Origin of the sequence: Synechococcus sp. CS-1333 (genome assembly GCF_025128015.1) — a bacterium.
Taxonomy (GTDB): domain Bacteria; phylum Cyanobacteriota; class Cyanobacteriia; order PCC-6307; family Cyanobiaceae; genus MW101C3.
On record NZ_JAHLYO010000034.1, the window covers coordinates 1 to 108,768 of the forward strand.

Genomic DNA, 108,768 nt, shown 5'->3' on the forward strand with positions numbered 1-108,768 from the left:
CCGCCCAGAGCCAGATAGGCCGTGGGGAACAGCAGCAGACCGGACCAGCCGACAAACACGAAGCGGTCGCGCTTGAGCCAGTCATCGAGGACGTCGAACCATCCCCGAGCCGAAGGCGCGCGCCCTACAGCAATCGTCATGGGAAGAAAAAGTGCGGAAATCCCGCCAAGCTGAGGGATACCGCAGGATCGTAACAACGAAACCCACCGCTGCGAGGAAGCCCGAAATGGGCTGACACCCTTGCCGCAGCCAGCGTTCTTAAGCAATTCTTCTGATTGCCCAGCGGCGGCGGCGTGGTGCCGAATCCAGCAACCTTTTCGCTGTTCCCGTCTTCGCTTTTCCACAGCCTCGCGGCACGGAGGCGAGGATGGCAAGTCTTCCGCCACCACCCCCGCTCCCATGCCCCCGGCTTCTTCCTCCGCCGGCACTCCGCCGCGCCCCGACCCGGCCGCCAGTCCAGCTCCCCGCGCCAGCGACCCTGCCGATGTGCTGGAGCAGTCCGTGCAGGGATCCCGGCGCCTCTCCAACCTGCTGGTGGCCTCGGCCGTGAGCGCTGGGGGCGCTGGCTTCCTGCTGACCAGCCTCTCGAGCCGGCTGGGGATCGATCTGCTGCCGATCGGGCACCCCGCCAGCCTTGCCTGGGTTCCGCAGGGCTTGGTGATGGGGGCCTATGGCGTGGCAGCCCTGTTGCTCGCCCTCTATCTCTGGAGCGTGATCAGCATCGATGTGGGCGCCGGTGCCAACCGCTTCGATCGCAGCAGCGGCACGGCCACGATCAGCCGCCGCGGCTTCCGCAGCCTGATCAGCTTCGAGCTACCCCTGCGCGAGATTCAGGCCGTCAAGGTGGACGTGCGCGACGGCCTTAACCCGCGCCGTCGTCTTGCCCTGCGCGTGCAGGGGCGCCGCGACCTGCCCCTCACCCGGGTGGGCGAACCGTTGCCTCTGGCCGAGCTGGAGCAGAGTGGCGCGGAACTCGCCCGCTTCCTCAAGGTGCCTCTGGAGGGCGTATGAACACGATGGCGTTCTCGCTCACCCGCACCCTTCTGGTGAGCCTGCTGCTGTTCACACCCTTCGGCCTCAGCGCTTGCGGCAGCGATCAGAGCCAGGCCGCTCTCGGTTGCGCCTCTGCCGCCAGCCCCTGCCTGAGCGGCAAGGCCGTGGTGTCGCTCCAGACCAGCCGCGGCGAAGTGGTCGTGGAGCTCAATGGCGCCGATGCCCCGCTCACCGCCGGCAATTTCGTCGACCTGGTGCGCCGCGGTACCTACAACAACACTGTCTTTCACCGGGTGGTGAACCAGCCCACACCGTTCGTGGTGCAGGGCGGTGACCCCCAGAGCGCCACCCCCGGCGTGAGTCCCGAGCTGTTCGGCACCGGCAGCTTCGTGGACCCCAGCACCGGTCAGCCCCGCTTCATCCCGCTGGAACTCGGCATGAAAGGCAAGGCCACTCCCCGCTACGGCGAGCAGCTCACCGATCCGGCGGATGCAGCGCAGCTGCGGCTCGTGCACGAGCGCGGTGCCATCGCCATGGCCCGCTCCGAGGACCCCAACTCCGCCAGCTCGCAGTTCTACGTGGCTCTGCGGCCGCTTCCCGAGCTCGACGGCCGCTACGCCGTTTTCGGCCGCGTGGTGAAGGGCATGGACGTGGTGGACCGCATCCAGCAGGGAGACAAGCTGGTGAAGGCCAGCGTGATCGAGGGCGGCACCCTGGTGAAGGGTCAGCCCTGAGGCGCCTCAGGCCGGCACCCGTTTCTCTGAGGCGGTGGTCTTGAGGTAGGCGGTGTTCACACCGGAGGCCCGCTCCAGGGCCACTTTTCCGGTGCGCACGATTTCGAGGATTCCGTAGCTCTCGAGGATCTGCTCGAGGGCCACCAGCTTGCCCGGGTCGCCCACCACCTCAAGGATCAGGGCGTTGTCGGCCACGTCCACCACGTTGGCGCGGAACACCTGCACCAGATCCAGGATGGCGGCTCGGCTCTCGGCCGGCGCCGCCACCTTCAGCAGCATCAGTTCGCGCTCCACCGCAGGAATCGTGGAGAGATCGATCACGTTGAGCACGTTGACCAGCTTGTTGAGGTGCTTGGTCATCTGCTCGAGCGTGCGATCGTCGCCCTCCACCACCATGGTGAGGCGCGATACGCCCCGCTGCTCGGCCGGGCCCACCGCCAGGCTCTCGATGTTGAAGCCGCGGCGGGCGAACAATCCAGAAATCCGGCTGAGGGCACCGGATTGGTCCTCCACCAGCACCGAGAGGGTGTGCTTCATTCCCGGCGGGCACAGCAGGCGATCAGCTTCCCAAATTACGCGCTGGCCTCACGGCCCTCAGGGCCGGGCGCTCAGCGGGGATCCTCGGGCCGGGGTGGCAGACGGCGCAGCCAGGCCTGCAGCAGGCGATCGACCGTGGCGGGATCTTCGTCGTGTGGGCAATGGCCCACCCCCTCCAGCTTGTGCAGTTCAAGGTCGGGCCGGAGCTTCCGCATCTCGGCGGCCACCTCGATCGGCACCAACCGATCGGCTTCCCCCCACAGCACCAGCAGCGGCCGGCGCAGGCGCTGCAGCAGCACCGCTGCGGTGGCTCCACGGGGGCGCAGCGCCATACCGATGCTCATGCCGCGTAGGGCCCAGGCGGCGGTGGGGCGACGTGCCGGACGGGCGATGAGCTGGTGCAGGGCGCTGTCGCCGATCACCGGCGAGTTGTAGGCCGACTGGATGCCCAGATCCAGCAGCGGCGTGCGGGCGATCAGGGGCACCAGCAGCTCCAGCGGCAGCAGCCGGCAGAGCCACACCACCGCCCGGCGTTGCAGCCAGCGCTGCCATGGCGCCCGCCGCGCCGGCACGGGCATCAGCAGGGTGGGATCCGGCAGCGGTGCGGCCACCACCCCCCGCACCCAGGCGGGAAAGAACACGCCGCAGCTGAGTGCCACCAGCCCCCCTAGCGAGTGCCCGATCAGCACGGCCGGCTGTTGCACCACCTGTTCAAGAAACCCCTGGGCCTGACGGGCCCAGAGCCGGTTGTCGAGGCGCATCGCCGGCTGGGCCGAGGCGCCGAAGCCGATCAGATCGAGGCCATAGACGCACCAGCCGGCGGCTGCCAGTGGGCCGGCGGTGGCTCGCCAGTGGCCGCTGCCGGCGGCGAAGCCATGCAGCAGCAGCAGTGGTGGCCCGCTCGGATCGCCCAGCACGCGCCAGTGGCAGTTGAGTCCGCGCCATCGCCACACCGCCGCGCGGCCCCAGTCGGGTCCGGCCGTTGCGACAGGCTGGCCCAGGGATGTCACCAACGGAGCGGGTTCACGCAAGACACCTCTCACTATTGCGAAGCTTCAGCAGCGCTGTGCGCGGGTCAGGGGTTCTTCCGGCCGGAATCCCGGCCCTCCCGCGATCTGGGGGTGCTGCTGGCGCGCCAGCTCAGCCTGGGGGGCCCCCTGCGGGTGCTCGACCTCATGACCGGCTGCGGCATTCGGGCGTTGCGCTACGGCCAGGAGAGCCCGGCCCAGCTGGTGTGGGCCAACGACGCTGACCCGGACCGTCAGCCGTTGCTGCACGCCAACCTTGCCCCCCTGGTGCATCGCCCAGGGCTGGAGTTGCGCTGTTCCGCCCTCACCGCCCAGCAGCTGCTGGCGGGTTGCCTGCAGCGGCAGGAGCGCTTCGAGCTCGTTGATCTTGACGCCTTCGGCTGCCCCACTCCCCTGTTGCCGCTGGCGCTGGAGGCAGTGGCTTTCGGCGGTGTGCTCTACGTGGCCAGCACTGATGGCCGCTCCCCTACCGGCCACGACCGTTCTGCCGCCGTGCGCACCCTGGGGGCTGCGGCGCGGGCCCACCCGGCCAGCTGGGAGCTGGCGCTGCGCCTGCAGCTGGGCGTGGTCGCCCGCACGGCCTGGGCCATGGGGCGGGGCCTGCAGCCGGTGTTCAGCTTCAGTGAGGGCCGCACGTTCCGCACGGCGGTGCGGATCCTGCGCCGGCCCTTGGCGGGCGAGGAACGGCAGCTCGGCCTGCTGGCGCACTGCCACCACTGCGGTGAGCAGCAGGTGCAGAGCCTGCTGCGCCTGCGCCAGTGGCAGGTGTGCTGCGAGCCTGCGGCCGCGCTGGCGGTGAGTGGCCCGCTCTGGATCGGTCCGCTGCAGGATCCCGCCACGCTCACGGCGATCCGTGCTGCCACTGCGGCGGAGGATGCTTCGCTCTGCCGTGCCGCCGCCCGCCTGTTGGGCCGCCTCGCCGCCGACGCGGGCCTGCCCGCGCGCTGCTGGCCCCTGGCCGAGCTGGGCCGGCGCCTGGGGGGCGGTCCGCCGCGGTTGCAGGCACTGCTCGCAGACCTGCACAATCAGGGATGGGAGGCCTGCGCCAGTGGGGTGATGACCGGCCAGTTCCGCACCGATGCCCCCTGGCCACTGGTGCTCGAACGGGCCGGGGCGCTAAATAGGTAGCCGTTTTCCCAACGGGCCATGGCCTCTGAAATCTTCGGCATCGCGGCGATCTTCTGGGTGCTCATCCCCGTGGGTCTGGCCGGCGGTGCCCTGCTGCTCAAGCTGCAGAAAGACTGAGCCGCCTGCGGCGCGTCGCCCCCTGCCTCAGCTTTAGGCTCAGCGCCCTATCCACCGGTGGTTCATGCAGGTTCTGGTCGTCGGCGCCACAGGAACTCTCGGCCGCCAGATCGCCCGGCACGCGCTGGAGCAGGGGCATCAGGTGCGTTGCATGGTGCGCTCCCCTCGCAAGGCCTCCTTCCTGCAGGAATGGGGCTGCGAGCTCACCCGTGGTGACCTGCTGGAACCCGACAGCCTCGCCTACGCCCTTGAGGGCCAGGAAGCGGTGATAGATGCGGCCACAGCCCGCCCCACCGACAGTGCCGGCATCTACACGATCGACTGGCAGGGAAAGCTCAATCTGGTGCGGGCCTGCGAAGCGGCCAACGTGAAGCGCTTCGTGTTCGTGTCGCTGCTGGAGGCGGCGCAGCACCGCAACGTGCCACTGATGGATATCAAGTACTGCACCGAGCAGTTGTTGGCGGCCTCCCAACTGGATTACACGATCCTGCGCTGCGTGGCCTTCATGCAGGGGGTGATCGGTCAGTTCGCCATCCCGGTGCTCGAAAGCCAGACGGTGTGGGTGAGCGGAACGCCCACGCCGATCGCCTACATGAACACCCAGGACGTAGCCCGATTTTCGGTGGCGGCCCTGAGCCATGACGAAACGATCCGCCAGTCCTTTCCGGTGGTGGGGCCGAAGGCCTGGAACACCGGGGAAGTCACCCAGCTATGCGAGCGCTACAGCGGGCGATCGGCTCGCGTGTTCCGTGTGCGGCCCTTCCTGATCCGTCTGATGCAGGGTCTGGCGTCGTTCTTCGAGCCCGGGGTGCAGGTGGCTGAACGGCTGGCTTTCGCCGACGTGACAGGGGGTGGCCAGAGCCTGGAGGCACCGATGGAGGAGAGCTATGCCGCCTTCGGGCTGGACCCGGCCGCTACCACCCGCCTGGAGGACTACCTCAAGGAGTATTACGACACGATCCTGCGGCGTCTGCGCGAGATGGAGGCTGATCTCGACAAGAACGCCAAGAAGAAGCTTCCCTTCTGAGCTTCAGGCGCTTGGCCGCACCTGCCTGTCTGGCCGCGCCTTTCTGTCTGTCCTGTCTGTCCATGGCCGTCCATGGCTGCGGTTGGAATTGTTCCCAGGCTTTGACCACATCGCAGACCCGGAAGCCTGACTGGGTGATACAGCTCGGGCAAGTTCATCTGTACTATGACAGGGGAATGGGGGAGGCCGTTTGAAGGGCTGGAGGAGCCCCAGTGGTTGAAGCAGGAAGTCCAGTGGCTGAATCAGGCGGCCCAGTGGTTGTGTGAGTGGGCCAGTGGTGGAGTGAGGCGGCGCAGTTGCTGATGGGGCGGACATTGGCTGAGGGGGCTGGTCCGCTGACGCCGGCTCCAGTTCGCCCCCTTTCACTTCCTGCCTCTTTTTCCCCAGTTGCTTCCCTGCTGCCCATCCGCTGCAAGGCTGCTCCCTGTCCACTGGGCTCCTCCTACCCAGCCTCTCCCTCGTCACTTCTCCGCTCCTGCCGCGCCTCTCCGGCGCCCCTGCTGGGTCTCTCCCCCGCTTCCTGCCTCTTTCACCCCCCGGCCCTGTTCGCCCCATGTCGATTGCTCAGATCAAGAACCTGCAGCGGCGTCTCGCCAACCTGGAGCAGGAATCGGTGCAGGAGTTGAACCGTGCCTGCGGCCATGAGCTGTGGCAGAGCCTGGGATTTGATGCCCTCGACGCACTGGAGGATCCCGATCGGCGCTCCAGAGCGAACTACTACTACGGCCAACTGCAAACGGTGCGGGAGCTGCAACAGGTGATCGGCTGAGCGGCATGGATGCCAAGCCTCCCTATCCGCCACCGCCGTTGCGCCCGGATTTCCCGCCACCGGCCCGTCCGCCTCGCCCTCGGTCGGGACCGTCGCTCTGGGCGGAAGCAAGCAGGAGCAGCCGCTGCAGGCGTTCCTCCTCCGCCTGGCTCACCGGGCGCCACTGGCCGGCCGGCAGGTCGATCAGATCCAGCGGCGGCTGACCGTCCATCAGGTCGATGGCGGTCCGGATCAGCCGCAGGGTGGGCCATCCCACTGCCGCGGTCATGCGACGCACCTGCCGATTGCGCCCCTCGCGCAGCTCCAGTTCCAGCCAGCTGGTGGGAATGGCGCGCCGCTCACGGATCGGTGGATCTCGTGGCGGCAGGCCGGGATCCGCCAGCAGCCGGGCCCGGGCGGGCAGGGTGCGCTGGCCCTGGATGGTCACCCCCGCTTGCAGGGCGGCCAGCCCGGCCGGGGTGGGCTCCCCTTCCACCTGTACCCAGTAGCGGCGCCAGTGTCCCCAGCGGGGATCGGTGAGCCGTTGCTGCAGGTGGCCCACGCTCGTGAGCAGCAGCAGTCCCTCACTGTCGGCATCCAGCCGTCCGGCGGCGTAGACCTCCCGCACCGGGATGAACTCTGCCAGGTGCACCCATGGGCTGCCCGGTTCTGCCGTGAACTGGCTGAGCACGCCGTAGGGCTTGTGGAACAGCAGGGTGGGCACGGTCGTTGCTCGTTAGCTGTTGGTGGCGGTGGTTGGGGTGGAATGGTGTGCGTCGCCCTCTGGCCTCAGGCACCAGCATGGAGCCCACCGCACGAAGGCCACAGCAGATCGGCCACAGCAGAACTGCCTCAGCATGGAGTCCATTGCCATGGACCTCCGCAGGAAGGCCATGGCTTGCAGATCAAAGCTGGTAGGGGACAGTTTGGAGCCCTCTGCTTGATGACAACTGCTTGATGGCCACTGCTTGATGGCCACTGCAGGAAGGCGACAGCTTGAGGGAGACAGCTTCCAGTCCGCAGCTCCAAGGCTTTCGGGCAGCAGACGGAAGCTCAAAGACGGTAGGCAGTGCCTCCCAGGCTCCTGAGCTGGCTTGAAACAGCTGGCTGATGCCGCCAGGCAAGCCATGGCACTGGCCCCCATCTGGCGCAACCTGCCGGAGTGCATTTCTGGTTTCGGAACTCAATCAGATCGGGCCCGCGAGCCAAACCCTGACCGGGCCCCGGCGGCTGTGATCCACCCAGAGGAGCCCTAACCCATGTGGCTCCACCCCGTTCAGCCAGCCTTCCGATGCAGAACCAGCCCAGCCATTGGCCTGAGGCAGATCCAGGCCGTTAGCTGGATTGCGCAGGCAAGCTCAGCGCCACTCAGCTGGCGCTGCGGCGTGCGCGCCAAAGGTTCACAGCGCCGATGGAAATCAGCAGCAAGCCCAGATCCAGGGACAGGGAAGGAACGATCAAGGCTTGGCCCCGGAGCGATCGCAGACCCTAGGGGTTGGGGGGCGACAGCGTTGTGGCGGCAGGGTCGGCGGGGTTTCGGCCTGCGTGCCACTGAGGTTTGGGTCTGATGCTGCTGGGGGTAGGGCCTGTTGCCGGTGTGGCTTGCTCGGGGCGTCACTGGGCCACTGGTCCGCTGGCTCGGGGGCACTGCTCAGCTGGCGCAGGGCGGGCACTCTGCTGGCTCAGGCGTGATGCTCAGCTTGTGGTTCAGGAGTTGCGCTGCTTACCGGTGTGGAGAGGGGCCGGCCTGGAGGGGGGGAGAGGCGCCAATTTAAGCTGTGCCTTCTCCTACAGATTGAGCACCCGCTCCGCATGATCGAAACCTCGGGCGTGATCGAGAAGGAACAGGGCAATGGTTTCTACCTGGTGACCCTCGATCAGCCCGCTGGCCACCAGTGCCTGTGCCGTGCTGCAGGCAAGCTCACCAAGTTCCGCATCAAGCTGCTGGCCGGTGACAAGGTGCTGGTCGAGATCAGCCCTTATGACCTCACCCGTGGCCGCATCACCTACCGGGAACGCAACGCCGGTGCCACGGGCCCGCGCCCGGGTGGCAACCGTCCGGGCGGCCCGCGCCGCCGCTGAAACCCCTGCGCTGACAAGCCAACCTGCGTGCCCACCGCTTCAGGCGCGCTGACGGGTGTGGAGGAAGCCGGGCAGCTGGGGCCCGCGCAGCCGGATCACCTCGCCGGCTTCATCGCGCAGGGCCTCCAGTGGCAACCCAGGCGCGCGTCCACCCGCCGCGCCCCCGGGCTCCTCCGGCATGGGCTTCGGCTGGATCAGATAGGGCTCTGCCACCGACCAGGTGCGCGCATAGCTGACCAGCAAAGGGTCGGCGGGCGCATACACATAGGAGGGGTGCCTTGGGATCGTTTCCTGTTCCGCCCGCTGGCCATCGACGCGGACGGCCCGCGTAATCGCCTGCACGAAGCGGCTGCGGGTGACCACGGTGGTCAGGTAGGCCACCACCCGCACGCGGGGGGCATCGAAACCTTCGGCGCACATGTCGATGCTCACCAGCCAGTCGGCGCCACCGGCACGAAAGTCCGCCAGCCGCTGGGCCCCCTCCGGATCCTGCGAATGCACCAGCAGCACCTGGTCGCCCTGTTCCTCCAGCAGTCCGGAGAGGCCGCGGGCATGGGCGATGTCGCGGGCGATCACCAGGCCGCCGGCCTCGGGATGGTCGGTGTTGCGAAGTGTTTCGAGCTTGCGCCTCGCCTGAAGCAGCACCCGCAGGGCAATGCTGCTGGGATCCCCCAGGCGGATCGCCCGACGCAGGTTGCGGGCGCGCCAGCTCTCCCGGTGCTCGGCGGAAAGGGGCGAACGCTCCAGTTCAGTTGCCGCCAGCGCCCCATCGGCGCTGGCCTGGCCGTGGTCGACCCAACCGTCCTGGAAGCGGAACTCCAGTGGCCGCACGTCCCCCTGATCAATCAACTGGCGCGGTTCCACGCTCAGGTCGGGGGCGATCTCCTCGACGATCACGCCCTCCTGCCGCCGGGCGATGCGGCGGGAGGCGCTGAAACCGAGGTTGTCGGCGCGGAACGGAGTGCCGCTCAGCCCCAGGCGCATCACGCAGTTCCGGCTGAGACGGCCGAAGGCATGGCTCCAGGCGGTGGCTTCCGGATCGTCGGGATCGAGGCCGAGGTGGTGCACCTCATCGGCGATCGCCAGCACCTTGCCGGCCTGAAGGCCCGCCAGCTCGTGCTCCAATCGCAGCCGGTGCCGGGCCGCGCTCTGGTAGCTGATCAGCAGCCCCTGGCCGGGGACCATCCCACTCCAGCCGCTACTGCCACTGCCTTCGCCTGCAGCGCTCGCTTCGAGATCGAGCTCCCCCAGCTCCAGGCCCAGGCGTGCGGCGGAGGAGCGCCATTGGCTGGCGATCGACTGGCGATGGCAGAACACCAGGAAATGGCTCAGCCGCCCTTCCGCCAGCAGGCGCTGGAACCCCAGCAGAGCCCCCAGGGTCTTGCCGGCTCCGGGCCCGGCATGCACCAGCACGTCTTCGCCCTGCGGCCCGGCGCGCACCAGCCGCCGCCGCATCAGGTCGATCAGCTGGCGTTGCCACTGGCGCGGCCTCAGCCCGCCGCCGGTGGCCGGGCCCGATGCCGCATCCGCTGCCGCTCCGGATGCGGCTGTGGCGGTGCCTGGGGCACGCCTGCCAAGATCGAAGGAGGGTGCGGCCACGGTTCCCTGCGGTGGCGCCATTGTGCCGCCCCTCGCTGTGGCTGCCTGAGCGGAAAGAATGGGGGTTTGTTCCCAGGGTTTTTCCCGCTTCCGCCCCTACGTTCAGGCCATCCCCCCAGGACCTGCAGCCCCCGCTGTTCTCCGCGCCGTTGAGGCCCCGATGAGAGAGTTCCCCGAGTCCGGTCTGCCGGAACCCCTCCTCCGTGAGCACCTTGAGGGTTGTTTCCAGCAGGAGTGCGACATCGACCCCGTGATCCTGCGGGTCCGTCTGCTGCGCCATCTCGGCTCGGTGATGCAGGCCCGCTGCCTGGAACAGGAATTGCTGCCGTTGTTCTGATGCCCTTTCCCTCCACTCCGGCACTGCTGGCCGTCACTGGTGCCTCCGGCAAGACCGGCTGGCGTGTTGTACAGGAAGCGCGCCGCCGTGGTTATTCGGTGCGGGCGATCCTGCGGCCGGGCTCGAGCGTCCCCGAAGGACTGGAAGGGGCGGAGCTGATCCGGCTGGAACTGTCCGACCAGAGCGCCCTGCAGCAGGCGCTCGCCGGTGTGGAGGCGCTGGTGATCGCCACCGGCGCGCGCCCTTCGATCGACCTGACCGGTCCGCTGCAGGTGGATGCGCTGGCGATCCGCAGCCAGATCGCCGCCTGCCGTGCCGCCGGGGTCAAGCGCGTGGTGCTGGTGAGCTCGCTCTGCAGCGGCCGGCTGTTTCACCCGCTCAACCTGTTCGGCCTGATCCTGATCTGGAAGCGCGTCGGCGAGCGCTGGCTGGAGAGCAGCGGCCTGGATTGGACCGTGATCCGCCCCGGTGGGCTGCGCGAAAGCGAGGAGGGTCTCGAGAGCGAGGGGCTGCGCTTCAGCGGTCCGGATCAGCAGGAGAGCAACAGCATTCCCCGCCGCCTGGTGGCGCGCGTCTGCCTCGATGCCGTCGAAGCGCCCGCCTCCATCGGTCGCCTCATCGAAATCACCAGCAGCCAGGACCTGCCGCCCAGCTCCCTGGCCCAGTGGCTGGAGGGGGCGGCCGGCGCCAGCCCCGCGCGCGCCTGATCGCTCCGTTGACGTTGACTGCTGCGGCTTTGCTGGATCACCTGGGCGTGCCGCCCTTCCAGCCCCGGGCGCCCTGGTGGGGCGCCGATCTCCAGACCCTGCGCGACACGCTGCGTCCAGAGCGCTTACCGGCGGAGTCGGCCCAGGCGGTGCCGCTGGCGCTGCCCGGAGGCGAAGCCCTGCTCGGCTGCCTTGATGCCCCCGCTGCTGGCCCCGACGGCTCCACCGCCCGCCCCCACGCCCTCGTGCTGCTGCTGCACGGGCTGGGCGGCTCCAGCCGCAGCATCGGCCTGCTGCGCCTGGCGCATGTCCTGCGGCAGGCGGGGTTTGCCGTGCTGCGGTTGAACCTGCGCGGCGCGGGAGCGGGCCGGAGCCTGGCGCGGGGCACCTACGCCGCCCGCTGCAACCGCGATCTGATCCCGGCGCTGCGGCAGGCCCGCAGCCTCGCCGCCGGCCGCCCTCTGTTGGGGGTGGGGCTGTCGCTCGGCGGCACCGTGTTGCTTAATGGCCTGCTCGACGCCTCCGCCCCGGGGTTGCTGGACGGCCTGGTGGTCGTGAGTTCCCCGATCGATCTGGCCAGCAGTTCGGCCGCCATCGGCCGGCCCCGCAACCGCCTGTACGAGCGCTGGCTGCTGCAGCGCCTGCGCCAGCAGACCCTGGCCGATCCCGGCGGCCTGCAGGACGGGCAGCGCAGCCAGCTGCAGGCGGTGGAGTCGATCCGCGCCTTCGACGCCCTGATCACCGCGCCGCGCTGGGGATTCGAGTCGGTGGAGGCCTACTACGCGGGCGCCAGTCCGCTGAAGCTGCTGCAGGGCTGCCTGGCGGGTGAACCTCCAGCGCGGCCTTTGCCCCCCCTGCTGCTGGTGCATGCCCTCGACGATCCATGGGTGCCCGCTGCCCCCGCGGTGGCGTTGCAGGAGCGGCTCACGCCGGCCTCACCGCTGCAGATCGTGCTCAGCCGGACGGGCGGCCACAACGGCTTCCACGGCCCGGGGGGCAGCTGGTCGGATCTGCTGGTGACGCGCTGGCTGCTGGATCAGGTGCAGGGGAGCCCCTGAACGCCGGTGGCGGTGGGGGCGAACGGCGTGCGGCGAATCACCCAGTCGTCGATGGGACGGCCGGCGATCAGGTGGTCGTCCACGATCCGCTCGATCCGCTCCGGCGTCACACCGCCGTACCAGAGACCTTCCGGCCAGATCAGCAGGATCGGCCCGCCTTCGCACACGCGCAGGCAGTCGGCCTTGGAGCGCAGCACCACCCCCTGGGGGCGCCCCGGGTCCTCCAGGCCGCGCTCGCGCAGCAGGCGCTTGAGCAGGGCCCAACTGGCGGCTCCCACCGCCGGATCACCGCACAGGGCCTTGGTGGGGGTGGCGCAGAGCAGCAGGTGGCGCTCGACGCCGGCTGACGCCGGCAGGATGCCGCTGCTCATGCGGTCAGCAGGGTGCGGCCGGTGGCCGCGGCGGCCTCCCGCACGGCCTGGCGCGCCCAGGCATCAACGGCCAGCACGTCAGCGAGCGAGGGGGCGGCGCTGAGGTCGGCCCGGTGGCGGTCGCAGACCTGTTCGATCAGTTTCGGAATGTCGAGGAAGTGCACCCGTTCCTCCAGGAACAGGGCCACCGCCTGCTCGTTGGCGGCATTCATCACCGCCGGCATCGTGCCGCCGGCGCGGCCGGCAGCGTAGGCCAGGGCCATGCACGGATACTTGCCGCCGTCGGGGTCGCGGAAGCTGAGCGTGCCCACCTCGGTGAGATCGAGGCGGCGCCAGGGGGTTTCCAGCCGCTCCGGCCAGCTGAGGCAGTAGAGAATCGGCAGCTTCATGTCGGGCCAGCCCAGCTGCGCCAGCACCGACGAATCCACCAGCTCCACCATCGAGTGGATGATGCTCTGGGGATGGATCACGATCTCGATGTGGTCGAAATCGAGGCCGAAGAGGTAGTGGGCTTCGATCACCTCCAGCCCCTTGTTCATCAAGGTGGCGGAATCCACCGTGATCTTCCGCCCCATGCTCCAGTTGGGGTGGCTGGTGGCATCGGCCACGGTGGCCTTGGCCAGATCGGCGGCCGGCCAGTCGCGGAAGGCACCGCCGGAGGCGGTGAGCTGGAGGCGGCGCAGCCCCGGGGTGGGAACGCCGGTGGAGAGGCGGGCGGTGTCGGCCCAGGGGGTGCCCTGCAGGCACTGGAAGATGGCGGAATGCTCCGAATCGGCCGGCAGCAGGCGGCTGCCGCTGCGCTTCAGCGCCGGCAGCACCACCGGCCCTGCGGCGATCAGGGTTTCCTTGTTGGCCAGGGCCAGATCCTTGCCCGCCTCCACCGCCGCCAGGGTCGGCAGCAGCCCGGCGCAGCCCACGATTCCGGTGACCACCAGATCGGCGCTGGCCCAGGCGGCAACGGCGCAGAGCCCTTCGTTGCCGCCCAGCAGCTCAGGGCGCCGCAGCGGTTGCCGCTCCTTCGGCAGGGCCTCGAGCCGTGCGCTCAGCTCAGCCAGCAGCTCCCCCTCGGCCAACGCCACCACTTCGGGGCTGTGGCGCACGATCTGCTTCACCAGCAAGGGCAGGTTGCGGCCGGCGGTGAGCCCCACCACCTTGAAGCGATCGGGGAATTCCTCGGCCAGCTCCAGGGTCTGGGTGCCGATCGAGCCGGTGGAGCCCAGCACGCTGATCGCTTTCATCAGAACGGCCCGACGCGGCAGGGCGCCAGTCTCCCATTGCCGGCTGCAGGGCAGACGGTTGGGGTCTGCTGCGCGTCACACTGAACGCACTTGCCGCGGTGTTCCGTGCTCTGGCTCAAGCGCTGGAACTTCATCGAGCGGGCCCGCCTGGAGCGGGAGCTCTGGGACGCCTTCGAGCGCCAGGAGGACATCGAGGCGCTGGTGGCCGCCTGCCCGGCCGACGACCCCTTCCGTCAGGAGGTGTGGCAGACCACCCTGGGGCGGATCCGCAAGATCGAGAAGCTGATGGTGGGCAAAGGGCCCACACCGCCAGCTGATTCCTGAGCCGGGGCAGCTGACCATGGAGCCGGGCCAGCCGATCCCAAGCGGGCCCATTTCAAGCCTGCCGATTCCGATGCCGCAGACGTTCGGGGCCGCTTACTTCCGGATCCACTCGGTGAGGCCGGTGGGGCGGTCGATCAGCTCGATGCCGGCACGGCGCAGCTGGTCGCGCAGGCCGTCGGCGGTGGCGTAATCCTTGCTGGCCTTGGCCAGCCGGCGGGCCTCGATCACCGCCTGGATTTCGGTTTCGCTCGGTCCGTCCGCGCCGGGTGCTGTCGCCCCTGCGGCGGGCCGCTCCGCCACCAGACCCAGCACGGTGCTGAGCTCCTGCAGCAGCAGCCAACGCTCTCGCAGGTCATCCGGGGCGGCGGCGGCATCCCCTCGCTCCAGCCGATTGGCGAGCGAGCGCAGGGGCCGCGCCAGCTCGAACAGCACCGCCAGGGCGGCGGATGTGTTCAGGTCGTCGTCCATCGCGTCGATGAAGCGCTGGCGGGCCTCTCCCAGCGGAGCGGCAGGGTCAGTGTCGGCTTGGGGGGCCATCCCCGTGGCAGCGGTTGCCGGGGCGGCGGCAGCCCAGCCGAGCGAGGCAGCGTGCTGATCCCCCAACAGCAGGGCCGCATTGAGCCCCTTCCAGCCGGTCGCCGCAGCTTCCAGCGCGGCGGCGGTGAAATCGAGCGGCTTGCGGTAGTGGGCCTGCAGCACGAACAGGCGCAGGGTCATCGGTGTGGTGCCGCCGTCCAGCAGGGCCCGGATCGTGGTGAAGTTGCCGAGCGACTTGCTCATCTTCTCGCCGCCCACGTTCACCATGCCGTTGTGCAGCCAGAAGCGCGCCAGCGCCTGGCCGGTGGCCACTTCCGACTGGGCAATTTCGTTTTCGTGGTGGGGAAAGATCAGATCGGCTCCGCCCAGATGGATGTCGATCGTGTCGCCCAGCTCCTGGCGCACCATCGCGGAGCATTCGATGTGCCAGCCGGGCCGCCCCGGCCCCCAGGGGGAAGGGAAGCTGGGCTCCTCCGGCTTGGCTCCTTTCCAGAGGGCGAAGTCGAAGGGGTGCTGCTTGCGGGCCTCTTCCGCTTCGCCCATGCGGCCGCTGGCCCCCTCCTGCTGCTCGTCGAGGCTGCGGCCGCTGAGCTTGCCGTAGTCGGCCTTCTTCAGCACCGAGAAATACACGTCGCCATCGGCGGAATAGGCCGCGCCGCTGGCCTCCAGCTCCGCGATCATCCGGCGGATGCCGTCAAGGCAGCGGGTGGCCCGGGGCAGACGGTCTGGCGGCAGGATCCCCAGGGCGGCCATGTCCACCTGAAACTCGCGGATGTTGCGCTCGCTCACCGCCTCCATCGAGCTGCCTTCGGCGGCGGCGCGGGCCAGGATCTTGTCGTCGATGTCGGTCACGTTCTGCACGAAGGTGACCGCATAACCCCGCCACTGCAGATAGCGGCGCAGCACATCCCAGGAGATATAGCTGCGGGCGTGCCCCAGGTGGCAGAGGTCGTAGACCGTGACTCCGCAGCAGTAGATCGACACCTGACCTGGCACCAGGGGCTCGAAGGCCTCGAGGCGGCGGGTGAGGGTGTTGGTGAGCCGCAGGGTCAAGAGGCATGCCGGCCCGGGGCCGGAGGAGAAAGGCAGAGGTTGGCCAGGGGCCGTGTGCGCGAACCTAGGCCGCCGACTGTGTGGAGCTGTTCGCCCCGCCCTCGCCTACTTCGCTTCCATCCAGTTCGGACCCCAGCCGGTGTCCACCACCAGGGGCACGCTCAGTTGAATCGCCTGCTCCATCGTGGCCTTCACTGTGGCGATCACCTGCTCGCGTGCGTCAGGGGCCGCTTCGAGCACCAGTTCGTCATGCACCTGCAACAGCAGCCGGGCCGGCAGGGCCTGCTGCTCCAAGGTGCGCTGCAGCGTCACCATCGCCAGCTTGATGATGTCGGCGCTGGAGCCCTGGATCGGCGCATTGGCCGCGGCTCGCAACTGCTGGGCCTCCATGCCGCCCCGCCGCGCCACCTCCAGATCGATCTCGAAGGGATCCTTGCCCAGCAAGCGGCCCAGTCCATTGCGATCGAACGGGAAGGGCCGCCGCCGTCCCAGGATCGTTTCCACGTATCCCTGGCTGAGGGCGAGCCGCTCCTGAAGCTCCAGGAAAGCGAACACCTTCGGATAGCGCTGCTTGTACTTGCCGAGAAACTCCTTGGCCTGGCTGGGGCTGAGCTCGGTCTCCCGTGCCAGCCGCTGGGAACCCATGCCGTAGATCACGCCGAAGTTGATCGTCTTGCCCAGACGCCGCTCTGCGGCGCTCACCTCGGTGGTGTCCAGCAACAGGCGGGCGGTGAGGGCATGCACGTCGTCGCCGTTGCGGAACGCCTCCACCAGCACCTCCTCACCGGAGAGGTGGGTGAGGATGCGCAGCTCGATCTGGGAGTAATCGGCGCTGATCAAGTGCCAGCCCTCCTGGGGCAGGAAGGCCTTGCGGATCCGTCGGCTGTATTCGGTGCGGATCGGGATGTTCTGCAGGTTGGGGTTGCTGCTCGACAGGCGGCCGGTGGCGGTTACAGCCTGGTTGAAATCGGTGTGCACCCGGCCCGTTTCCGCCTCCACCAGCAGGGGCAGGGCATCCACGTAGGTGCTCTTGAGCTTGCTGAGGGTGCGGTGCTCCAGCACCAGCGGCACCACCGCATGGTCGTCTTCGAGCTTCTCGAGCACGGCGGCATCGGTGCTCCAGCCGGTCTTGGTCTTTCGGGACTTTTTCCGGTCGAGCCCGAGCGTGTCGAACAGCAGTTCCCCCAGTTGCTTGGGGGAGGCCAGGTTGAAATCAACGCCGGCCACCGTCTTGGCCTCACCATCGAGGCGGTGCAACTGCTCGCCCAGCTCCGCGCTGAGTTCGGCGAGGTAGGCGGTGTCGATGCGGATGCCGGTGGCCTCCATCTGGGCCAGCACAGGTTCCAGCGGCAGCTCCACCTGGGCGAGCAGGGGCAGGAGCCGGGGACCCATGGCTTCCAGCTGCTCCCGCAGCAGCCGGCCCAGGCGCCAGGTGAGGTGCACGTCCATGCCGCAATAGAGCGCGGCTGCGGCGATCGGCACCGAGGCGAAGGTCTGCCCCTTCGCCACCAGGTCGGTGTAGCCGGTGGGGCTGAAGCCGAACTCCCGCAGGGCCATGGCCTCCAGGCCATGTTTGGCGTTGGCGTCGCGCAGGTAATCGGCCAGCATGGTGTCCATCACCACGCCGCCCAGCTCCAGCCCGTGGCGCATCAGCACCAGCCGGTCGTACTTGGCGTTCTGCAGGGCCTTGGGATGGTCCGTGCTGGCCAGCCAGGGTGCTAGCGCGGTGAGCACCGCCGCCAGCGGCAGCTGGGAAGGGGCGTCGGTCGCTGGTTCCGCTGCCGTGAGCAGATCGGCGGCGGGTTCGGCCACTGCGGGCTGGTGTCCGATCGGGATGTAGGCCAGATCGGCAGGCCCGTCTCCCCAGCACAGCCCCACCCCAACGAGCTCCGCCTGAAAGGGGTTGAGTGCGGTGGTTTCGGTGTCGAGCGCGATCGGTGCCGTTGGATCTGTGGCTGCCAGAAGCCGCTCCACCAGGGCCGCCAGCGCGCTGGTGGTGGCGATCAGCTGGGGCTCCAGCACCGGCAGGAGGGAGTCAACGAGAGATTCAGGCCCCCCGGCGCCGGAAGGCGGGTGGCCGCCTCTTTCCGCTGGTTCACCGGCGAATGCTGTGGAGGTGGCCGCGGCGGGTTCTGCGCTCGCCGTTCCGGCGGCTTTGCTGCTGGGTGTTGTGGTCTGAGCCTTTGCGCGGCCGCTGGCTGCAGCTCCGGAGAACACCCGTTCGAAGGCCTCCAGCTGGCGGGCCAGGCTGTGCAGCTCCAGCTCTTCGAGCCGCTGGGCCAGGGCGTCCCGGTCTAGGGACCCGAGGGCCAGGCGTGGTTCGCTCGGCAGCGGGATGTCCACGAGAATCTCGGCCAGCATGCGCGAGCGGAAAGCGTTGTCCCGGTCGGCCTCCAGCTTGGCTCTGAGCGCTCCCTTCTGCTGGTCGAGGGCGGCATAGATGCCATCGAGGGTGTGATGGGCCTGCAGCAACACGATGGCTGTCTTGGGGCCCACACCCTTGACGCCGGGGATGTTGTCGCTGGCGTCGCCGGTGAGCGCTTTGAGATCCACCACCTCCTCCGGCGTCACCCCGAGCTTGCTGATCACCCCCTCCCGGCGGATCACCTGCGGGCCGGCGTTGCGCGCGTACGGTCCGCCCCCCATGTAAAGGATGGCGATGTCCCGCTCGTCATCCACCAGCTGAAACAGATCGCGATCGCCACTCAGGATCCTCACCCGCCAGCCGTCGTTTGCGGCCCGGTTGGCGAGGGTGCCGAGGACGTCATCGGCTTCGTAGCCGGGCGCCATGCACAGCGGCAGATCCATGGCGCCGGCAAGGATCTCCTGCAGGTTGGCCAGGTCGGTGAAGAAGTGCTCGGGCGCTTCGTCGCGGTGTGCCTTGTAGGCGGCGTCTGCGTTGTGGCGGAAGGTGGGCTCAGCGGTATCGAAGGCGATCACAACGCCCTGGGGGGTGAGGCCCTTCACGTTGTCGAGCAGAGCCTTGAGAAAGCCATAGGTGACGCTGGTGGGCACACCATCGCGGGTGGCCAGGCCCCCTTCACCGCCTTTGGCGAAGGCATAGAAGCTGCGGAAGGCCAGCGAGTGGCCGTCCACGAGCAGCAGCAGGGGCCGCTGCTCCCCCACCGACCGGTGATCGGCCGGAGCGTTCGGGGCTGGGCCGGCCCCAGGCAAACAATTCTCTGGTGAACCACTCCCAGGCAAACCTGCTTCAGCCGGACCACTCTCAGCCGAATTCTTCGTTGCCTTGGCCACGTTCTGCCCCACCCTCAGCTGCGCCTCAGCCTGCCATCTGGAACCACCACAGGGCGGCCTGCCGGACTCGATCCTCCCAATCGCCCACCGTTTGCGGTGACCCGTCGTCTGCACGTGCGATGCATCCAGGAGTGATGCTTCGTCGGGCGCTTTAGATTTCCGCCAGCCCCCGGGGCTGTGGCCCACGGCCGTCTCCTGCGGAGCCACCGGTCGCTTCCCGCACGCGCACGCCATGGACTCCCAATCCCAACGCCAACCCCGCCGCTACACCATTCATCTGCTGCTGCTCGGCGGTCACCAGCAGATCATCCATTTCGCCACGCTCGACGCGTTCCAGCAGTGGTACGGCGGCGTGCTCAACGGCAGCAACGGCGATGCCTTCGTGAATGTGCCGATCAACGACCTTGAAGGGGAATACCTGGTGCTGCGTCCCAGCTCTGTGGTGGGGATCCGCATCGTCCCCGAATTCGCTTCCCGATGATCCCTATGGTTGCAGCGCGTCCCAGCCCGCCTGAACAGGCCCGGGGCCTCCTGCACCGGAGGTCTGCAGTCGCCACCGCGCTCACGCCGCGCAGAGCCACTGTGATCACGCCGCCCAAGGCCATCGCTCTCCTTCTGTCCGGGGCCGCTTGAGCAGGCTGGAGCTGATCTGGGGTGAGGCCTTCTTCGCCGGGGCGATGGCCCAGTTGCTGGCCCAGCTCAGCCGTTTGCCGGCGGTGGTGCTGCTGCTGGCGGTGGGCCTGGTGATCGGCAGGGCCGGCTTCGACCTGGTGGACACCGAGGCGCTGGGGCCGGTGCTGGAGCCACTGGTCAGCCTGTTGGTGGGCCTGATCCTGTTCGATGGCGGCCTCAATCTGAGGCTGGCGGGCCGCGACCTGCAGCGCACCGTTGTGCAGGTGGTGCTGGTGCGGGCCGTGCTGGGCTTCCTGGCGGCGGTGCTTCTGGCCCACCTGCTGGCCGGTCTGCCCTGGCCGCTGGCTCTGGTGTTCGGGGCGATCGCGCTCGCCACCGGCCCCACCGTGGTCACACCGATGGTGCAGCAGATGCGCCTGTTGCCCTCGCTCGCCAATGTGCTCGAAGCCGAAGGGCTCGCGCTCGAACCGCTGGGCGCCGTGCTGGCGCTGCTGCTGCTGCAGCTCGCCATCGGTGATCTCGGCAGCTGGCAGGAGGTGGCCAGTCGGCTGGTGCTGCGGCTGGGTGGCGGTGTGCTGATCGGCAGCCTGGCGGGGTGGCTGCTCTCTGAGCTGCTTCGCCGTCTGCTGCAGGGCTCCGAGGTGCTCGATGCCCTGGCGCTGCAGCTCAGCCTCGGCGTGCTGTTCCTGCTGGTGGGAGGCTGCGAAACCCTGTTGCCCGAATCCGGATTACCGGCTGCCGTGAGTGCCGGGGTGGTGGTGGGGCTGCGGCTCGAGGGTGGGGCCAGTCAGCTCGATGAGCTGATCCGGCAACTCGCCTTGCTGGCCATCACCGTGCTGTTCCCGCTGCTGGCCGCCGATCTGTCCTGGTCGGAGTTGAGCCCGCTGGGGCTGGGTGGCGTGGCCTGCGTGCTGGTGCTGATGCTCTGCCGCTGGCCGGTGATCCAGGTGGCGGGCCTGGGGTTGCCCGGGCTCGGCTGGCGCGAAAAGCTCATGCTCAGCTGGATCGCCCCGCGCGGCATCGTCACCGCCGCCGTGGCCAGCCTGTTCGCCCTCCGGCTCGACGAAGCCGGAGTGCCGGGCGGCGGCGCTCTCAAGGGCCTCGTGTTCCTCACGATCCTCCTCACGGTGGGGATTCAGGGGTTCACCGCCGCAGCCCTGGCCCGGCGGCTGGGCCTGGTGGAGCCGGCAGGTGAGCTGGTGGCTGATTCTGATGAAGCGCTGGCTGAGTAGCAGCTGAGCCGGGTGGAGCCGGAGGCTGAGGGCGCTGGCTGGCCCCTCGGTCTGAGCGGGCCTGGTCGTGAACGCCGCTGCTGGCCAATTTCAGAGGCTGCGCTGCAGTCGAGCGACGGCCTCGCCGCCGGGCTGGAGCAGCAGCAGGGTGGCCACGAGATCGGGGCCCTGAAGGCTGCCGAGCAGGGCTGCCCGCAGGCTCTTCATCACCACGCCCTTCTTCACGCTGGCTGTCTTGGCGGCCTCCCCCAGCAGGGTCTGGGCCTGATCGGCATCAAGTGCTTGGTGGGACAGCTGGGCGGGATCCGCAGGCTCCAGTGCCTGCAGCACTGCCGCCAGGGCCGCCCTGGCCCCTTCGCTCCCGATCTGCTGGCGGGCTTCGTCGTTGAGGCTGGGACGCTCGAAGAAGGGCAGGGCCTGCTCGACGCCGTCCTGCAGCGTGACCAGGGAGGGGCCCAGCAAGGTGGCTAGCTCCAGCTCCCAGCCGGCCTCGCCTGAGGGGGCGCTCCACCCCTGGGCCCGCCAGCGCGGCGCCAGCAGAGCCAGCAGCTGCTCGGCCGGCAAGCCATGCAGCACCTGGGCGTTCAGCCAGTTGAGCTTGTCCCAGTCGAAGCGGGCGCCGGCGCGATTGACCCGCTCAAAGCCGAAGACCGGTGCCGCCTCGGCCAGGCTGAAGCGCTCCCCCATGCCCTCCGGCGGCGACCAGCCGAGCAGGGTCATGTAATTGGCCAGCGCATCGGCGGTGTAGCCCAGCTCTCGGAACTCGCTCAGCGACGTGACCCCATCGCGCTTGGAGAGCTTGCGGCCTTCGCCGTTGAGGATCAGAGGCGTGTGGGCAAACTCCGGTGCGGCCAGGCCCAGCGCGTCGTAGAGCAGCAACTGCTTGGCGGTGTTGGCGATGTGGTCTTCGCCGCGGATCACGTGGCTGATCGCCATGGCGGCGTCGTCGACGACCACCACCAGGTTGTAGAGGGGGTCGCCGATGGCATCAGCCGAGGCGCGCCGGGCGATCACCATGTCGCCGCCCAGGTCGCTGCCGCTCCAGCGCATCTCGCCGCGCACCAGATCGTTCCAGACGATCGTGGCGCCGTCATCGATGCGGAAACGGACCACCGCTTCACGCCCTTCGGCGATGAAGGCCTGCTCCTGCTCCGGGCTGAGGTTGCGGTGGCGGTTGTCGTAGCGGGGGGCCTCCTTGGCGGCGGCCTGAGCCTCCCGCATCTCCGCCAGCTCCGCCTCGCTGGCGTAGCAGCGGTACGCGTGCCCACTGGCGAGTAGCTGCTGGATCGCAGCGCGATGAGCCTCGATGCGCTCGCTCTGGATCACCGGCTCCTCGTCCCAGTCCAGGCCCAGCCAGCGCAGGCCGTCGAGGATGTTGGCGGTGTATTCGGGCCTGGAGCGCTCGCGATCGGTGTCCTCGATGCGGAGCAGGAAGGCACCGCCGAGGTGGCGCGCGAAGAGCCAGTTGAACACCGCCGTGCGGGCTGTGCCGATGTGAAGCGTGCCGGTAGGGCTGGGAGCGAGACGAACCCTCACCGTCAATGCGTTCACTCCTGGTGGATGGGATGGATTGAAAACGGGACTGACGGGGCTCGAACCCGCAACTTCCGCCGTGACAGGGCGGTGCTCTAACCGATTGAACTACAGTCCCAGTTCATCCGTACTGGTGGCTCGGCTGGGCCGGGCTCCCGTGCGGGGTGCGCTGTCGCGTCGGCGACCTCGGCAGTATCAGTTGCCGCCGGTCCCGTCGTCAACCAGCCGCTGCGATGGCAGGCGCCAGACGGTGCAACTCTGCAACCATCGCGCTGATGGAGGCAGGGTTGGCGGGCTTCTGGCCGGTGCTCAGCAGCTCCCGCCCCAGCACTGAGCAGCCGAGATGGGCGAACTGCAGGCGCATGGCGCTCAGCACCTTCTGACCGCCACCGCCGCTGTGGGTGGCCAGAGCCACAGGAAGGCCGTTGAACAGCTCGCGAAAATCATCGCTGCTGCGTGACAGCCAGGCGAGGGCGTTGTTGAGCGTGGGCGGCAGGGAGCCGTTGTATTCGGGCGCGCACACCCACAGCCGCCCCAGGCAGCGCAGCTGGTGGGCCAGCGCATCAACCCCAGGGTGGGCGCCGCCGCCGGCCGCCTCGGCCGCTGGGCTGTAGAGCGGCAGGCCGAGATCGACCAGATCCATCACATGAAAAGCGTGGCCCTGAAGCTCTGCTTCCTGGGCCACACGTGTAGCGAGAGTGAGATTGTGGCCATTGCTGGCCGCAAGAATCAGCATGGCCGGCGGCTTGAAGCAATCAGCGGCGCACGAAAGAGATCCGCGCGCTCAGGGGCGAAAGCCAGCAGGTTCAATGAGACGGACCTGGTTGCCACGGGCGGTGAATTCCCGACCTTGGTCGCTCTGAACCACCACACGGCCTCCGGATTTGACCCGGATCACCCGAGCTCGTACCCAGCCCAGTGCGGCCGACTCAAGAACCTTGACCACATCACCGGGTTGTAGATCCAACTCCATGTCCGGAACCAGAAAAGTGCAGGAAGGGTCATCGAGCGCGCCGTGGAGGACTTGAACCCCCGACATCAGGTTTTGGAGACCTGCGTTCTACCAACTGAACTAACGGCGCAAGGCGATGACCCTCAGAAGGTGCCGCAGGGCGACACCTGAATAGACGATGGGAATCGCGGGATCAGCGGTCGAAGCGTTGCTTGACCCTGGTGGCCTTGCCCACCCGATCGCGCAGGTAAAAGAGCTTGGCACGCCGCACCTTACCCCGGCGTTCCACCTTGATCGTGGCCACCTGAGGGCTGTGCAGCATGAACACACGCTCCACGCCGATGCCCTGGAAGATCCGGCGCACGGTGATGGTTTCGTTGAGGCCGCCGTGGCGCTTGGCGATCACCACACCCTCGTAGGGCTGGATGCGCTCCTTGTTGCCCTCGCTGATGCGCACGCCCACACGGACGGTGTCGCCCACGTAGATCTCGGGAAGGTCGCTCTTGAGCTGCTCCGCCTCGAATGTGCGCATCAGCTCGTAGGCGCTGAGCTTGCCGGTGCGGACCGCAGGCGCTGCCGCAGCGGTGCTCGCTTCGGGAGTGCTGGTCTCGCTGGTGCTGTCTTCGATGAGTTCCGCTGCCATCCCGGCTTCCTTCACGCCTGAGCAAACAGCGACTTTACCGGGTCATCCGCCCCCCTCGGAAGCGTCGCCGCCGGTGCGGTTGGTGGCAGCGGGCCCGGCGGGGCGCCGGGCGGCAGTGGCGCGCTGCCATTTGCCGACCACCATGGCGCCTCCGCTGACCAGCATCCACAGCAATCCCAGGCCGTTGAGGGCCACATAAAAGGTCTTTCCGGTGCTGCCCAACCATTCGCCTTCATGCAGCACCATCAAGAGGTGGGCCTGATCGCGGCTCAGGCCGCCCCAGTCACGCAGCAGCCGGTACCCCATGCCGGTGGTCGCTGTGAGAAGCATGGGGGCGAGCACGAACGGGGCTGCCTGCGCATGCCAGCGCCGCAACGCCGCCAGGGTCTGCATAGGTGCCGGGTTGAAATTGGTAGCTTGGAGTCTGAGATGTCAAGGATCCGTCGATGAATCTGTTCGCCGATCTGCTGGCCGCCACCCAAGGATCGAGCGCACAGGGCGGCGGAGGGGCGGCCGTGGGAATGGCGGCGGCGTCGCCCTCTTCTGTGGTCACCCAGGCCGGTCCCCGCATTCAGAAAAGCCGTCGCGGCGTGGAGATCAAGTCGGCGCGCGAGATCGGCATCATGCGGCGCTCCAGCCGGATCGTGGCCACCGTGCTGCGCGAACTGCTGGAACTGGCCGCCCCCGGCATGACCACCGCCGACCTCGATCGCCACGCCGAACGGCGCATCCGTGAACTGGGCGCCACCCCCAGCTTCAAGGGCTACCACGGCTTCCCCGCCAGCATCTGCGCGAGCATCAACAACGAAGTGGTGCACGGCATCCCCAGCAGCAAGCGTGTGATCCGCGAGGGCGATTTGCTCAAGATCGACACCGGCGCCTACTTCGAGGGCTACCACGGCGACAGCTGCGTGTCCCTTTGCGTGGGTGCCAGCAGCGACGACGCCTGCCGACTCAGCCGCGTGGCCCAGGAGTCGCTGATGCAGGGCCTGGCCAAGGTGAAGGCCGGCAACACCCTCCTCGACATCGCCGGCGCCGTCCAGGACCACGTCGAAGCCCACGGCTACAGCGTGGTGGAGGACTACACGGGCCACGGCGTGGGCCGCAACCTGCACGAAGAACCCTCTGTGTTCAACTTCCGCACCAAGGATCTGCCCAACGTGAAGCTCCGTCCCGGCATGACCCTCGCCGTGGAGCCGATCCTCAACGGCGGCAGCAAGCACTGCCGCACCCTGCGCGACCGCTGGACGGTCGTGACGGTGGACGGAAGCCTTTCGGCCCAGTGGGAGCACACGATCGCCGTCACCTCCGACGGTTGCGAGATCCTCACCGACCGCGACTTCTGAGCGGCCTCGCCGTGCGCCAGGCCACGCAGCCGCGGTGCGCTCCGGCCACTCAGATGCTGCGGCTTGTGAGCCCGAAGTAGAGCCGTCGCATCAGCACCGCCAGCGGGAACAGCAGATAGGTGAGTGGGTTGGGGGTCACGATCACCAGCCCCATGCCTCTGCGTACCTGGGCGATCACCTGACCGGCCACGAAGTCGGCACTCATCACACCGATCGGATTGAGGGCGGAGCGGAAGGGGCCGAGCACCAGGCGCCGGATCCGGCAGGCCCGGGGCCCCTGCTGATCGAGGCTGCGCAGGCTGAGCAGCTGACCCAGCAGGCGCTTGCTGATCTCATAGAGCGGGCTCACCGCCGGCATCAGTTCGGCTTCCGACGTGTTCACCCACAGCTCGCGGCGGGGGCGATCAGCCGCAGGCTCGGGCAGAGACAGAAACAGCTCCACCAGACGCCAGCTGCTCAGTGCGTTCACCTCGAGGCTGCGCTCCACGGCGGCGGGACTGCGATCCCCATGCACGTTCACGCCATGGTTGATCACCAGGATGTCCACATCCAGCAGCTGATCACGCAGCGCCGCCTCTCCGCCGCAGCCCCAGCAGAGACTGGACAACGGAATCGGTTGCCCGCTGGCATCGCTGAGTTCTACGGCGGTGGGCCGGGAGGTTAGCGCCAGCAGCCTGGCCCCCTGGCCATGCAGGCGGCGGAGCAGGGCGCTGCCGAAAGCGCCACCGGCGCCGGTGACCGCCACATGCCGGCCCTGCAGTGGCAGCAAGGCGGACCTCATGGCATTCATCGCTGCGCGGTGGTGGGCGAACCACTGTTACAGCCGGTACGATCAGGTGAGGACATTCTTTTTGTTCTAAGGACAGGCAACATCCAACGTGTTTAGTGAGGGCCCAGCACAAGGATCATCCACCCTGTCCCAGGAAGCTGCACAGGTGGCCTTGTTCGCCCCCTATTGCGGTGGCCTGAGCCGTGAAGGCTGGTTGCAACGCAGTCTCGATCAGCTCGCCCTCCGGCGGGTGAGTGGGCTGCGCCCGCTGCATCCGAACGGGGCCCATCGCTTCGAGCTCAGCTGGACCTACGGTGTAGCCCCGCAACAGCCGAGCCAGTGTGAGCTCGCCTTCCCTGACCAACCGGACATCCGCTACAGCTTCACGGTGCCCACCCACCACCTGGTGTGCTGGTTGATGGATCTGCTGCAAGACCGCGCCGTGAGCGGTGGTGGCGACCTTCCCGAATCGTTCTGGCGCTGGCTGATCCTCGGCGAGGCCCCGCCACCGGTCTCCTCGTAGGCTGCTGCCTGACCCTGGCCCCGGCGAACCCATCCCCATGAGCAGCACTCTGCTGATCGGTTCGTGCCACCCCTTCAGCGGAAAATCAGCGCTGGTGCTCGGCCTGGCAAGGCAGGCCGCCCGCATGGGTGTGCCGGTGCGCTTCGGCAAACCCCTGGCCACCAGTCTGCGGCTGGATCGCAGGCCCTTACCCGGTGGCGATGGTCCATCGGCCCCCCTGATCGATGACGACGTGCGTTTCGTCGGCGGCATCCTCGGCCTGGCGCCAGACTGCCTGCTGCCTTCGCTGCAGCTGCTGGAGCCGGCCACGGCGCGGCAGCGACTCCTGCAGGGCGAACTGGGCGCCGGTGATGGATTCGGGGCCCTGCGCGACCACCTCAGCGCCCCCAATGATGGGCTCACGCTGCTGGAGGCCTCCGGCAGCCTCAGCGAAGGTCTGCTCTATGGGCTGAGCCTGGTGCAGCTGGCGCACGGGCTGGAAGCCCCGGTGGTCCTGGTGCACCACTGGCTCGACAGCTGCAGCATTGATCCCCTGCTGCAGGCCCGCGACCTGCTCGGCGAGCGCCTGGCCGGCGTGGTGCTGAACGCTGTGGATCCCGATGCCGTCGAGACCCTCCTGCAGGAGGAGGTGCCCGCCATGGAGCGTCTGGGGCTGCAGGTCTTCGGCGTGCTGCCCCGCAGCCCACTGCTGCGCAGCGTCACCGTGGAAGAGCTGGCCGAGCGGCTGGGCGCGAAGGTGCTCTGTTGCCCCGAGCGGCTCGATCTGCTGGTGGAAACACTCTCGATCGGGGCGATGAACGTCAACTCCGCGATGGAATTCTTCCGTCGCCGGCGCAACATGGCCGTAGTTACCGGTGCCGACCGCACTGACATCCAGCTGGCGGCCCTGGAGGCCTCCACCCAGTGCCTGATCCTTACCGGCGCAGGCGATCCGCTCTCCCAGCTGATCAATCGCGCCGAAGAACTCGACGTGCCCCTGCTCAAGGTGGAGCACGACACACTCACCACCGTGGAGGTGATCGAGCGGGCCTTCGGCAACGTGCGTTTGCACGAATCCGTCAAAGCCACCTACGCCATCCGGCTGGTGGAGGAACACTGCCGCTTCGACCGCCTGTTCGATCGCCTGCGGCTGCCGATCAGCGCCTGAAGCTCCTGCAGGGGCGCTGCTAGTTTCGTGCCATCGGCTGCACGTGCTCGGTGACCCGGTCCCTTGATCTGCCCCCTCTGGACCGGATTGACACCCTGGCTCAGGAACTGGCCCTGCTGCAGGACACGGGCAAGCGACGCATCGCCATCCTCGGCAGCCGCCACGTGCCGGTGGTGTCGATCCATCTGGTGGAGCTGGTGGCCCGCTCCCTGGCCCAGGAGGGGCACAGCCTCGTCACCTCCGGCTCCCAGGGGGTCAACGCCGCCGTGATCCGCGGCGTGATCGGCGTCGACCCCTCACGCCTCACCGTGCTGCTGCCCCAGAGCCTCGAGCGTCAGCCGCTGGAATCGCGCCAGCAGCTGGAGAAGGTGCTGCACCTGGTGGAGAAGCCCGACCACGACGACCTGACCCTGCCGATGGCCAGCACCCTCTGCAACCAGGAGATCATCGGCCGCTGCGACCAGCTGATCTGCTTCGCCTTCCACGACAGCGAAACCCTGCTGGCCAGCTGCCGCACCGCCGAAGACATGGGCAAGGTGGTCACCCTGCTGTTCTTCGACTGAGCGCTGGGGAGCACCTCTCAGCGCCCATCGGCCAGCACTTCCAGCTTGGTTCCCACACGGCGCATCACCACCACCGCGGCGCCAGGCAGCAGCCGTTCCCCTTCCAGACTTTCCGCGGCCCAGCTCTGCCCCTGCCAGCGCACGCGGCCGCGCCCCTGGGCATCGAAGCCATCGATCACCACGGCCCGGTCGCTCGTTTCGATCCGATCGCGGGCCGGCCGTTGCCGCTTCGACCAGGCCCAGATCGCCGCGCTCCCCGCCACGGTGAGCAGCGCAAACAGCCCCAGCTGCAGCGGCAGGGCCAGCCCCAGCAGCGCCGTGAGCGACGACACCACCAACGCCGCCATGGCGGCGATCAGAAAGCCGCCGAAGCCCGGCACGCTCACCTCCACCAGGAACAGCACCGCCGCCACCGCCAGCCAGATCAGGGATGCCATGACGGGGAGTCTCGAATCGGCCCCAGTCTGCTGGCTGGGCCCGGGCGGGCTGCGTACTGTGATGGCACCCCGTTCTCTACCGCCTTCATGGAGGTCCTGTTTTCCTTGCCCGCGCTGGCGCTGCTGGCGGTGCTCGGAGTGAGCAGCGTCAAGATCACCAATGGCGGCCGCTCGATGCTGGTGGAGCGCCTCGGCAAGTACGACCGCCAGCTCACCCCCGGCATGTCGCTGGTGCTGCCGGTGGTGGAGCGCATCGTCAGCAACGAGTCCTTGAAGGAGCGGGTGCTGGACATTCCCCCGCAACAGTGCATCACCCGCGACAACGTCTCGATCGAGGTGGATGCGGTGGTGTACTGGCAACTGCTCGAGCATGCCAAGGCCTACTACGCCCTCGACAACCTCAAGTCGGCGATGGTGAACCTGGTGCTCACCCAGATTCGCTCAGAGATGGGCAAGCTCGACCTCGACCAGACCTTCTCCACCCGCTCCGAGGTGAACGAGGTGCTGCTGCGCGAGCTCGATCAGGCCACCGATCCCTGGGGCGTGAAGGTGACCCGCGTGGAACTGCGCGACATTCAGCCCTCCAAGGGGGTGCAGCAGGCGATGGAGATGCAGATGAGTGCGGAGCGGGAGAAGCGGGCGGCCGTTCTTCGTTCCGAGGGGGAGCGAGAGGCCCAGGTGAATGCCGCCAAGGGGCGGGCCGAAGCACTGGTGCTTGATGCCAAGGCCAAGCAGGAGGCGGTGCTGCTCGATGCCGATGCCCAGGCCAAGCAGCAGTTGCTGCTGGCCAGGGCCAGGGCCGAATCAGCCGCCCAGCTGGCCGCCGTGATCGACTCCCATCCCGCTGCCGCCGAGAGCCTGAGGCTGCTGCTCGCCAAGGACTGGATGGCGATGGGCCAGGCGATGGCAGCGAGCAAGGGGGGATCGGTGCTGATGGTGGATCCCCAGAGCCCCGCCTCCCTGCTGGCCGCGCTCAAGGGGCTGCAGGAGAAGGGCGGCAGCTGAGCGCTGGCCCGGGCTGGCAGCGCGCACTTCAGGCGCGCAGCAGTGCCTTGAGCCCTTCCGTGTAGAGCAGGGCGGTGCAGAGCAGGGCACCGACCCAGCTCAGGCTGCGCAGCAGCGGCTGGTTGGCCAGGTAGGCGCCGATGTAGGCCAGCCGCAGCGCCGGGTGCAGCAGGGCCGCCAGGGCCAGCAGCGGCGACGCTGCCAGCATCGCCGGCGCCGCCAGCAGGCAGAGCAGGCAGGCGGGCGCATGCAGCGTGAAGGCCTCGAAACAGTTCTGGTGGGCCCAGCTGGCCCTTTGACCCCAGGCCGGCAGCCGCTCGAACATGGCCCGCGGGGCGGCCAGATCGGCGGGGGTGAAATCCGCGTTGGCCCGCCCGGCCCCCAGTGGCACCAGGCTGAGGATCACCACCGCCCCCGACAGCACCAGCGACCAGGCCAGGGGGGCCTTCGGTTCGCCCGTCAGCAGCAACGGCAGGTCCATGAACAGCAGTGGCAGGTCCATGGGAGGGGCGCATGGGGGAGGTTCTGTTCTACCGGGCGGCTCAGCCTGCGAAGAACCCTGCCGCAGCCTGAAAGATGCCCGCGATCGTGTCGATGAAGGTTTGAACAGTGGCCTTGGCGGCCGCAGGATCGGTGTCCTTCCAGTTCTGCTGGAAGGAGAAAGTGATCCAGCGGCCGTTGCACAGCCGCATGGCGCCGGCCAGCGACATCACATAGTCGGGCGCGAAATCCAGGCTTCCCCCCTTGAGGAACAGATGGGCGCGGGGCAGATCCAGCACGGTGATCGCTGGCGGCAACCCCAGGATGCGCCTGAACTCCTTCAGGGAACTGCTGGTGCGGAACAGCTCTCCCTGCAAGGCCCTGGAATAGAAGCGGACGAAATCCGCGGGAGACCCCACCATCGTCTCCTGGTCGTTGATGATCGGCCGCGTCTGCGTTCCGCTGGCCTCCAGGGCTTTGTTGACCCCTTGCCAGCCCAGATCCACGCTGGCGGGGGCTCCCAGCAGGTAGGAGAAGAACTGACGCGTGCTGGTGGGGATCCGGGTATCAGGCAGCCCGAGAGAGGCGATCAAGCCCCGCACGCTGTCCGCGCCGATCCGCTTGAGCACCATGTCGGTGGCGGTGTTGTCGCTGTGCATGATCATGGCTTCCAGGGCCACCGAAGCCGGAATCGTGCCGCTGACGTTCTCCAGCACCAGGCTGCTGAGAAACCGCACCGAATCATTCACCGGTAACTGTTCCTGCAGGCTGACCTTGCCGCTCTCCAGCTGCCGCAGGAATTCAGCCAGCACGTACACCTTGAAGCTGCTGCCGCAGAACAGGGGCTGGCTTGGATTCAGCCCCTGTTCCCAGGCTGCCGTCGTCTGGGTCTGGGCTCCGGATGCCGAGGCTCCCGATGCCGGCGAACGCATCAGGAACGCCTTTTCTCCTCTCAGGGCGCTGAAGGAGGAACGAATGGTCTGATTCAGAGCGTCAAGGCTGCGCGGTGGGGCAGGGGCCGTTGCAGCCCGGGAGCGTCCGGTCTGGAGGAACAACGACAGGGTGGAGCCCAGGGCCACCCCCCCGATGGAATCCAGCACGCGGCGCCGGGACGTAGACATCACCATCAGCTCAGGGGGTTCGGGGAGGGCGCAGCCCTCCTCCCCGGTCCATCCTCACCCTGGCCATGGGACGCCCGGAAGCACTTTCCTAAAGTCAGGTCTTCAGCTCCGAGCACCTGCCCATGGCCGACACCTTTTCTTTCGACGTGGTGTCGGATTTCGATCGGCAGGAGCTGGTGAATGCGCTGGACCAGGTGCGCCGTGAGGTGGGTCAGCGCTACGACCTCAAGGACTCCAAGACCGAGATCGATCTGGAGGAGAACAGCCTCACGATCACCACCGCCAGCGACATGACCCTGGAAGCCGTGGCCGATGTGCTGCGCCAGAAAGCCGTCAAGCGTGAGCTCTCGCTCAAGATCTTCGATTTCCAGCCGGCGGAGCCGGTGGGCGGCAACCGCGTGCAGCAGGTGGTGAAGCTGCGCAAAGGCCTCAGCCAGGAGCTGGCCAAGCGGCTCAGCAAAACGGTGCGCGATCAGGTCAAGAAGGTCACCGTGGCGATTCAGGGCGAGAGCCTGCGGGTTACGGGCAAGAACAAGGACGATCTGCAGCAGGTGATCCAGCTGCTGCGCGCTGAAGATCTCGAGCTGCCGCTGCAGTTCGAGAATTACCGCTGAGCGGGCGGTGCAACAGGAGCGGCCGCCGGTGAGCGGCAACCCCCGCAGCGGCCCTTCCGGCTGGCACTTCTGGATCGACCGCGGCGGCACCTTCACCGACCTGGTGGCGCTCAGCCCCACCGGCGTCTGCAGCGTGCGCAAGCTGCCCTCGCACCCGGCGCAGAGCGCCGCCGGCGCCGGCCCAGATCCTGCCGTGGTCGCCATCCGCGCGCTGCTGGAGGTGGCGCCGGATCAACCGATCCCCGCCGGCCTGATTGCCGACGTGCGGGTGGGCACCACGGTGGCCACCAACGCCCTGCTGGAGCGGCGCGGTGCTCCCACCCTGCTGCTGCTCAGCCGCGGTTTCGGCGACGCGCTGCGCATCGGCGATCAGCATCGCCCGGATCTGTTTGCGCTCGAGATCCGCCGGCCTGAGCCGCTGCACACCCGGGTGCTGGAGGTGCCGGGCCGCCTGGCGGCCGATGGCCGCGAGCTTGAGCCGCTGGTGCTGGATGACGCCCTGTCCCGGTCCCTGACCCAGGCGCGCGCCGATGGCCTGCGCAGTTGCGCCGTGGCCCTGCTGCATGCCGCCCGCCATCCCCGCCATGAACAGCAGCTGGGTGCCTGGCTGGAGCGCTTCGGGTTCGAGCAGGTGGCACTGTCCCACGCGGTGGCTCCGCGGCCGCGCCTGGTCAGCCGTGCCCAGACCGCTGTGGTGGAGGCCTATGTAGGGCCGGCGCTGCAGGCCTATCTGGCGGGGTTGCGGCGTGCCCTCGGTGCCGGCACGCCGCTGCAGGTGATGCAGTCGAGCGGCGGCTTGCTGGCTCCCGAGCTGATCCGCGCCAAGGACACGATCCTCTCCGGGCCGGCGGGTGGCATGGTGGGCGCGCTGAAGGCGGCGGCAGCAGCTCGCGCCGGGCCCATCGATGCCAGGGCGATCGTGGGCTTCGACATGGGCGGCACCTCCACGGATGTCTTCCATGTGGTGGCAAGCGAACCTTCCCCCACCGGCTCGGAGCACGACGCGGTCGCCGAGCGCTGGGAACGCAGCGAACAGGCCGTGATCGCCGGGTTGCAACTGGAGGCGGCGATGCTGCCGATCCACACCGTGGCCGCCGGTGGTGGTTCCGTGCTCCATTTTGACGGCGAGCGGCTGCAGGTGGGCCCCGCGTCCGCCGGTGCCCAGCCGGGTCCGGCCTGCTACGGCCGCGGCGGCCCGCTCACCATCACCGATGCCAACCTGCTGCTGGGCCGGCTGCAACCCGATGGCTACCCGGCCCTGTTCGGTGCCACCGGCGACCAGCCGCTCGATCTGGAGCCCGTTCGCGCTGGCTTCGAGGGCCTGGCCGCCCGCATCGGCACCGCCATGGGGCAGCCCCAACAGCCGGAAGCCCTGGCGGAAGGTGCCGTGGCCATTGCCATCGACCATATGGCCGCGGCGATCCGACGCATCTCGATTCAGCAGGGCCACGACATCCGCGGCGCCACGCTGGTGTGCTTCGGCGGGGCCGGTGGCCAGCACGCCTGCGCGCTCGCCGAAGCCCTGGAGATCGACACCATCCTTCTGCACCCCCTGGCCGGTGTGCTCTCCGCCTACGGCCTGGGTCAGGCCGATCAACGGCTGCTGCGCGAGCAGGTGGTGCGCGAGCTGCTCACGGCGTCGCTGCTGCCGCGCCTGATGGCCTGGGCTGAGGCGCTCACCGCCGCCGGCGCGCGGGCCCTCGGCGCTGTGGCCGATGGTCGCTGGACTGCCGGTGCCGGTGCAGATGCCGCCGGCGAAGGCGAAGGCGAAGGCACTGGTGATGGCAATGCTCCTGGCCCGGCCTCAACCCTGCGGCGGGAGGTGCGGGTGGCCTTGCGTTACCCCGCGAGCGAGGTGAGCCTGATCGTGCCTCTCGGGGAGATCGAGGGGATGGAGGCTGCCTTCGACGCCAGCCATCGCCGCCACTTCGGCCACGCGCAGGAGGCACAGCACGGGGCCGCCCCAGCTCTCGTGGTGGAGCGGCTGGAGGTGGAACTGGTCTGGCCAGCAGCTGCGGCCGGTGCTGTGCCATTGCTGTTGACGGATGGAGCCACGCCCCCCACTGCCCCCACGGTGTCGTTGTATGCCGGGGGCTGCTGGCACAGTGCGTCGCTGGTGCGCCGGGAGTGGCTGGCGGTCGGCCAGACGCTGCAGGGACCGGCTCTGGTGCTGGAGTCGATCGGCACCCTTGTGCTGGCGGCGGGTTGGCGGGCCGAGGTGCTGCCGCAAGGCGAGTTGCTGCTCCAGCGCACCGCTTGTGGCGAGCCCGCGGCTGTTGCCCCAGCTGCCACCACCTGCACCATCACAACAGCCACCTCAGGCGCTGCTGTGGATGTCACCCCTGTGAGTAGCGCCGCTTCCGCGGCTGCAGCCGCCGTCGACCCGGTGCGTCTGGAGCTGTTCCATCACCGCTTCGCCGCGATCGCCGAGCAGATGGGGGAACGGCTGCGCCAAAGCGCCCGCTCCGTGAACATCCGCGAGCGGCTGGATTTTTCCTGTGCGCTCTTCGATGCCGATGGCGCCCTGGTGGCCAATGCGCCCCACATCCCGGTGCACCTCGGCTCCATGGGTGAAAGCCTTGCCAGCCTTCTGGAGATGGTGGGGCGCGGGGAACGGCCACCGCTGCGCCCCGGCGATGTGATCGCCACCAACGATCCTTACAACGGCGGCACCCATCTGCCCGACATCACCGTGATCAGCCCGGTGTTCGCCGGTGCTGATCGGCCCTGCTTCTTCGTGGCCTGCCGCGGCCACCACGCCGATGTGGGCGGCCTCACCCCCGGCTCCATGCCGCCCCACAGCCGCTTGATCGACGAGGAAGGCCTGCTGCTCACCAACGTGCCGTTGCTGCGTGAGGGGGTGTTCGATGCGACGGCCTGGCAGCAGCGCCTGCAGGCCGGTCCTTGGCCGGTGCGCAATCCCGACCAGTTTCTCGCCGACCTGCAGGCGCAGATCGCGGCCAACCAGCTCGGGGCTGCGGAGTTGGAGCGCCTCTGCCGCCGCGAGGGGGTGGAGCATGTCACGGCCTACATGGCCCATGTTCAGGACAACGCCGCGGCGGCCGTGCGGCGCGTGATCGGCACGCTGAAGGGTGGCCAATGGAGTGTGGAGCTCGACGGCGGCGCCCGCATCGCCGTGGCGGTGACGATCGATGGCAGTGCCCGCACGGCCTGCATCGACTTCAGCGGCACCTCCCCCCAGCAACCCGGCAATCTCAACGCCCCCCTGGCCATCACCAAGGCCGTGGTGCTCTACGTGTTTCGCTGCCTGGTGGCGGAGCCGATCCCTCTCAATGCCGGCTGTTTCCGGCCGCTGCAGCTGGTGGTACCCGAGGGCTGCCTGCTGCGGCCAATGCCGCCGGCGGCGGTGGTGGCGGGCAACGTGGAAACGTCCCAGGCGGTGGCCAATGCCCTGTTCGGGGCCCTCGGGGTGATGGCGGCGGCGCAGGGCACGATGAACAATCTCACCTTCGGCGATGCCGCTTGCCAGTACTACGAAACGATCTGCGGTGGCAGCGGCGCCGGCCTGGGATTCGCGGGTGCCGATGCGGTGCAGAGCCACATGACCAACTCCCGCCTCACCGATCCAGAAGTGCTGGAGCAGCGCTTTCCGGTGCAGCTGGAGAGCTTTCGCGTGCGGCAGGGCAGCGGCGGGACGGGCCGCTGGCGCGGCGGGGAGGGGGTGGAGCGGCGCCTTCGCTTTCTGCAACCGATGACGGTGTCGCTGCTGACGGGATCGCGACGGGTGCCCCCCTTTGGCCTGGCCGGCGGCGGACCGGGCGCGCTCGGTCGCAACAGCCTGGAGCGGGCGGGCCAGCCTGCCTTGCTGCTGGAGGGGGCCGCGCAGTTGCAGGTGCAGGAGGGTGACCTGCTGGAGATCTGCACCCCAGGGGGCGGCGGCTATGGCGAGAGCTGAGCAGCGGCTGTTGCGGCTGCTGGTGGGGCTGGCGGCCGGCGCGCCGTTGCTGGTGCCGTTCTGGCCGCTGACGCTGCCGTTAGCACTGCCCTTTCAGTTGCAGTTGTCGGGGCGGGCCCAGGGGTTGCCGGTTGGTGCGGCGGCAGCGGCGGTGCCCGCCAATGTCTTGCAGGAGGCCGGCCAGCGCTTTCACCCCGTCGTGTCGGCAGGGGGCATGGTGGCTACCCAGGAGGCGCACGCCAGCCGCGTGGGCCGGGATGTGCTGCGGGCCGGCGGCAACGCGGTGGATGCGGCGGTGGCGGCATCCTTCGCCCTGGCGGTGACCCTGCCCCAGGCCGGCAACCTCGGCGGTGGTGGCTTCCTCGTGCTCTGGCGCCCGGAACCGGCCAGGGCGGGCACGCCGCTGCTGGAGGGAGAGCGGCGGGTGGGCCGAGGCCGGGCGGTCACGATCAACTTCCGCGAAACCGCACCCGCCGCCGCCCGGGCCGACCTCTTCCTCGATGCCAGCGGCCAGGTGGATCGCCAACGGGCCACCCGCAGCCTGCAGAGCACGGGCGTGCCCGGCACGGTGGCGGGCCTGCTGCTGGTCCAGCGCCGCTACGGCCGCTGGCCGCTGGCGCGGGTGATGGCGCCGGCGATCCGCCTGGCGGCAGAGGGGTTCCCCGTGAGTCGGGATCTGTCCCGTTCCCTGGAGAGCGCCGCCCCCCTGCTGCGCGCCGATCCCACCTCCGCGGCGCTGTTCTTCCGCCCGGACGGGCAGCCCTATCGCCCCGGCGAGCTCTGGCGTCAGCCCCAGCTGGCCGCCACGCTCACCGGCATCGCCCGGCGCGGCGAGGCGGGCTTCTACCAGGGGCCGGTGGCCGAGAGCCTGGCCGCGCTGATGGGCCGCCAGGGCGGGCTGATCACCCTTGCCGACCTGGCCGCCTACCGCGCCCAGGCGCTGCCGCCATTGATCGGCAGTTGGCGGGGGCAACCGGTGATCACCATGCCGCCGCCCAGCTCCGGCGGGGTCACGCTGATTCAGCTGCTCGGGATGCTGGAGGGGTTCCCGCTGGCGGCCATGGGGCTGAACAGCGCCGCCACGATCCACGTGATGACCGAGGCCATGAACCTGGCCTACCGGGATCGGAACACCTATCTGGGCGACCCTCGCTTCGTGACGATGCCGCTGCAGCGTCTGCTCAGCCCCGCCTATGCGGCCGCCCAGCGCCGCCGCCTCCGCACCGACCGCCACACGCCCGCCGCCGAACTGGCGCCGCCACCGCCGGGCCGGCCGGAGGGCCCCAACACCACCCACCTCTCAATGATCGACCGCGACGGCCTGATGGTGGCCACCACCACCACGCTCAACTTCGCCTACGGCAACGGTGTGAGCGTGCCGGCTGCCGGCTTCCTGCTCAACAACGAGATGGACGATTTCACCGCCAAGCCGGGTGTGCCGAATGCCTACGGGTTGGTGCAGGGGGAAGCCAACGCCATCGCTCCGGGCAAGCAGCCGCTCAGTTCGATGAGCCCCACCCTGGTGCTTGATCGCAGCGGCGGCCCGCTGCTGGCCACCGGCAGCCCGGGCGGGAGCCGCATCATCACCACCGTGCTGCAGGTGCTGCTCAACCGGCTGGAACACGGCCTCAACCTGGCCACGGCCGTGAGTGCACCCCGCTTTCACAGCCAGCTCTGGCCGGATGAAGTGGCGATCGAGCAGGGCTTTAGTCCCGACACGCTCGCCCTGCTGGAGGCGATGGGCCACCGGCTCCGGCCAGCCCGGGCGATGGGTTCGGCCCAGTCGGTGGAGGCCCTGCCGGGCGGAGGCAGCCTGGGGGTCGCCGATCCGCGCCGCCCCGACGCCCTCGCCGCCGGGGAGTGAGCCCGCGCCCTGCGCCACGGCAGGACGGGCGCCGAAGCCTCACAATCAGGCCCGACCGCCACTGACCGGCTGAAGCCGGTGAACCCCCATGGCTCCGTTGCTTCCGGTTCCGCTTGCTCCCGCGGTGTTCACCTTCCGCGACTGGCTCTGGAGTGGCGGGCTGATCGAGCTGTCCCTGGTGATGGCGGCGTTTCTGGTGGCTGCCTGGTTCGTCAACCGTTCCCGCTGACGGCGCCGGGATCAGGCGCGGTGAGCAGGTTGACGCCGGAGAAGGCCAGCGCCACGCCGAACAGGGTGCCGATCACCCAGAGACTGTCGCTGGGCCATTCCGCGATCAGTAGACCGCCCAGGATCGCGGTCACCAGACCGTCGGCGATCACCAGGCCCCGGGCCTGGCCATCGGCAGCGGCGCCGGCGGCCAGTTCCATCACCCCTTCGAAGGCCATGAGCAGGCCGACGAACAGGGTGAGGCTCACCTCACTGCTCACCGGAAACACCAGAATCCAGAGGCCACCGCCCACATACAGCAGCCCGCTGAGGCCGCGAAACAGCTTGGTGCTGAGGTCGCCGCCGCCGGTGAGACGCAGCAGCTGGGAGATCCCGCCTGCCACCGCCACCCCGCCCAGCACGATCGTCAGCAGCGTGGCGGACACGAACGGCAGGGCGATCGACAGGCCGGCAGCAGCGAAGACCAGGGCGGCAGCCAGCCAGCGCAACGGCTTGGACGCAGGAATCGACATCGGGCACGGTCTCGCGAAAGCCAACGCTAAAGGCAGAACCGGGACTGGCCTTCTCCCCCTGGATGACCCGCACGCTCCGATGTGTCGGGTTGCACAAACGCACTAGCTTTATTTCTTGATAATGACGCACCCGCCCGAAGCCAAGCTTCAAGGTGGAACCAGCCATTCCCCTCTGCGGCCATGCTCGAGCTGTTGCCCCAGCTCAACGATCGCAACCTTCCCTGGATGGACACGATCCATCCGATCGTCGTCCACTTCGTGATTGCCATGGCCCTGATCGCGTTCCTGTTCGACGTGATCGGCCGCCTGGCCGGCAAGCCTGAGCTCTATGAGGTGAGCTTCTGGAACCTGCTGTTCGCCACCGCGGCGATCTTCGTGGCGATCATCTTCGGCCAGGTGGAAGCGGGCCTGGCCAACCCCTATGGCGAATCGCGCGAGATCCTCAACCTGCACAGCACGATCGGCTGGGCGCTGGCCGGCATCCTTTCGGTGCTCACGGCCTGGCGTTACGTGATCCGCAGCAAGGATCCGCGCCGCCTGCCGCTGGCCTTCCTCGGCGCCGGCTCGGTGCTGAGCGTGCTGGTGGTGGTGCAGGTGCTGCTGGGTAGCGAGCTGGTCTGGATCTACGGCCTTCACACCGTCAAGGTGGTGGAAGCGATGCGCGAGGGATTGGTGTGATGGCCCTGGGTCCGAATGGCCTCCCCTACAGCCTGCCGATTCACCCGAACCTGGTGCATCTCACCATCGGCCTGTTCATCATCGCCATCGCCTTTGATATCGCCGGGGCCCTGTTCCCGCTGGAGCGGCGTGTGTTCCGCTTTCTGGCGCTGCCGGTGACCCGCTCCGCCCTGCACGATGTGGGCTGGTACAACCTGCTGGCCTGCAGCGTGGTGAGCTTCTTCACCGTCACCGCCGGCTTTTTCGAGATGCAGCTGGCCGTGCCTCTGCCCGGCATCACCAGCAGCTTCGGCCTCAGCAGCACCGGCAGCATGCTCTGGCACGGCGCCGGTGGTCTGCTGCTGCTGCTGGTGATCGTGCTGATGACCGTGTGGCGGGGCTTTCAGCGCTATGCCTGGCGCCGCGAGATGGGGCGGCAGGTGCAGTGGAGCTACCTGGCCCTCGGCATCGTGATGTTCGCCCTGCTGGGGGTGCACGGCACCATCGGCGCCCAGCTGGCTGTCGAATTCGGCGTGCACGTCACCGCCAACCAGTTGCTGGCCGCCGGCGCCGATCTCCGTGAGGCTCTGCCATGACCAGCTCACCGCCCGCCTCTGTCAATCGGGCCGCGGTGGCCGCCGTCAGCCTCTGGGTGGGGCTGCTGGTGCTGCTGTCGCACTGGCTGGGGCAGCAGGCCTACCGCTGGCTGCCAGTGCAGGCCTCCAGCGCCGCCCCACTGGTCGACGACCTCTTCAGCCTCGAAACCGCGATCGCCTGCTTCGTGTTCGCCGGTGTGGTGTCGGTGATGGCGTACGTGCTGCTGTTCAACCGGGCCGAGAAATACGACATGGACGATGCCGCTCCGGTGGAGGGCAACACCGTGCTGGAGATCATCTGGACGGCGATTCCCCTGGTGCTGGTGATGGCGATCGCCTGGACGACCATCGGCGTCAACCGTGAGATCGGCGCCATCGGCCCCATGGACCACAGCCACGGCGACACCGCCGAGGCGATGGCCGGCGCCCCCACCGCCGAGATCCAGGTGATCGCCCGTCAGTGGTCGTGGGAGTTCCGCTACCCGGATGCGGCTGCGTCGAGCACCGAGCTGCACCTGCCGGTGGGTCGTCGCGTGAGCCTGCAGCTGGAGAGCGCCGATGTGATCCACGGCTTCTACGTGCCCGCCTTCCGCCTCAAGCAGCAGGTGATCCCCGGCCGCTCGATCGCCTTCTTCATCACCCCCACCCGCGAGGGTCGCTACCGCCTGCGCGATTCCGAATACAGCGGCACCTGGTTCGCCGCCAACCAGGTGGATGTGGTGGTGCAGAGCGAGGAGGCCTACCAGGACTGGCTCACCCGGGCGGCGGCCCAGCCCCTGCGGCCCGGCATCAGCGATGCCTCCCGGGAATACGCCCAGCAGCAATCCCGGCTGCGCGCCTCCGGCTATCCCACCGTGCCCCCGGCTCCCCCCCCAATGGTCAACGTGCCCGGCTCGAACACCCTTCCCCACGCAGGTTGACCCCCATGACCCTCACCTCTCTTGATCCCGGCATCCTCAAGGCCGCCCACCCAGTGCCGGGGGCACCGAACAACTGGAAGCGCTTTTTCAGCTTCAACACCGATGCCAAGGTGATCGGCATCCAATACATCGTGACCTCGCTGTTCTTCCTGTTGGTGGGAGGGCTGCTGGCGATGATCATGCGTGGCGAGCTGATCACGCCTGAGGCGGATCTGGTGGATCGCACCGTGTACAACGCGCTCTACACGATGCACGGCACGATCATGCTGTTTCTGTTCATGTTTCCGGTTCTCAACGGCCTCAACAACCTGTTGATCCCCTGCATGATCGGCGCCCCTGACATGGCCTTTCCGCGCCTCAATGCCGCCGCCTTCTGGCTTGTGCCAGTGTTCGGCGTGATCCTGATGGCCAGCTTCCTGGTGCCCGGCGGTCCGGCGGCCTCCGGCTGGTGGTCGTATCCACCGGTGAGCCTGCAGAACCCCCTGGGCCATCTGATCAATGGCGAAGCGCTGTGGATCACGGCGGTGGCCCTTTCCGGCGTGTCGTCGATCATGGGAGCGGTGAACTTCGTGACCACGATCCTGCGCATGCGCGCTCCCGGCATGACGTTCTTCCGGATGCCGATCTTCTGCTGGACCGCCCTCTCCGCCCAGACGATTCAGCTGATCGGCCTGCCCGCTCTCACCGGCGGCGCTGTGATGCTGCTGTTCGATCTGGTGTTGGGCACGTCCTTCTATCGCCCGGAAGGGGGCGGCGACCCTGTGCTCTATCAGCACTTCTTCTGGTTCTATTCCCACCCGGCGGTGTATGTGATCATCCTGCCGGTGTTCGGCATCTTCTCCGAACTGTTTCCCGTGCACGCCCGCAAGCCCCTGTTCGGCTACGTGTTCGTGGCGATGGCTTCGCTGGTGATCGTGGGCCTCAGCCTGGTGGTGTGGGTGCACCACATGTTCCCCAGCGGGGTGCCCCAGTGGATGCGGGATCTGTTCATGGTGTCCACGATGCTGATCGCGGTACCCACCGGCATCAAGGTGTTCGCCTGGCTGGGCACCCTGTGGGGGGGCAAGATCCAGCTGAACACACCGATGCTGTTTTCCCTCGGTGGCCTGTTCAACTTCGTGTTCGCCGGTGTGACCGGCATCATGCTGGCCACGGTGCCGGTTGACATCCACGTCAACAACACCTACTTCGTGGTGGGCCACTTTCACTACGTGATCTACGGGGCTGCCACCATGGGGGTGTATGCGGCGATCTATCACTGGTTCCCTAAATTCACTGGCCATATGTATTTCGAAGGGCTGGGCAAGCTCCATTTTTTGCTCACCTTTGTAGGCACCAATCTCAACTTCTTCCCGATGCATCCGCTCGGGTTGATGGGCATGCCCCGGCGCGTATCGTCGTACGACCCGGAATTCGCCTTCTGGAACGTGATCGCCAGCCTCGGCGGCTTTCTGCTGGGGGTGTCGATCATTCCCTTCCTGCTCAACCTGGTGAGCTCCTGGGTGTGGGGGCCCAAGGCGCCGGCCAATCCCTGGAAAGCCATCGGCCTGGAGTGGCTGCTCCCCTCCCCTCCTCCGGCCGAGAACTTTGAAGACAACGTTCCCACCGTGATCAGCGGCCCCTACGGCTACGGCACGGGCAAACCCCTGGTGGAGCACCAGGAGGCCTATGAACGCGCCCTTCAGGAGGCCTGAACCATGACCACCCTTCCCTCAGCGGCGCCCGCCGGCCCCGGCCCGGCCCATGGCGAAGGCCACGCCAGCCACCCCAGCTACACACTCACCGGCTTCATCATTTTTCTCTGCTCCGAGAGCGTCATTTTTCTGGCGTTCTTCGCCGCCTATGCGCTGCTGAAATCCACCGCCACCAGCTGGTTGCCGCCGGGGGTGGAGGGTTTGGAGTGGCGCACCCCGCTGCAGTTCACAGTGGTGCTTGTGTCGAGCAGCGGCACGATCGCCGTGGCAGAGCACTTCCTCGGCCAGAAACGCCTGTGGGCCTTCCGCGCCTTCCTGCTGCTCACGATGGCGATGGGCTCCGTCTTTCTTTATGGCCAGGCGAGTGAATGGAGCGGCCTTTCGTTCGGCTTCACCAGCGGCACCTTCGGCGGTCTGTTTTATCTGCTCACCGGCTTTCACGGCCTGCATGTGGCCACCGGCATCCTGCTGATGGGCCTGATGCTGGGGCGCTCGTTCTATCCAGGCAACTACGACAACGGTGAACAGGGTGTCATCGCTGTTTCCCTGTTCTGGCACTTCGTGGATGTGATCTGGGTGCTGCTCTTTCTGCTTCTCTACGTCTGGCAAGCATGATCATTGATGACACCCACTACGACGTCATCGTCGTCGGCAGCGGCGCCGGAGGCGCCACCCTGGTCAGCGATCTGGCGGCGAAGGGCCGCTCGGTGCTGCTGCTGGAGCGGGGCGCCGCCTTGCCCCGAGAAGACCAGAACGTCGCGGATGTGGACCTGTTCCGCAAAGACCGCTACCACCCTGGCGAGCAGTGGTTCGGCACCGATGGCGATCCCTTCTCCCCCCAGGCGGTGTATGCCCTCGGCGGCAACACCAAGATCTGGGGGGCGGTGCTGGAGCGGATGCGGGAGCAGGAGTTCGGCCCGTTGCGCTATCAGGAAGCCACCGCACCCTCCTGGGGTCTCCCCTACAACCACTTCGCCCCCTGGTACGACCGGGCGGAAGCCCTCTACCGCGTGCATGGCCGCCAGGGGGTGGATCCCACCGAGCCCAGCCGTTTCGCCGCCTACGCCCGGTCGCCGCGGCCGCTTGATCCCTTGCTGGAGGAGCTGCGTGAAGGCCTCCGTCGCCAGTCGTGCCATCCCTACGACCTGCCGCTCAGCTGGTCGGAGGATCCGGCAGACCCCAGCGGCGATGCGGAGCTGTTCGGCGTCACCCCGGCGCTTGCGGGCGCCGGCACCTGCCTGCGCACCAACGCCAGGGTCAACCGCCTGCATGTGAATCCCGGCGGCACGGAGGTGCGCGGAGTGGAGGCGGAGATCGACGGCCAGAACTGGCTCTTTCGTGGTGATCAGGTGGTGCTGGCCGCTGGCGCAGTGAACACGGCGGTGATTCTGCTGCGCTCTGTCTCAGATCCCCATCCCGCCGGCCTGGCCAACGGCTCCGGCCAGGTGGGCCGCAACCTGATGCGGCCCCAGCTCACGGCGATCCTGCAGCTGGCGGCCCGGGCCAACTCCGGCGCTTACTCCCGCAGCCTCGGCGTCAACGACTACTACTGGGGTGACAAGAACGTGAGCTTCCCGCTCGGCCACATCGAGAGCGGCGGCGGCGTGCTGCAGGACGCCCTGTTCGCCGAATCCCCGCCGGTGCTTTCGCTGGTGACCCGGCTGCTCCCCAACGCGGCGTTGCGGCAGCTGGCGGCCCGCTCGGTGTGCTGGTGGGCGATGACTGCGGTGCTGCCCGATCCGGACAATGCGATCACCCTGCGGCGTGACCGCATCCGCATCCACTACCTGCCCAACAATCTCGAAGCCCACGACCGGCTCGTCTACCGCTGGATCGACACCCTGCGGCGCACCGAAAAGGACCCTCTCACCCAGGTGGTGCGTCCCTCGCCGGTGCATCCCCGCGGCGAAGCACCGCTGGCGGTGATGGGCTATGCCTGCGGTACCTGCCGCATGGGCAGTGATCCGGCCAGCTCCGTGGTGGATCTGGCGGGGCGCAGCCATGAAGTGGCCAACCTCTGGATCGCCGATGCCAGCGTCTTCCCCAGCTGTCCATCGGTGTCGCCCGGCCTCACGGTGATCGCCAATGCCCTGCGCGTGGCGGATGCCTTGATGCACGCCTCCTAGGCTGTGTCACTGGGCTTTTGGATCGGAGCCACCTGATGGCAGGACACGACGGGTCAACGCGCGGCGGCAGCACCATCCTGGCCAGCGCTATCGCCGGGGCCGTGGTGGGAGCGGCCGGGCTGGCCTGGTGGCTGCTCGACGCCGCTGAGCGCCGCCGGCTGGCCGAGCGCCAGCGCCGTCGCCTCACCCTCTCGCGCTTTCAGGATGGCCCCAGCGAGGGAGAGGGCTACATCCGTCGCCCGCTGCTCGAAAAGGAGCTGCAGCACAAGGTTCAGGAGCTCAACCAGGCCATCGAGGATGTGCGGCGCCAGCTGGAGTGCCTAACCCCGGACAACTGATCCGCCCGCTGGCCCAACAGCCTTCAGCCCAGGCGCCAGCCAAAGGCCCGCCTCACGGCTCCTCCGGCTTGGAACCCCTCCCGCCGCACGCTGTGTTCTGCGGACACTCCTGACGCGGAGGCTTTTCCTGCGGATCGGTAGGTTGATCTCCGGTGTTCCCCTGCCTTCCATGCTCCGCTCCGCCGCCATCACCGCAGGTGTCCAGCGTTCCCCCAACCGCGCCATGTTGCGGGCGGTGGGCTTCGGCGACGGCGACTTCGACAAGCCGATCATCGGCATCGCCAACGGCTACAGCACGATCACGCCCTGCAACATCGGCCTGAACGACCTGGCCCGGCGCGCTGAGCAGTCCGCCCACAGCGCCGGTGCCATGCCCCAGATGTTCGGCACCATCACCGTCAGCGACGGCATCTCGATGGGCACCGAGGGGATGAAGTATTCGCTCGTGTCGAGGGAGGTGATCGCCGATTCGATCGAAACCGCCTGTAACGCCCAGAGCATGGACGGCCTGCTGGCGATCGGCGGCTGCGACAAGAACATGCCTGGCGCCATGCTCGCCATGGCCCGCATGAACATCCCGGCGATCTTCGTCTATGGCGGCACGATCAAGCCCGGCCGGCTTGGTCCCTGTGATCTCACCGTGGTGAGCGCCTTCGAGGCGGTGGGTCAGTTTTCGGGGGGCCGCATCGATGAGGCGGAGCTGCTGGCGATCGAGAAGAACGCCTGCCCCGGTGCCGGCAGCTGCGGCGGCATGTTCACCGCCAACACGATGAGCTCGGCCTTCGAAGCGATGGGGCTCAGCCTGCCGGGCAGTTCCACCATGGCGGCGGAAGATCCGGAGAAGGCGGAGAGCGCCGCCCGTTCGGCGGAGGTGCTGGTGCGTGCCATCGAGGCGAACATCCGCCCCCGCGACCTGATCACCCGCGAGGCGATCGAAAACGCGATCAGCGTGATCATGGCCGTCGGCGGCTCCACCAACTCGGTGCTGCACCTGCTGGCGATCGCCCGCACCGCCGAGGTGCCGCTCAGCATCGACGATTTCGAAACCATCCGCCAGCGGGTGCCGGTGATCTGTGACCTCAAGCCCAGCGGCCGCTACGTGACGGTGGATCTGCACCGGGCCGGCGGCATCCCGCAGGTGATGAAGCTGCTGCTCGATGCGGGCCTGCTGCACGGCGACTGCGGCACGATCGAGGGGCGCACTCTGCGTGAGGTGCTGGCCGATGTGCCCAGCGAGCCCCCGGCCGGTCAGGACGTGATCCGGCCCCTCTCCAATCCGCTCTATGCCAAGGGGCACCTGGCCATCCTCAAGGGCAACCTGGCGGAAGAGGGGGCGGTGGCCAAGATCAGCGGCGTCAAGACCCCCGTGATCACCGGCCCGGCCCGCGTGTTCGAGAGCGAGGAAAGTGCCCTGGAGGCGATCCTGGCAGGATCGGTGGGGGCCGGCGATGTGGTGGTGGTGCGTTACGAGGGTCCCGTGGGTGGCCCCGGCATGCGCGAGATGCTCTCCCCCACCGCCGCGATCGTGGGCCAGGGGCTGGGCGAATCGGTGGCGTTGATCACCGATGGCCGCTTCAGTGGTGGCTCCTACGGCATGGTCGTGGGACACGTGGCACCGGAGGCGGCCGTGGGCGGCACCATCGCGCTGGTGGAAGAAGGCGATAGCATCACCGTGGACGCCCACCAGCTGCTGATTCAGCTGAACGTTGACGCGGCCGAGCTGGAGCGCCGACGCGCTGCCTGGGTGGCCCCCGCCCCCCGCTACCGCACCGGCGTGCTGGGCAAGTACGCCCGCCTGGTGAGCAGCAGCAGTCTGGGTGCCGTCACCGATCCGGTCTAGGCCTGCCAGGGGGCTCGCCTGCAGGGCCTGCAGCCTCTGCAGGATCCTCACCGTGTGCATCGGAGGGGAGGCTGAGCAAGGCGCGCAGACGCCGGGCCAGGGCTTCCAGCGGGGCGCCGGCCGGCGGCCGCTCGGTGCGCAGCCCCGTTTCTCCGTCCATCCAGACGGGGTGCTGGCCGTGCCAGAGCATCGGTTGCTCCGGTTGCTCCGGCCAGCTGAGCATCATGTGGAGGTCGTTGCCGCTGCGGTAGAGCTCCAGCTCGATGTCCTGCTGCGGCAGCCGCTCCCCGTCGATCCCCCGCGGCTGAAGGCGCAGGCAGCAGTCGCCAGGCCCCGCGGAGCTTTCACTGGCGGAGCCTTGACAGCCGGAGGCCCCGCTCGCCATGGCTCCCACCACCGCATGGCGGTGCGGTTTGAGGCAGAGATCGGCCGCGGCGGCGATCCGCCGGCTGAGCTCATCGGCGGCGCTCACGGCACCGCTCGCACCGCCACCAGAGCCAACTGCAGCGGGCCGGCCCGGAAGCCTGCGTTCAGCTGGCCGTCGTCGCCGAACTTGGAATGCAGCACCTGCAGCCGCGTGACCCGGCCGGGATCGAAGCGCAGCGGCAGGTTCAGCGGGCGGGCCCGCACCGAGGCCCGCAGCTGAGCGAAGGGAATCTCCACCCGTTGGGGCGGCTGGTCAGGCGCGCTGACGCTGGTGTCGAACTCCGCCACCCAGCGCAGCCCGCCGGGGATCAGCTCGGTGAGCCCGGCGACGCCATCGGCGCAGGCCACGGCCAGCTTGTAGCGGCGGCCGTCGCCACGCAACTCCAGCTGCAGGGCGCGGTAGTCGCCCAGGTTCAGGGGCGGGGAGAACAGCGGCGAGCGGCAACTCACGAAGCCACCGCCCTGCTCCACCACATCGGCCTCCAGCACCAGCCCCTCCGGGCCGATGCGGCAGACGCCGCTGCTGCGTCCTCCCATGATCGTGTCGTTCAGGGCCAGCCACCCGCTGAACCCGTCGCCGCTCACCACCACCAGCGGTGCCACCATGCCAGCCGGCTCCATCAAGGCTCCAAGCCTGCCGCAGCGGCGGGATCGGCGAGGATCAGCACCGGAGTGAGGGGCTTCACTAGCCGGGCCGGGGTGCGCACGGCCGGCTCGTTCGGATCAAGCAGGCGTTGCAGGGCCTGGCGCTTGCCTGCCCCGCTCACCAGAAACACCACCTGGCGCGCGGCACTCAGCACCGGTGCGGTGAGGGTCACGCGGGGCAAGCCCTTGCCCTCGCTGATCGTCACCGGGCGATCCACCACCGTGGTGGCTGCCGTGCCTGGAAACAGCGAGGCGGTGTGGCCGTCTTCTCCCAGACCCAGCAGCACCACATCCAGCACCGGCGGATCGCCGGGGCAGAGGCGAGCCAGCACGGCCGCGAAGGCGGCGGCGCTGGCTTCCGGCGTGTCCTGATCGGTGGGGACGGGATGAAAGCAGGCCTCCCGGCCCGGGCCGGCGGCCAGCAGGGAGCGGCTCAGCAGCAGCGCATTGCTGGAGGGGTCGTCGGCCGGCACCCAGCGCTCATCCCCGAGCAGCACGTCCACCCGGTTCCAGGGCAGGTGGGCCGCGCCGAGATGGCGATAGGCGGCCTCCGGGGTGGTGCCACCGGCGAGGGCGATCTGGGCCCGCTCCCGCTCCGCCAGCGCCAGGTCGATGGCAGAGGCGATCGTGGTGGCGGCGGACTCCGCCAGCTGCTCCTGCCCCCCGGCTACCACCTTCAGCTGATAGGTGGGCGATGGGGTGTGCTCCATCAGAGCCACTCGGTGTGGAAGGCACCGTCGCGGTCCACCCGCTGATAGGTGTGGGCGCCGAAGCAATCGCGCATGGCCTGCAGCAGGTTCTGGGGCAGGCGGGCGGTGCGGTAGCTGTCGATGTAATCGAGCGTGCTGCTCAGGCAGGGCACGGGAATGCCGGCCTGGGCGGCATCTGCCACCACCTGGCGCAGGCCGGGCAGCCGGCGGTTGATCTGTTCGGCGAACCAGGGGTCCACCATCAGGTTTGCCAGACCCGGATTGGTGTCGTAGGCGTCCTGGATGCGCTGCAGCAGGCGGGCGCGGATGATGCAGCCCCCCTTCCAGATCTGGGCGATCGCGGACAGGTGGAGGTTGTAGTCGTGCAGCTTGGAGGCTTCCACCAGCAGGGCCATGCCTTGGGCGTAGCTGGCGATGCAGGCAAGGATCACCGCATCGCGCAGCGGCGGCAGGCCTTCGGTGGGCTCGCCGAGCTGCACGGGGTGGGGCGCCGGACCCGGCAGCACCGATTCAGCGGCCACCCGCTCGGATTTCATCGAGCTCATCACCCGCCCGTTCAGGGAGGCGTAGATGGTGGGCACGGGCACCCCCATTTCCAGCGCGCTGATCACGGTCCAGAGGCCGGTGCCTTTCTGGCCGGCCACGTCGAGGATCTTTTCGACCAGGTCGCCGCCATCCTCAGGATCGCGGGTGCGCAGGCACACCTCGGTGATTTCCACCAGATAGGAGGAGAGCTCCTCCAGCTGGTTCCAGCCGTCGAACACATCGGCCATGGCGATGCCATCGAGGCCGGCGCCGCGCTTCATCAGGTCGTAGGCCTCCACCAGGATCTGCTCGATCCCGTACTCGATGCCGTTGTGCACCGTCTTGACGAAATGGCCGGCGCCACCGGGGCCGATGTAGGTGACGCAGGGGCCGTCCTCCACCTGGGCGGCCATCTTGGTCACCAGGCTCTCAATGGCGTCGTAGGCCGCCTTGGTGCCGCCGGGCATCATGCTCGGCCCCTCCAGGGCGCCCTTGGCGCCACCGGACACCCCCATGCCGATGTAGCCGAAGCTCTTGCTCTCCAGCTCCTTCACCCGCCGCTCGGTGTCGGTGTAGAGAGAGTTGCCGCCGTCGATCAGCAGATCGCCATCCTCCAGGTACGGGGAGATGGCGGCGATGGTGTCGTCGATCGGCTGGCCCGCCTTGATCATCATCAGGATGCGGCGGGGCCGCTCCAGGCTGGCCACGAACTCCTCAAGGGAGTGGGCGCCGATGATCTGAAGGCCGGCGCCGCGGCCGTTGAGGAACTCTTCCGTCTTGGCCCAGGTGCGGTTGTAGACGACGCTGGAGAAGCCGTTGCGCTCAGCGTTGAGGACCAGGTTCTCGCCCATCACGCCCAGGCCGATCAGGCCGAAGTGCGCTTTGCTCATGTGGGTTGGGCTGCAAACCTTTCTGAGCCAGTGTGCCCCTGCGGCCCGCCCGACGCTGCCGCCTGCGCGGCTGTGTCAGCAACCGCTCAGATCACGGTGCCGTCAGCGATGGTGGCGTTCTTCTCCACCACCACGATGCCGTTGCGGATGTAAAAGCCCAGCTCCGGCCGGTCGGCTTCCTCGATGTGGTCCTTGTTCACGATCGTGACGTTGCGGCCGATGCGCACGTTCTTGTCGAGGATCGAGCGCCGCACGGTGGTGCCATTGCCCACGCCCAGCGGGATGCCGCCTCGCTCGCGCAGCACGGCCCGCTCTTCCGCCGATTCGAAGTAGTCGGCGCCCATCACCAGGGTGTCCTGAAGCACCACTTCGGCCTCGATGCGCGAGCGCACGCCGAGCACGCAGTGGTGGATGCTGCAGGCCTGCAGCAGGGAGCCTTCACCGATGATCGACTGCGTGACCTGGGTGTCGAGCAACTTGCTGGGGGGCAGGTAACGGGGCCGCGTGTAGATGGGGAATTTCTCGTCGTAGAAGGAGAACGCCGGGCTGGGTTGGTCGGTGAGCGCCAGGTTGGCCTCGTAGAACGCCCCGATCGTGCCGATGTCCTCCCAGTAGTCGTTGAAGACGAAGCTGCTGAGCTTGTCGCCCCGCGCCAGGGAGGTGGGGATGATCTCCTTGCCGAAGTCGGTGGCTTCGGGATTGCTCACCAGCAGGTCGAACAGGGTGTCGCGGCTGAACACATAGATGCCCATCGACGCCAGGTAGGGGCGCTTGAGGGCCTCGTCGGCCGAGAGGCCGTGGCGGGAGGTGTCGACCGCCATCGCTTCCAGGGCGGCGCCCTTCGGCTTCTCGCTGAACTCGCGGATCCACCCCTGGGGATCGGTGCGCATCAGGCCGAAGCCCTCGGCCTGGGCTGCATCCACCGGCAGCGCCGCCACGCTCAGGTCGGAGCCGGTGTCGATGTGGTGGCGCACGAAGCTGCTGTAATCCATCCGGTAGAGCTGGTCGCCGGAGAGAATCAGGTAGTGGTCCACGTCCCATTCGTGGAACAGCCACTGGTATTTGCGCACGGCGTCCGCAGTGCCTTCAAACCAGCTGGGGCTGTCAGGGGTCTGCTGAGCCGCGAGCACCTCCACGAACCCCTGCCCGAAGCCGGCGGAGAGGTTGTAGGTCTGGGTGAGGTGGCGGTTGAGCGACGCGCTGTTGAACTGCGTCAGCACGTAGATCTTGTTGACCCCGGAGTTGATGCAGTTGCTCACCGGGATGTCGATGAGCCGGTATTTACCGGCCAGCGGCACCGCCGGCTTGGCCCGCATCTTTGTGAGCGGGTAGAGCCGGGTGCCCGCTCCGCCGCCGAGGATGATCGCCAGAACCCGCTTCATCACTGCCCCCAAGGACTGCTGTTGTCAGCATTCGAGCACCGTACCGGAGCACGTGACCCCCGGTCGGTGGTCTGGAATTCAGCCCTCACCGCTGGACTCATCAAGCGCGAAAAGTTCATGGAGCACTTTCATGGATTGATGGCGTTGCTGGCGTGGCTGGGGCGCCCGCAGGTGGGTGACCGGGCTGTGCAGGATCTTGTTGACGATGCCTTTGGTGAGGGCTTCCACCACCTTGCGCTCCCGCGCTGAAAGGTCGGGGCCCATGCGGCTGAGCGCTTTCTGCAGCTCCTGTTCGCGGATCAGCTCCAGCTGCTGGCGGAGCCGGTTGAGGGTGGGCACGGCTTCCAGGCCGTCCCACCAGTCGAGGAACTGGCGAGCTTCCTCCTGCAGCAGCCCTTCGGCTTCGGCGGCGATCTCACGGCGGGCCTCCTGATTGCGGGCCACCACCTCCTGCAGATCGTCCACATCGAAGGCCTCCACCCCACCCAGGGCAGCGACGTCGGAGCTGATGTTGCGGGGCACGCCGATGTCGATCAGCTTCAGTGAGGAGCGGCGGTTGAGCCCCTGCAGCCGGGCGGCGTCGATGATCGGCTCATCGGCGGCCGTGCTGGTGAACACCAGCGAGCAGGTGCTGAGGCAATGGTCCAGGTCTTCGAGCGGCCGGCATTGCACCGGCAAGTCGGGAAAATCAGCCGCCAGGGCCTCCGCCCGTGACACGGTGCGATTGAGCAGCACCAGGGCGCGGCAGCCCTTGGCCTGCAGGTGCTGCAGCAGCAAGCGGGACATGCGCCCCGCTCCCACCACCGCCACCTGCTCGCCCTCGAGCGACACGAGGTCGTCGACGCCGCGGCTCTGGCCCACCTTGAGCTGGGCCAGCTCCACCGCAGCCGAGCTGATCGACACGGCGCCAGTGCCGAGATTGGTTTCGGTGCGTACCCGCTTGCCGGTGCTCACCGCCTGGGTGAGCAGCCGGTTGAGGATCGGGCCGATCGAGCCATGCTCCTGGCCCAGCCGCACCATCTTCTTCACCTGGGAGAGGATCTGCCCTTCCCCCAGCACCAGGCTGTCGAGCCCTGCCGCCACCCGCAGCAGATGACCCACCGCCTCTTCATGGTGATACGTGAAGAGGTGGGGGGTGAGTTCGCCGAAATCAAGGCCCGAGTGCTGGCTCAGGAAGGAGCCCACGGCCGTGATGCCCTGCTCCGGATGGCGCAGCAGCGTGTAGATCTCAAGCCGGTTGCAGGTGCTGAGGATGGAGGCCTCAAGCACTTGGGCATCGCCGCGCAGGATCTGGAGGGATTCCTCCATCGTCTGCTCCGGGATGCTGAGGCGCTCCCGGATTTCGACAGGAGCCGTGCGATGGCTGAGCCCGACGACGGCGATGTGCATGGGGTGGGACTCAGCGCAGCGCGACGCTTTGAGCGCCGGGCTTGATGTGGATGGTGTCCGTGAAGCGGGCGCTGGAATCGAGCGAGGAAATGATCAGGCTGCTGGTGCGGGTGCAGTCGCGCTCGAACTTGACGCCCTTGAACAGCAGGCCATCGGTGATACCGCTGCCTGCGAAGACCACGTTCTCGCCGGAGGCCAGCTCCTCGGCCTCGTACACCTTGTCGATGTCGGTGATGCCCATTTCATTGAGGCGAGCGATGTTGCCTTCCTTGGTGTAATCGGCCCACTCGGAGGTCTGGGCGACGGCGGGGTCATACACGAGCTGACCCTGGAAGTGTCCACCCAGGCAGCGCAGGGCTGCAGCGGAGATCACCCCTTCCGGAGCAGCGCCGATGCCCATCAGGCAATGGGTGCCGGTGCCGGAGAAGCCACAGGCGATGGCCGCCTGCACGTCACCGTCGCTGATGGGCTTCACCCGGGCGCCGGTGGCGCGGATCTCGGCAATCAGATCCTTGTGGCGGGCGCGGTCCATCACCACGATCACCAGCTCATTGGCGGGCAGGCCGAGGCACTCGCTGAGGATGGCGATGTTTTCCGTGGCGCTCTTGCGGATGTCCACCTTGCCTTTGGCGGCCGGCGGTGCCGCCAGCTTCTTCATGTAGAAGTCGGGCGCATTGAAAAGGCCACCGCGGTCGGAAGCGGCCAGCACGGCCATCGAGCCGTCTTGGGCGTTGGCGCAGAGGTTGGTGCCTTCGCAGGGGTCGACGGCGAAATCCACGCCGGGACCGGTGCCGCTGCCCACTTCCTCGCCGATGTAGAGCATCGGGGCTTCGTCGCGCTCCCCTTCGCCGATCACGATCCGGCCCTGCATGGCGATGCTGCCCATCCGCAGGCGCATGGCCTCCACGGCAGCAGCGTCGGCTTCGTCTTTCTTGCCGAGGCCGGTCAGGTGCGCAGAGGCGATGGCGGCCTGCTCGACGACTTCAAGCAGTTCCTGAATGAGGGTGCGATCCACAAAAGTCCGGCAGGGGGAGGGAGCGGCGGTGCCGAAGCAAGAACCGGCAGACCAGCTGCAGCAGGTTTGTTTCGGTCTCTGGCCGAGGCGACTGTATCAGCGCCCCATGGGGCGCCCCGTTGGCTGGAGAACCGGTACTGGCCTCTTCCTACAATGCTCGGGATCTCTTGCCCCGGTGGCCCCAGCCATGAGCACGAAGCCTCTGGTGATCGCCCCGTCGATCCTGTCTGCAGATTTTGCCCGTCTCGGCGACGAGGTGCGGGCCGTTGACGAGGCGGGGGCCGATTGGATCCACGTGGATGTGATGGACGGACGCTTCGTCCCCAACATCACCATCGGCCCACTGATCGTCGAAGCGCTGCGCCCCGTCACGCAGAAACCGCTCGATGTGCACCTGATGATCGTGGAGCCCGAGCGTTATGTGGGCGATTTCGCCAAGGCGGGCGCCGATCACATCTATGTACAGGTGGAAGCCTGCCCTCACCTCCACCGCAACCTCGGCCAGATCAAGGATCTCGGCAAGAAGGCCGGTGCGGTGCTCAACCCCGGCACACCGCTGGAAACCCTCGAGTACTGCCTCGAGCTCTGTGACCTGGTGCTGATCATGAGCGTGAACCCCGGCTTCGGGGGCCAGAGCTTCATCCCTTCAGCCGTGGAAAAAGTGCGCCGCCTGCGCCGGATGTGCGATGAACGGGGCCTGGATCCCTGGATCGAGGTGGACGGCGGCCTCAAGGCCGGCAACGCCTGGCAGGTGATCGAGGTGGGTGCCAACGCGATCGTCTCGGGCTCCGGCGTGTTCAATCAGCCCGATTACCGCGAAGCGATCAGCGGCATCCGCCACAGCCGCCGGAGCGAGACCGTGCTGGTCTGAGGCTTCTTGAGGGCCGGTGTGGAAGCCGTTACGGGAGCTTCTCCGGTGCCGAATTGGGACCGTAACGACGGGGCCAGGGGCTGGGCAGGGGACCAAAACGGCTGAATTCCAACTGCAAAGCCGGGCGGCCAGCGCGGTGAATCTCAACGGTCCCCAGGGGCTCCACCTTCCCCAGCTGAGGCAGCCAGGCTTCTCGCACTAGGGGCTTGCCGGGCTCCACGATGCCGAACAGCACCCCACTGGCACCCCGGTAGCCAGTGGGCGGTTGCCACCAGGCGAATCCCCTGGAATCGTTGTTGAAGGTGGTGTAGTCGGCATTCAGCTGCGAACCCAGCGCCAGAGCCAGAAAGCCCGGCAGGTCGTAGCGGTTGCCGGCGATCAGGCTGGCTTCCTGCAGCGCCTTCCAGACGACGGGGTTGCGGCGCAGGTCCCTACGCAGGCTGTCGGCAGGCATCAGCTGGGTCGAGGGGTCCAGCCCCGGGGGCAACCAGGCGTCGAGCACTCCCCAGCGCACCTGCAGGGCCAGGGTGAACAGCAGCGCTGGCAAGATCAGGGCCGTGCCCCAGGCTCCCGCCACGATCCAGCCCCGCCACCGCCGATCGTGGGGCCCGGCCAGCCAGTCTCCTGCCAGCGGCAGCAGCAGCCACCAGGCCGGCACCAACCAGCTGGAGAGCACCTGCATGCGACCAGCCAGCAAAAGGAAGACCACCAGTTGCGGCACCACCAGCCAGCGCAGAAGCTGCCGGTGAACGGTGGCACCATCCCGGCGGGATCGGGGCCACAACGCCACCAGCAGCACCACCCCGACCGTGGGGAAGAGCAGCACCAGTTGGGATAGGAGAAACAGGGGCGGGGCCGCCAGGTCATAGCCCCCCCCTCCACCAATCCGGCCACCCTGGAACAGGAAGGAGGCCCAGCCGTTGTTGAGGTTCCAGAGCCAAAGCGGCGCCGACACCATCAGCCAGACCAGCAGGGCCAGGCCGGGCCAGAAGCTGCGGAAGTGGTGCCGGCATTCCCCGTTGGCCAGGCACCAGGCCAGCAGGGAGAGCAACCACAGCAGGCCCTGGTACTTGCCCAGGGTGACCAGCCCCAGCAGAACACCGAGGACGATCGCCTCCCGGGGTGAAACGGGCACCACCCGGGGGTGTCGTGACAGCCACCAGAGCAGGGCCGCGAGGGCCAGCACCAGGGGGCTGTCCGGCAGCAACAGCAGGCCGCCGCAGAGGAACAGGACCGGAGCGACGCTGCCCAGCACGGCGCTGAGCAGGGCCGCACGCCGGCCGAACCAGCGCTCGGTCGCGCCGCTGAGCAGGGCGAGTGCCAGGGTGTAGCTCAGCAGGGAAGGCAGCCGCAGAGCCAGGATTGAACCCCCGAGCCGGGTTCCCACCCAGGCCCATAGCCCCACCGCGGCGGGATGGTCGAAGTAGCTCAGGGCCGGATGGCGGCCGTAGAAGAGGTAATAGGCCTCGTCGTAGCCGGGCGGCAGCACCATGGCCAGTTTCAACCGAACCACCAACCCGCCGAGCAGCACCAGGGGCAGCAGGAGCGCTGGGGGGAGCGTTCTTGGCCGCCGGGAAGGCTGTGACTCAGTCACCGAGGAACCAGCCGTAGCTGTGCAGACCGATGCCCAGCAGATTCACGCCGATATAGCAGACGACGATCACCACCAGCCCGGCAGAGGCCACCAGGGCCGGTCGCCTGCCCTGCCAGCCGCGGCTGAGCCGGGTGTGCAGATAGGCGGCATAGACGAGCCAGCAGATCAGGGCCCAGGTTTCCTTCGGATCCCAGCTCCACCAGCTGCCCCAGGCCTCATTGGCCCACACGGCGCCGCTCACCAGACCCACCGACAGCAGCAGGAAGCCCACTGTGATCGTGCGGTAGCTGAGGCTGTCGAGCTGTTCGCTCACGCCGATAGCCACGCTGCTCAGCTCCAGGCCCTGGCCGCTGCTGCTGCTGGCCTCGCCGCCCCCCGGCACCGCGGCCAGCTGGGCGCGGCGGAAGCCGCCGCTGCCGATCGAACTGCTGCGCAGCTCCAGCTGGCGGCCCCGCTCGGTGAACAGCACGGCCACCGATAGCAGTGAACCCACCAGCAAGGCGGCGTAGCTCACCATGATCACGCTCACATGCATCACCAACCAGCTGGAGCGGAGGGCCGGCACCAGTGGGGAGGCTGCCTGCAGGCGGTCGGGCAGGGCGAAGCTGGCAAAGGCCACACAGCCAAGACCCATTGGTGTCGCTGCCGCCGCCACCAGCGGGGAGGCCCAGGAGCGCTCCACCAGCAGCTGGGTGAGCGTGCAGGCCCAGGCCAGGAAGCAGAGCGATTCGTAGAGATTGCTGATCGGGAAGTGTCCCGATTCCCACCAGCGCAGTGTGAGTTGGGCGGTGAGGCTCAGATTGGCCCCGGCCACCAGCAGGCGCACCACCGTGCTCGAACGGCCGCCGCTCAAACTCCAGAAGGCCAGCGGCAGAGCGACCAGCAGCAGGCCGAAGGCGATCAGGGCGAGGGTCAGAACCGGATCGGTCACAGAAAGCACGATTCCCAGAAGCGGTTGGGTCAGTCTGCCTGGCGGTCAGGGAGATCAGCGGCTGGCCTGTCGGAGCAGCACAAGGCCACCCGCCAGACCGATGAACACCGGCATCCAGGCTGCCAGGAAGGGGCCCAGGGTGCCCTTCACCCCCAGCGAACTGAAGATGAAGGACATCAGGTAGTAGGAGAAAATCAGCAGGACGCTGATGCCGAACCCCTGGCTGCGGCTGGTGCGGGCATCCGGGCGCACGCCCAGGCTGCTGCCGATCAGACCGAACACCAGACAGATGGTGGGGAAGGCGAATTTCTCCTGAATGCGCACCCGCATCCGGCGGGCCTCTTTCTGGTCGCCGGCCTCTCTGAGCAACCGCTCGGCGCGCAGGGCTTCGGCCACGGACATGCTGGCGGCGTCCTTGGGCAGGGCAGCCAGTTTCAGCGGCCCCTGATCGAGCGGATAGAGGTAGCGGTCGAACCTGGCGGAGGTGGTGGAGCCCTCAGCCCCTCCTACCAGCACCACCTGGCCGTCCTTGAATTCCCACATGCCCTGCTCCGCGTTCCAGATTCCCTGCTTGGCCTGCAGGATCTGGGTGCCGTTCTCGCGGGTGAAATCGAGCACCGTCACATCCTGCATCTCCCCTTTCTCGAATCTGCGCGCATAGAAGAGCTGGGAGAGGTAGCGGTCGGCGCCGGAATCATCCTTGGCGGGCCGCAGGCTGAAGCGTGAGTAAATGATGTTGCTGCCCTTTTCCGTGGCCACCGACCTGCCCAGGGCCTCGTTGAGTGTGTCGGCCGCCTGGAGGTTGGCGGCGGGCACGATCAGGTCGTTGAACGTGAAGGTGAGCAGGCTCATCAGCAGCGCCACGCCCAGGGCCGGCATCACCATGCGGCTGGTGCTCACGCCGATGCTGCGCAGAGCCGTGAGCTCACTGTTGCCCGACAGCCTGCTGTAGGCAAGCAGTGTGGCCATCAAGGTGGCCATCGGAAACGACAGCACCAGGAATCCCGGCAGGCGCAGGCCCAGCACCTGCATCGCCACCGTCACCGGCAAGCCTGATTCCGCCACCCGGCGCACCAGCTCGAACACCACCCCCACCGACAGGGACACCGTGGTGAAGGCCGCCACGCCGAACAGCAGCGGGCCGAGCAGTTCACCGCTCAGCCAACGATCCATCAGCGGCAGGCGCTCCCAGAGCAGCAGTACGGGGCGCAGCAGCCGCTTGAGCGCCATCACGGGTTCGTGAGCAAGTGTCACAGCTGGAAGCCCTCCCCCAGGTAGTGCTGGCGCACAAGCGGGTTGCTGGCCACCTCAGCCGAAGGCCCGGAGGCCAGCAGGCTGCCTTCCGTGAGGATGTAGGCGCGGTCGGTGATGGAGAGGGTCTCCCGGACGTTGTGATCGGTGATCAGCAGACCCATGTTGCGATCCCGCAGAGTGCCGATCAGGGTCTGGAGGTCGGCAACGGCGAGCGGATCGACGCCGGCGAAGGGTTCATCCAGCAGCAGGTAGCGCGGGCCAGCTTCGCCGACCGCCAGGGCGCGCGCCACTTCACAGCGGCGCCGCTCGCCTCCGGACAGCTGGAAGCCACGGCGGTGCTGAAAGTTGGTCAGGTGGAACTCCTCCACCAACTGCTCGACGCGCTCCCGTCGCCCCGCCACCGGAGCGCCGCTCTGTTGCAGGGCGAGCTGCAGGTTCTGGCGCACGCTCAGCTGCCGGAAAACGCTCGGCTCCTGGGGCAGGTAGCCGATGCCCAGACGGGCACGCTCCGGCATGGCCAGCCGCTCCACCCGCTTCCCATCGAGCACGACCCGGCCCCGATCCGGTTTGAGCAAGCCGGTGACGAGGTTGAAGGTGGTGGTCTTGCCGGCGCCGTTGGGGCCCAGCAGGCCGACCACTTCGCCGGGCTCCAGGGCGAGGGTCACCCCCTTGACCAGGGGGCGGCCTCCGATGCTCAGGGCCACCCCTTCCAACACGAGGCTCATGGCACTGCTGGCCCAGCAGGCTGAGCGTTCTGCTGGATTCTTAGCTGGCTGAACACCTGCTTGCCATCGGTGGGTTGGGCCAGCACCCGTTCGGTGTCCACCAGGTAGACCACCCGTTCGGCGCGCAGCAGGTTGCCGCCTTCCTGCACCACGTCCACATCGCCGGTGAGCACGATGCGCCCCTCCCGGGTGAAGTACTGGGCCTGGCGGGCGGTGGCGGCCAGGCGCCGATCGGGGTAAAGAATCCTCACGTTGCCGGTGGCGGTCACGATGCCGGTGCTGTTGTCAGCGCGCTGCGTGTCCGATTCGATCGTCACCAGGCCGGTGGGCGTGATCGGTGCCTGCGGCGTGAGCACCGTTCCTTCAGGGGCTGACGTCGAGGTGGGCATCGGGGCCCCCGGTGCGGCGCCCGCCGGCCGCGGCAACTGGGGGGCCTCGGGCACCTGCGACCCCAGTGGCAGCGCCCGCGCCAGGGGGGGATGGAGGCTCCAGAGCGCGAGCATCAGTGCCGCCCCTGTTGTAGCGAGGGGGGGGCGACGGCGTCGGTGCATCTCAGGCATGGTTCCGGCAGGGGCAGGAAGGGGGCGGGCGTGGGAGTCCCGCACCCGGCTCAGGGAGCGAGCTTCGCGGCAGGGGATCAGTGGGTCAGGCAGCTGGCGTCAACACTGGCAGGGGGAGGGCCCCTGGGTCATTCCCCTGTTGCAGGCAGTGCAGCCGGTCAGCCACCCGGGTGCGCAGCAGGGTGAGGTTGAAGCCGAGGGCGTCGGCCGGAAACGGTGCCAGCCGGCCCAACCCTTCACCCAGCAGCAGCGTGGCTCCACGCTGGTTGCCGCGCTGCAGATGCAGGTGGGCCACGGCGATCTGCAGAAATCCCTGAAGCGCGGCTCGGTCGGGCCCCTGGGTTTCGTGCCAGATCTCCTCGAACACGTCGTGGCAGGCGTACCACTCACCCGCGTTGAACAGCCCGACGGCCACCTGCAGACGGGGGTCTGCGGTCAGGTCGTCGGCGGGGGGCACCGGGCCGGGGTGGCGGGATGCCATCCCCTGGCTCATCGCTTGGCGGCCTTCTTCACCGGCAGCTTGCGCAGCCGGATCGATTCCGGGGTCACTTCCAGCATTTCGTCCGGCCCGATGTACTCAAGCGCGCGCTCAAGCGTCATCTGAATCGGGGATTGAAGCGTGTCGAGCACTTCAGCGCCAGCCGAGCGGATGTTGGTGACCTGCTTGGCCTTGCAGACGTTCAGCTCAAGATCGGGCGGCCTGTTGTGTTCGCCCACGATCATGCCCTTGTAGACCTTGGTGCCAGGCGTGATGAAGAACTGGCCCCGATCCTCCGCGCCCTTGAGCGCGTAGAAGGTGGCGGTGCCTTCTTCGAAAGCCACCAGTACGCCGTTCCGGCGGGCATCGAAATCCCCCTGCATGGGGCGGTATTCAAAGAAGGAGTGGCTCATGATTCCTTCGCCGCGGGTGGCGCGCACGAACTCACCACGGAAACCGATCAGGCCGCGGGCCGGCACCACGAATTCCAGCTGGGTGCGGCCGTCGTTGCCGGTTTCCATGTTCTGCATCTCGCCCTTGCGGGTGCCGAGCTTCTCGATGCAGGAGCCCACCGCATCTTCGGGAACGTCCATCACCAGGGTTTCCACCGGCTCGCACGGTGTGCCGTCGATCGTGCGGAAAATCACCTGCGGCTGGGACACCTGGAACTCATAGCCTTCGCGGCGCATGGTTTCGATCAGGATGCCCAGGTGCAGCTCACCACGGCCGCTCACGGAGAAGCGATCAGGGGAGTCGGTGTCCTCCACCCGCAGCGCCACGTTGGTGAGCAGCTCCTTCTGAAGGCGGTCACGCAGCTGACGGCTGGTGACGAACTTGCCTTCCTTGCCAGCAAAGGGAGAATCGTTGACCACGAAGGTCATCTGGAGGGTGGGTTCATCCACCCGGATCAAGGGCAGCGCTTCGGGGTGATCGGGGCAGGCGATCGTTTCGCCGATGTTCACCTCATCGAAGCCCGCCACGGCCACCAGATCGCCGGCGCTGGCCTGCTCAATCTCCACCCGCTGCAGGCCCTGGAAGCCGAGCAGCTTGCTGATCCGGCCGCGCTTGATGCTGCCGTCGTCGCGGATCAGTGCGGCGCTCTGGCCGGCCTTGATGGTGCCGTTGTGGATGCGGCCGATCATGATCCGACCCAGGAAGTCGGAGTAGTCGAGCGTGGTGACCTGCATCTGCAGGGGCTTTTCAGGGTCTCCGACCGGCGGCGGCACATGGCGCAGGATGGCGTCGAAGAGCGGCTTCATCGTTTCGCTCTCGGTGGCCATGTCGGGCTTGGCGTAGCCCCCCATGCCGCTGCCGAACAGGTAGGTGAAGTCGCACTGGTCGTCGTCGGCGCCGAGCTCGAGGAACAGATCCAGCACCTTGTCGACCGCCTGTTCCGGGTCGACGCGGGCGCGGTCAATCTTGTTGACGAACACGATCGGCCGCAGGCCCTGCTCGAGCGCCTTCTTGAGCACGAAGCGGGTCTGGGGCATGGGCCCCTCGTTGGCGTCCACGATCAGCAGGGCACCATCCACCATGCCGAGCACCCGCTCCACCTCGCCGCCGAAATCGGCGTGTCCGGGGGTATCGACGATGTTGATGCGTACGCCGGCGTAATCAACCGCGGTGTTCTTGGAGAGGATCGTGATGCCGCGCTCGCGCTCCAGGTCGTTCGAGTCCATCACGCAGGTGGGCACAGCCTCGCCGTCCCGGAAGATCCCCGACTGCTGAAGCAGGGCATCCACGAGCGTGGTCTTGCCGTGGTCAACGTGGGCGATGATCGCGATATTGCGAATCGGTGCGCTCTGGGAAGCGGCGCTCATGCGTGATCTCTCCTTCAATCCTTTCTGACGCAACCACTACCGGTTGCAATGAACCTTCACCCTATCCCAGCCCGCTCCGCTCAGATCCCTGCAGCTGTCGGGCCGGTTCGAACATCCGCAGCGCCTCCGCTGATCCCTCGAAGCGCCAGTGCCATGGCTCGTAGGTCACGCCTTGGGCATTGCCGCGCGGAAACGAGAGTTTGAAGTGGTAGCGGTTGGCATTCTCCTGCAGCCAGCGGAAGGCGGGAGTGCGCTCGAAGTCGACACTCAGGTTGGCGGCGGGCCGGCCGCCATCGCCGAGATCGACGGCGTAGCCGGTGCTGTGCTCGGAAAAACCCGGTGGGGCGCTCACCTGGGCGCGCTCCTCGGCGCTCTGGTTACGCTCCGATTTGACACCAAAGAAAATCTGCTGCTGCAGATCCACTGAGCGGAAACCGCTCAGCAAGCGCAGATCCACCCCATCGGCGGCCGCTTCCCTCTGCATGGCGAGCAGCTCGACGGCAGCCTCTGTATGCAGCATCAGGCCCGGCGCCACGTTGGTGAGCTGGTCCGTCGGCGCTTCCGCATAGGGGAAGTGGCCCAGCAGCCGCCCATCGCTGCCCAGCCGTGCATCGATCCCGGGGACGGGGGGAGGGGTGAGCAACTGGACCAGCGGCTCGCGGAAGCGAAAACCCAGCGCGCCACCACCCACCACCAGCACCATCACGGTGCCGAGCACCGCGCGCAGCGATCGTCCCCGGGGTGGTCCGGGGCGCAGCGAGCGCTGGGCCACCGGGATGTCGTCGCCCTGATGACGCGCGGACATTCGCGGGGGCAAAGGACGGGGCTACAAGCTTGAAACAATCGTAGGGGCCAGGCCCTTCGGCGCCTCAAAAGCCGGAACAGGAGTGTTAGCTTCCAGCCCAGGATCGTTCCAGCGGAGCAGGTTTCAAGATGTTGCGAGTCGCAGTGGTGGGTGGCGGCCCAAGCGGTTCCTGTGCTGCGGAGGTCCTCGCCAAGGCGGGCATCGAAACCTGGTTGTTTGAGCGAAAGCTTGATAATGCCAAGCCCTGCGGTGGTGCGATTCCGCTCTGCATGGTTGATGAATTCGACCTGCCGGAGTCGATCATCGACCGCAAGGTGCGCAACATGAAGATGATCTCGCCCTCCAATCGTGAGGTGGATATCCATCTGGACAACGCCGATGAATACATCGGCATGTGCCGCCGCGAAGTGCTTGATGGCTTCCTGCGCAATCGGGCCGCCGAGCTGGGCACCCACCTCGTCAACGGGCTGGTTCAGAGCATCGACACCGGCAAGAACCGCCAGGGCCCTTATACCCTCAAGTATGCCGATTATTCCTCCGGTGGCCCTACCGGTGAGATCAAGACTCTCGAAGTGGATCTGATCGTCGGCGCCGATGGGGCCAACAGCCGCGTTGCCAAGGCGATGGATGCCGGCGACTACAACGTCGCCATTGCCTTTCAGGAGCGCATCCGTCTTCCCAAGGAGGAGATGGCCTACTACGAAGACCTCGCAGAAATGTATGTGGGCACCGATGTGTCCCCGGACTTCTACGCCTGGGTCTTCCCCAAGTTCGACCACGTGGCCGTCGGAACCGGCACCATGCAGGTCAACCAGGCCTTGATCAAGGGGCTCCAGAAGGGCATTCGGGAACGGGCCTCCGCCCGCCTGCTCAATGGTGAGGTGATCAAGGTGGAAGCTCACCCGATCCCTGAGCATCCCCGCCCGCGTCGGGTGGTGGGTCGCATGGCCTTGGTGGGCGATGCCGCCGGCTACGTGACCAAGAGTTCCGGTGAAGGAATCTATTTCGCCGCCAAGAGTGGCCGCATGTGCGCCGAACAGATCGTGGCAGCCAGCAGCTCTGGAGCAACGATTCCCACCGAAAAAGATCTCAAGGTCTACATCAAGAAGTGGGACCGCAAATACGGTGCCACCTACAAAGTTCTTGAGCTTCTGCAAAACATCTTCTATCGCAACGACGCTGCCCGCGAGGCCTTCGTTGAAATGTGCGATGACAAAGATGTGCAGCGTCTCACCTTCGACAGCTACCTCTACAAGCGGGTGGTGATGATGAACCCGTGGCAGCAGATCAAGCTCACCCTGCTCACCCTCGGCTCCGTGCTTCGCGGCCAGGCGCTGGCCCCCGCCGGCTACCAGCCGGTGAAGAGCGCTGTCCGCACCCAGGCAGAGATGGAGCTTTTCGCCGCCACCGGTTCCCTGCACCCCCGTCAGGCTGAGGGGCTGGCCGCCGACATCGCCCCCACCCCATCAGCTGCAGGGGCCGCCGTGAGCGAAGCCGAGGAACGGGAACCTGCCCTGATGGGTCACTGAACTGACATTCAGCGCCTCACTTCAGCGCCTCACTGGGGCTCTTCCCAAATCCAGGGGGAGCCTTTGCGGTCCTTTGTCCTTGACAGGCAGCGCCGATCAGCCATCAAGGGCGCTGAAATCGGCGAGGACCTCTGACTGATTGGTGAGAACTGCCAGCAGATTCAGCCGGTTGGTGCGCACGGCCATGTCGTCGCACATCACCATCACGCTCGTTTCGCCATCGAAGAAGGCCGCAAGCGCTCCCGCACCCTGGCCGAGGGCTGCGGCGAGACCGCTGTAGTCGATGCTGCCGGCCTCGCCGCAGGCCAGCGGCTCAATGTCCTGCACCACTGCCAGCAGTTGCGCTTCGCTGCTGGCAGTGAAGCGGGCTGGCTCCACCACGCCATCTGCCAGTAGCACCTGGCCGCTGAGCTCGCTGTGCTGCGCCAGCCGCGCCGCACGCTGCACCACGGCCTGAACCTCCTTGAGGGCGCCGCTCGCCCGAAGGTCGGCCAACACCTGGGTCCGCTCCCAGGCGTCGATGGGTTGGCGCAGCAGGCGTTCCCCTTGGACCGTGGCACCCGCCACCGCCCTTACCAGGTCAGCATCGAAGCCTTCCTCCTCCAGCTGGGCCACCAGCCGCTGGCGCAGAAACTCCTGCAGTTCCAGTGACAGGGCGGCGGAATCCACCCCAAGGCCTGGCAGCAGCGCCTGCCAGTGCGCCGTGGCGCGCTGCAGCAGAGCGTTCAGATCAAGGCGCCAACCCTGGGCGTGGAGCACCTGCAGCAGCCCGTTGGCGGCCCGCCGCAGCCCGTAGGGATCGGAAGACCCGCTCGGCCGCTCCCCTTTGGCGTAGATGCTGAGCAGCAGCTCCAGGCGCTCCGCCATCGCCACCACCGCTCCGGCAGCGGAGCTGGGCAGGCGATCGCCGGCACCACGCGGCAGGTAGTGCTCAAGCACAGCCAGGGCCACGCCGCGCGATTCGCCTTCCTCCAGCACGTACTTCGCTCCGATCACCCCCTGCAGTTCCGGGAATTCGCCCACCATCTGGCTGACCAGATCGTGCTTGCAGAGTTCGGCGGCGCAGCGGGCGGTTTCGGCGTCGTCGTCCGCTAACGCCAGTGCCTCCAGCAGGGTGTCGGTGAGCCAGCAGATTCGTTCGGCGCGCTGTTTCAGGCTGCCCAGTCCTTCAGCAAACGTGACCCGCTCCAACTGACTGAGGCGGCTTTGACTGCTCACCCGGCGGTCTGCGTCCAGGAAGAAGGCGGCATCGGCCAGCCGCGCCCGCAGCACCCGCTCGTTCCCCCGGCGCACCGTTGAGGCCGCCGCCTCCAGGCCGTTGCCGATGCAGAGAAACCTGGGCAGCAGTAGGGACCGGGCCGAGAGCGCCAGAACATCCGCCTGGGCGCCCATAGGCTCCAGCGGCACGTAGCGCTGGTGGGAACGCATCACCGTGCTCAGCACCTCGGGGGGCAGGGCAAGGAAGTGTGCATCGATGCTGCCTTCAATCAGCGAGGGGCTCTCCACCAGATCGACCAGCTCCTCGAAGAGCGCCTCCGGCAGATCGGGCCGGGCGCCGGCGGCGATGGCTGCCGCCTCCAGCTGCTGACGGATCCACTGGGCGCGCAGCTGGCGGTCGACCTGTACCCCGGCGGCGGCCAGCTCCTGCCTGTAGGTGTGCGCCGCCGTGATCGACACCTCCGACTGCACGAGTCGGTGGCCGCGGCTGAGGCGGCCGCTCTGGATGCAGGGATCGGTAGCCGACAACTGCACGGGAATCACCCGCTCATCAAGCAGGGCCACCAGCCAGCGGACCGGCCGGCTGAAGCGACTGTCTCCCTGGCCCCAGCGCATGAAGCGCCTTCCCTGCAGGGCATCGATCCAGCCGGGAATCAGGCCGCTCAGCAGCTCAAAGGTGGGCTGCCCCTGCTGCCGCAGGCGGGCGAAGACGAACGGCCCTTTCGGGGTCTGGCGGACTTCAAGTTCGCTGGCGGCCACGCCGCAGCGCCGGGCGAAGCCGATGGCGGCGGGAGCCGGCTCCCCGTTCACGAAGGCCTGCTCCGCCGGTGGGCCCTTGCGCTCCTCTTCCTGATCGGCCTGGCGCTCCGGCAGGCCACTCACGCACACGGCGAGGCGGCGGGGCGTGCTGCTGCACCACAGCGACTCCAGCGGCAGCTTGTGCGCGCTCAGTGCCTGGCGCACCTGCTGCTCCAATTGAGGGAGGGCCATCCGGGCGAAATCCGCCGGCAGTTCCTCGGTGCCGATCTCCAGCAGGAACGTGGCCACGCAAGTGTCTCAACAGCCACCGACTGTATTGAACGCCAGTGACGACGCGGCTGCTTCGCTACCTTCAAACAACCTGGTAGCACCAACGTGACCGTGACCCCCAACCGTGTTCGCAAGTCCGTGGGGGAACGGGAGGCTGAGGGCGGCCCTTCAGAGGGTGGATCCACCAAGCCTGCAGCAGGGCAACCGTTGGCTGCCACTGGGCAATCAACGGCTGGGCAACCAGCGACTGCCAGCGACCTGCCACCCACCAAGTTCGAGCTGCTCAAGGCGGCCAGCGGCCATCTCAAGGAGCCGCTGGCCACCGAACTGGAGAACGACAAGCCGTTCTTCACGGACGGCGCCGTCCAGATCCTCAAGTTTCACGGCAGTTATCAGCAGGACAACCGCGACAACCGCCAGAAGGGCCGTGAAAAGGACTGGCAAATGATGCTGCGGCTACGCAGCCCCGCCGGGCGCATCCCGGTGCCGCTCTATCTGGCCATGGACGACCTGTCCAACAACCTCGGCAACGGCACGCTGCGGGTGACCACCCGCCAGGCCTTCCAGATGCACGGCATCGCCAAGGCCGATCTGCGCGAGGTGATCGGCACGATCGTGCGCGCGCTGGGTTCCACGCTGGCGGCCTGCGGTGACATCAACCGCAACGTGATGGCCCCCGCTGCCCCCTTCGAGAAGGGGGGCTACCCCGCCGCGCGTCGGTTGGCGGATCAGATCGCCGATCTGCTGTCGCCGGAGGCCGCCGAGGGCTCCTATCTCGACCTCTGGGTGGAAGGGGATCACAGCTACCGCTTCAAGCCCGACAAGCCGGTACGTGAGGCACGCGAGCGCCAGCGCGAAGGAGCCCTGTTCAGCGGTGATGCCTCCGAGCCCCTCTACGGCGGCACCTACCTGCCGCGCAAGTTCAAGGTGGCCGTCACGGTGCCGGGCGACAACTCCGTGGATCTGCTCACCCAGGACATCGGCCTGGTGGTGTTCACCGATCCGAGTGGGCGCCTCAGGGGCTGCAACGCCTACGTGGGTGGGGGCATGGGCCGCACCCATAACAAGGACGAAACCTTTGCGCGCACTGCCGATCCGCTCGGCTACGTGGCTGCCGAGCATGTGCTCGATCTCGTCCAGGCGATCGCTGCCCTGCAGCGCGACCACGGCGATCGCCAGGTGCGGCGCCACGCCCGCATGAAGTACCTGATCCACGACCGGGGCATCGCCTGGTTCAAGCAGGAGCTCAAGCGCTATTTCCCCTATCCGATCCGTGGCCTGCAGAACGAGCCCACCCCCCGCCTCGCCGACTACCTGGGCTGGCATCGCCAGAGCGCCAATCTCTGGTTCGTGGGCCTGCCCCTGCTCTGTGGCCGCCTCGAAGGCGAGCGCAAGCAGGGGCTGCGAAAGCTGGTGGAGACCTACCAGCTGGAGGTGCGGCTCACTCCCAACCAGGACCTGCTGCTCTGCAACATCGGCACCCCCCAGCGCAGTTCGGTGCGCTCCGCCCTGGCGGAGCTCGGCTTCCAGGCCCCCGAAGCTCCCGATCTGCTGGCCCGCCATGCGATCGCCTGCCCGGCCCTGCCCACCTGTGGTCTGGCCATCACCGAATCGGAACGCATCCTTCCTGAGGTGCTCGATCGCCTCGATGCCCTGCTGCGGCGCCTGGAGATCGAGAAACCCGTGCTCGTGCGCATGACCGGCTGTCCCAATGGTTGCGCCCGCCCCTACATGGCGGAGATCGGTCTGGTGGGCAGCGGCGTGGAGCAGTACCAGCTCTGGCTGGGGGGCACCCCCAACCTCACCCGTCTGGCCAGTCCCTTCCTGGAGCGGATGCCCCTGGCGGAACTGGAGAGCACCCTTGAACCCCTGCTGCGGGGCTGGAAGGCGGCCGGTGGGCGGCGCAGCTTCGGTGAGCACGTGGCCCAGCTGGGTGATGTGGCCGTGCGTGAGGCCCTGGTCGGATGTTGATCCGGCCGCTGCGGCTCGCTCTTGTGCTCGCCGCCCTGTCCATGGCCGGGCCCGCAGCCCTCAGCCAGGACCGACGCACACCTGCCGTCCCGGTGCAGACGTTCGAGCCGGATCCCCTCACCTGCAAGCGCGACAACCTGCTGGCCGCCTACCGGCGCCAGCTCAACCAGTTCGCCAGCCAACCACCGAAGGTGCTGGCCCGCCTGCGGGAGGTGCAACTTGAAATGGGCGAGGCCACCTTGAAACGCTGCGCCGCTCTCGGCCATCTCAGCCGGCCGGAGGCGGAGCAGATCTGGCGCGAGTTTCAGCTGATGCCGCTGCCCACCGCCACCGTGCCCTCTCCAGACCCAGCGCCTGTCCAGCGCCCGTAGCAGGCCTGCGCAGCGCCGCTGCGCCAGGCCCACAGCTGATCACCATGGCTGAAGTGCCACCACTCGTTGGGGTGCTGACTGAACCCAGCTGCCGCCATCACCGCCTGCAGCAGCAGCCGTCGCTGGTGCCAGCTCGCCGCTGGGCCGGTTGGATCCTCTGCGGCAGCGTCGGCATAGTGCCCAGGCTCTGAGACCGCGCCGATCGCATCGATGTCCCCGCCCATTCCCAGCAGCGCGCCTGCCGGCCCGGCCAGGGTCAGATCCACGGCTGCCCCTGTGCTGTGCGGCGGCGGTGTGGCTGGATCGGCACTGGGCGGGGCCCAGAAGCGGCCCACCTCTGCGGCCACGGCCTCGCGCTCCGGCCCCGGCCGCTCGGGATCCACCCCACGGGCTCGGCATTCCTCCCGCAGTGCGTGCTCCACCATGAACGCCTGCACCGCCAGCGGCCGCCAGGCATCAAACACGGCCAGCCGGCAGCCATTCTGCTGCTGCTGCAGGGCGTCCTGAGCCTGCAGCAGACGCTCCACCACCCCCTGGCGCAGGCGAAAGGGGCAGCCGGCCTGGCCATAGGGGGCCCCGAGAGCCGCATAGGGGTGAGGCTCGAGCCGGAGCAGCTCGGGGGGGAGTGGGATCAGCGGTTCGCCGTTGTCTTCGATCGGGACCGAGCTCCAGGGACGCGGCACGGCGGCAGACCAGGGGACAGGCTCAATTCAAGCGAGCCGCTTCCGCCTGCCGCTGGCGCTGTTCGGCCAGGGCCAGGGCCAGGCCCGGGTGCCGTTGCAGCTCCGGATCCGCCGCCAGCAGCCCCTGCGCCACGGCCCGTGCCTGTTCCAGCACGGCGCCATCCTCCGTGAGGCTGGCCAGGGCCAGATCGGGCAGCCCCGATTGGCGCGTGCCGAGCACCTGCCCGGGGCCCCGCAGTTGCAGGTCCATTTCGGCGATCTCGAAGCCGTCGCTGCTGCGCACCAGCACCTCCAGCCGCTGACGGGCTTCGGCATTGCGGCTGTCATTGATCAGCAGGCAGTGGGAGGCGGCGGCACCGCGGCCCACCCGCCCCCGCAGCTGATGCAGCTGGGCCAGGCCGAAGCGCTCGGCGTGCTCGATCACCATCACGCTCGCGTCCGGCACGTCGACACCCACCTCCACCACCGTGGTGGCCACCAGCACATCGCAGGCACCGCTGGCGAAGGCGGTGATCGCCTCCTGCTTCTCACTGCTGGCCATGCGGCCGTGCAGCAGCCCCACCCGCAGCTGCGGGAACACCTCCTCGCTCAGCTGGCGGTGCACCTCCACCGCCGAGCGCAGGTCGAGCTTCTCGGACTCCTCCACCAGCGGCAGCACCACATAGGCCCGCTGCCCCAGCGCCACCTGCTCGGCGATCAGCCTGTAGGCCACCTGGCGCTCCCCGCTGCGCAGCAGCCGCGTGCGGATGGGGGTGCGGCCGGGAGGCAACGCATCGATCTGGCTCACCTCCAGATCTCCGTGCACCGAAAGCGCCAGGGTGCGGGGGATCGGGGTGGCGGTCATGGTGAGCAGGTGGGGCTGGACATCCTTCCCCAGCAGCCTGTCGCGCTGCCGCACCCCGAAGCGGTGCTGCTCATCGACCACCACCAGACCGAGCCGGGCGAACTGCACCGGATCCTCCAGCAGGGCGTGGGTGCCCACCAGCAGCTGCAGCTGGCCGTTCGCCAGGTCTTGCAGCAGCTCACGGCGCCGCCGCTGCGGAGTGGAGCCGGTCAGCAGCGCCGCGCGCACATGCAGCTGGGGCAGCCAGTCGCCGAGTTTGCGGGCATGCTGCTCGGCCAGCACTTCGGTGGGAGCCATCAAGGCCCCCTGGCAACCGGCTTCGATCGCCGTGAGCAGGGCGGCAATGGCCACCACGGTCTTGCCGCTGCCCACATCCCCCTGCACGAGGCGTGCCATCGGCTGGCCCCGGGCCATGTCGGCGCGGATCTCCGCCAGCACCCGCTGCTGGGCGGTGGTGAGGGGGAAGGGCAGCAGCGCCAGGAAGCCGCCCACCAGGCTGCCGGCGCCAGTGTTCACCGAGAGCGGCGTGGAGGGCCGACGGCTCTGCTGCAGGCGGCGCTGCAACAGCCGCAACTGCAGCAGCAGAAACTCATCGAACACCAGCCGGTGACGGCTGGCCTGCAGATGATCCCGGTCGCGGGGATCGTGCAACCCCTGCAGCGCCTCCCCACGGCCCATCAGTGCTTCCCGCTGGCGCAGACCGGCCGGCAGGGGATCGGGCCAACGCACCGCCGCCTCCAGCACGACGCGCAGGGCCTGCCGCAAGCGCTCGGCGTTCAGGCCTTCGGTGAGTGCGTAGACCGGCAGCAGCCGGCCGATGCGATCGGAGCGCAGCGGCGCATCCGGGCGCTCCAGCACCTCCATCAGCGGATCCTGGAAGCAGGGGCCGTAGGGCGAGTCCTTGACAAGGCCGCTGGCCACCACCGTGCAGCCTGGCGGGAACTGGCGTTGCTGGGCCTTCAGCCAACCCGGCGTGCTGAAGCGCTTGCCGATCAGAAACCGGCTCACCCGCAGCCGGCCCGTGATGTCCTGCAGCTGCAGCTCCAGGATCGAGAGGTTGGGATTGCGTGGGCTGGCAAAGGCATGGCAGCGCTTCACCGTGGCGACCACGGTGGCCGTCTCGCCGGCGCGCAGGGCACCGATCCGCGCCAGATTCGCGTAATCGACGTAGTCGCGGGGGTAGTGGCGCACCAGATCACGGGCCAGCAGCAACCCCATGGCGGCGAGCTGGGTGGCGGTCTTGGCGCCGATGCCACGGATCGCCCCCAGCGGCGTGTCGGGTTCGATGGCCGTCTGCCCCTTGCTTACGCCGCTGGTGCGTGCATCGCCGCTGCCCGCCGTAGACGCGATCGCCTCGCGCCGCGGCAGCCGCGGCGGCGCCACGGTGGCCGGTGGGTCGAAGGAGCGGCGCAGGGCATGCAGCCGCTCGCGGCACTGGCGCACCAGGGTCTGCCGGCGGGCGGGGCTGAGGCCGCTGTAGCTCTCAAAGCCGGCAGCCAGCTCGGCCAGGGCGCGTTGATCCTCCGGGCGTCGGGTCAGGCTGTCCGGTGGTTGGCGGCAGCTGCGGGCCAGGAAGGCGCTGAAGCACTCGTGGCGGCCCTGCAGGTCGCCGAAACCGCGTTCCGCCTCCACCCTCAGGGCCTGTTGCAGGGTGGCCAGCCAATCGCCCGCTGGCGAGCCCGGGGTCAGGGCTGAACCGGACCTGCCATCCGACTGTCCTGCAACCACTGCTGCTCCGCCTCCAGGGCGAGGGTGCGCCGCTGCCAGTGTCGGTAGTTCCGGGCGACCGTGCGCAGTTCGCTGCGCCGCTCTTCCAGCCGGCGCCGGCTGGTGCGCAGCCGCGGCTGCTCAGCCTCGAGATCAGGGCCGCGCAGCAGCAGACCGAACGCTTCCATCGGCGCGGCCATGCCATCGGTGCTGAAGGGCAGAGACAGGCGCAGCAGGTTGGCGGGAGCCGGCAGTGCTTCGATCTGCCCGCGCAGGACCGCATCCAGCAGGCTCGCTGGCAGCAGGCTGCGCGTGAGGCCCAGGCGCAGCAATTCGAGGTTGATCGCGTGCGAGAGATTGCGCAGACGCCGCTGCAGGGCGAGGTCGAAGGCGCCCCACCAGTGCAGCAGCTCCAGCGGCTGGCGCGGCAACAGATAGGGCGCCTCGCTGCTGTCGTCTGGGCCGGTAGGCGAGGCGGACGCTGATACGGCGCTCCCCTCGCTGTCGTCATCGAGATCCTGATCGCCGTCGTTGTCGGTGTCCCTGGCCGGAGCAGGCAGGCGCCCCATCGCCTCGCTGGCCATCGCGAACAGCGCCTGGAACACATGGGCGGGTTCGCCGCCGGCGTCGAAACCACTGGCGGCCTGAGTGGCGGCACGATCTCCCTGGCTGCCGCCTGAGCGGTTCCTGTGCCGGCGGTGGCTGCGGCCACCATCGTCTCGGACGTCGTCGTTTCGGCCTACACCGTCTGGGTCGGCGTCGTCATCTTCGGGGTCGGCGTCGATTAGAGCGTCATCGTCGGTGTCGTCATCGTCGGTGTCGTCTTCGTCTGCGTCGTCGTAGCTCTGTGCGTCGTAGCTCTGCCCGTCGTCCGCATCGGCGCCGTCTGGATCGTGGTGGCCGCTGTGCGCGTCGTCATCGTCCGCGTCGTCCTCATCCTCGTCCTCCGTGTCGCCGCCGCCGTACGCAGCGGCGCGGCCGCCTTCCTCCTGGCTGCCGCTGGTGAGCGCGGCCAGGCCGGACAGCCCGCTCAGGCCCGGCAGGCCAGCGGCGAACAGATCGGCACTGAGCGGCAGATCCATGCCCAGCTGCACGGAACCGCGGGGCAAGCCCATCGCCTGGCCGGAGTCTTGGCCAGAGCCGTCGCCGGATGGGCCAGGGGTGTCATCGCCATGGGAAGACTCTGTAGCTTCCCCAGCGGCAGCAGCCATGGCAGCCAGCAGACGCCGCTGCTCCCGCCGCCGCAGGCGCTGCTGTTCAGAGCGCACCTGGCGTGCAAGCACGATCAGCTGCTCCACCGTGAGCAGAGCGTTGCAGCGCTGCACCAGTTGCTGCAGGCGCTGCTGCAGTCCAAGCCGTTCGGCGGTGTCGAGCGCCGTGTAGCGCGCCGGCACCACCTGGGTGGCCAGGTGAAAAGTGGCCTGCAGGACTGCCTGCGGCAAGCCGGCCCTCAGCACCTGGAGGTAGAGGGCCAGATCCCGATACAGGGCCTGATTGCTCTGCTCCATGCGCTGGCGCAGCTGGTGCAGGTGGGCCTGGGCTTCCGTCAGTGCCGTGGCGCTGGATTCCAAGGCTGACACTCCACGGAGAGGAGGACTCCGGCGGAGCCGCTCAAGCGCTCGGACCGCTCATGGCCGCCACTTCAGCGGCGAAATCGCTGGCTTCGACTTGGATGCCCTCACCCAGGGTGTAACGGGTGAAGCGCCGCACCTGGATGTTTTCACCGACCTGACCGGCCACCTGCTTCACCAGTTCGGCCAGAGTGATCGCGCTGTCCTTGATGAAGGGTTGCTCCAGCAGCGCGAGCTCTTTGAGCCGCTTGCCGATGCGTCCCTCGACGATCTTCTCCTTCATCTTGTCGGGCTTGCCGGCAAGATCATCGCGGCCCATTTCGATGCTTTTCTCGCGATCGACGATTTCCGGGGGGATCTCCTCGGTGCTCACGTATTCGGCGTTGGGGCAGGCGGCGATCTGCATTGCCACGTTGCGCAGCAGCTCCTGGAACACATCACCGCGGGCGACGAAGTCGGTTTCGCAGTTGAGTTCAAGCAGCACACCGACGCGAGCGCCGGTGTGGATGTAGCTGCCGATCGCCCCTTCCGCTGCTGTACGGCCGGCTTTCTTCTCCGCAGTGGCAATGCCCTTCTGGCGCAGCCATTCGGCGGCCTTGGTCATGTCACCGGCGTTTTCGGCCAGTGCCTTCTTGCAGTTCATCATCCCTGCGCCGGTTTTTTCGCGCAGTTCCTTGACGAGCTTTGCTGAAATCTCAGCCATGACAGAAACGGAGGGGGAGAAGGGAGAGGGAGTGAAGAGGCTGAGGGAGGCGGAGGAGGACCTCAGCCCTCGTCGTCGTCGCGTGGTTCCTGGGCACCATGGCGACCTTCGTTGATCGCATCGGCCAGGCGGCCCAGCACCAACTGCACGGAACGCACGGCGTCGTCGTTGCAGGGGATCGGCACGTCGGCCAGGTCGGGGTCGCAGTTGGTGTCAAGCATCGACACCAGGGGAATGTCGAGTTTGCGGCACTCCAGAACGGCGTTGGTTTCGCGGCGCTGGTCCACCAGCACAACCACATCCGGCAGGCGGCGCATGTTCTTCAGACCACCCAGATACTTCTGCAGCCGCTCCAGCTCGCGCCGCAGCACGGCCGCTTCCTTCTTCGGCCGCATGGCGATGGCGCCGGAAGACTCCATCCGCTCCAGATCCTTGAGGCGATCGATGCGGGCGCGCATCGTGCTCCAGTTGGTGAGCATGCCGCCCAGCCAGCGCTGGTTCACGTAGGCGGCGCCGCAGCGGGCAGCCTCCTGGGCAATCACTTCGGAGGCTTGTTTCTTGGTGCCCACGAACAGGAACCGCTTGCCAGCGCGCGAGGCGCTGCGGGTCCATTTGTAGGCGTTGTTCATGCAGACGGCGGTCTGCACGAGATCGATGATGTGGACCCCGTTGCGCGCGCAGTAGATGTAGCGCGACATCTTGGGATTCCAGCGGCGGGTTTGGTGCCCGAAGTGGGCACCCGCCTCCATCATTTCGGAGAGGGTTACGACAGCCATGGGTGGGGAGGGTTTCGGGTTCGCCTCCACCTGCCTGGGTTCAGCACGAAGCGACTCGAGAAAGAGCCGCCCTTGATCGTGTGAACACCCGAAACGGACAGGTGTGCGGTTTGTGGGGACCACTCAAATTACCAAACGGGCCTTCAGCGCAGCCCTGCGGCTCTTGCTTCCCGGTAAAGAGCCCGCACGCCAAGCCGGTTGAGTGGCAGCCGCAGCAGCTCCATCGCCAGCCCCGGCTGGCCGCGGCGGATCAACCAGGCCAGCAGGGGCCGCAGCGTGCGTTCGTTGACCAGCCCGCCGAGGGTGAGCACCTCCCACAGCAGCCGGTGCAACCAGGTGAACTGGATGATGAAGCGCACCCTGCGGGTGGGGTGCTTCCGGTAGAACACCAGGCCCATGCGCGCCCGTTCCTGCTCGATGCGCACCAGATCGGGCAGTTGTTCCAGGCGCAGGGCCGGATGCCAGTGATACCCCGCCGCTGCAGGGCAGCGCACCAGCTCCACCCCGAGCTGCCTTAGCCGTTCGCCCAGTTCGAGGTCTTCCCAGCCGTAGAGCCGGAAGCCGGTATCGAACAGGCCGGCCTGCTCCAGCAGTGCCCGGTCGATCGCCACATTGCCGGTGGCGAAGTAGGCCCAGGAGAGATCGCTGAGCTTGTGGGGTTCGCTGCGCGGGTCCTCGAAGTTGGAGGTGTTGATCACCGCGCCGTAGGTGAAGCAACGGTGGTGGCCGTGCCGCTCCCAGTAGGCGACCAGCGCCTCGGCATGGGCCAGCAGGAAGCCGTCATTCACCACCAGATCGCTGTCGATGAACACGATCACATCGCCGCGGGCATGGGCGACGCCTCGATTGCGCCCTTCCGCCGGCCCGCCATGGTCCTGTTCCACCAGCCGCACGTGGGGGAAGCGGCCGGCCTCCTGGCGCAGCCAGGCGGGGGTGTCATCGGTGGAGCCGTCGTCGACCACCACCACTTCGTAGGCCTCGATCGGGGCTCCGAGCCGCTGCTGCTCCAGCGCGGTGAGTGCCTTCTCGAGGATGGGCCGGCGGTTGTAGGTGGGAATGACGACGCTGAGAAACATGCGCCTGAAAGGAAGGGAGGACGGGGGAAGCCGGAGGGGAGGGCGAATCGAGAGGCAAAAAAAGGGACCCCGCAGGATCCCTTTGCATTGATCAAGGGACGTGGCGCGACGGCTCAGTCGGCGGCGCCACCGTTGTTGGCGGTGCCGGTGACACCGTTGCCGGCACCTTCACCGCGACCGTCGTTGCGGAGCTTGCGCTTCTTGAATTTGCGGGCGTAGGAGCGGTTACGTTCCTGCTTTTCCTTTTTGAGGTTCCGGCGTTTCGCCATGGACGACCTGGGTACGGGAGATCGTTCACTCTAGCCAATGGGTTCCGAGCGGCTTCAGCCCGCCCAGCCAGCACTGCCCTTTCGCACGGCCCTGGATCGCCGCCGTTTCCGACGGCCCAGTTTCACTGCGGCAGCTCAGCTGAAGCTCATGGCAGCAGTTCACCGCCGCAGCTCACAGCTGTAGCCAGCTGCTCCGCTGGAGCGCAGCTTCCGGGCCGCGCCTCAGTGCGCTGTCGCAGCGATCGCCAGTGGCGCGGACGACAGGCGACCGTCTTCCATTTTCACGAGCCGGTCGGCTACATCAAGGATGCGCGGATCGTGGGTGACCATCAAAACGGCGCACTGTTGCTCACGCGCCAGGCGCTTCAGCAGTTCCACCACCTCGCGGCCGCTCTGGCTGTCGAGGGCGGCGGTGGGTTCATCCGCCAGCAGCAGGCGTGGATGGGTGGCCAGGGCCCGGGCGATCGCCACCCGCTGCTTCTGACCGCCCGAGAGGTCGTGGGGCAACTTGCCCAGGTGATCGCCGAGCCCCACGGCCCGCAGCCATTCGCGGGCCTGGTCGCGGCGGGCGCGGTAGCCCAGCCCCGGCAGCAGATCCGCTCCCATCTGCACGTTCTGCTCGGCCGTCAGGCAACGCAACAGGTTGTGGCCCTGAAAAATCATGCCGATGCGGCGCCGCAACCGCTGTCGCTCGCCGCGGCCACTGTTCTCCAAGGCCTGGCCCAGCACACGCACGTGGCCCTCCTGCACCTGGCGCAGCGCCCCCACCAGCGTGAGCAGCGTGGTTTTCCCGCAGCCCGACGGGCCGGTGAGCAGCACCACTTCGCCCGGGTCGATGCGCAGATCCACGTTCTGGATCACCTGCCGGCGCATCGTTCCCTTGCCATAGGAATGGCAGAGGCCGCTGATCTCCACCATGGCCGAGGCGTTGGCGCCGGCATCGGCTCTGCCGTAGTCGGCTGGGCTCGTGACGGTGCTGGTGACAGGGGACATCGGCGCAGGCCTCAGAAGATTTCGGCAGGATCGGCATCGCCGAGCTTGCGCATGGCCAGGGCTGCGGAGCCCATGCACATCACCAGGATCAGGCCGAAGATCAACAGGGAGCGGCTGGCTTCCATCCCCACCGGCAAGCGCGTGGCGGAGCGCACCAGGTGGTACAGGCCGGTGCCGGCGGCGTAGGCCGGCACATAGCCGAGCACGGCCAGCAGGATGCCCTCCCGGGCCACCACCCCCAGCAGGGTCACCAGCGGGTAGCCCATCGCCATCAAGGTGGCGTACTCGGGCAGGTGGTCGCTGACGTCGCTGTAGAGGATCTGGTACACGATCACGCAGCCCACCACGAAGCCCATGGCGGCACCGAGCGTGAAGATGAACCCGATCGCGGTGCTGGTGCGCCAGTAGTCCTTCTCGGCTTCCTCGAACTCCTGCTTGGTGAACACCGTCACGTCGGCGGGCAGTCGCTCCCGCAACCGCTGTTGCACCACCTCTGGGGAAGCGCCGGGCCGAAGGCGGATCAGGCCCAGTTCGATCGCCCCCGGCGGGGTGTTGGGTTTGAGCCGCAGCAGAGTTTCGGTGCTGGTGATCAGGTTGCCGTCGGCGCCGAAGGAGGGGCCCAGGGCCACCAGGCCTGCCACCCGCACCCGTTTGCCATCCACCTCGGTTTCCACCGTCTTCCCTTCGCGGAACCACGGACCCACCGGCCCGAACTCCGGCCTTGAGGCCTCATCGAACAGCACCCGGTCGCGCTGGGTGAGCAGCTTCGCCTTGGCTGCCAGGCCCGGGTCGGTGAACAGGGGATCGTTCGGCTCGAAGCCAAGCGCCAGGATCTGACGGGTGGCGAGCGTTTCAGGGTTGCGCCACAGCAGGAAGCTCCAGTGCACAGGGGTGATCCCCTGCACCGCAGGGTCACCGAGGGCCTGCACGAGCCGGCGGCGCGGAAAGCTCGACATGCTGATCGAGCTCATCGTGCGCGGGCTCATCAGCACCAGGTCGGCGTCGAACAGCCGGTGGATTGTGATGCTGGCGTCGAACAGGCCGTCGCGGAAGCCCAGCTGCATGAACATCAGGATGCCCGCGAAGCTGATACCCGCCAGCGCCACCAGCAGCCGCATGGGCTGACGGGTGAGCAGCAGCCAGGCCAGGGGGATGCGCCGGGCGGCCCAGAGATCCCCGAGCAAGGGGACGCGCATCACGGCAGGCTCCGGCTCATGGGTCGAAGCGGGTGATCGCCTTGGTTCCGGTGAGGTTGCGCACCTTCGCGGTATCGGCCGGATCCAGCGCGAGCCGCACCTCCACCACCCGCGCGTCGGCATCGCCGGTGGGATCGGTGGCGAGCACCTCCCGCTGCTGCACCTGCGGACTGATCCGGATCACGCGGGCGCGCAGGCTGCCATCGAAGCCGCCGTTCTCGCTGCTGATGCTGGCGGTCTGGCCGAGCTTCACCCGGCGGATGTCGCTCTCGTACACCTCGGCCACCACTTCCATGCGGTCGCTGGCGCCGATCTGGAGGATGCCCTTGTCGCCGGGCCGCTCGCCCGCCCGGGCTTCGACGTTCAGAACGGTGCCGCTGATCGGAGCACGCAACTCACTGTTCACCAGATCGGTTTCGGTGCGTGCGATCTGATCACGGGCTTCACGCAGGTTGCCCTGCAGCTCCAGCAGCGTGAGTTCGCGCGTTTCCAGTTCGGAGGCGGCGACGGCGCCATTGCGGGCGAGCTGGCGGTAGCGGTTCACTTCACGCTCCAGCACGGCGACCCTGCGGTTCAAGTTGGCGATGCGGCTGCGCTCCAGGCTGCGCCGGGCCAGCAGCGAAGGGCGATTGTCGAAGCGCGCCAGCAACTGCCCCGCCGTGACGCTGTCGCCCTCCTGCACCAGCAGCTCGGAGATGCGGGGGCTGCCGCCCATCTCCGACATCGGTGCCGCCAGATTGCGGATGTCACCGGCCGGTTCGAGCCGGCCCAGCGCCGAAATGGCATCCACCACGGCAGGCCGGTTGCTGGCGACGGGTGCCGGCGTGGGTGCCGGCTTCGGGCGGAACTGCCAGGCCACCGCAGCCACGCCCGCCACCACGAGCGCAGCGATCGCGATGCGCAGGGCGCGGGGACGGCCGGGAGTCAGGGAAGCTCCGGCGGATCGTCGAACAGAAGCTCCTCGATGTACCGGTCGGCCCACGCTGGGCTGAAGGCCTTCTCCAGCACCCGCCGCGTCTTGTCGTTTCGTTTCTGTTGCTGGCAATACGACAGCTGACCGTGATACCGGGCAACCGTAGCTGGATCGTCCCAGGATTGAAAGTGGGCGGCCTGGGCTGCGGCCGAGAGCACCGCCAGAAAGCCCTGCACTTCTTCAATGAACCAGCCCTCCTCCTGGGCGGTTGCCGGGCGCACGAACCGCACGTAGGGCGAGAAGATCGTGCCCCAGGGCGGCAGCTCCCGTGGCTGGCTGAAGGGATGCACCGGCAGGGCCGCCAGGGCCCCGGCGATGCCCTCCGGCAGCGCACCGCGGGTGGGGGAGAGATCGGCGATCGCGGCGGACACCCCCGCCGGCCCGGCCACGATGTCGGCGCCGAACACCGGCAGATCGGCGCGGGGATCAGGGAAGTAGACGCAGTGCAGGATCTGCAGACCGGCCCCCAGCCGGGCGGTTTCCAGATGCAGCTTGCGCAGGCCGCGGCAGCGGCGCAGCTCGTTGTGGATGAACAGCCGCTCGCCATCGAGGCTGCCGCTGATCGCCTCCAGGTCGTCGGCGATCGCCAACGGCTCCAGCTCTGGCAGCGCCTGCCAGCTGCTGCGGATCGCTGCCGCCAGCGTGTCCACCAAGGGGTGCACCCCGCCGGTGGCTGGGATCGTGGCGCTCGCCAATGCAGCCTCAGCCAGCAGAATGCTGATCTTCCCACGGCCAGGATCTGAACCGTTGAGCTCCCTGCCTGCCCTGCATGAGGCCCTGCCGACGCCCCAGGCCTTCCATCTCCAGAACGGCGTCCCGGTGGTGAGTGTGCGGCAGGAGCAGGCGCCGGTGGTCTGCCTGGATTTCTGGTGCCGCGCCGGCAGCGCCAGCGAGCAGGCGGCCGAATCCGGCCTGGCCCACTTCCTCGAGCACATGGTGTTCAAGGGCAGCGAAACCCTTGCCCCGGGAGCGTTCGATCAGCGCATCGAGGCGCTCGGCGGCAGCAGCAATGCCGCCACCGGCTTCGATGACGTTCACTACCACGTGCTGATTCCACCGGCGGCGGCGGCGGAAGCCCTCGATCTGCTGCTGGATCTGGTGCTGCACCCGCGCCTGGAGGCCTCCGATTTCGACATGGAGCGCCAGGTGGTGCTCGAAGAACTCGCCCAGAGCGAAGACCAGCCGGAGGACGTGGCCTTCCAGCGGCTGCTGGCGCTGGCCTGCCCAGGTCATGCCTACGGACTGGCGATTCTCGGTGAGCGCGAGGCCCTCACCCGCCACAACCCCGAGCGCATGGCTGCCTTCCACCGGCGCGGCTACCGGCCCAGCGCCTGCAGCCTGGCGGTGGCCGGTGCCCTCGATGGCCTGGATCTCGAGGCCATGGTGGCGGGCAGCGCCCTGGCCGACCTAGCTGATCCAGCAGGCCTCTCCGCCAGTGCCGGACCCTGCGAGCCCCCTGCTACCACCACACCAGCCACTCCATCGGCCCCTGCTTCTGCGCCCTCGGCCGCTCCTGCCCCAGTCCTCGCGCTGCAGCCCGGCCGCCACACCCTCCGGCTCCCTCGCCTGGAGGCGGCCCGCCTGCTGATGGTGTGGCAACTGCCCGCCGCTGCCGATCTGGAGGCCACGGCCGGCGCTGACCTGCTCACCACCCTGCTGGCGGAGGGACGCCGCAGCCGTCTGGTGCAGCGGTTGCGGGAGGATCTGCGCCTGGTGGAAAGTGTTGACCTCGATCTCAACGTGCTCGAGGCCGGCAGCCTGGCCCTGCTCGAAGCCGTCTGCGAACCCGATCAGGCGGAGGCTGTGGAGGCGGAGATCGGCAAGGTCTGGCAGGAGCTCAGCGCCACGCCCCCCAGCACCAGCGAGTGGGAGCGGGCCCAGCGGCTGGTGGCGAACGGCTATCGCTTCGGTCTGGAGGCGGCTTCGCCGGTGGCGGGGCTGATCGGCAACCAGAGCCTCTGGGGGCGGCTGGAGCCACTGCAGGAGCCGCTCGAACGGCTGCGGCTCTGGACGCCGCAACGGCTGCACGCTGAGATCCTGCCCCTGTTCGCCCCCGAGCGCGCCTGCCGTGTGCTGGCCCTGCCCGCATGAGCATTCCTCCCATCCCCCCCCTGCCGGCGCCTGACACCTTCACCCTGAGCAGCGGCTGTCCGGTCTGGGTGAGCCGGCGCCCTGGCCCGGCGATCCTGTCGGCGCGCCTTTGGATCAGGGGCGGCAGCGCTGCCGACCCGCCCGGTGAGCGGGGTCGCGCCCAGCTGCTGGCCGGCCTGCTCACGCGCGGCTGCGGAAACCTCAGTGGCGAGGCGATTGCCGATCTGGTGGAGGGCCTCGGCGATGAACTGCGCTGCGAAGCCAGCGAAGACGCCCTGGTGATCAGCCTCAAGTGCGCCACGGCCGATGCCTCTGCCGTGCTGCCGCTGCTGCACACCATGGTGCGCAGCCCGTGGCTGGCGCCGGATCAGCTCAGCCTTGAGCGGCAGCTCAACCTGCAGACCCTCGCCCGCCAGCGGGAAGATCCGTTCCAGCAGGCCCACGATCTGTTGCGCCGCCAGCTCTACGGCCAGGGGGGCTACGGCCATGACCCCCTGGGTGTGGACGATGAGCTCGCCGCCGTGGAGCGGCCCCGGTTGGCGCAGGCCGCCGCCGGGCTCGGCTCGCAGGGGGCGGTGCTGGTGATGGCGGGCCAACCGCCCGAGGCGGTGCGGGATCTGCTGGAGGTGGCGGATGAGGGTCAGGAACCCTCTCCCTGGACCACCTTTGCGCCGCAGCCCGGCGCCGGCCCCGCAGGCTGCGGCGGCCCTGAGCTGGTGACGGTGGAGCAGGACACCGAGCAGCTGGTGCTGATGCTCGGAGCCGCCACGGTGCCCCTGGCCGATCCCCGCTCCCTGGCTCTGCGCCTGCTGCAGTGCCATCTCGGTGTGGGCATGTCCAGCCGGCTGTTCGTGGCCCTGCGCGAAGAGCACGGCCTTGCCTACGACGTGGGTGTGCACCTGCCGGCTCGCCGCGGGGCCGCCCCGTTCGTCTGCCACCTCTCCAGTTCAGCCGAGCGGGCGGCGCTGGCCACCACCGAGCTGCTGAACGAATGGCAGCGGCTGCTGGATCAACCCCTCACCCTCCCGGAGTGGCAGCTCGCCCTCGCGAAGTTCCGCGGTTCCGCTGCGGTTGGCCGCCAGACGGGTGGCCAGGTGGCCGATCGCCAGGCGCTGGTGCTCGGCCATGGCCTGCCCTGGTCCTACGCCGATGAGGCGGTGGCCCGCGCCGAAGCGCTCACCCCCCACGCCCTGCAGCAAGTGGCGCGCAGTTTGCTGGCAGCCCCCAGCCTCAGCCTGTGCGGTCCCGCTGGCGCCCTCGCCATGGCGGAACGGGCCTGGGCCGCTCACCCGTTGGGGCGTTCGGCAGGGGGGTCCGTGTCAGCGGCGGCGCAGAGCTGATCGGGCTCCAGCAGAAAGGTGCCACGCCGAAAGCGCACGGCCAGCTGTCCCAGTGCTCTGAGGCTCACCACCTGACCCACCTCTCCGCTGTCCACCAGATCGGGCGGTCGCAGCATCGGCATCGGGTCGGCGGTCTTGAGATAGGCCGGCCGCTCGCCCAGCTGCACCAAGTCACCGACGGCATAGGCAGGGGATGGCGGTTCGTCCATTGGCAAGGCTGTGCAGCTGCCCCCCACTACAGCAGGATGGAGCCAACCAGATCTCCCTTGCTTGCGGGCCTTAGCCAACTGCAGCGGCGCCATCGTCGGACTTCTGCTGATCATCAGCGGCGGCCTGATCCGTGTCGCCGTTGCCATGCCCTTCGTGGATGGGGGGTACGCCCTGCGCGAACTGCCGGTCACCGCACAGGTGCCGGCCCTGTTGCTCACTGCCCTGGTGTGCGGCCCACGGCCGGCCCTGCTGGCGGCGGTGGCCTACCTGAGCCTTGGCCTGCTGGTGCTGCCGGTGTTCCACACCGGTGGCGGCATGGCCTACCTGCTCGATCCGGGCTTCGGCTTTCTGGCCGGTTTCATCCCGGCCGCCTGGCTGAGCGGCCGCCTGGCCAGCCAGCCCGGCATGGGCGAACTGCTGCGCCTGATGGGGGCGGCGCTGTTCGGCCTGGGGGTGATCCAGCTGTGCGGCCTCGCCTACCTGCTGCTCGGTGGACTGGTGGGCCGCTGGGGAGGGGGCCTGGGCGATCTGCTGCTCGCCTACAGCCTCGGTCCGCTGCTGCCCCAGCTGATGCTCTGCTGCGCCGTGGCGGTGCTGGCCGTGCCGCTGCGCCGGCTGCTGCTGGTCAGCTCGTGAACGGGGGGCCGTCATGAGCCTCGCCGGCCATCGCCGCCGCGCCGCCTGGATCACCGCCCTGGTGGTGCTGGTGCTCGATCAGGCCAGCAAGGCCTGGGCCCTGTCGGCCCTCTCCGGCACCTCGAGCAGCCCGTTGCTGCCCGGTCTGCTGCGCCTGCGCCTCGTCTTCAACACCGGCGCCGCCTTCAGCCTGTTCACCGGCTCCACCAAGGCGCTGGCGCTCGTGAGCCTGGTGGTAGCGATCGGCCTGGGGGTGTGGATCCAGCGCCAGAGCAGCCTGCGCCGCTGGCAGTGGCTGGGGGTGGGGGCGCTGTTGGGTGGTGCGCTCGGTAATGGCCTCGACCGCTGGCGGCTCGGCTGGGTGGTGGATTTTCTCGAACTGGTGCCGGTGCGCTTTCCGGTGTTCAACCTGGCGGATGTGGCGATCAACGTGGCCGTGATCTGCCTGGCGCTCGACCTGCTGGAGGAGAGCCGTGGTCGCGGGACTTGAGCGCCTGAAGCAGCGCCTGGCGCAGCCGCCCGAAGCGGGAGGCGCTGTGCTGGAGGTGTTCCTCCCCGGTCAGCCCTCACGCCGGTTGGCGCTCTACGGCGGCCTCTATCGCATCGGCCGCGATAACCGCCTGGAGGTCGGCATCGACCATCCGGCGGTGAGCAAGCAGCACGCGTTGCTGGAGCAGGTGGGCGGTGACTGGCTGATCCGCGATGACAACTCCACCAACGGCCTCTATTGGCGCGGCAGCCGGGTGACAGCACTGCTCCTGCGGGACGGCGACGTGGTGCGGCTCGGCCCGCCCTCGGAGCCGGGGTTGCCAGAGCTGGTGTTCCAGCGGCGACCCATGCCCCGGCTGCTGCGCCTGGCCCGGGCCGGCACCTTGGCATTGGCGGGCGCTGCCGGGGCCGGCCTGCTGCTGCTGGGTCTGTCAGCGCTGCAGTTGCCGCTGCGCGGCAGCCTGGCGCCGGTGCGGGGCCCGCTGGCCCTCTACGACCGCGCCAACCGGCCCCTGCAATCAGCCGATTCGCGCGAACACCGCGAGAACAAGAACCTCTCCGATTTCCCGCCGGTGCTGCGGGATGCACTGCTGGCCAGTGAGGACAGCCGCTTCTGGTGGCATCCGGGGGTGGATCCGATCGGCACCGGTCGCGCCCTGGTCACCAACCTGCTGGGCGGGCGCGTGCTGGAGGGGGGCAGCACGCTCACCCAGCAGCTGGCCCGCAGCCTCTACCCCGACCAGGTGGGGCAGGGCGAGACCCTGGCCCGCAAGTGGCGCGAGCTGCTGGTGGCGCTGCAGCTGGAAGCCCGATTCAGCAAGAGCGAGCTGCTGCTCAGCTACCTCAACCGGGTGTATCTGGGCGTGGGCTGGGGCTTCGAGGATGCCGCCCGCAGCTACTTCGGCAAACCCACCGCCAGGCTCGATCTGGATGAAGCGGCCCTGCTGGTGGGTCTGCTCCCTTCGCCGAACGGCCATGATCCCTGCTCCAATCCCCAGGCGGCGCTGGACGCGCGCAATGCCGTGCTCGCCAAGATGGCCGACACGGGAAAGATCAGCGCCGATCAGGCCCGCCAGGCCCGCCGCCGGCCGATTCAGCTCGGCCCCAAGGCCTGCCGCGGTGGCCAGGGACGCCCGGCGCCCTTCTACACCGATCAGGTGCGCGCTGATCTGGAAACCCTGGTGGGTGCGGAGGTGGCCGTGGAGGGCAACTTCCTGGTGGAGACCCACTTTGATCCGGCGATGCAGCAGGTGGTGGAGCGCCAGCTGCGGCGGGCCTTGGCCCGCGGCGGCGCCTCGGAAGGGGCGGTGGTGGTGCTCGACAGCCGCACCGGCGGGATGCTGGCGATCGCCGGCGGCCGCGATTACCAGCGCAGCCAGTTCAACCGGGCCAGCATGGCCCTCAGGCAGCCCGGCAGCACCTTCAAGCTGTTCACCTACGTGGCGGCGTTGGAGCGTGGTGCCAAGCCCGGCGATGGCATCGACTGCGGCCCGCTCACCTGGGCGGGGCAATCCTTCGCCAGCACCTGCCGCGGCGCGATCAGCCAGCGGCAGGCCTTCGCGATGAGCAGCAACACCGCCGCGCTGCGGCTGGCCCGCCGCGTCGGGCTGGAGGCGGTCGAGCAGACGGCCCGAGACCTCGGCATCACCTCGCCGCTGCATGCCGTTCCCGGGCTGGCCCTTGGCCAGAGTGAGGTGGTGCTGACTGAGCTCACCGCCGCTTACGCGGCTGTGGTCAACGACGGGGTGTGGCATGCGCCCAGCACCATCCGCCGCCTCACCGATGCCGAAACCTGTGCCGGCCTCGACAGTGCCCGCTGTCGCGAGCAGCGGGCCCGCACTGCCAGAAGCGTGAGCCCGGGGCGGCAGGTGGTGAAACCCCAGACGGCCAAGGCCATGCAAGGGATGATGCGCGCGGTGGTGCGTTCCGGCACCGGCACTGCCGCCTACCTGGGTGGCAACGAGGGTGGCAAGACCGGCACCACCAACGAGGCGCGTGACCTGGTGTTCGTGGGCTTCGAACCGCGCCGGCACTTGGTGATGGGCATCTGGCTCGGCAACGACGACAACCGCCCTACCGGTGGCTCCAGCGCCCAGGCCGCAGCCCTCTGGGGCGACATCATGCGGGCGGCGCCCAGCGGCACCCCAGCAGCCGTCTCCCGGCGCTGATGCCCCGCTTCCGCCTCTGGATCTGGCTGGCGGTGGCGCTGGCCGCCGTCGTGGCGGCCTCCGTGCTGATCCAGGCTGTCAACAATCTGCTCTGGCAACTCAGCTACCTGCTGCCGGCCTGGCTGGTGGGCCCGGTCACCCTGCTGTTGATCGGTGGTGGTGTGCTGCTGGTGGCCCGCTTTGCCGGCCCCTGGCTGCTGGCCTGGCGCCGCCGCCCCCCGCCGGCAGCGCCGCCACCGCCGGCCGTGGCGCCCGGCAACCGCCAGGAGGCGGCCGAACAGCAGCTGCAGGCGATCGATCAGGTGCTTGAACGGGTCCGGGACGATGTGGCGCGCGTGGCGTTGCGGCAGGAGCGGGAACGGGTGGAGGCGGAGCTGGCCCGTGGTGATCTCGAGCTGGTGGTGTTCGGCACCGGCTCCACCGGCAAGACCTCCTTGATCCGTGCCCTGCTGGATGAAGTGGTGGGGGAGGTGGGTGCCGCGATGGGATCCACCGGCGACTGCCGCGTCTACCGCCTGCGGCTCAAGGGACTGCGCCGCGGTCTGCGGCTGGTGGACACCCCCGGCATTCTGGAAGCAGGCAGTGATGGCCGCCAACGGGAGATCACGGCGCGGGAACGGGCCGCCCGCGCCGATCTGCTGCTGTTCGTGGTCGACGGCGACCTGCGCGCCGCTGAACTGGAGGTGTTCGAGGCGCTCGCCAGCCTCGGCAAGCGCCTGTTGCTGGTGCTCAACAAGTGCGATCTGCGTGGCCAGGAGGAGGAGCGCCGCCTGCTTGAGCTGCTGCGCCGCCGCTGCTCCGGCCGCCTCGCCGACGAGGACGTGCTGCCCGCCAGCGCCGCCCCCCAGTCGGTACCGCTGCCCGGGGGCCGCCCGCACCAGCCACTGCCGGAGATCGATGTCCTGCTGCGGCGGATCGCCACCGTGCTGCATCAGGACGGTGAGGAGCTGCTGGCGGACAACATCCTGTTGCAGAGCCGCCGGCTGAGCGAGGCCAGCCGGGCCCTGCTCAGCGCCCAGCGCCGCAGCGACGGCGAACGCATCGTGGATCGCTACATGTGGATCGGTGCCGGCGTGCTCGTGGTGACGCCCCTGCCCGTGGTGGATCTGCTTGGCACCGCGGCGGTGAACGCCCAGATGGTGGTGGAGCTTGGCAAGGTCTATGGCGTCACCCTCACCCGGGAGGCCGGCCAGGATCTGGCCCTGTCGGTGGGGCGCACGCTGGCCGGTCTTGGCGTGATCAAGGGCGGGCTGGCCCTGATCGGCTCCGCCCTCACCCTCAACCTGCCGGCGCTGATCGTGAGCAAGGCGGTGCAGGGGGTGAGTGCGGCCTGGTTCACCCGCATTGCCGGTCAGAGCTTTCTCACCTACTTCGAGCAGGGGCAGGACTGGGGTGATGGCGGCATGCAGGAGGTGGTGCGCCGCCTCTACGACCTCAACCGCCGCGAGGGGGCCCTCAAGGACTTCCTGCAGGCGGCCTTCAACCGGGTGGTGGAGCCGTTGCAGCGGCGGAAGGACCCCCAGCTGCCGCCACGCCCAGGGCCTCGGGGGGAGGGGGAAGCAGGGGGCCGCGGGCGTCGAGCACCGTGATCAGCCCGAGGTAGAGCACCCCGATCAGAATCGAGATCGCCCCGGTGAGGATGGCCACCCAGCGGCCGCGCTTGTCGGAATCAGCCATGGGAAGGCACCAGCAGCGCGGAAGGCACGGGCAGCGAGCGGGCCACCACGGCGGCCAGCCGCTCCAGATGTTCGCCCTGGGTGTGGGGGTTGCCCAGCACCGCTTTGAGGTGATGGTGGCCCTGATGCAGCGGCCGGGACAGCATCAACTCCTCCGCCAGCAGCGCCGCACGGCACTGCTGCGACCACTGGGCGCAGGCCTGGGCATCGGCGCCGCTGGGCCGGAAGGCCAGCAGGTGCAACGGGCCACCCACCAGGCTGAGGGCCCCGGCCGGGGCCGCGGCGTGCAGCAGCTGCTCCAGCCGCTGGCGGCGGGCGATCGCCTCGCCCACCAGCTGGTCGATCCCCTCGAGCCCGAGCTGACGCAGGCCAAGCCAGAGCTTGAGGATCTCAGCGCTGCGGCTTCCCTGTAGCCCGCACTCGCCGCCATGGGCGCCTCCCCAGCTGGGTTCCATGTAGGGAAGGCCGGTGCCGAAGGTCTGGTGCAGGGCGTCGGGCTCGGCCAGCAGCAGCAGCGAAGAGGTTTTGGTGATCCCAAGCAGCTTCTGGGGGTTCAACGTGACCGAATCGGCCCGGCCCAGCCCTGCGACACCCCCGCAGTGCACGGTGCTGAGGCCGAGCACGCCACCGATCGCCCCGTCCACGTGCAGCCAGAGGCCATGGCGCTGGCACAGCTCGGCCAGGGGCTCCAGCGGATCCACGGCGCCGCGCACCGTGGTGCCGGCGGTGGCCACCACGGCCAGCACCGGCCGGCCGGCCCGCTGCAGGTCAGTGAGCGCCTGCTCCAGCCGCTGCGGATCCAGCCGCCCCTCTGCATCGGTGGGCAGCCGCAGCAAGGCCTCAGGCGGCAGTCCCATCACCAGCACCGCCTTGTCGAGCGATACATGGGCGTCGGTGCTGGTCAGCACCACCACGTCTGGGCGGTGCTGCAGGCCGCGGCTCTGGCGCGCCGTGACCAGCGCCATCAGGTTGCTGAGGCTGCCGCCGCTGGCTGGGATGCCGCCAGCGGCGTCTCCCAGCCCGAGGCGACGGGCCAGCCATCCGCACAGGCCCCGCTCCAGGCGGCTGAGTGAGGGGGACAGCTCTTCGGAGAGCAGGTTGTTGTTCAGACCGGCGCAGACCAGATCCCCCACCAGCGAAGCGGTGAGCGGCGGCGGATCGAGGTGGGCCAGGGCGCCGGGGTGGTTGGGGTTGTAGGCCCCGTCCATCAACACCTGCAGGTCGGCCAGCAGCGTGGTGCCATCCAGGCCGTGGCGGCGGGGCTCCAGTTCCGGCAACAGGCTCAGCCCGGGCAGCGGCGGGCGGCTGGTGGCTGTGCCCAGCCACTGGCAGAGCTGCTGCACCGCCCCGTTGAGAAACGCTTCCAGCAGCGGATCGGCCTGCCCTGGCGCTGCGAACGGCAACGGCTCAAGCGCCTGGTGCAGGTGTGGCGTGACGGCCAACGGCGGTGCAGGAAGGGGCTTCATTCTCCCTTGCCGTCCCTCAGCATGGAGGCACTGACACGCTGGGTGCCCGACCCGGCCACCGCTGCGCTGTGCTGAGCCCTCCGCCCGTTCCTGCCGCCCAGCAGCGCCTGTGGATGGAGCGTTTGCTGCGCCAGGCCCGCCGCGCCGGTGACAGGGGAGAGATCCCTGTGGCGGCGGTGGTGCTGGATGGGGAAGGGCGCTGCCTCGGCTGGGGCAGCAACCGCCGCCAGCTGGATCAGGATCCACTCGGTCATGCCGAGCTGGTGGCGTTGAGCCAGGCTGCGGCCATGCGTGGCAGCTGGCGTTTCAACGACTGCAGCTTGATCGTGACGCTCGAACCCTGCCCGATGTGCGCTGGCGCCCTGGTGCAGGCCCGTATGGGGCGGGTGCTGTTCGCCGCCGGAGATGCCAAACGCGGAGGGTTGGGTGGCAGCGTGGACCTGGCCCGGCACCCGAGTGCTCACCACCCCATGGAGGTGGAGGGTGGCTTGCTGGAGGTGCAGGCCACCCTGCTCCTGGCGGATTGGTTCAGGCAGCGGCGACAGCGACGGCCGTGCGGCCCGACTGGAACGCCGGCAGCTCCGTCTCCAGCAGATTGAGCAGCAGATCGACGTTTTCGGCGCGGCTGTTGTAGCCCATCAGGCCGATGCGCCACACCGAGCCGGCCAGCGCGCCGAGCCCGCCGCCCACTTCGATGCCGTGGCGGTTGAGCAGATGGAGGCTGAAGGCCTTGCCATCCACACCTTCGGGAATGCGCACCGTGGTGAGCGTGGGCAGCCGCAGGGGCTCGGGCACATGCAGCTCCAGGCCGAGGTGCTCCAGGCCGCTCCAGAGGCGCTCGGCGTTGCTGCGATGGCGGGCCCAGGCTTGCTCCAGGCCTTCCTCCGCCAGCAGGCGCAACGCTTCGCGCATGCCGAAGTTCATGTTCACCGGGGCCGTGTGGTGGTACACCCGGTTGCTCCCCCAGTACTGGTTGAGCAGTGACACATCCAGGTACCAGTTGGGCACCTTGCCGCTACGGGCGGCCAGCTTGGCTTCAGCCCGAGGGCCCATGGTGAACGGACCGAGGCCGGGAGGGCAGCTCAACCCCTTCTGGCTGCAGCTGTAGGCGAGATCCACGCCCCAGGCGTCGAGATGAACCGGCACGGCGCCGAGCGATGTGACCGTATCGAGCAGCAGCAGGCAGTCGTGTTGGCGGCAGAGATCGCCGATGCCTTCCATCGGCTGGCACACGCCGGTGGAGGTTTCGGCATGAACAAGCGCCAGGATCTTTGGCTTGTGGAGCGCCATCGCCGCTTCGAGCTCTTCGAGGCTGAAGGCTTCCCCCCAGGGGCGCTCGATCGTGACCACCTCAGCGCGGTAGCGCTGGGCCATGTCGACGAGCCGCAGGCCGAAATAGCCCTTCACGGCCACGAGAACCTTGTCACCCGGTTCGATGGTGTTGGCCAGGGTGGCTTCCATGGCGGCACTGCCGGTGCCGCTCATCGGGATGGTGAGGCGGTTGTCGGTCTGCCAGGCGTAACGCAGCAGTTCCTGTACCTCGCCCATCAGCTCGATGTAGATCGGATCGAGGTGACCGATCGGTGTGCGTGCCAGTGCAGCCAGCACCGTGGGATGGGCATTCGACGGCCCTGGGCCCAGCAGCAGGCGATCGGGGGTGGCGATCGGTTCCAGGGGGAGCCGATGACGATCGTTCACCGGGAGATCGGAAGACTGTGTGACCAAGGCCAGCAGGGCGTCGAAGAAGTGGATTGCAGCCTACCCAGAGGCCAGAGCTGGCCCTGGGCAGACACGGCTTGGAGCGGATTCAGCGGCAGCGCACGTCGAGCGCAGACAGGCCACGGGCCATGTGATCGAAGGGGACCCGCACGAGCGGAGCCGGATCGAAACCGGCTTCGGCCAGCCGCTCCATCACCACATCGGCCAGCAGCGTGATGCTGCGCACCGTGGGGCCCGTGGGAACTCCCAGGCTCTTGTAGGTGTCGTCGAGACCGTTCAATACCCGCTCGTTGAGAATCGTGGCGTCGTCGGCGATCAGGGCGTAGCTGGCGTAGCGCAGGAAATAGTCCATGTCCCGCAGGCAGGCCGCCAGGCGCCGGGTGGTGTAGGCATTGCCGCCGGGCAGCAGCAGCTCGGGATCCTGCTCGAACAGGCGCCGGCTGGCTTCCCGCACGATGTCGGTGGCTCCCTGGTTGATGATTTCCACCGCCATGAGCCGTTGTTCGCCTTCCGCCAGGTAGGCGGAGATGCGATCGATCGCGTTCCGATCGAAATAGCGCCCCAGCTGGTCATACCGGCCGATCAGACCGGTGATGGCATCGCGCATGACGTTGAAATCGACGCACCTGGGCTGGAAGCTAGCACTGTGAAATGCCCAGAACCCTGTCCTGCTGAGGGATCTGCCGAATCTGACAGAAACGGTTACGCAGGCCGTTCGGCCTGTTTCAGACCCGCCGGTGCCAAGGGGGCCGGGGTCATGCTGGTCTGCTGGTTCCCACTTGCGCTCCTCTGCCTTCCCCTTCGCCCATGGCTCTGACCGTCGATGACGTCTTGCGCCGGCTGCGCGATCAGGCGATCGAACGGGTCGATCTCGGCCTCTGCGACCTGTCCGGCCGCTGGCATCACCTCACCGTGGCCGCCGAGCTGATCCAGCCGTCCAGTTTCAGCGAAGGTGTGTCCGTTGCAGCCCTGCCCGCCGCTGGCTTCGACGGGGAGTCGCTCGCGGCAGGGGATCTGCAGGAAGCGGCGGTGGTGCTCGATGCCGCCAGTGCCTGGCGTGATCCGTTCCTACCCACCGCACCGCTCAGCCTGTTCGGCTGGATGCGCTGCCGCTCCGATGGCCATCCCGGCTGCGCCCGCTCGCTGGCCAGCCGCGCCACCGAGGCGCTGGCCAGCTCTGGCCTGGCGGACACGGCCCTGTTCCAGGTGGCTCCGCATCTGCTGCTGCGTGGCGCCGGTGAACGCTCCGCCGGCCGCATCCCCCTGGGGGGGCACGGACAGGCAGCAGCGTTGCCGGAGCGGTCGCTGGCCTTCCGCAGCGAATTGCTCTCGCTGCTGGGCACGCCGGCCCCCCTGCAGGCCGCGGAGCTGCTTCCCGCTGCCGATGGCCTGATGCGGCTCGGCTACACCGCCCATCAGCTGGCCGCCTGTTGCGGGCTGTCAGCGGCCCTGGTGGCGGCGGAGCGGCCGGTGGAGGCGGCCGGCTGCCTGCCGGTGAGCCAGAGCCTTCGCAAGGCCCGCCTGCCGTTGTTCTACGGCGAAGGCACCCGCGCCGATCTCTCCCAGACGGCCCGCTGGTACATCGGTGGGCTGTTGCTGCATGCCCCGGCCCTGCTTGCCCTCACCGGCACCGGTGCGTCGATCGATGGCGGTTGGGGGGGCGCCGGTAGCGCTGCGCCACTGCGCCGGGCCTACGCACCAGGGGTTGGCAGCACCGTGGTAGGTCTGCCGGTGGCCCGGCCCACGCCGGCCAGCCAGCGACTGGCGTTCGTGGCCATTGAGGCCGCTGCCAATCCCTACGTCTCCTGGAGCGCCCTGCTGCTGGCGGGCCTCGATGGCATCCGCCGCCAGATCGATCCCGGCGGAATCCAGGCGCTCGAGCCCTCCCATCCGCCGGCGGAGGCCCAGCCAGACCCGTTCCCGCCGCTGACCACGCACCCGCTCGCCGCGCTGGAGGCTCTGGCCACGGACCATGCCTTCCTGCTGGAGGGTGACGTGTTCAGCAGTGCCTGGATTGCCGTCTGGATCGAGCGACAGCGGCGGCGACTGCCGCTGGCCCCACCTCAAGGGGAGCCGTTCCTGTCGGTCTGAGCCCGCGATCGGACCGGTTTCGCCGGAAGATTCGGGCGCGTGGGGCTCGCGACCTCCGCGGCGATCCGCTGGAATGAAGCCGATGTGAAGGGATGTTCCCGCGCCGCCATGCCCGATGCCGTGAGCAAGCTCGCGTACCAGACCCTCCAGCAAGGCAAGAGCTTGGTGGGAGTGGCGCACAAGGAGCTGAGCACCCGTCTGGGGCAGCTGCTGGCCGCCGACGGGGGCCCGAAGACCGTCCCAGTGCCACCGGAGATGCTCAACCAGCTGCGCGCCTCCATGGACCGCTTGCTGGAACTCGACTGGCAGGAAGCGGAGCGGGGGGTCTATCCCGCCTCGCTGTTGTTCGATGCCCCCTGGCTTGACTGGGCCACCCGCTACCCCTTGGTCTGGCTCGACCTGCCCAACATCTGGAGCCGGCGCAGTCAGCGCAATGTCCGCGACCTGCCGCGGGATGTGGAGCCGGAGAACTACCCCGGCTACTACCTGCAGAACTTCCACCACCAGACCGACGGCTACCTGAGCGACCACTCCGCCGCGCTCTACGACCTGCAGGTGGAGATCCTGTTCAACGGCACCGCCGATCCGATGCGTCGCCGTCTGCTGGCGCCGCTTCAGCGGGGCCTGCGCGCCTTCGCCGATCGTCGTCCGGGTCAGCTGCGGGTGCTTGATGTGGCCGCCGGCACGGGCCGCACCCTGCGCCAGCTGCGCGGGGCCCTGCCCGGGGTGCAGTTGGTGGGCCTCGACCTCTCGGCCGCCTATCTCCGTGAAGCCAACCGCAGCCTGAGCCAGCTGCCGGGTGAGCTGCCCCAGCTGGTGCAGGGCAATGCTGAGGCCCTTCCGTTCGCCGATGGCTCCTTCCAGGCCGTCACCTGCGTGTTCCTGCTCCATGAACTTCCCGCCGAGGCGCGGCAGAACGTGATCAACGCCTGCTTCAAGGTGCTCGAGCCGGGAGGGGTCCTACTGCTGGCCGACTCGATCCAGCTGGCCGACTCGCCCCAGTTCTCTGCAGCGATGGAGAACTTCCGCCGTGTGTTCCACGAGCCCTATTACCGCGATTACGTGGGCGACGACATCGAAGCCCGGCTGCAACAGGCCGGTTTCGAGGCGGTCACGGCCCAGACGCATTTCATGACCCGGGTCTGGTGCGCCACACGCCCTCGCGAGGCAGCGGTTACGGTCTGATACGGCTGCTCAGCGCTTCAACCACAGGGCCAGCAGCATTCCGGCTCCACCCCAGCGCAGGGCTTTCCACACCACCTCCTCCTGCCAGTTGGAGGTGCGCAGGGCCTTGGGCAGCGGGTCGAGCAGGCGTTGGCCCAGTTCAAGCCGCTGGCGCAGGCGCCGGGCGCCACTGCTGTTGTCGTCCGGCTTGAGCCGCTCGGCCCGGGCGGCCACTGCCAGCATGCGTGAGAGGCTGTGCAGCCATCCCCCCGCCTGGCGACTGGAGGGACGGCTGCGAGGGGTCAAACCGCTGGTCATGCCGCCAGGATGGATCCCCCCCTTGGTTTCGTCCAGTGCCGATGCCTTCCGGCAGCTCTGCCCTCTCCACCGGCCCCTCCACCGGCACAGGCACCAACCCTGCCACCAGCACAGAGCCCTCTTCCGGCACTGGCCCTGCAACCGGATGGCCGCAGGGCAGCCGTGAGCTGGCCGAGCAGCTGCAGCGTCTGCTGGTGATCGATGGCCGCGACTGGCATGCGCACAAGAGCCATAAGCCCAGGCGCGCGGCCGAGCAGATCGCCTCGGCGCTGGTGCATCTGCTCAGCGAGGCCAGTCCGGCCCACCGCCGCGACCCTGTCGCCCATGCGGAGGCGATCGCCTTGCTGGAGCACGGCCTGGGCTGGCTGAAAGGGGAGCGAAGCGACCCCGGCTGCCCGAGCCATGGGCACGGCTCCCGGTAGGGATCATCCGATCGTGTTGCACCGGCAGCGATCTGCAGGCAGTGATCCGCAGGCAGTGATCCTCAGGTCGTGGGCACCAACCAAGGACCCTGCTGAGCACTCAGCTCCGTTCGGGCCGGATCTGCACCGCCAGCTGCAGGCGGTTGCCCCGGTCGCTCCAGCGCACATCGTCGAAGCAGTGGTGGATGAGGAAGAAACCACGGCCGCAGCAGGAGCCGGGTTCCTCCGGCAGCGCGCTGGTGCGCCGCGCTGTCGGCACGCCCGTGCCTTCGTCCTGGATCTGCCAGATCATCCAGCGCGGGGTCTGGATGCGACGGATGCGCAGGCACTTGCCCGGATCGCCGCCGTTGCCATGGCGGACGGCGTTCACCAGGGCTTCCTGCAAGCCGAGCTGAAGCTGGGCCAGGTTGTGGGCCCTGCGCATCGGCTCCAACAGCAGCTCCAGGAGCGGCGCCAGTTGCAGGGTGGAAGGGGTGATGAAATCGGTCCAGCGCAGGGATGGGACCAATGGCCGGGGCATCGACTCCGCTTTCCGCTCTGGCTTGACCCTAACGTCGTGCGCCGTTGCCCTCAGCGACACCCTTCACGCGCTGTTGCAGCGCCGGATGGCTGAGCAGCGCATCCATCAGCCGCACGCCCCGGAGCTGGTTGATCAGGGGCATATGCCCATCCGGTGCCTCCAACGACCAGGTGAAAGCCTTGGGGTAGCGGGTCCAGAGGCCCTCCTCCTTCCAGCCGAGCTTGGGCCACAACCGCTCCCAGCGGCCGCCGCAGGCCTGCAGCAGGCGCCCCTGTACGGAGAAGCCGAAGCGTCCGCGCGAGTAGCAGAGCCAGAGCCGATCGAGGGTCTGCAGATCGATGCCGCTGATCGGTGGCACCTCGCTGAAATAGACGTACCCGCGGGCCTCGGCGGCGGGCCCGGCCAGCTGGCGCAGGATCGAGCTCGTGCAGCGATCGGCCAGCTCGAAGGCCTGCTCGCTCAGGGCCGCCTGCAGAGGCTGGTAGTCGATGCCGCTGCCGGTAGGGGTTTCCAGCCACCCCTGGGGGTAGCGGCCGCGGAAATCGGCAGCCAGGGGGTCGGTCTCGCTCAACAGCCAGTGGATCAAGGCGCCCGGCACCCAGTCGTCGCCGCTGGCATCAAGCCCCGCCAGGCGATCGATCAGCAGAGGGCGCAGCTCGGTGCGACGTGCCTCCAGCTGGGCCAGCAGGCTGCGCTGCTGCCGTGGGGAAGCGCTGAGGAACCGCTCCAGCAGCTGATCGGCTGTGACCGTGGCAGAGGCGGGTGGTCCGGAAAGCATGGCGTTCAGCCAGCCAGAGCAGGGCCAGCGTGTTGCCCACTATGTCAGCCGAGCCCTACGGGGCGGAGACGACGCACCGTGAAGCGCCGATCCGGCTCTGCCTAGGATCGAATTTTCCACCCCTCTGCGATGACGGCTATTCAGTTCTTCCGCGGGGTGGACGAACCCGTGATTCCCGACATCCGGCTGACCCGCTCCCGCGACGGCCGCACCGGCCAGGCGATGTTCGTGTTCGAGGAGCCGGAAGCACTGGCCCCCGAAAGCATTGGTGACATCACCGGCATGTTCCTCCTTGATGAAGAGGGGGAGCTCGTGACCCGTGAGGTGAAGGCTCGCTTCGTGAACGGCCGCGCCAGCGCCATCGAAGCCACCTACACCTGGAAGAACGAAGAGGATTTCGAGCGCTTCATGCGTTTCGCGGAGCGCTATGCCGCGGGCCACGGCCTTGGCTTCGCCGGCCAGGACGACGAGGCTGACGCTGGAGCCCCTGCCGCGGAGTCGGATCCGGCTTGAACTTCGGGAACTGGCTTGGGTTCGCCGCCACCATCGCCGCTGCCGCACTGCTCTGGAGCCTGCGCGGTGTGGTGATTCAGGCCTTTGCCGCCGTGGTGCTGGCCATGGCGATCTGCACCCTGGTGGGATTCGTGCAGCAACGGTTGCGCTGCAACCGCTCGCTGGCGCTGTTGGTGAGCGTGCTCGGGCTGGTGGTGGTGCTGTCCGTGGCCATCGCGGTGCTCATCCCCCCCTTCGCCGAGCAGTTCGGACTGCTGCTCACCAAGGTGCCCGCCGCCGCCGCGCTGCTGCTGAAGATGGGCCGCGAAACCCTCTCCTGGGGAGGGGCGATGATCTACGGCCAGCAGGACACCCGCCTTGATTTCGAGTGGCTGACCTCCCTGTTGCCGGCCGGCGGGGACAGCACCGCCGCCCTGGCCGGCGGGATCGGCCAGGGGGCAATGCGGCTCCTGGGTCTGGCGGGAAATCTCGGCAGCGGCGCTGTGCAGCTGCTGTTTGTGGTGGCCGTGAGCCTGATGGTGGCGGTGCAACCCACCGCCTACAGGGAAGTGGCGGTGTTGCTGGTGCCCTCCTTCTACCGTCGCCGCTTCCGCCGCGTGCTCGAACTCTGCGGCACTGCCCTCAGCGACTGGATGGTGGGGGTGTTGATCAGCTCCTGCTTCGTGGCGCTGCTCTCAGGCATCGGCCTCTGGCTGCTGGGGGTGAATCTGGTGGTGGCCAATGCGTTGCTGGCCGGCCTGCTGAACGTGATCCCCAATGTGGGACCCACCTTGAGCACCATCTTTCCGATGTCGGTGGCGCTGCTCGATGCCCCCTGGAAAGCGGTGGCGGTGCTTGGCCTCTATCTGGTCATCCAGCATCTGGAGAGCTACGTGATCACTCCTTCGGTGATGCATCACCAGCTCAAGTTGCTACCCGGCCTCACCCTGTGCGCCCAGTTCCTGTTCACGGTGATGTTCGGACCGATCGGATTGTTGCTGGCGCTGCCGTTGGCGGTGTGTCTGCAGGTGATCATTCGTGAAGTACTGATCCACGACGTGCTCAACCCCTGGCAGCTTCAGCGCCGGCTTTCATGAAGCCTCGCTCTGTGCTCGGACTCCTGGGCCTCGTGGTGCTGGGGCTGCTCCTCTGGGAGCTCCGCTGGGTGCTGTTGGTGCTGTTCGGAGCCGTGGTGCTGGCCGTAGCGCTCGATGTGCCGGTCACCCAGCTGCGCCGGCGGCTGCCGATCAACCGGCCCACCGCCCTGTTGTCGGTGCTCGTGGTGTTGTTGCTGCTGGGCTGGAAGGTGTCGGAGCTGCTGTTGCCCGAGCTGGTCGAGCAGGCCGGTGAATTCACGCGCCTGGTGCCGGAGCTGGTTCAGCGCTTGGGGGAACTGGCCGGTGGGATCAAGGGGTTCCAGAGCCTCGAGCAGCAGTTCGCCAGCTTCACCACGTTGGACAGGCTGCAACCGCTCGGCACCCAGTTGCTGGGGGTGGCAGGCAGCACTGCCAATACCACCATCCAGGTGCTGCTGATGGTGCTGCTGGCTTTGCTGCTCGCGCTCGATCCCCGCAGCCACCAGCGCCTGCTGCTTGCCGTTTCCCCGCGCTTTGCCCGCCCCGGCATGGAGAGCCTGCTGCACGATTGCCGTCAGGCCATGGGCGGCTGGCTGGCGGGTATGACGATCTCCGCCGTCACCGTTTTTCTGCTGACCTGGGCCGGCCTGGCGCTGCTGAGGGTGCCGCTGGCCCTGCTCAGCGCTTTGGTGTGTGGCCTGCTTACCTTTGTGCCCACGATCGGTCCCACGGCCGCCACCTTGCTGCCACTGGCGGTGGCCCTGCTGATTTCCCCGGCCAAGGTGCTGCAGGTGCTGCTGCTGCGCCTGCTGCTTCAGAACCTGGAAGCCTTCGTGCTCACGCCCGTGCTGCTCAGCCGTACGGTCAACATGCTGCCCACAGTGGCACTGATGGCCCAGCTCTGCATGGGCGCCCTGCTGGGCCTGCCGGGGGTGCTGCTGGCCCTGCCGCTGGTGGTGGTGCTGCAGGTGATCTGCCAGAAGGTGCTGGTGGAACAGGTGATGGACCGCTGGACGCTGGAAGCGTCTTAACCGGCTCCCAGGCAGGGGGCGACGTGTGGCTGTGATCGCTGCCCAACCCACGGATCGCTGCGATCCACACGCTTGCTGCGTTCAGCGGAAGCGGTTGAACAGCTCCGGTGCCAGCACCAGCACGCCGATCGGCAGGGGGTGGCGGCTGATCGCAGCGATCACGGCGGCCATGGTGAAGTGATCACTGAGCAGGAGGAATTCGGTCCTGAGTTCGAGCAGCGCCAGCAGCACGAGCACCACCGGCACAAAGGGAATGCGGCTCATGCCAGCGGGCTGCGCGCCCGGTTCGATGCTGTGATCAGGCTGAGCAGGGTGGGCGCCACGCCGATGCTCGACCAACTGCCGACGGCGATTCCAGTGGCGAGCGCCACGGCAAACCAGAACAGGCTGCTGCCGCCGAAGAAGATCATGCCCAGCAGCGGCAACAGGGTGGTGAGCGAGGTGTAGAGCGAACGGGTGAGCGTGACATCCACCGCCACATCCACCTGATCATTGATGGGAAGGTGACCGAGCAAGGATTTCTGCTCCCTGATGCGATCGAACACCACCACGGTGTCGTTCACGGAATACCCCGCCACCGTGATCAGCGAAACAGCGAACAGAGAATCAACCTCCACACCCAGCAGGAGGCCCAGCCAGGCAAACAGCCCAGCGGTGATCAGCACGTCGTGGGCCAGGCAGACGATGGCCAGGGTGGCGAACAGGCGGTCGTACCGGAAGGTGATGTAGGCCGCGATCGCCGCGAAGCTAACGAGCAGGGATAACAGGCTGCTTTTCAGGAGCTGGTCGCCCAGGGTGGGGCCGATCGTTTCGATCGAGGTGTCGCCCAGAAGGAATGGCCCGATCCGGCTGCTGAGCTGTTCAATCAATGCCGTGCTCTGATCGGCACTGAGGGTGGGCATGCGCAGGTCGATCGAGCGCCCGCCGTCAAGCACCTGCAGTGGCGCGCGCTCAAGTTGGGGGGCGGCAGCACCAGCTTCTACAGGTAATTTCACCTGGGAGAGCTGTTCTTCCACCTGCGGTGCCGTGAGGGGGGAGCAGCTGGCGCCACAGGCCCTCTCCAGCTGAATGCGGGTGCCACCGGTGAAATCAAGGCCCGGCTTGAGTGGCAGCCCGATCGATGGATTCAGCCAACTGAGCAGCAGGCCCAGCAGGCTCAGCACACAGGCGGCTCCGGAGGCCCCCCAGGCGAGGCGGCGATAGCGATTGATGCGGAAAAAGCGGATCTCTGGAACCGGATCCGCGGCTGTGGGACTCATGGTCATTCAGGCAGCAGAGGACGGAAGCTCACGGCCCGGGAGGAAGTAGGTGGGGCGTCGCAGCGAGGGGTAGCTCATCAGCAGCCGCAGCAGGGTGCGGGTGCAGGTGAGTGCGGTGAACAGGCTCAGCACCAGGCCGATCGCAAGGGTGACGGCGAAGCCTTTCACCAGGCCTGTGCCCAGGGCGAACAGGGCCACGCAACTGATCAGGCCGGTGGCGTGGCCGTCGATGATCGAGGAGAAAGCCAGCGAGAAACCGGTGTCGATCGACCGGATGAGGGTGTTGCCGCCGCGCAGCTCCTCCTTTACCCGCTCGAAGATCAACACGTTGGCATCCACCGCCATGCCCACGCTGAGGATGAACCCGGCGATGCCAGGCAGCGAAAGCGTGACCGGAATCAGGGCATAGGCCGCGAGGTTGAACAGGGAATAGAGGAGCAGGGCCAGCACCGAGACGAAGCCGGGCAGGCGATAGACCACCACCATGAACACCGCCACCAGCGCCAGGCCGCCCAGAGCCGCCACCAGGCTGGAGCGGATGTTCTCGGCCCCGAGCGTGGGCCCCACGGTGCGCACTTCGATGATCTTGATCGGCAGGGGCAGGGAGCCACCGCGCAGTTGCACCTCCAGATCCCGCGCTTCTTCAGCGGTGAAGTTGCCGGAAATGCTCGCGGCGCCACCGGTGATCCCAGCCGCCTTGAACTGTTCGCCCACGCTGGCTTCGCTGATCGAGCGTCCGTCGAGCACGATTCCGAGCAGTCGGTTGGTGCCCGCGATCGATTGGGTGAGGCGCGCGAAGGCTTCGCCTCCGGCGCGGTTGAAGTTCAACGTCACATCCCAGCCGGGGCCGTTGGTCTGCTGTTGGCGACCGGCTCCTGTGAGATCACGGCCCGTGAAGGCGGCCGGTTCATAGAGAGCCACGATCCGCTTGTTCACTTCGGCCAGGAGCAGTTCGAGCTGGTCGGCTTCGCTGGCTCCCGCCTGGACTTCCAGGCCCAGGGCGCTGAAGGCCTTGGCCATTTCCTCAGCGGGGAAGCTGGGGGCTGGCGGGGGGGTGGCGCCCGGAGGGAGACCGGGGGTGGAAGGATCAGCCGGGCGCCTGTTCTTCAGCCGGGCGAGCACGGCGGAGGCCTGGGTTTTCAGGCGCAGCAACCCTTGCATTTCCTGCTCTGTGCCGGGTTTCTGGACCCGGAACTCCAGCAGGGCCGTGGTGCCCAGCACCCTGGCGGCGCGGCTGGGATCTTGCTCACCGGGCAGCTGCAGCAGCAGTTGGTCATCGCCGACGCGCTGCAGGGTGGATTCGGCCACCCCGAGGCTGTTGATGCGGCGATCAAGCACCTCCTGCACAGCTTCGAGCTGCTCGGCCTGCACCTGCCGAATCGCGCCGGCCGGCATCACCTGGAGGGTAAGCTGGCTGCCGCCGCGCAGATCGAGGCCGAGCTGAAGCGGAAATGTGACCAGGACCACCCCGGCGGCAATCGCCAGGGCCAGGATCAGGGCCACCCATCCTTGTTGGCGTGCCATCTCAGAGGGTGCCTGCTTTGAGGCGACGGGCGGCCTCCACGATCTGGCTGGGTTGAATGATCGTGAGGTTCTCCAGACCGCCGTTGTAGGGGGTGGGGATGTCCTGACTGGAGAGGCGCAGGGGACGGGCGTCGAGATCGTCGAAGCAGTGTTCGGTGATCAGGGCGATCAGCTCGGCGCCGATGCCACCGGTTTTCATGCACTCCTCCACCACGATCACCCGATGGGTCTTGCGGATCGATCGGCTGATCGTCTCCATGTCGAAGGGTTTGAGGCTGATCAGATCGATCAGCTCCACATCAACGCCCTCAGCCTCGAGCTGCTGCACTGCCTTGAGGCAGTGGTGGCGCATGCGGGAATACGTGAGGATGGTTACGTCCTTGCCTTCACGCACCACATCAGCCTGATCAAGGGCGCAGATGTAATCGCCTTCCGGGATCTCCTCGCTGAGGTTGTACAGCAGCACGTGCTCGAAGAAGAGCACGGGGTTGTTATCGCGGATGGCGGCCTTCATCAGGCCCTTAGCGTTGGTGGGGGTGCTGACGGCAACGATCTTGATGCCGGGCACGGCATGAAAATAGGCTTCAAGCCGCTGGCTGTGTTCAGCCCCGAGCTGACGCCCCACTCCGCCGGGGCCGCGCACCACCGTGGGGATCGTGTAGTTGCCGCCGCTGGTGTAACGCAGCATCCCCATGTTGTTGGAGATCTGGTTGAAGGCGAGCAGGAGGAAGCCCATGTTCATGCCCTCCACGATCGGCCGCAGGCCGGTCATGGCGGCGCCCACGGCCATGCCCGTGAAACTGTTTTCCGCGATCGGGGTGTCGAGCACGCGCAGCTCGCCGTATTTCTCGTAGAGGTCCTTGGTGACTTTGTAGGAGCCGCCGTACTGACCCACGTCTTCGCCGAACACGCAGACGGTGGGGTCTTTTGCCATCTCCTCGTCGATGGCGTCGCGCAGGGCGTTGAACAGAAGGGTTTCTGCCACAGGGGAGATGCGGACCCGGCGCAGGTGCCGGAAGTGGGGCCAACTTATCTCAGGCCCGCCAGTCGCAGCCTCGCTGCGTTGGAGGGGAGGTGCAGGCTCGCTGGTCTGAGGGCTGCCAGGGTGAAGCCGGTGCCGCTCAGCCGCCGGCCGCGAAGGTGGCGAGCAGGAGCACCGACAGGATCATCCCCGGCGAGAGCAGCAGGGCCAGCAGGCCGAGATCGTGAGGGGTCATCGCAGCGGTGGGGGAACCGGTGGTGGGAGCAACCTTAGGAAGGCCCGGTGGAGCTGGCGGGCAAGAGGCTGCGAATGAACACGAGGAACAGGCCCAGGCCCACGAAGGCGAAGCTGAAGGTGGCCAGGAAGCTCATGCCCACGATCAGGGTCTTCATGGCGGTGCCGATGCTCTGGGCGAACGGTTTGCTGTAGTGCGGCGGATGGAGGGCGAAGTAGGTCACCACCCGTTGGCTGAGCAGCAGGCTCACCCAGGCCAGGGCGCCGCTGGTGACGGCACCGGAGAGGAAACTGAGCGGCCCCTTGCGGGGCGGAGCGGTGGGTGAGGCGGCGGCCGCTGGCATGCCGCTGCTGGAGCTGTTGCCGGAGGCGCTGCCGGGGTCGGTCTGCTGGGGGTCGCTCATCGTGGGGCGTCGGGATCGGGGACGGAGCCGGCCGGGGGCATGGCCTGATCGCTGATGACCCTGGCACCTGCCGGCGTGAAGCGGCAGCACCAGGCGTCGAACCCCGCGGCCTGCAGGGCCGGAGCGAGCTGCTGCTGGGCCGCAGCGGCTTCAGCGGCGCTGCTGAACAGAGCGAACAGGCTGGGCCCGGATCCGCTCATCGCCACGCCGAGGGTGCCGGCCAGGCCGCGCAGCAGAGCCAGGCCCTCGCGCACGCTGGCCTGCTCCGGCTCCACCACGGCCTGCAGATCGTTGCGCAGGGGCGGCAATCCGCGCTCCCCCCGCAGGGCGGCCAGCAGCGGGCCGCCGCGCAGGTACTCCCGGCGTTGCTCGAAGTCGGCCTCACAGTCGAGGTAGAAGTCGCCGCGCAACTCCCGGCAGCGCCCATAGGCCCACGGCGTCGACACACTCACCGCTGGATCCTTGATCAGCAGCACGGCCAGGGGATCGTCTGCCGCCGGCACCGGCTCCAGCTGCTCTCCCCGCCCGAAACACAGCTGGCTCCCCCCGGCGAGGCAGAACGGCACATCGGAGCCCAGCTCCGCCGCCAGTTCCAGCAGGGTCGGCTGCGGGAGATTCATGTTCCAGAGCTGGTGCAGGCCCACCAGGGCGGCAGCCGCATCGCTCGACCCTCCCGCCAGCCCGGCTCCGATCGGGATGCGTTTTTCCAGGTGGATGTCGGCGCCCCGCAGCGGCCCCTCCAGCCGCTGCTGCAGCAGCAGGGCGGCGCGGCTGATCAGGTTCGTGCCGTCCGTGCGCAGTCCCGGGCGGTCACAGCTCAGTTGGAGGCGGCCATCGTCGCGTTCGTGAAGGACCAGCCGGTCTTCCAGATCGATGCTCTGCATCAGCATCGCCAGCTCGTGGAAGCCATCCGGCCGCAACCCGAGCACTTCGAGGTGCAGGTTGATCTTGGCGGGAGCGAGAACGGTGAGGCTGCGGCTCAGTGCTGCCATGGGTTGCGTTGGGCTACGGATCGGGATGGAGGCTCGCCTTGTCTGCGCTGAGAGGGGCGGCTGGCGCCGAGGCTTCGGCCTGATTCAAGCCCTCCGCCAACGCCACCCAGCGCTGGGGCTCCAGGTCCTGGGGGCGCTGCTGCAGATCGATGCCGGCGGCAGCGGCCAGGTCACTGAGCGCCTCCGCCGGCAGCAGGCCCGCCAGGGTGTTGCGCAGCATCTTGCGCCGGGCTGCGAAGCAGCGCCGCAGCAGCCGCTCCACCGTGGCGGCCACGGAAACGGGCAGCCGCTCCGCCAGTGGCAAGGGCTCGATCACGATCACCTCCGAGTGCACCCGGGGCGGCGGCTGAAAGCAGCGAGGGGGCACGGCGCACACGCCCTTGCAGCGGGCCATCAACTGCATGCGCACGCTCAGGGCGCTGTAGGCGCTGCTGCCTGCACGGCAGCGGATGCGTTCCCCCACCTCCTGCTGCACCAGCAGCACCAACCGCGAGTACGCCGTAGTGGCAGGGCGGTCGAGCCGGCCCACCAGCCGCTCCAGCAGCGGACCGGTGATGTTGTACGGGATGTTGGCCACCACCTTGGTGGCCAACGGCAGCTCAAGCTCAAGCACATCCCCCTCCAGCAGGCAGAAGCGGGGATCGCCGCCAAACTGCTGGCGCAAGCCGACCACCAGGTCGCGGTCGAGTTCCACTGCCGTGAGGCTGGCCAGGGGGGTTTGCAGAAGCCGTTCGGTCAGCGCCCCCCGGCCCGGCCCCACCTCCAGCACCCGGTCGTGGACGTCGAGTTCGGCCGCCTGCACGATGCGATCGAGCACGCCGGCATCGGTGAGCCAGTGCTGGCCGAAGCGTTTGCGGGCCCGGTGGCCGCTGAAGGTCATGACCCTGGGCGTGAGATCTCCCACATTGCCTTCCGGTGCGGCTAGAGAAGGTGCAGTGACGGGGCCCGGGCGATGGCTGCATTGGTACGCGTTGAACCCATGGCACCCGTTGAACACGCTGAGCCCGCAGAGCGGGTGGAGCCAGTGGCATCGGCGGCTTCGGCCACGGCTGGCTTCCCTGAGGCCGTTGTGATTCCGCTGACCTCAAGGTCCGCTGGCGTCCCGCCGGCTGCCGTGAGCCCTGCAGCGCTCATCCGAAGCCGGGCGCGGCACATAGCGCACCCTGGCCGTCATTCACTGGCCTGGGTCGGCTGGATCGGTGCTTTGGCCATGCCCCTGCTGAGTGGTCCGGCGCTGGCTGGCAGCGCCACCGCCGATTCCGTCTGGGACCGTGACAACGCCAAACAAAGGGCTATGCAGCAGGTGCCGGCGGGCGCCACGGTCACCAGCACGCGTTGCGAAGACTTTTCGGTGGGAATGGACAACACCCGCTACCGCTGCACGGTGGAGTTCACCGTTCCCGATCCGTCGGTTCCCGGCACGAGCACGCCCGCCCCCGCTGGCCTGTCCAGCCCCTGAGCGGACCACCCGCGTTCACCATTCGAGCCGCAGCCAGCACACCGGTGCCCGGGCCGGTGGCAGCGGCACCAGCGCGCACACCGCTTCCACCGGCAGGTGCCTCCAACAGGGGTGTTTGCACAGCCAGCACGACCAGGCGGCCGCCAGCCGCTGCCGTTTGCGTCGATTCACGCTGGCCCTGCCCCAGCCATCGGCACCGCTGCGGCGCCGGCCCTTCACCTCCACCAGCAGCAACCGGCCCGGCTTCAGCAGCACGAGGTCGAGTTCGCCCCATCGGCACTGCCACCGCTGAGAGAGCAGCCGCCAGCCGCGCGTCTGCAGCAGCCGCAGCGCCCGCTGCTCCGCCCAACGGCCGGGCACGGTGCAACGGCTGCGCGCCCGGTCGGCGCTCTGTTGCGGTCGGGCTCCTTTCACGAACGGCCAAGGCGTGTGTTCCTAGGGTTCCCTCTCTGTCCCTTGCTGCCATGGCCTCCCCGCTGCGCTGCCGCGCCGGACTTCCTTGCCGTTCCTGGCTCGCTTCGCTGCTGCTGGTGCTGGCGCTGGGCGTGGCGCTATTGCCGGCGGCGCCGGCCCAGGCGGCGATGGACTATGCCAAGCAGGTGCTGATCGGCGCCGATTTTCATGGCAGCGATCTGCGCGGCGTCACCTTCAGCCTCACCAACCTGCGCGAGGCCGATCTTTCCGGTGCCGATCTGCGGGGGGCCACCTTGTTCGGCGCGAAGTTGCAGGATGCCGATCTCCATGGCGCCGACCTGCGTGAGGCCACTCTTGACTCCGCGGTGCTTGATGGCACCGACCTGCGCGACGCCTTACTGGAAGATGCCTTCGCGTTCAACACCAAGTTCAACGCGGTGAAGATCGATGGCGCTGATTTCACCAATGTTCCCTTCCGGGCCGATGTGCTGAAGAAGCTCTGCCTCGATGCCACTGGCACCAACCCCGTCACCGGCCGCTCCACCCGCGCCAGCCTCGGCTGCGCCTGATGGTTCTCCTTCTGTGCCATGAGCTTTGATCCCCGCAGCCTTGAGCGGCTTCGGGAGCTGGGCCGCCAGCTTCCCCAGCCCTTGCCGGCCCCGCAGGCCAGCCCCGCTGCCGCGCCGCAGCAGCGGCTGCATGCGGTGGAAACCGAGCAGGACCCGGACAAGCTGTTTCATGAGCTGATCAAAGCGAGCCCCGATGGCTTGGTTCCGCCCCATCTGATGGAGCGTCTTGCGACGCTCGAGACCGCCAGGCGGGAGCGTCAGCGCCAGCCGCCGCCGGCGGGTGCGCCTGCTGGAGCAGCAGCAGCACCGGCGGTTCCTAGGGGCCTTGGCCCCGCCCGAACGCCCCGGACCCCCCTGGCGGGCGCCCCCGCTGCCGCCGCCATCCGCGAGCACGAGCAGTTGTATCGCGAGTTCCATTCGCTGCTGCTGGAAGACGAGCCAGACAGCTGACCCGAGCGCTGATTCCGGGTGCCGGCAAGGCTGGACAGGCGCATCTACAGCCGCTGGCGCTGCTTTGGGTGGGCAGGCACTGGGTCAAGCGCCCGTGTGTCAGCGCCGCGATCGGCCGACAGTCATGGTCCGCATTTGCCGACTGATGCGACTGCGATGTGACTGGCTGTCAATTGTTCGCAATCTTCCGATACATTTCGGGGGTCAACCTTCTCCCTTCTGTGTTGGCTCACGCCGTCGCTCACCAGCGAGGCCTGCGTTCCCGTTCCCCTCTTCTGCTGATGTCTGTTCAACCCGGTGAATTTGTGCTTCTGGCCAGCCAGGCCGGCACCAGCTTCCAGGTGGTGAGCGTCGATGACATCGACGACCGCTGCTGGGTGCGCCGCTGGCCGCTCACCCGCAGCGGCTCGCCCCCGTTCGCTGTGCCGATTGCCGCTGTGATCAGCCTGCGCGCCGCTGCCGCCTGACCCCCGCGCCCGCCCCCTTTCCCTTCGAGGCCCCACCATGATCCCGATGCAAGCGATCCTGCTCAACAGCCTGCTCGGCAAGGGGTTTCGTTGCCTCCTGCTAGGAGCCTGCACCGCGCTGCTGGCGGAAATGCTGCTCAGCACCGCCGGCTGAGCTCACTGGTCGCGTCAGCTGGCGGCGGTGCCTGAACTGGCGCTACCAGCATGGGCCACGGCGGCGGCTGGCTGGCGTTGCTCCAGGCGGTAGCGCTCGCCGGCCCTTGAATCGATCAGCCGGCACCCCTCGGACAGCATCGCCGCCGCGGCCTGCAGCGATCCCCTTAGCCAGAGCAGCCGGTTCAGGGCACCCTCAAAGCGCACATCCCCGCCGGTGGTGCTCACCAGCACGGTGAGAGGCTTGAAACGCTCCACCAGCTGGGGCAGCACCTGCTGGCCCTTCACGAACGCCCCCACCAGCGGCAGACCCAGATCCACCACAGGCGTGATCACGGCGTCCAGCGGCTGCTCCGGCAGGCTGGGATCAAGAAACCCATGCGGTTCCAGGTAGAGACGGCCGCCTGGATGGTCGAACAGGTAGCCGTTTTCCGGCTGCGGCACAGGAGCCCCCTGCGAAGCCGTGAGGCGCAGCTGCTCGTGGCAGTGGCTTTCGCCGTGCGCCAGGGCGGTGAGCTGGGTGAAGCCAAGCGCACGCGCCCGGGCCACCGCCGCGGGAGACCCCACCACCGGAGTGGTCGGCGGGAGCAGCGCCAGGCTGGCGGGATGGCAATGGTCGGGCAGCCCCTGGGTGAGCACCAGCAGATCGACCGGCAAGGGAGCGGGACGCTCCTGCGGCAACT

Annotated in this window: 112 protein-coding genes, 2 tRNA genes and 1 pseudogene (1 of these 115 only partly in view); 51 read left to right on the forward strand and 64 right to left on the reverse strand. The window is 68.2% G+C overall.

What is annotated here, in order from left to right:
- Positions 1–140, reverse strand: a pseudogene (locus tag KQ303_RS13660) (photosystem II D2 protein (photosystem q(a) protein)); the annotation flags it as partial.
- A 259-nt stretch (positions 141–399) separates the two neighbouring features.
- Between KQ303_RS13660 and KQ303_RS13665 the strand changes: the two are divergent.
- Both KQ303_RS13665 and KQ303_RS13670 read left to right on the forward strand, forming a co-directional pair.
- Positions 400–1,011, forward strand: a complete 612-nt coding sequence (locus KQ303_RS13665; RefSeq protein ID WP_255101309.1) for a photosystem I assembly protein Ycf4 — start codon at positions 400–402, stop codon at positions 1,009–1,011.
- Between the two features lie 5 nt (positions 1,012–1,016).
- Positions 1,017–1,727 (forward strand): peptidylprolyl isomerase, encoded by a 711-nt coding sequence (locus KQ303_RS13670; protein ID WP_259730727.1) that lies wholly within the window; start codon positions 1,017–1,019, stop codon positions 1,725–1,727.
- Between the two features lie 6 nt (positions 1,728–1,733).
- On the opposite strand, the gene ilvN is transcribed toward KQ303_RS13670, so the two are convergent.
- On the reverse strand, positions 1,734–2,264 hold the full coding sequence (gene ilvN, locus KQ303_RS13675) for an acetolactate synthase small subunit (RefSeq protein ID WP_094513065.1): 531 nt from the start codon (positions 2,262–2,264) through the stop codon (positions 1,734–1,736).
- Between the two features lie 71 nt (positions 2,265–2,335).
- Complete coding sequence (locus KQ303_RS13680; RefSeq protein ID WP_311134172.1) at positions 2,336–3,274, reverse strand: alpha/beta fold hydrolase; 939 nt, start codon at positions 3,272–3,274, stop codon at positions 2,336–2,338.
- 111 nt (positions 3,275–3,385) lie between these two features.
- On the opposite strand from KQ303_RS13680, the gene KQ303_RS13685 reads away from it, so the two are divergent.
- From KQ303_RS13685 to KQ303_RS13700, 4 genes are all read left to right on the forward strand, one after another.
- Complete coding sequence (locus KQ303_RS13685; RefSeq protein ID WP_399233840.1) at positions 3,386–4,420, forward strand: N2,N2-dimethylguanosine tRNA methyltransferase; 1,035 nt, start codon at positions 3,386–3,388, stop codon at positions 4,418–4,420.
- 18 nt (positions 4,421–4,438) lie between these two features.
- Entirely contained in the window at positions 4,439–4,537 is a 99-nt protein-coding gene (petM, locus tag KQ303_RS13690; RefSeq protein WP_094513066.1) for a cytochrome b6-f complex subunit PetM, read from the forward strand.
- Positions 4,538–4,601: 64 nt separating this feature from the next.
- Complete coding sequence (locus KQ303_RS13695) at positions 4,602–5,564, forward strand: NAD(P)H-binding protein (RefSeq protein WP_259730730.1); 963 nt, start codon at positions 4,602–4,604, stop codon at positions 5,562–5,564.
- 553 nt (positions 5,565–6,117) lie between these two features.
- On the forward strand, positions 6,118–6,333 hold the full coding sequence (locus KQ303_RS13700; RefSeq protein WP_094513068.1) for a hypothetical protein: 216 nt from the start codon (positions 6,118–6,120) through the stop codon (positions 6,331–6,333).
- A gap of 22 nt (positions 6,334–6,355) precedes the next feature.
- On the opposite strand, the gene KQ303_RS13705 is transcribed toward KQ303_RS13700, so the two are convergent.
- Positions 6,356–7,036 carry a pseudouridine synthase gene (locus KQ303_RS13705; RefSeq protein WP_259730731.1) on the reverse strand — a complete coding sequence of 227 codons (681 nt, stop codon included), beginning with the start codon at positions 7,034–7,036 and terminating at the stop codon, positions 6,356–6,358.
- A gap of 1,088 nt (positions 7,037–8,124) precedes the next feature.
- Here KQ303_RS13705 and infA point away from each other — a divergent pair.
- A complete protein-coding gene (infA, locus tag KQ303_RS13710) occupies positions 8,125–8,394 on the forward strand; it encodes a translation initiation factor IF-1 (protein WP_094513069.1) in 270 nt (89 codons plus the stop codon).
- A gap of 39 nt (positions 8,395–8,433) precedes the next feature.
- On the opposite strand, the gene KQ303_RS13715 is transcribed toward infA, so the two are convergent.
- Positions 8,434–9,993 (reverse strand): DEAD/DEAH box helicase, encoded by a 1,560-nt coding sequence (locus KQ303_RS13715; RefSeq protein ID WP_399233844.1) that lies wholly within the window; start codon positions 9,991–9,993, stop codon positions 8,434–8,436.
- Positions 9,994–10,153: 160 nt separating this feature from the next.
- On the opposite strand from KQ303_RS13715, the gene KQ303_RS13720 reads away from it, so the two are divergent.
- Genes KQ303_RS13720 through KQ303_RS13730 form a run of 3 tightly spaced genes read left to right on the forward strand, consistent with a single transcriptional unit; the run spans position 10,154 to position 12,095 of the window.
- Positions 10,154–10,330, forward strand: coding sequence for a hypothetical protein (locus KQ303_RS13720; protein ID WP_259730732.1), 177 nt, complete (start codon positions 10,154–10,156; stop codon positions 10,328–10,330).
- A complete protein-coding gene (locus KQ303_RS13725) occupies positions 10,330–11,037 on the forward strand; it encodes an SDR family oxidoreductase (RefSeq protein WP_259730733.1) in 708 nt (235 codons plus the stop codon). Before KQ303_RS13720 ends, KQ303_RS13725 begins: the two co-directional genes overlap by 1 nt.
- 14 nt (positions 11,038–11,051) lie before the next feature.
- The gene (locus tag KQ303_RS13730; RefSeq protein ID WP_259730842.1) at positions 11,052–12,095 is read left to right on the forward strand and encodes an alpha/beta fold hydrolase; all 1,044 of its coding nucleotides are present in this window, start codon (positions 11,052–11,054) and stop codon (positions 12,093–12,095) included.
- Here the strand turns inward: KQ303_RS13730 and KQ303_RS13735 are convergent.
- Together KQ303_RS13735 and KQ303_RS13740 are read right to left on the reverse strand one after the other, a co-directional pair.
- Positions 12,074–12,466, reverse strand: a complete 393-nt coding sequence (locus KQ303_RS13735) for a ferredoxin (RefSeq protein WP_094513072.1) — start codon at positions 12,464–12,466, stop codon at positions 12,074–12,076. The genes KQ303_RS13730 and KQ303_RS13735 overlap by 22 nt on opposite strands.
- Positions 12,463–13,704 (reverse strand): 1-deoxy-D-xylulose-5-phosphate reductoisomerase, encoded by a 1,242-nt coding sequence (locus tag KQ303_RS13740; RefSeq protein WP_259730734.1) that lies wholly within the window; start codon positions 13,702–13,704, stop codon positions 12,463–12,465. The genes KQ303_RS13735 and KQ303_RS13740 overlap by 4 nt, the downstream gene beginning before the upstream one ends.
- 105 nt (positions 13,705–13,809) lie before the next feature.
- Between KQ303_RS13740 and KQ303_RS13745 the strand changes: the two genes are divergently transcribed.
- Complete coding sequence (locus tag KQ303_RS13745; protein WP_094513074.1) at positions 13,810–14,028, forward strand: hypothetical protein; 219 nt, start codon at positions 13,810–13,812, stop codon at positions 14,026–14,028.
- Positions 14,029–14,121: 93 nt separating this feature from the next.
- Here the strand turns inward: KQ303_RS13745 and cysS are convergent, their stop codons facing one another.
- Together cysS and polA are read right to left on the reverse strand one after the other, a co-directional pair.
- Complete coding sequence (cysS, locus tag KQ303_RS13750) at positions 14,122–15,618, reverse strand: cysteine--tRNA ligase (RefSeq protein WP_259730735.1); 1,497 nt, start codon at positions 15,616–15,618, stop codon at positions 14,122–14,124.
- 105 nt (positions 15,619–15,723) lie between these two features.
- Positions 15,724–18,792 carry a DNA polymerase I gene (gene polA, locus KQ303_RS13755; RefSeq protein WP_399233848.1) on the reverse strand — a complete coding sequence of 1,023 codons (3,069 nt, stop codon included), beginning with the start codon at positions 18,790–18,792 and terminating at the stop codon, positions 15,724–15,726.
- 313 nt (positions 18,793–19,105) lie between these two features.
- On the opposite strand from polA, the gene KQ303_RS13760 reads away from it, so the two are divergent.
- Positions 19,106–19,354 carry a hypothetical protein gene (locus KQ303_RS13760; protein ID WP_094513077.1) on the forward strand — a complete coding sequence of 83 codons (249 nt, stop codon included), beginning with the start codon at positions 19,106–19,108 and terminating at the stop codon, positions 19,352–19,354.
- Between the two features lie 196 nt (positions 19,355–19,550).
- The gene (locus KQ303_RS13765) at positions 19,551–20,738 is read left to right on the forward strand and encodes a cation:proton antiporter (RefSeq protein ID WP_399233941.1); all 1,188 of its coding nucleotides are present in this window, start codon (positions 19,551–19,553) and stop codon (positions 20,736–20,738) included.
- Positions 20,739–20,828: 90 nt separating this feature from the next.
- Here KQ303_RS13765 and gltX read toward each other — a convergent pair whose 3' ends face one another.
- From gltX to KQ303_RS13800, 7 genes are all read right to left on the reverse strand, one after another.
- Entirely contained in the window at positions 20,829–22,280 is a 1,452-nt protein-coding gene (gene gltX / locus KQ303_RS13770; RefSeq protein WP_259730737.1) for a glutamate--tRNA ligase, read from the reverse strand.
- A gap of 35 nt (positions 22,281–22,315) precedes the next feature.
- Positions 22,316–22,389: transfer RNA gene (locus KQ303_RS13775), tRNA-Asp, on the reverse strand.
- Between the two features lie 99 nt (positions 22,390–22,488).
- The gene (locus tag KQ303_RS13780; RefSeq protein WP_259730738.1) at positions 22,489–23,007 is read right to left on the reverse strand and encodes an NADPH-dependent FMN reductase; all 519 of its coding nucleotides are present in this window, start codon (positions 23,005–23,007) and stop codon (positions 22,489–22,491) included.
- A gap of 48 nt (positions 23,008–23,055) precedes the next feature.
- Positions 23,056–23,244, reverse strand: coding sequence for a hyperconserved protein Hcp (locus tag KQ303_RS13785; protein ID WP_006043540.1), 189 nt, complete (start codon positions 23,242–23,244; stop codon positions 23,056–23,058).
- Positions 23,245–23,280: 36 nt separating this feature from the next.
- Positions 23,281–23,353 (reverse strand) — tRNA-Trp (locus KQ303_RS13790).
- Between the two features lie 63 nt (positions 23,354–23,416).
- Positions 23,417–23,866: a 50S ribosomal protein L19 gene (rplS, locus tag KQ303_RS13795; protein WP_259730739.1), complete on the reverse strand. Its 450-nt coding sequence runs from the start codon at positions 23,864–23,866 to the stop codon at positions 23,417–23,419.
- 42 nt (positions 23,867–23,908) lie between these two features.
- Positions 23,909–24,196, reverse strand: a complete 288-nt coding sequence (locus tag KQ303_RS13800) for a peptidase (RefSeq protein WP_399233853.1) — start codon at positions 24,194–24,196, stop codon at positions 23,909–23,911.
- A 116-nt stretch (positions 24,197–24,312) separates the two neighbouring features.
- Here KQ303_RS13800 and map point away from each other — a divergent pair, with 116 nt between their 5' ends.
- Positions 24,313–25,212: a type I methionyl aminopeptidase gene (gene map / locus KQ303_RS13805; protein ID WP_255101301.1), complete on the forward strand. Its 900-nt coding sequence runs from the start codon at positions 24,313–24,315 to the stop codon at positions 25,210–25,212.
- A gap of 49 nt (positions 25,213–25,261) precedes the next feature.
- On the opposite strand, the gene KQ303_RS13810 is transcribed toward map, so the two are convergent.
- Entirely contained in the window at positions 25,262–25,993 is a 732-nt protein-coding gene (locus KQ303_RS13810; protein WP_255141179.1) for an NAD-dependent epimerase/dehydratase family protein, read from the reverse strand.
- Between the two features lie 154 nt (positions 25,994–26,147).
- On the opposite strand from KQ303_RS13810, the gene ebsA reads away from it, so the two are divergent.
- The 3 genes from ebsA to KQ303_RS13825 are packed head-to-tail and all read left to right on the forward strand — an operon-like array spanning position 26,148 to position 28,214.
- Positions 26,148–26,504, forward strand: a complete 357-nt coding sequence (gene ebsA / locus KQ303_RS13815; protein WP_259730741.1) for a type IV pilus biogenesis protein EbsA — start codon at positions 26,148–26,150, stop codon at positions 26,502–26,504.
- Positions 26,505–26,541: 37 nt separating this feature from the next.
- Entirely contained in the window at positions 26,542–27,651 is a 1,110-nt protein-coding gene (locus KQ303_RS13820; RefSeq protein WP_094513082.1) for a phosphotransacetylase family protein, read from the forward strand.
- A 50-nt stretch (positions 27,652–27,701) separates the two neighbouring features.
- On the forward strand, positions 27,702–28,214 hold the full coding sequence (locus tag KQ303_RS13825; protein WP_259730742.1) for a DNA recombination-mediator protein A: 513 nt from the start codon (positions 27,702–27,704) through the stop codon (positions 28,212–28,214).
- Positions 28,215–28,231: 17 nt separating this feature from the next.
- On the opposite strand, the gene KQ303_RS13830 is transcribed toward KQ303_RS13825, so the two are convergent.
- Positions 28,232–28,651, reverse strand: a complete 420-nt coding sequence (locus KQ303_RS13830) for an NfeD family protein (protein WP_094513084.1) — start codon at positions 28,649–28,651, stop codon at positions 28,232–28,234.
- Between the two features lie 87 nt (positions 28,652–28,738).
- Between KQ303_RS13830 and KQ303_RS13835 the strand changes: the two genes are divergently transcribed.
- Positions 28,739–29,656 carry an SPFH domain-containing protein gene (locus KQ303_RS13835; RefSeq protein ID WP_094513085.1) on the forward strand — a complete coding sequence of 306 codons (918 nt, stop codon included), beginning with the start codon at positions 28,739–28,741 and terminating at the stop codon, positions 29,654–29,656.
- 28 nt (positions 29,657–29,684) lie between these two features.
- Here KQ303_RS13835 and KQ303_RS13840 read toward each other — a convergent pair whose 3' ends face one another.
- Positions 29,685–30,158: an MAPEG family protein gene (locus KQ303_RS13840; protein ID WP_399233859.1), complete on the reverse strand. Its 474-nt coding sequence runs from the start codon at positions 30,156–30,158 to the stop codon at positions 29,685–29,687.
- A 40-nt stretch (positions 30,159–30,198) separates the two neighbouring features.
- Positions 30,199–31,257, reverse strand: coding sequence for a serine hydrolase (locus KQ303_RS13845; protein ID WP_259730743.1), 1,059 nt, complete (start codon positions 31,255–31,257; stop codon positions 30,199–30,201).
- Between the two features lie 122 nt (positions 31,258–31,379).
- On the opposite strand from KQ303_RS13845, the gene KQ303_RS13850 reads away from it, so the two are divergent.
- The 4 genes from KQ303_RS13850 (at position 31,380) to KQ303_RS13865 (ending at position 37,880) form a co-directional block, all read left to right on the forward strand.
- Complete coding sequence (locus KQ303_RS13850; RefSeq protein ID WP_094513087.1) at positions 31,380–31,871, forward strand: YajQ family cyclic di-GMP-binding protein; 492 nt, start codon at positions 31,380–31,382, stop codon at positions 31,869–31,871.
- 7 nt (positions 31,872–31,878) lie between these two features.
- On the forward strand, positions 31,879–35,787 hold the full coding sequence (locus KQ303_RS13855) for a hydantoinase B/oxoprolinase family protein (protein WP_259730744.1): 3,909 nt from the start codon (positions 31,879–31,881) through the stop codon (positions 35,785–35,787).
- Positions 35,774–37,651 (forward strand): gamma-glutamyltransferase, encoded by a 1,878-nt coding sequence (gene ggt / locus KQ303_RS13860; RefSeq protein ID WP_259730745.1) that lies wholly within the window; start codon positions 35,774–35,776, stop codon positions 37,649–37,651. The genes KQ303_RS13855 and ggt overlap by 14 nt, the downstream gene beginning before the upstream one ends.
- 88 nt (positions 37,652–37,739) lie before the next feature.
- Positions 37,740–37,880, forward strand: a complete 141-nt coding sequence (locus KQ303_RS13865) for a hypothetical protein (protein ID WP_259730746.1) — start codon at positions 37,740–37,742, stop codon at positions 37,878–37,880.
- Here KQ303_RS13865 and KQ303_RS13870 read toward each other — a convergent pair.
- The gene (locus KQ303_RS13870) at positions 37,864–38,391 is read right to left on the reverse strand and encodes an HdeD family acid-resistance protein (RefSeq protein ID WP_259730747.1); all 528 of its coding nucleotides are present in this window, start codon (positions 38,389–38,391) and stop codon (positions 37,864–37,866) included. The two genes, KQ303_RS13865 and KQ303_RS13870, sit on opposite strands and share 17 nt — an antisense overlap.
- A gap of 180 nt (positions 38,392–38,571) precedes the next feature.
- On the opposite strand from KQ303_RS13870, the gene KQ303_RS13875 reads away from it, so the two are divergent.
- The 8 genes from KQ303_RS13875 to ilvD all read left to right on the forward strand — a co-directional run bounded on the left by KQ303_RS13875 (position 38,572) and on the right by ilvD (position 46,562).
- On the forward strand, positions 38,572–39,069 hold the full coding sequence (locus KQ303_RS13875; protein ID WP_094513090.1) for a DUF2231 domain-containing protein: 498 nt from the start codon (positions 38,572–38,574) through the stop codon (positions 39,067–39,069).
- Positions 39,069–39,644 (forward strand): DUF2231 domain-containing protein, encoded by a 576-nt coding sequence (locus tag KQ303_RS13880; protein WP_094513091.1) that lies wholly within the window; start codon positions 39,069–39,071, stop codon positions 39,642–39,644. The genes KQ303_RS13875 and KQ303_RS13880 overlap by 1 nt, the downstream gene beginning before the upstream one ends.
- Entirely contained in the window at positions 39,641–40,564 is a 924-nt protein-coding gene (locus KQ303_RS13885; protein ID WP_259730748.1) for a cytochrome c oxidase subunit II, read from the forward strand. Before KQ303_RS13880 ends, KQ303_RS13885 begins: the two co-directional genes overlap by 4 nt.
- Positions 40,565–40,569: 5 nt before the next feature.
- Positions 40,570–42,258 (forward strand): cbb3-type cytochrome c oxidase subunit I, encoded by a 1,689-nt coding sequence (locus tag KQ303_RS13890; RefSeq protein ID WP_259730749.1) that lies wholly within the window; start codon positions 40,570–40,572, stop codon positions 42,256–42,258.
- Between the two features lie 3 nt (positions 42,259–42,261).
- Positions 42,262–42,873: a heme-copper oxidase subunit III gene (locus tag KQ303_RS13895; RefSeq protein ID WP_259730750.1), complete on the forward strand. Its 612-nt coding sequence runs from the start codon at positions 42,262–42,264 to the stop codon at positions 42,871–42,873.
- Complete coding sequence (locus tag KQ303_RS13900; protein WP_259730751.1) at positions 42,870–44,384, forward strand: GMC oxidoreductase; 1,515 nt, start codon at positions 42,870–42,872, stop codon at positions 44,382–44,384. Before KQ303_RS13895 ends, KQ303_RS13900 begins: the two co-directional genes overlap by 4 nt.
- A 35-nt stretch (positions 44,385–44,419) precedes the next feature.
- The gene (locus tag KQ303_RS13905; protein ID WP_259730752.1) at positions 44,420–44,722 is read left to right on the forward strand and encodes a hypothetical protein; all 303 of its coding nucleotides are present in this window, start codon (positions 44,420–44,422) and stop codon (positions 44,720–44,722) included.
- A 169-nt stretch (positions 44,723–44,891) separates the two neighbouring features.
- Positions 44,892–46,562, forward strand: coding sequence for a dihydroxy-acid dehydratase (gene ilvD / locus KQ303_RS13910; protein WP_259730753.1), 1,671 nt, complete (start codon positions 44,892–44,894; stop codon positions 46,560–46,562).
- Here the strand turns inward: ilvD and KQ303_RS14670 are convergent.
- The 7 genes from KQ303_RS14670 to glpX form a co-directional block, all read right to left on the reverse strand.
- Positions 46,546–47,034 (reverse strand): hypothetical protein, encoded by a 489-nt coding sequence (locus tag KQ303_RS14670; protein ID WP_311134173.1) that lies wholly within the window; start codon positions 47,032–47,034, stop codon positions 46,546–46,548. The two genes, ilvD and KQ303_RS14670, sit on opposite strands and share 17 nt — an antisense overlap.
- On the reverse strand, positions 47,031–47,594 hold the full coding sequence (locus KQ303_RS13920) for a CIA30 family protein (protein WP_259730754.1): 564 nt from the start codon (positions 47,592–47,594) through the stop codon (positions 47,031–47,033). The genes KQ303_RS14670 and KQ303_RS13920 overlap by 4 nt, the downstream gene beginning before the upstream one ends.
- 14 nt (positions 47,595–47,608) lie before the next feature.
- On the reverse strand, positions 47,609–48,343 hold the full coding sequence (pgl, locus tag KQ303_RS13925) for a 6-phosphogluconolactonase (RefSeq protein WP_259730755.1): 735 nt from the start codon (positions 48,341–48,343) through the stop codon (positions 47,609–47,611).
- Positions 48,343–49,758: an NADP-dependent phosphogluconate dehydrogenase gene (gene gndA / locus KQ303_RS13930; RefSeq protein WP_259730756.1), complete on the reverse strand. Its 1,416-nt coding sequence runs from the start codon at positions 49,756–49,758 to the stop codon at positions 48,343–48,345. The genes pgl and gndA overlap by 1 nt, the downstream gene beginning before the upstream one ends.
- 86 nt (positions 49,759–49,844) lie before the next feature.
- Positions 49,845–51,140 carry a glucose-1-phosphate adenylyltransferase gene (locus tag KQ303_RS13935; protein ID WP_255101285.1) on the reverse strand — a complete coding sequence of 432 codons (1,296 nt, stop codon included), beginning with the start codon at positions 51,138–51,140 and terminating at the stop codon, positions 49,845–49,847.
- 78 nt (positions 51,141–51,218) lie between these two features.
- Positions 51,219–52,529, reverse strand: a complete 1,311-nt coding sequence (locus KQ303_RS13940; RefSeq protein WP_259730757.1) for a glutamyl-tRNA reductase — start codon at positions 52,527–52,529, stop codon at positions 51,219–51,221.
- A gap of 10 nt (positions 52,530–52,539) precedes the next feature.
- Positions 52,540–53,544, reverse strand: a complete 1,005-nt coding sequence (gene glpX / locus KQ303_RS13945; RefSeq protein WP_094513103.1) for a class II fructose-bisphosphatase — start codon at positions 53,542–53,544, stop codon at positions 52,540–52,542.
- Between the two features lie 187 nt (positions 53,545–53,731).
- Between glpX and rpe the strand changes: the two genes are divergently transcribed.
- Positions 53,732–54,415 carry a ribulose-phosphate 3-epimerase gene (gene rpe / locus KQ303_RS13950; RefSeq protein WP_259730758.1) on the forward strand — a complete coding sequence of 228 codons (684 nt, stop codon included), beginning with the start codon at positions 53,732–53,734 and terminating at the stop codon, positions 54,413–54,415.
- Positions 54,416–54,443: 28 nt separating this feature from the next.
- Here the strand turns inward: rpe and KQ303_RS13955 are convergent, their stop codons facing one another.
- The 8 genes from KQ303_RS13955 to KQ303_RS13990 all read right to left on the reverse strand — a co-directional run bounded on the left by KQ303_RS13955 (position 54,444) and on the right by KQ303_RS13990 (position 62,582).
- Positions 54,444–55,907 (reverse strand): glycosyltransferase family 39 protein, encoded by a 1,464-nt coding sequence (locus KQ303_RS13955; RefSeq protein ID WP_259730759.1) that lies wholly within the window; start codon positions 55,905–55,907, stop codon positions 54,444–54,446.
- Positions 55,908–56,001: 94 nt separating this feature from the next.
- Positions 56,002–56,940 carry a c-type cytochrome biogenesis protein CcsB gene (gene ccsB, locus KQ303_RS13960; RefSeq protein WP_259730760.1) on the reverse strand — a complete coding sequence of 313 codons (939 nt, stop codon included), beginning with the start codon at positions 56,938–56,940 and terminating at the stop codon, positions 56,002–56,004.
- Between the two features lie 54 nt (positions 56,941–56,994).
- Entirely contained in the window at positions 56,995–58,170 is a 1,176-nt protein-coding gene (locus KQ303_RS13965) for an LptF/LptG family permease (protein ID WP_259730845.1), read from the reverse strand.
- Between the two features lie 20 nt (positions 58,171–58,190).
- Entirely contained in the window at positions 58,191–58,919 is a 729-nt protein-coding gene (lptB, locus tag KQ303_RS13970) for an LPS export ABC transporter ATP-binding protein (RefSeq protein WP_094513108.1), read from the reverse strand.
- Positions 58,916–59,479 (reverse strand): LptA/OstA family protein, encoded by a 564-nt coding sequence (locus KQ303_RS13975; RefSeq protein WP_259730761.1) that lies wholly within the window; start codon positions 59,477–59,479, stop codon positions 58,916–58,918. Before KQ303_RS13975 ends, lptB begins: the two co-directional genes overlap by 4 nt.
- Positions 59,480–59,564: 85 nt before the next feature.
- Entirely contained in the window at positions 59,565–59,960 is a 396-nt protein-coding gene (locus tag KQ303_RS13980) for a DUF309 domain-containing protein (protein WP_259730762.1), read from the reverse strand.
- 8 nt (positions 59,961–59,968) lie between these two features.
- Entirely contained in the window at positions 59,969–61,777 is a 1,809-nt protein-coding gene (gene typA / locus KQ303_RS13985; protein ID WP_094513110.1) for a translational GTPase TypA, read from the reverse strand.
- 61 nt (positions 61,778–61,838) lie between these two features.
- Positions 61,839–62,582: a D-alanyl-D-alanine carboxypeptidase family protein gene (locus KQ303_RS13990; protein ID WP_255101280.1), complete on the reverse strand. Its 744-nt coding sequence runs from the start codon at positions 62,580–62,582 to the stop codon at positions 61,839–61,841.
- Positions 62,583–62,710: 128 nt separating this feature from the next.
- On the opposite strand from KQ303_RS13990, the gene chlP reads away from it, so the two are divergent.
- Complete coding sequence (chlP, locus tag KQ303_RS13995) at positions 62,711–64,111, forward strand: geranylgeranyl reductase (RefSeq protein WP_259730763.1); 1,401 nt, start codon at positions 62,711–62,713, stop codon at positions 64,109–64,111.
- A gap of 96 nt (positions 64,112–64,207) precedes the next feature.
- Here chlP and glyS read toward each other — a convergent pair whose 3' ends face one another.
- Positions 64,208–66,376 carry a glycine--tRNA ligase subunit beta gene (gene glyS / locus KQ303_RS14000; RefSeq protein ID WP_259730764.1) on the reverse strand — a complete coding sequence of 723 codons (2,169 nt, stop codon included), beginning with the start codon at positions 66,374–66,376 and terminating at the stop codon, positions 64,208–64,210.
- Between the two features lie 189 nt (positions 66,377–66,565).
- Here glyS and KQ303_RS14005 point away from each other — a divergent pair, with 189 nt between their 5' ends.
- Together KQ303_RS14005 and KQ303_RS14010 are read left to right on the forward strand one after the other, a co-directional pair.
- A complete protein-coding gene (locus KQ303_RS14005) occupies positions 66,566–68,329 on the forward strand; it encodes an NADPH-dependent assimilatory sulfite reductase hemoprotein subunit (RefSeq protein ID WP_259730846.1) in 1,764 nt (587 codons plus the stop codon).
- Entirely contained in the window at positions 68,323–68,700 is a 378-nt protein-coding gene (locus tag KQ303_RS14010; protein WP_094513115.1) for a hypothetical protein, read from the forward strand. The genes KQ303_RS14005 and KQ303_RS14010 overlap by 7 nt, the downstream gene beginning before the upstream one ends.
- On the opposite strand, the gene KQ303_RS14015 is transcribed toward KQ303_RS14010, so the two are convergent.
- From KQ303_RS14015 to KQ303_RS14065, 11 genes are all read right to left on the reverse strand, one after another.
- Positions 68,634–69,383, reverse strand: a complete 750-nt coding sequence (locus KQ303_RS14015) for a M15 family metallopeptidase (RefSeq protein WP_259730765.1) — start codon at positions 69,381–69,383, stop codon at positions 68,634–68,636. The two genes, KQ303_RS14010 and KQ303_RS14015, sit on opposite strands and share 67 nt — an antisense overlap.
- Positions 69,384–69,405: 22 nt before the next feature.
- The gene (recG, locus tag KQ303_RS14020) at positions 69,406–71,955 is read right to left on the reverse strand and encodes an ATP-dependent DNA helicase RecG (protein WP_399233875.1); all 2,550 of its coding nucleotides are present in this window, start codon (positions 71,953–71,955) and stop codon (positions 69,406–69,408) included.
- A complete protein-coding gene (locus KQ303_RS14025) occupies positions 71,913–73,505 on the reverse strand; it encodes a hypothetical protein (protein WP_259730766.1) in 1,593 nt (530 codons plus the stop codon). The genes recG and KQ303_RS14025 overlap by 43 nt, the downstream gene beginning before the upstream one ends.
- Before the next feature lie 40 nt (positions 73,506–73,545).
- Positions 73,546–74,208, reverse strand: a complete 663-nt coding sequence (tsf, locus tag KQ303_RS14030) for a translation elongation factor Ts (protein WP_259730767.1) — start codon at positions 74,206–74,208, stop codon at positions 73,546–73,548.
- 62 nt (positions 74,209–74,270) lie between these two features.
- Positions 74,271–74,984, reverse strand: a complete 714-nt coding sequence (gene rpsB, locus KQ303_RS14035) for a 30S ribosomal protein S2 (RefSeq protein WP_094513119.1) — start codon at positions 74,982–74,984, stop codon at positions 74,271–74,273.
- 143 nt (positions 74,985–75,127) lie between these two features.
- Positions 75,128–76,060, reverse strand: coding sequence for a glycosyltransferase family 2 protein (locus KQ303_RS14040; protein WP_259730768.1), 933 nt, complete (start codon positions 76,058–76,060; stop codon positions 75,128–75,130).
- 113 nt (positions 76,061–76,173) lie between these two features.
- Positions 76,174–76,329 carry a hypothetical protein gene (locus tag KQ303_RS14045; RefSeq protein WP_011129965.1) on the reverse strand — a complete coding sequence of 52 codons (156 nt, stop codon included), beginning with the start codon at positions 76,327–76,329 and terminating at the stop codon, positions 76,174–76,176.
- A gap of 222 nt (positions 76,330–76,551) precedes the next feature.
- On the reverse strand, positions 76,552–77,247 hold the full coding sequence (locus tag KQ303_RS14050; protein ID WP_094513461.1) for a DevA family ABC transporter ATP-binding protein: 696 nt from the start codon (positions 77,245–77,247) through the stop codon (positions 76,552–76,554).
- A gap of 86 nt (positions 77,248–77,333) precedes the next feature.
- The gene (devC, locus tag KQ303_RS14055; protein ID WP_255101273.1) at positions 77,334–78,518 is read right to left on the reverse strand and encodes an ABC transporter permease DevC; all 1,185 of its coding nucleotides are present in this window, start codon (positions 78,516–78,518) and stop codon (positions 77,334–77,336) included.
- A gap of 16 nt (positions 78,519–78,534) precedes the next feature.
- The gene (locus KQ303_RS14060) at positions 78,535–79,500 is read right to left on the reverse strand and encodes an HlyD family efflux transporter periplasmic adaptor subunit (protein ID WP_259730769.1); all 966 of its coding nucleotides are present in this window, start codon (positions 79,498–79,500) and stop codon (positions 78,535–78,537) included.
- A complete protein-coding gene (locus KQ303_RS14065; protein ID WP_255141197.1) occupies positions 79,443–80,186 on the reverse strand; it encodes a phycocyanobilin:ferredoxin oxidoreductase in 744 nt (247 codons plus the stop codon). The genes KQ303_RS14060 and KQ303_RS14065 overlap by 58 nt, the downstream gene beginning before the upstream one ends.
- Positions 80,187–80,238: 52 nt before the next feature.
- On the opposite strand from KQ303_RS14065, the gene KQ303_RS14070 reads away from it, so the two are divergent.
- Together KQ303_RS14070 and KQ303_RS14075 are read left to right on the forward strand one after the other, a co-directional pair.
- The gene (locus tag KQ303_RS14070; RefSeq protein ID WP_259730770.1) at positions 80,239–81,582 is read left to right on the forward strand and encodes a pitrilysin family protein; all 1,344 of its coding nucleotides are present in this window, start codon (positions 80,239–80,241) and stop codon (positions 81,580–81,582) included.
- Positions 81,579–82,922 (forward strand): pitrilysin family protein, encoded by a 1,344-nt coding sequence (locus KQ303_RS14075; RefSeq protein ID WP_259730771.1) that lies wholly within the window; start codon positions 81,579–81,581, stop codon positions 82,920–82,922. The genes KQ303_RS14070 and KQ303_RS14075 overlap by 4 nt, the downstream gene beginning before the upstream one ends.
- Here KQ303_RS14075 and KQ303_RS14080 read toward each other — a convergent pair.
- Positions 82,868–83,131, reverse strand: a complete 264-nt coding sequence (locus KQ303_RS14080; protein ID WP_259730772.1) for a DUF3148 domain-containing protein — start codon at positions 83,129–83,131, stop codon at positions 82,868–82,870. The genes KQ303_RS14075 and KQ303_RS14080 overlap by 55 nt on opposite strands.
- Positions 83,132–83,192: 61 nt before the next feature.
- Here KQ303_RS14080 and KQ303_RS14085 point away from each other — a divergent pair, with 61 nt between their 5' ends.
- The 4 genes from KQ303_RS14085 to KQ303_RS14100 are packed head-to-tail and all read left to right on the forward strand — an operon-like array spanning position 83,193 to position 88,014.
- Entirely contained in the window at positions 83,193–83,768 is a 576-nt protein-coding gene (locus KQ303_RS14085) for a biotin transporter BioY (protein ID WP_094513125.1), read from the forward strand.
- Positions 83,769–83,781: 13 nt separating this feature from the next.
- Complete coding sequence (gene lspA / locus KQ303_RS14090) at positions 83,782–84,258, forward strand: signal peptidase II (RefSeq protein WP_255101267.1); 477 nt, start codon at positions 83,782–83,784, stop codon at positions 84,256–84,258.
- The gene (locus KQ303_RS14095; RefSeq protein WP_399233882.1) at positions 84,242–86,425 is read left to right on the forward strand and encodes a transglycosylase domain-containing protein; all 2,184 of its coding nucleotides are present in this window, start codon (positions 84,242–84,244) and stop codon (positions 86,423–86,425) included. The genes lspA and KQ303_RS14095 overlap by 17 nt, the downstream gene beginning before the upstream one ends.
- Positions 86,425–88,014 carry a YcjF family protein gene (locus KQ303_RS14100; RefSeq protein WP_259730773.1) on the forward strand — a complete coding sequence of 530 codons (1,590 nt, stop codon included), beginning with the start codon at positions 86,425–86,427 and terminating at the stop codon, positions 88,012–88,014. The genes KQ303_RS14095 and KQ303_RS14100 overlap by 1 nt, the downstream gene beginning before the upstream one ends.
- 80 nt (positions 88,015–88,094) lie before the next feature.
- Here the strand turns inward: KQ303_RS14100 and KQ303_RS14105 are convergent, their stop codons facing one another.
- The gene (locus tag KQ303_RS14105; protein ID WP_399233885.1) at positions 88,095–89,567 is read right to left on the reverse strand and encodes a pyridoxal phosphate-dependent decarboxylase family protein; all 1,473 of its coding nucleotides are present in this window, start codon (positions 89,565–89,567) and stop codon (positions 88,095–88,097) included.
- Between the two features lie 68 nt (positions 89,568–89,635).
- On the opposite strand from KQ303_RS14105, the gene KQ303_RS14110 reads away from it, so the two are divergent.
- A complete protein-coding gene (locus KQ303_RS14110; RefSeq protein ID WP_399233888.1) occupies positions 89,636–90,166 on the forward strand; it encodes a nucleoside deaminase in 531 nt (176 codons plus the stop codon).
- On the opposite strand, the gene KQ303_RS14115 is transcribed toward KQ303_RS14110, so the two are convergent.
- Complete coding sequence (locus tag KQ303_RS14115; protein WP_259730775.1) at positions 90,096–91,265, reverse strand: alanine--glyoxylate aminotransferase family protein; 1,170 nt, start codon at positions 91,263–91,265, stop codon at positions 90,096–90,098. The genes KQ303_RS14110 and KQ303_RS14115 overlap by 71 nt on opposite strands.
- A gap of 109 nt (positions 91,266–91,374) precedes the next feature.
- Positions 91,375–91,893, reverse strand: a complete 519-nt coding sequence (locus KQ303_RS14120) for an allophycocyanin subunit beta (protein WP_094513131.1) — start codon at positions 91,891–91,893, stop codon at positions 91,375–91,377.
- A gap of 200 nt (positions 91,894–92,093) precedes the next feature.
- Between KQ303_RS14120 and KQ303_RS14125 the strand changes: the two genes are divergently transcribed.
- On the forward strand, positions 92,094–93,377 hold the full coding sequence (locus KQ303_RS14125; protein WP_259730776.1) for a hypothetical protein: 1,284 nt from the start codon (positions 92,094–92,096) through the stop codon (positions 93,375–93,377).
- Between the two features lie 108 nt (positions 93,378–93,485).
- On the forward strand, positions 93,486–94,562 hold the full coding sequence (locus KQ303_RS14130) for a class I SAM-dependent methyltransferase (RefSeq protein ID WP_259730850.1): 1,077 nt from the start codon (positions 93,486–93,488) through the stop codon (positions 94,560–94,562).
- 9 nt (positions 94,563–94,571) lie between these two features.
- Here KQ303_RS14130 and KQ303_RS14135 read toward each other — a convergent pair whose 3' ends face one another.
- Complete coding sequence (locus tag KQ303_RS14135; protein WP_094513133.1) at positions 94,572–94,859, reverse strand: hypothetical protein; 288 nt, start codon at positions 94,857–94,859, stop codon at positions 94,572–94,574.
- A gap of 41 nt (positions 94,860–94,900) precedes the next feature.
- On the opposite strand from KQ303_RS14135, the gene KQ303_RS14140 reads away from it, so the two are divergent.
- Complete coding sequence (locus KQ303_RS14140) at positions 94,901–95,281, forward strand: DUF6439 family protein (protein WP_259730851.1); 381 nt, start codon at positions 94,901–94,903, stop codon at positions 95,279–95,281.
- Between the two features lie 100 nt (positions 95,282–95,381).
- On the opposite strand, the gene KQ303_RS14145 is transcribed toward KQ303_RS14140, so the two are convergent.
- Both KQ303_RS14145 and KQ303_RS14150 read right to left on the reverse strand, forming a co-directional pair.
- On the reverse strand, positions 95,382–95,801 hold the full coding sequence (locus tag KQ303_RS14145; RefSeq protein ID WP_259730777.1) for an ATP-binding protein: 420 nt from the start codon (positions 95,799–95,801) through the stop codon (positions 95,382–95,384).
- 28 nt (positions 95,802–95,829) lie between these two features.
- A complete protein-coding gene (locus tag KQ303_RS14150) occupies positions 95,830–96,579 on the reverse strand; it encodes a GUN4 domain-containing protein (protein WP_255101258.1) in 750 nt (249 codons plus the stop codon).
- A 129-nt stretch (positions 96,580–96,708) separates the two neighbouring features.
- On the opposite strand from KQ303_RS14150, the gene psb28 reads away from it, so the two are divergent.
- From psb28 to KQ303_RS14165, 3 genes are read left to right on the forward strand one after another with little or no spacing between them, the layout of a single operon-like run.
- Positions 96,709–97,092 (forward strand): photosystem II reaction center protein Psb28, encoded by a 384-nt coding sequence (psb28, locus tag KQ303_RS14155; protein WP_094513137.1) that lies wholly within the window; start codon positions 96,709–96,711, stop codon positions 97,090–97,092.
- Positions 97,089–98,168 carry an AI-2E family transporter gene (locus KQ303_RS14160; protein ID WP_259730778.1) on the forward strand — a complete coding sequence of 360 codons (1,080 nt, stop codon included), beginning with the start codon at positions 97,089–97,091 and terminating at the stop codon, positions 98,166–98,168. Before psb28 ends, KQ303_RS14160 begins: the two co-directional genes overlap by 4 nt.
- Positions 98,165–99,178, forward strand: coding sequence for an AI-2E family transporter (locus KQ303_RS14165; protein ID WP_259730779.1), 1,014 nt, complete (start codon positions 98,165–98,167; stop codon positions 99,176–99,178). The genes KQ303_RS14160 and KQ303_RS14165 overlap by 4 nt, the downstream gene beginning before the upstream one ends.
- An 81-nt stretch (positions 99,179–99,259) precedes the next feature.
- Here KQ303_RS14165 and KQ303_RS14170 read toward each other — a convergent pair whose 3' ends face one another.
- The 7 genes from KQ303_RS14170 to rsmA form a co-directional block, all read right to left on the reverse strand.
- A complete protein-coding gene (locus tag KQ303_RS14170; RefSeq protein ID WP_259730780.1) occupies positions 99,260–99,442 on the reverse strand; it encodes a hypothetical protein in 183 nt (60 codons plus the stop codon).
- On the reverse strand, positions 99,439–100,443 hold the full coding sequence (gene secF, locus KQ303_RS14175; protein ID WP_259730781.1) for a protein translocase subunit SecF: 1,005 nt from the start codon (positions 100,441–100,443) through the stop codon (positions 99,439–99,441). Before secF ends, KQ303_RS14170 begins: the two co-directional genes overlap by 4 nt.
- Positions 100,444–101,961 carry a protein translocase subunit SecD gene (gene secD / locus KQ303_RS14180; RefSeq protein ID WP_259730782.1) on the reverse strand — a complete coding sequence of 506 codons (1,518 nt, stop codon included), beginning with the start codon at positions 101,959–101,961 and terminating at the stop codon, positions 100,444–100,446.
- 1 nt (position 101,962) lies between these two features.
- Positions 101,963–102,946: a pyruvate dehydrogenase complex E1 component subunit beta gene (locus tag KQ303_RS14185; RefSeq protein WP_255101252.1), complete on the reverse strand. Its 984-nt coding sequence runs from the start codon at positions 102,944–102,946 to the stop codon at positions 101,963–101,965.
- Positions 102,947–103,212: 266 nt separating this feature from the next.
- Complete coding sequence (locus tag KQ303_RS14190; RefSeq protein WP_259730852.1) at positions 103,213–103,521, reverse strand: DUF3082 domain-containing protein; 309 nt, start codon at positions 103,519–103,521, stop codon at positions 103,213–103,215.
- A 56-nt stretch (positions 103,522–103,577) separates the two neighbouring features.
- Positions 103,578–104,573 carry a 4-(cytidine 5'-diphospho)-2-C-methyl-D-erythritol kinase gene (gene ispE, locus KQ303_RS14195; protein WP_259730783.1) on the reverse strand — a complete coding sequence of 332 codons (996 nt, stop codon included), beginning with the start codon at positions 104,571–104,573 and terminating at the stop codon, positions 103,578–103,580.
- A 13-nt stretch (positions 104,574–104,586) separates the two neighbouring features.
- Positions 104,587–105,453, reverse strand: coding sequence for a 16S rRNA (adenine(1518)-N(6)/adenine(1519)-N(6))-dimethyltransferase RsmA (rsmA, locus tag KQ303_RS14200; RefSeq protein WP_259730784.1), 867 nt, complete (start codon positions 105,451–105,453; stop codon positions 104,587–104,589).
- 330 nt (positions 105,454–105,783) lie between these two features.
- Between rsmA and KQ303_RS14205 the strand changes: the two genes are divergently transcribed.
- On the forward strand, positions 105,784–106,032 hold the full coding sequence (locus tag KQ303_RS14205; RefSeq protein WP_198948297.1) for a hypothetical protein: 249 nt from the start codon (positions 105,784–105,786) through the stop codon (positions 106,030–106,032).
- A gap of 15 nt (positions 106,033–106,047) precedes the next feature.
- Here KQ303_RS14205 and KQ303_RS14210 read toward each other — a convergent pair whose 3' ends face one another.
- A complete protein-coding gene (locus tag KQ303_RS14210; protein ID WP_259730785.1) occupies positions 106,048–106,446 on the reverse strand; it encodes a YraN family protein in 399 nt (132 codons plus the stop codon).
- A gap of 50 nt (positions 106,447–106,496) precedes the next feature.
- On the opposite strand from KQ303_RS14210, the gene KQ303_RS14215 reads away from it, so the two are divergent.
- The 3 genes from KQ303_RS14215 (at position 106,497) to KQ303_RS14225 (ending at position 107,932) form a co-directional block, all read left to right on the forward strand.
- Positions 106,497–107,015: a pentapeptide repeat-containing protein gene (locus tag KQ303_RS14215; protein WP_259730786.1), complete on the forward strand. Its 519-nt coding sequence runs from the start codon at positions 106,497–106,499 to the stop codon at positions 107,013–107,015.
- A gap of 18 nt (positions 107,016–107,033) precedes the next feature.
- Positions 107,034–107,465 (forward strand): hypothetical protein, encoded by a 432-nt coding sequence (locus KQ303_RS14220; protein WP_259730787.1) that lies wholly within the window; start codon positions 107,034–107,036, stop codon positions 107,463–107,465.
- 281 nt (positions 107,466–107,746) lie between these two features.
- Positions 107,747–107,932, forward strand: coding sequence for a hypothetical protein (locus KQ303_RS14225; protein ID WP_094513153.1), 186 nt, complete (start codon positions 107,747–107,749; stop codon positions 107,930–107,932).
- A 168-nt stretch (positions 107,933–108,100) separates the two neighbouring features.
- On the opposite strand, the gene KQ303_RS14230 is transcribed toward KQ303_RS14225, so the two are convergent.
- On the reverse strand, positions 108,101–108,768 hold the 3' portion of the coding sequence (locus tag KQ303_RS14230) for an MBL fold metallo-hydrolase (protein ID WP_259730788.1). Its footprint extends 130 nt past the window's final position; only the last 668 of its 798 coding nucleotides appear in the window; the start codon falls outside the window, past its right edge; the stop codon is at positions 108,101–108,103.

What these genes read in the sequence shown, in the direction of transcription:
- KQ303_RS13785 (WP_006043540.1), bottom strand. Translation starts at nt 23,244, where the DNA reads ATGGAGTTGGATCTACAACCCGGTGATGTGGTCAAGGTTCTTGAGTCG.
- KQ303_RS14100 (WP_259730773.1), top strand. Translation starts at nt 86,425, where the DNA reads ATGCCCCGCTTCCGCCTCTGGATCTGGCTGGCGGTGGCGCTGGCCGCC.
- petM (WP_094513066.1), top strand. Translation starts at nt 4,439, where the DNA reads ATGGCCTCTGAAATCTTCGGCATCGCGGCGATCTTCTGGGTGCTCATC.
- KQ303_RS13885 (WP_259730748.1), top strand. Translation starts at nt 39,641, where the DNA reads ATGACCAGCTCACCGCCCGCCTCTGTCAATCGGGCCGCGGTGGCCGCC.
- KQ303_RS14125 (WP_259730776.1), top strand. Translation starts at nt 92,094, where the DNA reads ATGGCTCTGACCGTCGATGACGTCTTGCGCCGGCTGCGCGATCAGGCG.
- KQ303_RS13810 (WP_255141179.1), bottom strand. Translation starts at nt 25,993, where the DNA reads ATGAGGTCCGCCTTGCTGCCACTGCAGGGCCGGCATGTGGCGGTCACC.
- KQ303_RS13725 (WP_259730733.1), top strand. Translation starts at nt 10,330, where the DNA reads ATGCCCTTTCCCTCCACTCCGGCACTGCTGGCCGTCACTGGTGCCTCC.
- KQ303_RS14215 (WP_259730786.1), top strand. Translation starts at nt 106,497, where the DNA reads ATGGCCTCCCCGCTGCGCTGCCGCGCCGGACTTCCTTGCCGTTCCTGG.
- KQ303_RS14135 (WP_094513133.1), bottom strand. Translation starts at nt 94,859, where the DNA reads ATGACCAGCGGTTTGACCCCTCGCAGCCGTCCCTCCAGTCGCCAGGCG.
- KQ303_RS13900 (WP_259730751.1), top strand. Translation starts at nt 42,870, where the DNA reads ATGATCATTGATGACACCCACTACGACGTCATCGTCGTCGGCAGCGGC.
- KQ303_RS13980 (WP_259730762.1), bottom strand. Translation starts at nt 59,960, where the DNA reads ATGGCATCCCGCCACCCCGGCCCGGTGCCCCCCGCCGACGACCTGACC.
- KQ303_RS13965 (WP_259730845.1), bottom strand. Translation starts at nt 58,170, where the DNA reads ATGGCGCTCAAGCGGCTGCTGCGCCCCGTACTGCTGCTCTGGGAGCGC.
- KQ303_RS13940 (WP_259730757.1), bottom strand. Translation starts at nt 52,529, where the DNA reads ATGCACATCGCCGTCGTCGGGCTCAGCCATCGCACGGCTCCTGTCGAA.
- KQ303_RS13670 (WP_259730727.1), top strand. Translation starts at nt 1,017, where the DNA reads ATGGCGTTCTCGCTCACCCGCACCCTTCTGGTGAGCCTGCTGCTGTTC.
- rpe (WP_259730758.1), top strand. Translation starts at nt 53,732, where the DNA reads ATGAGCACGAAGCCTCTGGTGATCGCCCCGTCGATCCTGTCTGCAGAT.
- KQ303_RS13820 (WP_094513082.1), top strand. Translation starts at nt 26,542, where the DNA reads ATGAGCAGCACTCTGCTGATCGGTTCGTGCCACCCCTTCAGCGGAAAA.
- KQ303_RS14075 (WP_259730771.1), top strand. Translation starts at nt 81,579, where the DNA reads ATGAGCATTCCTCCCATCCCCCCCCTGCCGGCGCCTGACACCTTCACC.
- map (WP_255101301.1), top strand. Translation starts at nt 24,313, where the DNA reads ATGAATCTGTTCGCCGATCTGCTGGCCGCCACCCAAGGATCGAGCGCA.
- infA (WP_094513069.1), top strand. Translation starts at nt 8,125, where the DNA reads ATGATCGAAACCTCGGGCGTGATCGAGAAGGAACAGGGCAATGGTTTC.
- tsf (WP_259730767.1), bottom strand. Translation starts at nt 74,208, where the DNA reads ATGGCTGAGATTTCAGCAAAGCTCGTCAAGGAACTGCGCGAAAAAACC.
- KQ303_RS14205 (WP_198948297.1), top strand. Translation starts at nt 105,784, where the DNA reads ATGCCCCTGCTGAGTGGTCCGGCGCTGGCTGGCAGCGCCACCGCCGAT.
- KQ303_RS13870 (WP_259730747.1), bottom strand. Translation starts at nt 38,391, where the DNA reads ATGTCGATTCCTGCGTCCAAGCCGTTGCGCTGGCTGGCTGCCGCCCTG.
- KQ303_RS14130 (WP_259730850.1), top strand. Translation starts at nt 93,486, where the DNA reads ATGCCCGATGCCGTGAGCAAGCTCGCGTACCAGACCCTCCAGCAAGGC.
- KQ303_RS13740 (WP_259730734.1), bottom strand. Translation starts at nt 13,704, where the DNA reads ATGAAAGCGATCAGCGTGCTGGGCTCCACCGGCTCGATCGGCACCCAG.
- KQ303_RS14140 (WP_259730851.1), top strand. Translation starts at nt 94,901, where the DNA reads ATGCCTTCCGGCAGCTCTGCCCTCTCCACCGGCCCCTCCACCGGCACA.
- KQ303_RS13835 (WP_094513085.1), top strand. Translation starts at nt 28,739, where the DNA reads ATGGAGGTCCTGTTTTCCTTGCCCGCGCTGGCGCTGCTGGCGGTGCTC.
- KQ303_RS13845 (WP_259730743.1), bottom strand. Translation starts at nt 31,257, where the DNA reads ATGTCTACGTCCCGGCGCCGCGTGCTGGATTCCATCGGGGGGGTGGCC.
- KQ303_RS14010 (WP_094513115.1), top strand. Translation starts at nt 68,323, where the DNA reads ATGTTGATCCGGCCGCTGCGGCTCGCTCTTGTGCTCGCCGCCCTGTCC.
- KQ303_RS13920 (WP_259730754.1), bottom strand. Translation starts at nt 47,594, where the DNA reads ATGGTGGCACCGCTGGTGGTGGTGAGCGGCGACGGGTTCAGCGGGTGG.
- KQ303_RS13780 (WP_259730738.1), bottom strand. Translation starts at nt 23,007, where the DNA reads ATGCTGATTCTTGCGGCCAGCAATGGCCACAATCTCACTCTCGCTACA.
- KQ303_RS13850 (WP_094513087.1), top strand. Translation starts at nt 31,380, where the DNA reads ATGGCCGACACCTTTTCTTTCGACGTGGTGTCGGATTTCGATCGGCAG.
- chlP (WP_259730763.1), top strand. Translation starts at nt 62,711, where the DNA reads ATGTTGCGAGTCGCAGTGGTGGGTGGCGGCCCAAGCGGTTCCTGTGCT.
- secD (WP_259730782.1), bottom strand. Translation starts at nt 101,961, where the DNA reads ATGGCACGCCAACAAGGATGGGTGGCCCTGATCCTGGCCCTGGCGATT.
- KQ303_RS13735 (WP_094513072.1), bottom strand. Translation starts at nt 12,466, where the DNA reads ATGAGCAGCGGCATCCTGCCGGCGTCAGCCGGCGTCGAGCGCCACCTG.
- KQ303_RS13840 (WP_399233859.1), bottom strand. Translation starts at nt 30,158, where the DNA reads ATGGACCTGCCACTGCTGTTCATGGACCTGCCGTTGCTGCTGACGGGC.
- KQ303_RS14040 (WP_259730768.1), bottom strand. Translation starts at nt 76,060, where the DNA reads ATGTTTCTCAGCGTCGTCATTCCCACCTACAACCGCCGGCCCATCCTC.
- devC (WP_255101273.1), bottom strand. Translation starts at nt 78,518, where the DNA reads ATGCGCGTCCCCTTGCTCGGGGATCTCTGGGCCGCCCGGCGCATCCCC.
- KQ303_RS14045 (WP_011129965.1), bottom strand. Translation starts at nt 76,329, where the DNA reads ATGGCGAAACGCCGGAACCTCAAAAAGGAAAAGCAGGAACGTAACCGC.
- KQ303_RS13700 (WP_094513068.1), top strand. Translation starts at nt 6,118, where the DNA reads ATGTCGATTGCTCAGATCAAGAACCTGCAGCGGCGTCTCGCCAACCTG.
- ilvN (WP_094513065.1), bottom strand. Translation starts at nt 2,264, where the DNA reads ATGAAGCACACCCTCTCGGTGCTGGTGGAGGACCAATCCGGTGCCCTC.
- KQ303_RS13975 (WP_259730761.1), bottom strand. Translation starts at nt 59,479, where the DNA reads ATGCCTGAGATGCACCGACGCCGTCGCCCCCCCCTCGCTACAACAGGG.
- KQ303_RS13955 (WP_259730759.1), bottom strand. Translation starts at nt 55,907, where the DNA reads ATGGTGCTGCCGCCCGGCTACGACGAGGCCTATTACCTCTTCTACGGC.
- rsmA (WP_259730784.1), bottom strand. Translation starts at nt 105,453, where the DNA reads ATGACCTTCAGCGGCCACCGGGCCCGCAAACGCTTCGGCCAGCACTGG.
- rplS (WP_259730739.1), bottom strand. Translation starts at nt 23,866, where the DNA reads ATGGCAGCGGAACTCATCGAAGACAGCACCAGCGAGACCAGCACTCCC.
- ilvD (WP_259730753.1), top strand. Translation starts at nt 44,892, where the DNA reads ATGCTCCGCTCCGCCGCCATCACCGCAGGTGTCCAGCGTTCCCCCAAC.
- KQ303_RS14145 (WP_259730777.1), bottom strand. Translation starts at nt 95,801, where the DNA reads ATGCCCCGGCCATTGGTCCCATCCCTGCGCTGGACCGATTTCATCACC.
- KQ303_RS13765 (WP_399233941.1), top strand. Translation starts at nt 19,551, where the DNA reads ATGGCCCAGTTGCTGGCCCAGCTCAGCCGTTTGCCGGCGGTGGTGCTG.
- KQ303_RS13865 (WP_259730746.1), top strand. Translation starts at nt 37,740, where the DNA reads ATGGCTCCGTTGCTTCCGGTTCCGCTTGCTCCCGCGGTGTTCACCTTC.
- secF (WP_259730781.1), bottom strand. Translation starts at nt 100,443, where the DNA reads ATGACCATGAGTCCCACAGCCGCGGATCCGGTTCCAGAGATCCGCTTT.
- KQ303_RS14170 (WP_259730780.1), bottom strand. Translation starts at nt 99,442, where the DNA reads ATGAGCCGCATTCCCTTTGTGCCGGTGGTGCTCGTGCTGCTGGCGCTG.
- KQ303_RS14080 (WP_259730772.1), bottom strand. Translation starts at nt 83,131, where the DNA reads ATGGACGAACCGCCATCCCCTGCCTATGCCGTCGGTGACTTGGTGCAG.
- KQ303_RS14190 (WP_259730852.1), bottom strand. Translation starts at nt 103,521, where the DNA reads ATGCCAGCGGCCGCCGCCTCACCCACCGCTCCGCCCCGCAAGGGGCCG.
- KQ303_RS14165 (WP_259730779.1), top strand. Translation starts at nt 98,165, where the DNA reads ATGAAGCCTCGCTCTGTGCTCGGACTCCTGGGCCTCGTGGTGCTGGGG.
- KQ303_RS14050 (WP_094513461.1), bottom strand. Translation starts at nt 77,247, where the DNA reads ATGGTGGAGATCAGCGGCCTCTGCCATTCCTATGGCAAGGGAACGATG.
- KQ303_RS13880 (WP_094513091.1), top strand. Translation starts at nt 39,069, where the DNA reads ATGGCCCTGGGTCCGAATGGCCTCCCCTACAGCCTGCCGATTCACCCG.
- ispE (WP_259730783.1), bottom strand. Translation starts at nt 104,573, where the DNA reads ATGGCAGCACTGAGCCGCAGCCTCACCGTTCTCGCTCCCGCCAAGATC.
- pgl (WP_259730755.1), bottom strand. Translation starts at nt 48,343, where the DNA reads ATGGAGCACACCCCATCGCCCACCTATCAGCTGAAGGTGGTAGCCGGG.
- KQ303_RS13890 (WP_259730749.1), top strand. Translation starts at nt 40,570, where the DNA reads ATGACCCTCACCTCTCTTGATCCCGGCATCCTCAAGGCCGCCCACCCA.
- KQ303_RS13895 (WP_259730750.1), top strand. Translation starts at nt 42,262, where the DNA reads ATGACCACCCTTCCCTCAGCGGCGCCCGCCGGCCCCGGCCCGGCCCAT.
- KQ303_RS14220 (WP_259730787.1), top strand. Translation starts at nt 107,034, where the DNA reads ATGAGCTTTGATCCCCGCAGCCTTGAGCGGCTTCGGGAGCTGGGCCGC.
- ggt (WP_259730745.1), top strand. Translation starts at nt 35,774, where the DNA reads ATGGCGAGAGCTGAGCAGCGGCTGTTGCGGCTGCTGGTGGGGCTGGCG.
- KQ303_RS13695 (WP_259730730.1), top strand. Translation starts at nt 4,602, where the DNA reads ATGCAGGTTCTGGTCGTCGGCGCCACAGGAACTCTCGGCCGCCAGATC.
- KQ303_RS13990 (WP_255101280.1), bottom strand. Translation starts at nt 62,582, where the DNA reads ATGTCCGCGCGTCATCAGGGCGACGACATCCCGGTGGCCCAGCGCTCG.
- KQ303_RS13760 (WP_094513077.1), top strand. Translation starts at nt 19,106, where the DNA reads ATGGACTCCCAATCCCAACGCCAACCCCGCCGCTACACCATTCATCTG.
- KQ303_RS14105 (WP_399233885.1), bottom strand. Translation starts at nt 89,567, where the DNA reads ATGAAGCCCCTTCCTGCACCGCCGTTGGCCGTCACGCCACACCTGCAC.
- KQ303_RS13875 (WP_094513090.1), top strand. Translation starts at nt 38,572, where the DNA reads ATGCTCGAGCTGTTGCCCCAGCTCAACGATCGCAACCTTCCCTGGATG.
- KQ303_RS13905 (WP_259730752.1), top strand. Translation starts at nt 44,420, where the DNA reads ATGGCAGGACACGACGGGTCAACGCGCGGCGGCAGCACCATCCTGGCC.
- rpsB (WP_094513119.1), bottom strand. Translation starts at nt 74,984, where the DNA reads ATGGCTGTCGTAACCCTCTCCGAAATGATGGAGGCGGGTGCCCACTTC.
- KQ303_RS14120 (WP_094513131.1), bottom strand. Translation starts at nt 91,893, where the DNA reads ATGCGCGATGCCATCACCGGTCTGATCGGCCGGTATGACCAGCTGGGG.
- KQ303_RS13935 (WP_255101285.1), bottom strand. Translation starts at nt 51,140, where the DNA reads ATGAAGCGGGTTCTGGCGATCATCCTCGGCGGCGGAGCGGGCACCCGG.
- lspA (WP_255101267.1), top strand. Translation starts at nt 83,782, where the DNA reads ATGAGCCTCGCCGGCCATCGCCGCCGCGCCGCCTGGATCACCGCCCTG.
- psb28 (WP_094513137.1), top strand. Translation starts at nt 96,709, where the DNA reads ATGACGGCTATTCAGTTCTTCCGCGGGGTGGACGAACCCGTGATTCCC.
- lptB (WP_094513108.1), bottom strand. Translation starts at nt 58,919, where the DNA reads ATGAGCCTCGTGTTGGAAGGGGTGGCCCTGAGCATCGGAGGCCGCCCC.
- KQ303_RS14225 (WP_094513153.1), top strand. Translation starts at nt 107,747, where the DNA reads ATGTCTGTTCAACCCGGTGAATTTGTGCTTCTGGCCAGCCAGGCCGGC.
- typA (WP_094513110.1), bottom strand. Translation starts at nt 61,777, where the DNA reads ATGAGCGCCGCTTCCCAGAGCGCACCGATTCGCAATATCGCGATCATC.
- KQ303_RS13800 (WP_399233853.1), bottom strand. Translation starts at nt 24,196, where the DNA reads ATGCTTCTCACAGCGACCACCGGCATGGGGTACCGGCTGCTGCGTGAC.
- KQ303_RS14150 (WP_255101258.1), bottom strand. Translation starts at nt 96,579, where the DNA reads ATGCTTTCCGGACCACCCGCCTCTGCCACGGTCACAGCCGATCAGCTG.
- gndA (WP_259730756.1), bottom strand. Translation starts at nt 49,758, where the DNA reads ATGAGCAAAGCGCACTTCGGCCTGATCGGCCTGGGCGTGATGGGCGAG.
- KQ303_RS13830 (WP_094513084.1), bottom strand. Translation starts at nt 28,651, where the DNA reads ATGGCATCCCTGATCTGGCTGGCGGTGGCGGCGGTGCTGTTCCTGGTG.
- KQ303_RS13665 (WP_255101309.1), top strand. Translation starts at nt 400, where the DNA reads ATGCCCCCGGCTTCTTCCTCCGCCGGCACTCCGCCGCGCCCCGACCCG.
- KQ303_RS13720 (WP_259730732.1), top strand. Translation starts at nt 10,154, where the DNA reads ATGAGAGAGTTCCCCGAGTCCGGTCTGCCGGAACCCCTCCTCCGTGAG.